The organism is Arthrobacter sp. JDC6, from assembly GCF_056484025.1.
The window spans coordinates 2,444,459-2,559,801 of sequence record NZ_CM151278.1; the positions used below are offsets into that span (position 1 = coordinate 2,444,459).

Below are 115,343 nucleotides of genomic sequence, written 5' to 3' on the forward strand. Positions count from 1 at the left end.
CTTTGATCAGGTGCGGCAAGGCGGCACGGACTAGTAGGAAGGGCCCGGTGAGGTTGGTGCTGACCATGGCGTTCCAGTCTTCATCGGACAGCTCGCCGGCACTGCCGGCACGGACAATTCCGGCATTCAGTACCAGGCCGTTGATGGTGCCGAATTGATCCACGGTGTCCTCGACCAGCCGTTCCATATCGGAAACCGAAGCGACGTCTGCGACAATAGCGTGGGCGCCGGTTGTTTCAGCGACCTTGGCGATAGCTTCCCGCCGGCGTCCACAGATGACAACTTCCCACCCTTGGCCCCGGAGTGCTGCGGCGGTGGCGGCTCCGATTCCGGTTCCTCCGCCCGTAATAACTGCAACTGGTGTGGGGGTCATTTGGATCTCCCGGTTCTGTTTCGGAGTGTGTGCTGTTGCCGTCTCATGAAGGACTAACCCTTCGACTTAAACAAGGGTGCGGCGTACCTTTGCGCGTCATTCTGGTGGCTTCAATGCCGAAATGCTTTCCCCATCGACGATGGCGGATACCTTGCTGCCGCCAGAGGGGCGGCAGCAAGGTATCCGCGTCAGATTACTTCTTTGGCGTAGTCGATGTCGCGTCTGCTCCTGCCGAAAACCAGGCCGCCAAGCATCGCGGCGGGAATGAGGACGAGCAGCCATTTCGCGGCGGCGTTGTCAGGCCCAATGAGGGAGTCGTAGTTCTCGATCGTCACGTAGCCGATGTAGGAGAGGATCAGGGTGGAGAGAGTGGGTGCGATCTTGGTCGCCCAGATACTGGTGTTGTCTTTGGTCCGGAAGAAGAACACGACGATGGATACGGACGCCACGATGAGGATGGTGATGAAGGCTGCCGTTGCCAAGGCGCTGAACCAGGCGAACACGACGGTCAGCGGATCTGCGCCGAAGACCAGGAAGGCAACCACGACGATGCCGACGGCCACGCCGTTGGCCAGGGCTGCGGTGGCGGGACTCCCATCCTTGGAAACGGTGGCCAGCCTGGCCGGCAGGACTCCGGCACGGCTGAGGGCGAAAAGGTAGCGGGCGAACATGTTCATCAGGCCCAGCAGCATGGCGAGGTAACTGGTCACGACGAGAACCTGCATGGCCATGCTCAAGACGCTCCCTCCACTTTCGGAGGCGAGGTTGAAGATGAATCCCGCAGGGTCATCCGTTGCCGCCTGTTGGATGTTGTCCACCCCGATGGCCCCTCCGATAACCCAGATGGAGAGCGTGTAAAAAATTCCGACAAAGGCAATCACGGCGTAGAGGGCCCGCGGGATCGTCTTGCGGGGGTTGATTGCTTCTTCAGAGAAAACCACGGTTGCTTCGAAGCTGGTGAAGCACAGGAAGGCGAACAGCAATGCAATGCCCAGGCCCGGGCTGAAGAGGTTTTCTGGCGTGAAGCCAGAGAATGTGAAGACTCCTGGCCCCTTGCTGGCAACGAGCACGATAACGAGGGCAGCCACTACGAGCGTTTCACCAATGATGAGGACGGCCAAGAGTCGGATGCTCGTGTCGACGCCCCGCATAGTGAGTGCCGTGGAGATCAGAAGCAACGCGACAATCCAGACGAGCGGGGGCACGGAGAGTCCCGTGATGCTCTCCAGCAACTGCCCGGCGAAGACGCCGAACTGCGACCAGAGCCCGACCTGCAAGCTGAGGTACATCAGCAGCGCCAGACCAGCTCCTGCCGTGGCCCAGGGTGTACCTAGGCCTTTGGCGATGTAGGCGACGAAGCCGCCGGCGTTGGTGACATACCTGCTCATGCGCAGGTATCCGACGGCGAAGAGTGCGATGAGCAGGGCAGCGATCGCGTAGATCAAGGGGGCTGCCGGTCCAACCGCAGCAAAGACCACGGGACCGGTGCCCACGACGGCTGCCATGGGGGCCGCCGCTGCGATGACGAAAAAGGCGATGGCGAAGACGCCGAGTTTATTTGAGCGGAGATGGCCTGCTTGCGGTGGGACAGGTGTGCTGGACGGCGTCGTTGCCGGCAACTCGCTGACATTATCAATCATGGGTTTTCTCTTTCGGGCAGATAATGGCCGTAGCCGTGGTCGGGCTTCCTCAGACGAGGAGCCGTGCCTTGAGTTTGTTTGTGAGCGCCGGAGTGATGCCGAGTCCGTCTTCCAAGTAGGAGTGACGTGATCCCCAGGCGTGCTCCACGCTGTGCCATGCGGCTTCGAGGTACCCTTGCCGCGCTTCCAGCAAGGGTGTGATGACTGTTCGCAGGTGCCTGTCGATGGGCGCGACGCTGCCTGCGGAATCTCTGATGAGGTATTGGTTCTCCGGCAATGAACTCTGAACGTAGTCTTCGAGGATTGCGGTTTCAGGTACTCCCAGGATGGTCAAAAGGATGGCTATTGCCCATCCGGTTCTGTCCTTCCCTGCCGAGCAGTGGACGACGACAGGCAGCTCAACTCGAGCCAATGACTGAAGGAAATTGGCAAATACCGATGGGTTGCCGGCTATGTCACGGGCATAGAGCCGGTGCATTACCTCTTCAGCCTCCGCAGCAGTCAGCGTCCTGCCAAGCTCGCTCACGCGACCTTCGCGAACCGCAGACCACAGGCACGCGTCCCTGCTGTCTTGAGCCTGAAGTGGCGTTTGTACAGCCGTTAGCGCAGGCACGCAACGGTCTTCGGCGTCGGATTCCCAAGGACTTCGCAGATCCATGAAGTGCAGGCGTGCCGCCTCCAGCCTCTGACGGTCCAGGGCTGTCGAGTATCCGAAGTGTCCACTCCTGTACACCATGCCTTCAGCCACACGGGATCCTCCGTGCGCTGGCAGTCCCCCGAGGCTTCGGAAGTTCCGGACGCCCTCAAGGGAGTTAGGGCCAGCCAAGCCTGGTGTGACCTGTTTCATACATAAAAGGTAAACACTGAATGTTTCGTACTGCAATAGAACACGTTAAATGTTTGTTGCATGACTAGTTCAGAACTTAGGCATAGTGTTCAATGTTTTCAACCGCATCGGAGCGGCCGCGTACCTCTTCTTCAAAGTTTGCACAGACTGTTCACTTTTAGGATCTGATGTGCAATCATGTGAAGCAGATCACCAGCACCCCACACGAAGGACCAGAAATGAGTGCCTCCAACAAGCCCCTCTCCCTTCGGGAACGCAACCGCATGAGAACCCGCGGCGACATTCTCGACACCGCAGCTGAGCTGCTGAGTTCGGAGGGGTACGCCTCTACCGCGCTCGAGGTCCTCAGCCAGCAGGCGGGTATTTCGAGGGGCACCATTTATGCCCACTTCCCCGGCGGAAGGGACGAAATTGTCCGCGAAGTTTATCTGCGGATCGCCGACGCCGTGTACGTACGAGGGATCAGCTTGCGGGATCCCCTGACGGACCCCGGCGCAAGAATCACGGCGCTGGCCACGGCGTTGGTGGAGGCGACAAAGGAGCCCAAGGGCCGGTTCTACGGGGTGATGGGACCGGACCTGGTGTCAGCACTATCGGACGTCATGGGCTCGACTTCCCGCTCTTTCGAAGAGCTCATTGCGCGGGATCTGAAGGATGCCAAGGACAGCGGCACCTTGCCGGAGGACGCACCGACTGAGGCCTTGGCTGCAACGATAACCGGGGCGATCCGCGCTGCCGGGGCTGCTGCAGCACGTGAGCCGGCGAACGCCGGGCCAGCGGTCGCGGCTATCCGGTTGCTCATGGACGGACTTCTAGTACGAGCCACTGTCTGACCCGCCAAGGGTCCGAAAACCACTAACGGAGGAATTTGTGTCAACACAACACTACGACGTCATCGTCATTGGATTGGGCCCCTGGGGCTCATCGGCGGCGTGGCACTTGGCAGCCCGCGGCAAGTCCGTGCTCGGCCTGGATAAGTTCGCACCGCCACACATGCACGGCTCGCACGGAGGCGCCACACGGCTGGCCCGGCAATCCAGCAGTGCAGGAGCCCAGTACACCACCTTCACAAAGCGGACCTTTGAGTTGTGGGACGAGTTGGCCGCGAAAACCGGGACCCGGCTGTTGGAACGTTCGGGAACTGTGTTCGTCGGCGAACCCGGATCAATGTGGTTCGACAAAACGGTGGCATCCCTGAACGCGTCCGATTTTGAGTACGATGCCCTCAACGCGTCGACGGCACGGAAGCGGTTCCCTTGGGCCACGATTAAAGACGACGAAGTCGCCGTATGGGAGCCAAACGGCACCGTTGCCCTCGTCCACCCCGCCATCAAGGCCCTGCAGTCGGAGGCTCGCCGGCTCGGCGCAACCCTGCGCACGGGAGAAGCGGTTCAAGGCTGGGATGAGAGCGCTTCGGGCATCGTCGTGAGCACCGATCAGGGTAACTATTCAGCCGACAAGGTCGTCGTCACCGTGGGTGCCCGCGCCAACCATTTGATGCAACTGGATCTGCCCTACAAGGTGGACCGTCAGGTGCTGGCCAATTTCCGCCAGGACGGGCCACCGAAGCCGGCCATCTACTTCGCCAAGCCCCCAGGATCGGACGAGGCACCGGCTTACGGTTGCTCCGAGCCTAACGGTGAATGGAAGTTCTCTGTCCCCGGGAAGGGAAACTGGATCGACCCCGAGGACCTTAGTCAGGACCTCAGGCCCGGAGACCTCGAACGGATCCAGGAAGTGCTCAGCGCCAGGCTCCCGGACATCGACACCAACCCGGTATCGACCACCGTATGCATGTGGTCTGAGGTGGAGGACGGCCATTGGGTTATCGGTGGACACCCGGAGTCGTCCGATGTCGTCATAGGCACCGGAGACATGGGCCGCGGGTTCCGCTATGCAGCGGTTGTTGGTGAAATGCTGGCCGATCATGTCGACGGCATTTCCCGCCCCGAAACAAACCTGTTCCTGCCTTCACGCTTCGCCACAGCAAAGGCGTAAACAGTGACACCGGCAGACGTCCTGACCGCACCGTTACAGAGCTTGTGGGAGCTCGTGAAACAGTGCGAACAGTGCAGCCAGGACAACCTCCGACCCCAACACAGTGCACCTGCATTCGAACATCGAAGGACATCCAATCCTAATGACCATCGTCCCTGATACCGAAATCACCAGCATTGAGGCGGTGCTTTCGACGAACCCAGACTGGGCTGGCTGTCACGTCACCGCACATTCCCTCTCCGGCGGCCAGGCCCATAAGAACTACCTTGTCGAGGACGGTTCCCGTCGTTGCGTCGTCAAGCTCTGGAACAACTACTGGGAAACGGTAGGAGTTCTGCCCGCCGCCCACGTGGTTCTGGAAAACACAAGAATTGCCGCCGAGATCGGAGTGGGCGCGCCCGTCATAACAGTCTCAAACGAACCCTTGGCGCTGGCTCTCGACTTTGTTCCGGGAGGCCACCCGAGGCTAAGCGACGACGATGACTCCGTCACCCGACTCGTCCCTGCCCTTCACCGGCTTCATCACTCCGGCCGCCGGTTCCTCAACGACATCAACCCCTTCAACCTGGCCCGACAAAGGATGGAGGCCGCCAGAAGACAGGGTATCGAGCTGCCGCCCGGAACGTCAGCCATCCAGGCCCTGATGGACCGCCTGGAGACCGTCCTGGCCCTGGATCCGTCCCAGTTTGTTCCCTGCCATCTGGACATTTGGGATGCAAACATCATCAAGGACACCTCCTCGATGACCTACAACATTATCGACTGGGACCTCGCCGGCAACTCGGACCCGTGCTACGAGATTGGATTTATTGCAGCGCAAAACGGATTCGGGAAAGAGAAGGCACAGGCACTCTTCGAGGCCTACTTCGGCAACACTGACCCAGTAAAAATGGCCCGCGCCAGGCTCTTCATGGCGGTGGCTCATTGGTCCAACAGTGGACTGTGGATCACCGCAATGGGGAACGCTGCGCCCAACGACGACGCCGACTACGCAGGGGAACTGCGTACCTGTTGGGAAGGGTTGATCACTGAAATAACAGCCCCTGACTTCCCCGACTTAATAAAGGCAGCTGCAAAACCAGCAGCTCTCGTCTAACACCCCCCGCCGCGCGTTAGCGCCTAACCAAGGCTGGCTCTACACCAGTCGATACGACTACGCCCTCAAACAGGAAAAGATTTCGGAGCAACAGATGAACGACATCACCCAACAAGAAGCACACAAGATAGTTGAAGCGGCACGAGAGGCAGCCCTGGCCTCGGAAACTCTGATGAACATTGCCGTTGTAGACGCCGGCGGAAACCTCAAGGCCTTCACCCGCATGGACGGTGCGTGGCTCGGCAGTATCGACGTCGCCATCAAAAAGGCACGCACGGCCCGTTACTTCGACATGCCCACCGGAGACATCGGCTCCATCTCGCAGCCCGGCGGACCGCTGTTCAACATCGAAGTTTCCAATGGCGGCCTGATCACCTTTCCCGGAGGCATCCCACTGACCAAAGACGGGGTGACCATCGGCGCCATCGGTGTCAGCGGCAGCACCGTGGAAAACGACCACCTGGTCGCTACTGCCGGCGCCCAAGCCCTCTAACCGGTTGCCGGGGCCGGCCATCGACCGTCCGACCCCGGCAACACCCACCGACTCATGTTCCGGACTCAAATCCGCACCAACGGCCAAGGACAGCAATGACACTCGAAACAGCCACAGAACCGGCACCCGACGCACTCCTCCAGGAAGGCCTCATTAACCGCCGCGAACGCACCATCGGGCGCCACTCCCCGCTGTTCTATGCCACTCCCCTGGAAATCGTGGCCGGCGAGGGCGTGTGGGTCCACGACGCCACCGGCAAGACCTACCTGGATGTCTACAACAACGTTCCCCACGTCGGACACTCCAACCCCGTCGTCCGCGAAGCAATCACAACCCAGCTGCAGACCGTCAACCTCCACACGAGGTACCTCAACTCACGCGTCGTTGAGTACGCCGAAAAGCTGCTGGCGCTCTTCGATTCCCCCTTGGAGCGGGTATTCTTCACCAATAGCGGATCAGAAGCAAACGAGCTCGCGCTGCGAATCGCACGGCAACACACCGGCAACACCGGCATCCTTATTTCGGACCACAGCTACCACGGCAACACCACGACCCTTGCCGAATTGACCACCGGCCTCCAGGTCAAAGAACCCCTCGGCGCCCACGTACGCCCCATTCGTATTCCGGACGCAGCAGGGCTGACACCGGCTAAACGAAAGCGCCTCCTCCAGGAAGCGCTGCGCGACGTCGACGCAGCCATCTCCTCGCTCCAGGCCGAAGGCTACGGCGTCTCAGCCATCCTGTATGACCCGCTGTTCTCAACCGAGGGACTCCTGCAGACCCCCGACGGCTACATCGAGGCAGTCACCGCCCGGGTCCGTGCTGCCGGCGGACTGATCATCGCGGACGAGGTCCAGTCAGGCTTCGGACGGACCGGCAACCACATGTGGGGCCACCAGGCTTTCGGCACCACCCCTGATCTGGTGACACTTGGCAAGCCGATGGGCAACGGCCACCCCGTAGGTGGCGTCATCACCACGCACGCACTGATGGAGGAATTCGGGGAAAACAACACCTACTTCAACACATTTGCTGGAAACCCCGTTTCGTCGGCAGCCGGCCTTGCTGTGCTCCAGGTCATGGAAGAGAACGGGCTTGTTGAAAATGCACACCAACTCGGCAAGTTCATCGCTGACGAACTCGCAGCCCTTACTAAGGGCAACCCCAGGATCAAGGGCGTACGCGGCAGGGGCCTCTTCTTTGGCCTGGAAATCGTCAATCCCGACGATGCGACGCCGGACCCCGCCGCCACCAAGGCACTCACAGAAGAGATGCGTTCCCGCGGCGTTCTCATCGGAAAGATCGGTCGCCACGAAAACGTCCTCAAAATGAGGCCACCGCTCGTCTTCGAACTCGAACACGCCCAACACATGATCGAGCAACTCCGTCTGGCACTGGAAACACTCGACGGCCCTACTGATCAAAACCAATGGTGACCATCCCAGATTCACGCGGAACAACAACTAACCACTCAATGAGGAGAATGCCATGAACACCACGCCTGTCCTGACCGAGGGCTCCGTTGCTGCCCGGACCATCTTCAATCCCGCCACCGGTGAACCCGTCGGAGAAGCCCCGGTGCATACGGTCGCGGACCTGCAGCACGCCATTGACGTGGCAGTCGCCGCCCAGCCCGGCTGGGCCGAGCTCGGCCACGAGGCACGGTCCGCCGCGCTGTTGAAGGCCGCCGACGCCATCGAAGCCCGCGCCGAAGAACTCGCCCAGCTGCTTTCCCGCGAGCAGGGCAAACCGCTGAACGGCCCCAACGCCCGCTTCGAAGTCGACGCCTGCGCGGCCTGGCTCCGCGCCGCCGCCGGGACACCGCTCGAAGCCGAAACCCTGGTCGATGACGGTGAAACACGCGCCGAACTGCATTACCGGCCCATCGGCGTCGTCGGGGCCATCGGGCCGTGGAACTGGCCCATGATGATCACCGTCTGGCAGGTCGCCCCCGCCCTGAGAATGGGCAACGCCGTAGTGGTCAAACCCTCCGAACACACCCCACTCAGCGTGCTTGCCCTCGTTGAAACCATCAACGAAGCCCTGCCCGAAGGGCTCCTCACCGTAGTCTCCGGCGGACGCGATGTAGGCGAGGCCCTCGCATCCCACCCCGCCATCGGGAAGATCATGTTCACCGGCTCCACCGCCACCGGCAAAGCGATCATCAAATCCTCCGCGGACACCGTCAAGCGGCTCACCCTGGAACTGGGAGGAAACGACGCCGGCATCGTCCTGCCCGACGCCGACCCGAAGGCCATCGCCGAAGGCCTGTTCTGGGGCGCCTTCATCAACACCGGCCAAACCTGCGCCGCCCTGAAACGCCTCTACGTCCACGACGACATCTACGACGCCGTCTGCGACGAACTCACCAACGTGGCCAAGGCCATGCCAATGGGTAACGGCCTGGACGAAAACAACGTCCTCGGACCGCTGCAGAACAAGGCACAATACGAGATCGTCGCGAACCTCGTGGAGGCCGCCAAAGCCTCCGGAGCCCGCGTCCTCCTCGGCGGAAACCCGGACACTGACCAGCCCGGCTACTTCTACCCCACCACCCTCGTGGCCGACATTGACAACGACAACCCACTCGTCGCCGAAGAACAATTCGGCCCCGCCCTGCCCATCATCCGCTACAGCACCATCGACGAAGCAATCCAGAAAGCAAACGCCCTCGACGTCGGACTCGGCGCCTCCGTCTGGTCCTCAGACCCGGCAACAGCCCGCAACGTCGCCGCCCGCATCCAAGCCGGCACCGTCTGGATCAACAAACACGGCGCCGTCGACCCCCGCATCCCCTTCGGCGGCGCAAAACAATCCGGCTACGGCCTCGAATTCGGCGTCGAAGGACTCAAACACCTCGGCGTCCCCCAGGTAATCAACGGCTAAAACACCACTGACTGGTGGGGGCACCGCCGCAGGCGGTGCCCCCACCGCGGAAGGCCAAGGCTAAGGGCCGCACGCTAGATACAGCGACCCAGTAGTGCCAATCGACATTGCGGAGGATTACTTGAACCGCCACACCCGTGCAGTTGAGGTAGAGGACTGGTCCATGCTCCGGGCCGGCGACAGGGTTGCCGTCTCAGAAGACCTCTTCTACCAAGACGGGCTCCAAGTAGAAGAAACAGCAGCAGAGATAGGCGTGATCTGGGTCCGCAGAATCTCCAGTGGTGACCGCCAGCTTCTCAGCGTCGGGACCCACAGAATCTGGCATCTCGACACTAAAGACATCTGATCCGCCCCGGTTCAACAGCAAGAACGCAAACGAAGGTGCACATTCATGGTTCATAAAGTCCAAGCAGTTGTGGTTAAGGAGAAGGACGCTCCGGTGTCGTTGGAGACCATCCTGGTGCCGGATCCGGGCCCGGGCGAGGCCCTGGTGGACATCCTGACCTGCGGCGTCTGCCACACCGACCTGCACTACAAGCAGGGCGGTATCGGAAACGACTTCCCGTACCTCCTGGGTCACGAGGCCACCGGTGTGGTCAGTGCTGTCGGCCCGGATGTGACCTCGGTGGCCCCCGGTGACCGGGTGATCCTGAACTGGCGGGCGGTCTGCGGGGAGTGCCGTGCGTGTGCCAAGGGCCAGCCGCAGTACTGCTTCAATACGCACAATGCCACCCAGAAGATGACCCTCGAGGACGGAACCGTGCTTTCGCCGGCCCTGGGCATCGGCGCCTTCGCCGAGAAGACCCTGGTCGCCGCCGGGCAGTGCACCAAGGTGGACCCGGACGTTGACGCAGCCGCCGTGGGCCTGCTGGGTTGCGGCATCATGGCCGGCATCGGCGCCGCGATCAACACCGGCGAGGTCAAGCGCGGGGAATCCGTGGCCGTCATTGGCTGCGGCGGCGTGGGCATCGCTGCGGTCGCCGGGGCCAGGCTGGCCGGTGCCACGACGATCATCGCCGTGGACATCGACGACAACAAGATCGACATGGCCAAGTCGCTCGGTGCCACCCACGGCGTGAACTCGCGCCAGGAGGACGCCGTGGAAGCCATCCGCGCCCTCACCGGAGGCCACGGAGCGGACGTGGTGATTGACGCCGTCGGCCGCCCTGAAACCTACAAGCAGGCCTTCTACGCCCGCGACCTTGCCGGCCGCGTGGTCCTTGTCGGCGTCCCGACGCCGGAGATGACGCTGGAACTGCCGCTGCTGGATGTTTTTGGCCGCGGCGGGTCGCTGAAGTCCTCCTGGTACGGCGACTGCCTGCCCTCCCGTGACTTCCCGATGCTCGTCTCGCACTACAAGCAGGGCAACCTGGACCTCGACGCGTTCGTGTCCGAGCGGATCACCATCGACCAGGTGGAGGAAGCGTTCGGCAAGATGCACGAGGGCAAGGTGCTGCGCTCCGTCGTCGAGGTCCAGCCGGCAGGGGCGTCCGCATGAGCGTCACCATCGAAAACCTGGTCACCTCCGGCACATTTTCGCTCGACGGCGGCACCTGGGACGTGGACAACAACGTCTGGATCGTGGGCAATGACGAGGAATGCATCATCATCGACGCGCCGCACGACGCCGCCGCGATCATCAACCAGGTCCGCAACCGGAAGGTGAAGGCCATCCTGCTCACGCACGCGCACAACGACCACATCGGTGCCGCACGCGAGGTCGCCGATGCCCTGGGCGCACCGATCCACCTGAACAAGGAGGACCTGGTGTTGTGGGAGCAGGTCTACCCGGACGCCACACCGGACCACTACCACTCCGACGGTGACGTGTTCCAGGTGGGCGGGGCAACCCTGAAGGCAATCCACACGCCCGGCCACTCGCCCGGGTCCACCTGCTTCCACCTGGAAAGCGAGGGGACGGTCTTCACCGGGGACACGCTGTTCAACGGCGGCCCAGGCGCCACCGGCCGGTCCTACAGCGACTACCCCACCATCCTGACCTCCATCCGCGAACGGCTCCTGACCCTCCCGCCCGACACCGTGGTCCGCACCGGCCACGGCGAGGACACCACCATCGCCGCGGAGCAGGAAACGCTCAAGACATTGACGTAGAACCTGGAAGTCGCTGCTGCCGCTGCGGCAACGATGGCCAATTTGTCAGGAGCTGTACCCGCCGAGGTCTTCGCCGAACGACAACGCCATCGTTCCGCTGCGCTTCAACGCGTCTACCACCACGGCAGGCTCGATGGCCTGCGCCCGCGTGGCCCACTCAGCCCCTTTTAGATAGGTAGAAAGTGCTGCGCGGCTTGGAAATACGGCATCGACAACAAGCTGGAAGTCACCGGCGAGGACCGCGGCATACCGTACTGACGAAGAAGGAAGCATTTCCGCTTCCACACGGTCCAGTTCTGGAAACGGCACCTTGACCCACAGCAGAACCTCCACCGGCAAACCGAGCAGCGCAGGCTCGAAGACCGCACGGATGAACAATGTGCCCTCGCGCCGCATCCGCTCCACCCTGCGCTGGGCGGTCTGCACTGAGAGCCCAGTGATACGCGCCAGTTCCTCATAACTGGCGCGGCCATCGCGTTCCAGTGCCCGGAGAATCTGCCGGTCCTCTTTGCCCAATTGCTCCACGTGCTCCAGGGCGGTGGGAGCCTCCGAGTACCGGGTTCCGCCCATCGCCTCAATCTCCGCCGGCGTCAGGACGCCGGGATTCCACTGATGCATGGTCCTGGGATAGCTGAGGACCGGATACGTGGCGGCCGACCTCACCCCCGGGATGCTCCCTATGTCCCGGATGAGCAGCTCTGCAAACTTGGAAGCAGGGCTGGAAAACTCCGCCGCACAATCCGCCGAACCGGTGAGGATGTAGGTGTACAAGGTCTCCGGCCGTCGCGCGAGGGCCGCAGCGGCTATTCCTGCTGAGCCCGGATTGCAGGCAACCTTCAACACAAACTGTTCCAGATGCCTGAAGCGGCTCGGATTCGGCAACGCGCGTATCCGCACCCGCCCGTCCCGGAGGAGCTCGGAGCCCCTCCGCGCCACCGTCCGTTCGGCCTCCCCCAATGATGCGGCCACTTTCGCCCACGAGGCGCGCCCGTCTACCTGGAGGGCGCCGACAATCCGCTGGTCCAGCTCATCCAGCACATCCATTTCCCGCTCCCTTTTACGACTTCTTTGTCACCTCCAACTCTAGACTTTCCGCCAGACTTTTGGCTGATTCTTCCACTTATCCAGAAATCATTGTCGGAAACACGTGACCCAGCACACGATTGTTGACGAAGTCGATACCTAGTGAAGGAAAAGCAATGACAGGCACAGTCGCAATGACGCGTCAGGGAGCAGTTCGCGGGGTCACGAACGATGGCACAATCAGCTGGCGCGGGATACGGTACGCCGCTCCCCCGACCGGAGCCCTGCGGTGGCAGGCTCCCCAGCCGGCAGAGCCGTGGGAGGGCATTCTGGACGTGACCACGTTTCCAACGCGTGCCCCGCAGGTGCTCGCGGCCGAGCTCGTGCCGCCTGGCGGGGCAACGCCGTCGGACGATGACTCGCCCATGGGTGAGGACTGCCGCTTCCTCAACATCACCGCACCGACGCAGTCGGCAAACTCGCCCTGTCCGGTTCTGGTCTGGTTCCACGGCGGCGGATACACCTGGGGATCAGGAGCCAACTTTATCGGCGACGGGACAGCCCTCGCCCTCGAAGGCACCATCGTGGTCACCGTCAACTACAGGCTGGGAGCCCTCGGCTTCCTCAAGCTGGACCACCTCCTCGGCGAGCAGTACGCCTCGTCGGCGAACGCAGGCCTACTGGACCAGATCGCTGCACTGAAATGGGTCCGGGACAACGTGGCCGCATTCGGGGGAGACCCTTCACGCATCACCATCGCCGGTGTTTCCGCCGGGGCCAAGAGCGTGGTCAATCTGATGGCCTCGCCAATGGCCGAGGGCCTGTTCCACCGCGGAATCATTCAAAGTGGCGGCGAGCACCTCAACACCCCCGACACCGCAGAGCAGGTCACCGCTGCACTGCTTCGCACCCTCGGCCTTAGCCCTGCGGATGCCACGGAGCTCCTAACGATGCCCGTTGAGACAATCCTCGCCGCACAGCAGGAGATTGCCGCCGGCGTCAGGGCAACCTGGGTCTGGCGCCCAACCGTAGACGGACTCATTCTTCCCGAGGCCCCGGTCCACGCCTTCGCCAAGGGCCGCGCCAGGGGGATCAACATCATGGCCGGCGTGACAGCCAACGAGGCCGGAAGCTACGACCTCGCCGACCCGTGTGCATCGCAACAGTCACCACGCGTCCTACAGGAGATCTTCGGGGACGAAGCAGAACAAGTGCTGGACATTTACCGGAGCGCCTTCCCAGAGGCGGATGAGCGCCGCCTCCACTGCGCCGTGCTGGCCGACGAACGGTACGGCATCCCCACCATTCGGCTGCTCGACAGCCAGTCCGAACACGCGTCCTGCTGGCGTTACCGCTTCGATGCTCCAAGCCCCGGCGCCCCCAAGGAGAAGTGGGGGTTCCATGGCGCCGACGTTCCCTTCGTCTGGGACATCGGACTCGAAGCGGCAGAACCGGCGTTACAGACTCTGGCATCAGGAATCCGGCAGGCGTGGACAACCTTCATCCACCACGGAAAACCCGAAAGCCAGGACCTGCCCTTCTGGCCGGAATACCGGCGAACAGAACGGTGGACAATGTTGCTGGACACCACCCCAACAGTGGTCCCGGACCCCCGGCAGCAACAACGGCAGGCATGGGAATCGGCAGAGTGGCAGCCCGACACCTGGTGGACATTCCCCGCCCTGCATCCAGCACACAACACAACCCACTGACGAGTGAAAGAGTCCGTACAATGACGTACACCCACAACACAGCTTCAGAAGGCACCGGGGACCTGCCAACCACCCTCTACAAGAAACTCGCCTGGCGAATTCTGCCCCTGGCCTCCATCTGTTACGCCGTGGCCATCATCGACCGGGTCAATATCGGCTTCGCAAAGCTCGAAATGAGTGCCGACATCGGTCTCTCGGCAGCTGCCTACGGGCTCGGCGCCGGCATCTTCTTCCTCGCCTATATCTTCTTTGAAGTGCCCAGCAACATGATCCTCGAACGCGTCGGCGCAAAAATGTGGATCGCCCGCATCATGGTCACCTGGGGCGTTGTCACCATCGCTACCGGCTTCGTCCAAAACACTGAACAGTTCTACATTGCCCGGATCTTCCTGGGTATCGCAGAGGCCGGCTTCTACCCAGGCATGGTCTACTTCCTATCCCAGTGGTTCCCACGCAAACGCCTCGCCCAGGCCCTGGCACTGCTGGTTATCGCAGGACCCATCGGCAGCATGTTCGTCGGCCCCCTCTCCGGCTGGGTCATGTCCAGCCTGGGGGGACTCGCCGGTATCGCAGGCTGGCAATGGCTCTTCGTGATCCAGGGCATTCCGGCAGCCCTCCTTGGCATTATCTTCTTCTTTGCCGTCGCCAGCACACCGAAGGACGCCGCGTGGCTCACCAATGAGGAAAAGACCGCCATTGCGGCAAGCCTCGGCCCGGCCGGCGCGCGTGAGAAAGCAACAACGCAGTTCAAGAAGGCCATCACCAACAAGCGGGTCTGGCTCCTCGGCGTCATCCTGGCAGCCAACTACATAGGCATCTACGCCGTCGTCTTCTGGATACCAACCATCATCAAGAACACCGGCGTAACGGATGTAATGACGATCGGCTATCTGTCCTCCGTCCCGTTCGCAGTCGCTGTCGTGGCGACCATCGCCCTTGGCATCTACTGCGACCGCAGCCAGGCCCACCGGCGGGTACTGGTCACGGGCATGGTACTGGCCGCACTGGGACTGGTCGCCAGTGTGGCCACCGGCGATCAACTGGTCCCCACCCTCATCGGCATATCCCTCGCAAGTGCACTCTTTACCGCCACCGGCCCCATTATTTGGGCGGTCACCAACCTCCAACTCAAGGGCATGACGGCGGCCGCCGCAGGCATCGCGTTGATCAACACCGTGGGCTCCATAGGGTCCTTCCTTGGCCCTTACGTCATGGGGCTCGGTCAGGACTGGACCGGCAATGTCATCGTGCCCCTCTTGTTCATCGCAGGCGTCGCGGTAGCCGGGGCACTCGCTGCCCTTGCCATCCCCCGCACCCCAACGAATCAAGAAAACATCGAAGAAGGGCATGACAGCGGCCTGAAAACGGCACCCCCAGGGAAAGCAGGAGCGGCGTCGTGAGCACCCTATCCGAAAGAGTCCGGACCGTGATGGCGGCCTACAACAACGGGGACCCGGAACCCCTGATCGCCACTTTCCACGACGACGTTCAATACAACATCGTCGATCTCGACAAGACATACCAAGGCCTGGAGGAAGTTAGCGCCTTGGCCCGCAAAGGGGCCGGACAAACCCGGTTTCACCTGCACGATGTCGTTTCAAGTGGGCCACTAATCGCCTTCACCTACGACCACCACAACCCTCTAGCCGGCATGAGCTACCAAGGGCCAGGACTGGCCGTCCAAAAGTACGATGCCCACGGGCGGCTACTCGAACAATGGGCCTATCGAGCCTAGGAACCAAACAAAGGACGACGGCGGGATTCCCGCCGTCGTCCTCATCTTTTTTCAAATTTTGCGGCCCACCATTCACGGCATGTGACACCGGAGCCCGGTTGCGAGTCCTGGTCAATTCCCGTCAACGCTGTCCTTGGCGGATTCGAGAAGGCTCACCATGTGACCGACCTTAATCACGGCTGCCCTGATTCTCACCGGATCGCTGATGGTCAGGAACTGGAGCATGAGACCGTCCAATGCTGCAAAGATAGCCAGCGAAACAGCATCATCCGCCACCAGGCCGCGTTGCCTCAGCGCATCCTCAACGGTCTGCATGTAAGCGGCGTACAACCTTTCAACCAGTGGCCGTACTTCCGGGTTCCGACGGGATTCAAGCAGCATCTCAAACTGGAAGAGCTGCAGTTCCGGTTCAGCCGACACCGTCGCAATGAGCGAATCAGCGAAACTGTCGTCAAAGTCGACAATCCGCTCCAGGCCAGTCTCCTCGATGGACCGTTGCACAGCCCATTCCATCGTGGCAGCCAGAAGACCTTCGATGGAACCGAAGTGGTGCGTGACCAGCGTGTGGTTCACGCCTGCCCGAGCGGCGACGGCACGGTAGGTAACTCCCCGCAGCCCCTTCTCTCCCACGAGAGCAATCACTGCTGACAACAACGCCTCCCGGCCGTCTCCATAGGGCAATCGGGCCGAACGTTGGGATTGGCTCATACGCCGAGTCTAGTCTTTGCCACTCCTCGAAAGGGATACGTTGACACCTCGAACTAAACACTTGTAGAGTTCTGGGCGTGGCCACGGTCACCCACGTTCGCTCGATTGCAATCAGCTTCTCCCCTGCATCTTCCGCGTACTGACGCACGGAAATTGGGGCACCTTTTTCGCATCGGCTTAACGCCCTGCATCCCGAAAAGAGCCATCGCATGAATCAAGAATCAGTCGCATTGCCGACGACCATTGGGTCGGAAGAGCGCGGGGACTCTCCCAGCCCAGCGGGACTGAGGCCCAATAAACTCGGCGTCCTGGCCATAGCCTTTTTCGCTATTGCCGCGGCCGCCCCCCATGGCGGCGGTAGTAGGCGCCAGCCCGGTACTGTTCTCGACCACCGGCGCCGGAACACCCGTCATCTACGTGATTGCCGCGCTCCTTGTAGCACTCTTTCCGTCGGTTATCTCCGGATGAGACAGCACATCACCAACGCAGGCGGCTTTGTCGCCTATATGGCCAAAGGCCTGGGAACGAAATGGGCCACCGGCGGCGCGGGGATCGCCATCCTGACCTACCTCAGCCTTCAAATCGGGCTCTGGTCACAGTTCGGGGTATTCGCCCAACTCCTGGTCGAAGGAATCACCGGGCTCAGCATCCCGGTATACCTCTGGATCACCGTGCTGCTTGCCGTCGTGACCGGGCTGACCATGCGCGGCGTGGACGCCAGCCTCAAAGTGCTGGGAGTTCTCATTGTCGGCGAAGCCTTCGCGGTAGCCGCGCTGGTGGTCTCCCTCATCGCCCAAAAGGGCATCGGCATCTTCACATTCGAGGGCTTCACCGGCTCCAACGTCTTCGGACCCGGTATGGGAATTTCCCTGCTCTTTGCATTCGCCTGCTTCACGAGCTTTGAAGCAACAGTCGTCTTCGCCGAAGAAGCCAAAGAACCCCGCCGCACCATTCCGCGCGCCGCCTACTTCGTCATCGCCTTCGTAGGAATCTTCTACACCATCTCCACGTGGGCCATCAGCGGAGCCATCGGCATCGACAACATCCAGACCGTGGCCACGGACAACCCGGCCGGCATGATCTTCGACCTGGCCCAGACCAGTGCAGGTTACTGGCTGAGCATGACCATGCAGATCCTCGTGGTCACCAGCTTCCTGGCCATGCTGCTGGGCCTGTCCAACATGTTCTCCCGCTACCTCTTCTCCCTCGGCCGCGCCGGCGCCCTGCCCGCGAAGCTTTCCGCCGTCTCCAAGACCAGGGCCCCGCACATTGCCGGGTTCATCAACGGAATCGTCGTCCTCGCAGTCATCAGCATCTTCCTGCTCGCAGGAGCCGACCCCATCACCACCGTGTTCTCCTGGTTCGTTGCCCTGGGAACGGCCGGCTTCATCACCATCCTGCTGGTGACCTCAGCTGCCATCGTGGTCTTCTTCGCCAGGAACGGCATGCGGGACAACCTCTGGGTCACCGTCATCGCACCGTCCCTGTCATTCCTCGCATTCATCGTCATCGGATACCTGACGCTGGACAACTACGACGCCCTGCTCGGCGGCGCCGGCGGCGTTGCCCGCTGGCTCCTCCTCGGCATCCCCCTCTTCTTCGTGGCCGGAATTGCCCGGGGAGCACAAAAGCCCTCGATCAACTTCGCCGCGGTCATCGGCTGACCCAGCCGCACCCACCTGTCCCCACACAATGAAAAGAACAAAGGAACACACCATGACTTCAACGGATATCCAGGACTACATTCCCGAAGAGGAGTGGCCGCCGGTTTCTGCCATGCTCGAAGGCTTCGGCGACCAGACGCTGCCCGCCTCCCCCGCCCTCACTGGAGCGGCTCTGAGCATCCCGGGCGAGGACGGAGCAACCGAGGAGTACGTCTTCGACACGGAATCCTCCATCATCTGGACCTCTAAGCGCGGCGAGGAGAAGACCAGCGGAACTGCAGGCTACAAAGCCATCGAAGCCCGCCCCGGGATCTTCATCATCGACTTCGTCCGCGGTGAAGGGCTCAGAGCAGATAACGTCACCATTATCTGGGACCGGAAAACCGGCGCGGTTACTTCCGGAGTATCACGCTTCGTCCTCGTGGGCGACAGGACCCGCAGCACCACCGACTTCAGCCAGACCAACAGCAACGGCTCAGCGGCCCGGCACGAACGCTCATCCGGCCTGGTCGGAAAACGGATCTTCTACCGCTACAGCGACGTCGAGTCCTACGAACACATCTACCTGAACCCAGGCACCTTCACCTGGAACTGCGTCCGCGGCGGCGAGGCGGGGCTGGCGGACACCGATCGGTGCATGACCTGGGAAGTAGCAGAGGACCTCTTCATCTTCTTTTGGACCGAAAAGGTGATGTGCGTTGAAGCCGTCCTGCTCGCGGACCTGCGGGAACAGCGCTCCATCGGACGGATGTTCGGCTGGGACGACCCCGCCAACGAACCGGTCATCCTGCCCTTCGATTCCCGGCTCAGCGTGCTGAACACCACCGAGTACCCTCAGGACACCAACAAGCATTAGGCCCGGAGAGGATGTCCGGTCCTGCACCGGACATCCTCTCATTAGGGCTGCGAACCGCTTCCGAACCTGGACCATGTGTCGACGGGAGCAGTTGTGATGCTGACTGCGCACTTCGGCTATATCGCCTTTTTAGCGCAGCCCTCACAGGACTTCGCCGACAAACCATAACCAAACGGACAATGACCACAGGGCCCTGCTGCCGGAGAAGGCTACGCTATGGAGACCTACGAGTCCCTCGACCCGCGTGGCCACCATAGACCGCGGAATACGCCGTCGTCGCCAAAGAACAGTTCGGCCCCTCCTGCCCATCATCCGCCTACAACACCATCGATGAAGCAGTGGGAAAGCAGCGGTCTCGAGGTCGGCCTCGGTGCCGCCGTCTGGTCACTTACTTGGCTGCGGCTCCCTAGGCCGCAGCTCGCATCCAGCCCGGAACGGTGTGGTAATCACGCATGGCGCCCCCGACCCCCGCATCCCATGGGCGGCGGACAATCCGGCTATGGGGGTGTTCGGTATCGAAGGAGCTCACCCGTCGCAGCGATGAGAAGGCCATCCCTGGGAAACTCCTAGAGCGCTGTCAGCACGGTCATGTCGTCCCCGCTCCCCCGGCACATGAATAGGTGTACGCCGGCCCGGGCCCACCTTACAGCTCAGGAACGAGGAACCGCATAAACACACTTTCAGCAGGCGGAGGGCTCACCCAGCCAGGGACTTGAACCCGCCACCCCACACACCTGAACAGACCACTGCGGCGGCCAGGCCACAGCCCGCAACCCACCCGTCAGAGCTACGAAAATCAAGCTTTGTACACACGTCAAAGCAAAATCGCCTCTGACCTGCGGAAACACTGTGCCCGAGGTGGGACTCGAACTACATTCCCACCCGCGCAAACTCTGGCAAGCCCAGAAATCACGCGGAATCCAAGCCAGTCCTACCGACGTACCGCCCGATCCAAAGCCCAAAATGTTGACACAGTCAACACTCCACCGGTAGCAACAGCCAGCCGCATCAGAAGCCGACCGCCAAACCTAATCCGTCACGAGTCTGGCGAGGGAGCGAACACCGTTGGTGAACTGGTCGAACTTCAGCTTGATGTGGCCGTTCTGCAGCCCGCCTGTGCTGCGAACTAGTTCATATGCCTTAAGCTCCAGCAATTTATCCGGCACGAAGCGCGGTGTTGTCCGGCTCACCCACGGCCAACGATCTGCCTCTTCGCCCCTTTCGGCACGGTAATCGCCAGGCAGGAACTCTGGATCAGACGTCACTTCCACAACGGCGTAGCAATCCCGGGTCTGTGCGCAAATGACGACCAAATCCCTTGGCTTGATACTTGGCCGGCCCTTAGCCGGGCTTCCGAAGTACCAGTCGCTGCGCCACTGATCCAGCGCCGGCTCACCGTACTCTGACTTCAGCCACAAGCTCCGGGTTTCATCACGAGCATCAACCAGCAACTGCTCTAATAGAGAAAGAGCAGAGTCTTTGTCCGAGCCAGCGGAAGCAGCCGACTCCGGCTGTGTTAGCTGGCGGGCCTGCACGAGAAGCTTTTCCAAGTCGTTCGCCGTAACACCTTGACTGGGCCAAGCACTCATGGCTCTCCTGGCTCCGTCTACTTGGGCAGCTCCCAACTCAACTCCCAGTTCAAAGTTGGCAGCCTTCGAACTGCCCAGCCCAGCACCGGTGAGATTCGCAGATCCAAGAAAGCCACGGCTCCCAACAATGAACGTCTTGGCATGCAGCCGGTCAACATGGCCGACGTTAACACCGTTCCGCGTTAGTTCAATCAAGCCGTCAACCGACAAGTAGCCGTTCGCAACCGCGGTCGGGTCCAAGCACGTGAAGAGACGCCACCTGGAATCCGACTCTTTGCTGGCCGCCGCCAACCGCCTGCAGACATCCGAGGACACATAGGGACTGGCTAGGAGCACATCGCCGTCCACGTCCTCGATAGCTCTGTACAGCCAATCTGCAGCGTTGGTGTGGACCAAACCTTCTCTCATCATGATGGCGAGCCTACTGCGACTCGCGAGCAGGTCCGGGGCTCTGACTGGGCATCCAGAAAGGTGCGAAGTTCTGGGCCAACGTGCTGACCCTCATGTCATCTTTAGCTGTTGTACTGGGCTTTCGGCATACTCCGGACCGATCCTCCGTCCTGTCCACCAGCTGAAAGTCTTCCTGCTAGATGAAAATGCACGCCGCAGCCGGAACGCATACGGCACCAAACGCGCCTACCCCACCGAAAGGTCTTCGATGTCATCTTTTGGGCTGGGGAGCACGTCAGGATTCGACTCCATCACGAAGTACAACCAGCCAAACTTTCGCCTCTGGGTGTCGGCCTTGGCGGTGTCCGCTAGAGCAACGCCTATGGAGAACGGGTTAACCGGACCGATAGGAAGGTTCGCAAGCAGCCCGGAAACCATCGTCTTCCCTGGGGACGGCTTGTTCTCTGCAGCGAAACTCCAGAGGTCACCCCACAACTCCTGTTGCATATTCGTATCGCCGGCCTTCTCTACAAGGGCCAACTTGAGGCGAAACTCGGTAAGGAAGGGGCTCTTTCGGAGCTCCAGTATCTGGCGCCAGGATAGCCCGCCATAGTCCACCGCTTTAATCGCCCCCAGTTGAACCAGCGGATCATCGTCGTCAAGAAACGGTAGCTTGATCGCACTTAGCATCTTTTTGTGGAGCGGGGATAGCAGTCCAACTGCCTCCGGAAACACGGAGCGCATTTGGCCCGGCATTAGAATGTCTTCCGCTAGTTGGAGTGCCACCGAGCCCCGGGCCTTATGATCCACTCCACGCCACGGTTTGGCGATGGGAAGAAAAAAGTCGTCATCAAGGTCCCGCACGAAGTCCAACGCCTGGGCGTAAACAGGATCCTTGCCATAGTCGAACCCACTTGGAATCTCACTGCGTTCTGAGTTACTCAGATCTGACCGCCGAAGGAGAAACTTTTTGAACTGCTTGTCGTTCGTCAGGTCATGCCCCTCAGCTTTTCCCCCGAAGGAAGAGTTGATGAACATATTCTCAAGCTGACCACCAGGCTCCCCCAAGCCCTGCAGATCAATAAAAATATTGTCGCATAAAATCGCTGCTCGCTTTAACGCAGGAACCAGATCCTGGCCGTCTAGAACCTTGCTATGAAAAAATCATGTAGGACGACACGACAGCAGTTAGACCGGACATGTTTTGATGATACTGGTTTGCCTGACAAGCTACGGGCATAAGGAATAGGCCCACACCGCTCTGCCCAGACAATGGTCGAGACCAGCCAGCCGGTAATTGTGCGGCGGCATATGCAATGACATAGTTCGCTTCCGTTACGAATCAAAGTGGCAAGAGCCGTTAGTTACACTCTGTCCTACGGCTCAGGCACTTCGACGGTGGACCTTACATAAGTGACGGCATGGACGGATTTTGATTCGTCAAGGTCCCGTATCATCCCCACAAGCAAGCCCTTCCCGGTTAGGTCACTTTCAATTACAGCCAAAGACAGCAGGATATTGGGCTTGATGAGTTCCTCGAAGTAGCGGTCCTAGAAGATGAAGAACATCGCCCGCAAGCCTCGGTCGCCGAGATCATCTACCAGGAACGACGCGGAGGTGCGGATGACGCGCTACGCCGACGACCAATGGCGCCAGGACCCCACGAACCTGCTGTTCATCTCACCGACCGGTGGCGGCAAGACCTACCTGGCCTGCGCGATCGGGATCGCCGCCTGCCAGAGCGGACACACCGTCGCCTACACCCGGATGGACGACCTCGCCCGCCGGCTGGTAAACGCCCGAGGTGACGGCATCGGCCACCAAAAGCTGCTCAACGAACTCTCGGACGTGGACCTGCTCGTCATCGATGACTTCCTCACCGTGGGCATCGACCCCGAAGCGGCCAACGACCTATTCGCGGTCCTGACCAACCGGGAAAACCGCCTGCCAACGCTCATCGCTTCGCAGTCCGGCACCGCATACTGGGTCGAGGCCCTACCGGATCGGGTGGCCGCGGACTCGATAGTGAACCGGCTGGTCAACCAACCCCACCCAAACCCCCGCCAACCACCGCGCCTCGCACCAGAGACTGGGCTTTGACTTCGTCCACGTGGCCGTGGACGACCACACCCGTTTCGCCTACGCCGGGGTCCTGCCCGACGAAAAAGGACCGACCTGCGCCGAGTTCCTCACCAGGGCGCTGCCGCCATGGCAGCCCAGGGTGCACCCGTGAAACGCGTCATGACTGACAACGCCTTCCCCTACCGGCATTCCCGGGATTTCAGAGCGCACTGGCCGCACTAGGCGCCAAACACATCCTGATCAAACCCCGGCATCCCTGGCAGCACGGTAAAGCAGAACGCTTCAACCCAACCCTGCAAAAAGCCTGAGCCTACCGACAACCCTTTACATCCAACCAAGCACGCACAGATGCACGGCAGCCATGGCTAGACTTCTACAACAACCACCGGCCCGCAGCAGCCTCAAGGGCAAACCACCGATCATCGAAAAGCCGTGAGGATCCGTCATAGCAACAAATCCTTCCATGACACACTGAGAGCCGTACGTCTGTCAGGCGAGAATAACGGTCTTCCAGAAATGGACAGGCCATCGGTGTAAGCACATGAGCAGCTTCAGTCGGGTTAGCGATACACCTTGAACCTGAACTTGGCCACGTTTCTCAAGCATTCTCCGACCCTAGCCAATTCGCTTAGGAGTCATTGTGCGGCTTGAAGTGGTGGTTCAGCCTTATGCCCTACCCGATTCCACTCGACACGAGTAGCCCCGCCGGTTCGATCTACCTCGACTGTAATCAGAGATTGGTGGTTCAAAGCTGGGGCAAGCTCCAAGCTGAGATAGTCGAAAAGTTCACGCTGGTGAACTGCCACGACGATCTGTCGATTATGGCGGTACGCCAACTCCCGGACGACCGTTGCGAAATTGGCAATATGAATGTCATCCATGGACTGCACCGGGTCGTCAAAGATCAACCACGGGACCTTTGTCGGCGCGGAGAGGTGCAGCGCAGTGAACAACGAAAGTGCGGCAGTGTTGCTGTTTCCGAAGCTCAGCATTTCCCCCGGCGCGCCGCCTACCTCCCCGCTATCAAGAGCCGTCTCAAGGCGAACATCCACATAGCGCGAAGAGCTTTCTTCCTTTCGGAACCGCGGAATAAACGGTTCGGAGGGGGCGAATCGCTTAAAAAGATCTCCCCAGAGGCCGTTCAGTCTTTCGTCGAACACTCGACTAATGACATCGGAACGAAGTCGTTCTGCATTCTTCTTGAGCTCGTTAGCAGCAACTTTACGTGCCGAAGCCTCCTTCAACTTTGTTTCTGTTTCGCTAATCTGTTGATCGATCTCACTAAGCCGCCGCTCAACCTCGCGCAGCCGTTGATTCTCATCGATTACCTTTTGCGCCAAGGCATGACTTCGGGTCCGGCGTGTGCTCCGAAAATGCGCCGCTTGAACTCTTTCATCGAGGATAAAAGTGAGATGCTGGATCTGCTCGTTGATTGAGCTGCCAACTGCTTTCTCGCCGAGTTGCTCACAAATGGTAGCCATTGCTCGAGCCGCCGCCTGTTCAGACGCGCGGCGTGCCGCCGCGTCCGCAAGTTTGGTCTGAGACGACTGAACTAAGTGAAGGAGCGCCCGACCTGACTCGACGGTCTCTTCCAGGTCGTTGAGTCGCCGTAGCTGGAGCCCGTAATCCGTCTCCGAACCGCTATCCGGTTCTTCAGGCTCGGCCAGAGCAAGTTCGAGGCCAGATAACTCTTTACGCAATTCACGTTCCTGACCTTCGGCAACGAAGAGCGCGGTAGCCGCTGTAGACAGCTGCGCCACTTTCGCCGAGATATGCGCGCTGAGCGCAGTAGCACCTCCAGCGAATGCTTGATCGCAAACTGGGCAAGAATCGTGAAGTGCGAGCGGCAACACTGCGGTGAGTGCATCAATGGCAACCCTCACATCCGACGGAACGTCGAATGAGGCGGATCGATCTTCCGCGGCCTGGAGCTGCCGGGACACCTCCGAAATGCGCTCCTGTAGCATGCCGCGGCGATGCTGTCGCTTTGCACGCGCTATTTCCGACACCTGCTGTTGGGACCGCGCCTCAACGACGCGGTCCCGGATGTCGTCAAACGACTCAAAAATGCGGGCAACGGTCACGGCAGGGAGCCCAAAGAGTTCCAGCCGAACTTCGTTTACAACGGCCAACACTCTTGTTGCAGCGCTATTTTCCCAAGCGGAATAATCGTTCACGGCCTGAGAGGCCAGTGCGTCAACTGTATGAGTAGCATCATCTAACTTCTCATTATTGGCCAACCGACTGTCGATCACTCCGGCCAAGCGCACACGGGCGGACTCCAGAGCCGAGAGCTCATCGGCGGTTTCCTCGAGTGCCTCTACCCGAAGCGCATCCCCTGCAAGCTCCAAAATGTCACCAGGGGTACGGAGGTCGAGCAACTCTCGTAGCTGGGACTCAGCAACCGCCAGCTCCTGTTGGAGCTTAGAGGATTGAGTGCGAAGATCATCCCGCTCAGCAGTGTCAATGGCGAATCGTCTCTCCGCCATCCCCCAGCCTTCAGTGGCATTTCTGGTTCGGTTCACGTGGCCGGCCGAACGCAGCCCCTCAATCAACCAATCCAGTTCTTCCAGCCCTACAAGTGACTTCACGAACCTAACAAGAGCGGAGTCAGCCTGCTTACTGGAGGCAGTGTATGTCTCGATAAAGCGACCGAGTTGCGTCTGGGCCAGAAAGGAACGCTCGGAAAAATATGATCGTTCATTTTCATCTAGAGCCGGGGCGCCCCGAAGAGAGCTCCGGTCAAACTCGAAGCTCCCGATGCGCAAACTTCCGCCGGGATCTGCGATGCGAAGTTCCACTGCGCCCAGAGGATAGCTGCGGTTTATTATTAGGCTTTGATCGAGATGGGCGCCATTGCTCAAGAAGCGCACGTTTCCGGTGGCCCCTAACTCGAGGGCACTAAGTAGGCTGGTTTTGCCCGCTCCGTTGGCCCCGTGAACGAGTACGACGTCGGCGTCGAGCGGTACCTCCCACATACCGGCCAGACTGCGGAAGTTTTCGACACGGAGCGAGTGAAGCTGTGGCGCGCGCATCAGCGGGTTTCTCCCTTCAGAGCAAATGCCTGTTCTATCCATGAGAAATAGCGAGCTTCTACTGATTGAGGTCCATCCTTGGCAGCAGAGAGCAGAGCGCGGAGCTCGGATGCCCGATGGCCGCCCGAGATAGCCTCGTGCAAGAGTCCAACCCCGTCAAAAATGTGCTCCTCTATCGGCGGGAGGACCAGCCGACGAAGTGGCGCAAGCGATCTCAGAACCGGCAGGTGACCGTCAACATATAGAACGCGTGCGAGCGATTGAAGTTCCGACTCCCACTTGCGCAGCTCGGGGCCGAACGGCTCTGAGGGGCCCACCAGGATCGTCGTGATGGTTCGCTGTGATCCCGCGGCATCCAGTGCACGAACTAAGCGCTGAACTTCCCAGTAGATTTTCGATTCATCAGCCCGAGAGCTCGGCCGCGGGTAGACAACGGCTAAGTCAAGTGTGCCTTCGGGTCCCGCCCAAACTTCGTCGATCTCAAGGTTGATTTCACCGATAGTCAACATACCAATTAGCCGTGAGTACCCGTTGGTTTCAAGAAGGCTCCGGACATCAGGCGAAATAACGGGGCTCTGGCTGCTCATAGCCCCACCACACTCTTGAAGCGCTTCGCCACATCTTCGGCCGTCGCAGTCTGGCTGACGAGGTCACTCCAAGATACTTCTGTACGGCCCTGGGGGCGGCGTCGGCTGCCTATCCGGCTCGAGCTTGACCGTCGTAGCTCCCTTGGCCTGTCTCGCATGTAAAGCAAGGCACGTCCCTCTTCAGCATGTACCCAGTCGGACGACTTCAGGACTTCGTCTGCTTCTACTACCCCGCGCACGATTCGCACTCCGACCAATCCCTCGCCGGCCCCTGATAGTGTGATCCTCCCCTCACGGGAGTCCACTTGGAGCTCCCAGTGTTGTAATGCCTGGCCCCAGCCAACAAAGCCGATAGCACAAGCCAGGAGATCACTGGCGAGAAGGAGGGCTGCGGGATCTGTCGCTACTTGGGAAAGGTGCCCACGTACGGCAACCGCGTAAGAGCCAGGAAAGCCACGATTGCCGTAGTAGTCGCGGACTAGGCGAGAGTAGGGGCCAGTGAGGAATCTGAGCAGTCGTTCCTCGCTGTAGCCAAACCGCCGAGGTATCTCCTCAGCGAGGTGTTCGATCCCGTTCCGGAGCTGCTCAGCAAATGCGGCTGAGGATACCTCCGCGCGCTCCAACATCGACTGCGTCTTAAGGTTCATCGCACGCCAAGTGAGGGCGGCAATCAGCGGTCCCGCGTAGTGACCGAACGCCGACCGGTCCACAATTTCTCCGCGGCACTCTTCAAAGCTGCCGTTATAGCAGTTCTCGAGCACATCCAGTTGATCCGCGCCGAGGGCTGGTTGAGCAAACACGTAGGCGGGACGTTCCGGGTCCCAAGTCCAGGGATGCGCCTCGGCCGCCTTCGTGAAGACGTCGAGAAGATCCTGATCCTGTACCGACAGGCCAAGAATGAGTGATCGCTCTCGCTCAGTCCGTTCAGCCAGCCATGCCCGCATGTGTCTGAACTCTTCGCGGCTGCTGAATCGGCTGATTTGTGCTCGAGTAGCGACGATCTTGGCTTCATACTCATCGGGGCGTTCCCTGGCAAGTACCGCACAGCCGTGAAACTTGGCTAGTTGAGCAAATCCATTCTCCTCGCGCCTATCGTCGGCGGCCACATAGACGTCTAGCCACTCCGGGGTCGCGGTTAATTCACGAACGGCCGCTTCGACCAACCCGTCCCAGTTGCCGGACGCAAGATGCTTCACCATCCCCTCCGCAATGAGGATGGCGAGGTAGTAATGAATCGGACCTGGACGGAGATCCGGGTTCCCGTACGTCCCCACGAGTTGGGCCACTTCGAGTAGCAAATACTCGCCTGGTTTCTGGCCAACTCGAGTACCCACGACATCGCTGTACGATCGCCGGAGAGTCTCCGTCGATATCGGCTCCCACTCGTCAGGGTTGGCGACATAACGGGCAACTTCATGGGTCATATGCTCGCGCAGGATTTTCATGAGCGCCTCACGGTGCTCTTCGCCATCGACCGTCAACTTGGCACGATCGCGAAGCTCCAACAGCATGTCGCGCATGATCTCAGCAAGGTCCGGGACCTGCTCTCGAGAAATTCCGGAACCGAGCCAAACGAAACGCCTACCGGTTACGACGTCATGTACGAGTCTCTCATCGACGGTCCTAAGCCGCTCCAGCGCACCCCTCAACATCCAAACCCCACATCTCGCACACGCATTCAGCGCCTCCCCCAAGAATGACAGTCGTTTGAAGAGACTAGCAATCTTCGACATTCCTCTTCATCAGGTAAGAGGCCACGGGACACTGCCGCTTCACGGCGCACGACCGGGCGACTACATTGCCACGGCTCTGGGCGATCCACCGGCGCCGGGCCGTTCGCTTATTGCCGAGCCTGTGGACAGAGTCGTGGTTGACCCTAGGCGTCAGTCGGCGATAAAAGTCAAGCTTTGTCAACACTTAGAAGGCAAAAACCTGCTGACCTGCGACAACACTGTGCCCGAGGTGGGACTCGAACTGTCATCCTGCCCTGGCAAACGCTGAGAAGCCTCGGAATCATGCGGAATTCGATGCAGTCCGAGGGCGGTACGAGGCACTCCGATACGAGAAGTGTGGACATTGTCCACACTTCCTTTGGTTCATTTCAATGGCACTCGAACGGTAGCGGCCAGTTTGCAGGCAACGCCCATGCCATGGTGGTTATCGGGACGTGGTCCGGGCACGCGGCCTCGGTCAGGCTGGCGCAGGTCATCCGTCTTGGACCGAAGTCGTGCTTGATTCAGCCGCATGGTCTGCAGCAAGCGCCTTCCGGCGGCGGTAGACCTGGATGCCGATCGCCACCGGGATGGTTGTGACGGCGACTGCCCGCATCCATGGCCTGTCCAGGATGTGTCCGGTCAAGGCATCCAATGACACCCTCCCGGGGCCGCCGATCGCGAAAGAAGTAGCCGCGAGCCCGAGAACTGCCGGATATTCCAGGCCGCCGTCCATGGCAAAGAAGCCGTTCGGTGCGTGCACGCTGGCTGCGACTCCCATGGTAGTTGCTGCGGCCGCACCGGCTGCCGGTGTGGCGAGGCCCAGGGCTAGGGCCAGTCCGGCGCCTGCTTCCCCGAGGCCAGCAAGCATGGCGCTGGTCTTGGCCGGTCTGAAGCCCATAGCATCCATGCCTTTGCTGGTCTCCTCGATACCGCCGCCACCAAACCACCCGAAGAGTTTCTGCGATCCGTGCGCGACGAGCACACCCCCGAGTGCGGCACGGAACAGGGTGCGGGCCGCGGTGGTGGCTGCGGGCGTTACGTTCTCATGGCTCATGATGATGATCCTTCCGATCAGCGATGGGGTCATGCTTTGGCGCCATTCTAGGACGCCCAGGATAAGGGATCCTCGACCCTAGAAATAGTTTGCTCGACTCACCAGCGCGGCAGTGCCGGCAGCGGGCCGTCCGCCTCGACGTGTGCAGCGTCGCCGCGCGCAAGCCACTGGAGCAGGCCCTCGCGATCGGACTCAACGCGCAGTGCGCCGTTACCGATCATCCACTGGTCGCGTTCCTCGGTGACCAGGGTCATGCCCGGCACATTCTTGGCGCCCAGCGAACGCACGACGGCCTCGATGGCGTCCAGCAGGGAGGCCGGGTCGGCTTCCTCAATGGTCCAAGCGGTGTCCAGGTCATGGTGGTGCAACACCACCTGCGCGATCCGGAGCGCCCCGATCGACGTTGCCTGAAGTGGCCTGCCGTCAACCTGGACTTCCGGAGCAACGAGCGTGCCGGTCAGCCGCTCCGCATGCTCGGCGAAGTGTTGGGCGGAGGCCCGCAACTCCCCCAGCAACTCATCCTTGGCATCGCTGCCAGGGCGGAGATGGCATCTTCGCGGGCTTCAGCCGAGGCGTACAGCCGTCGATCCTCTCCGTCAGCGGCCCAGTCGATGAGCTGGACCAGCGCCCGTCCGCTAGCGGCGACGTGGGCGATCACGTGCGCCCTTGACCATCCTTCACACAATGACGGGGCCGCCATTTCATCGCCCGAAAGGGACGCGGCGGTGGCAAGGAACATCTCCGTTTCCCTGCCCAAACGGGACCGGTCCGAGTGCAGGCGTGCGGGATTGATCATACCGCCAGCCTAAGTGCGGGACCGCCCAGGAACCACTGTTCATGCACCGTTCTTCCATACCGGGATTGTCGCGATTGATAAGAGCCTGCGGCGCAGTGGGCGACTTCTTCGGACGCCGCCGGCTGATGCTCCAGGGCATCGCCTGGTTCTCAGTGGGCATGTTCCCCACCGCACTGACCATCACCGTCCCGACCTTCGGTGCCACGCGGTTCGTGACGGGCCTTGGCCTGGGTATAGTCATCGCCAGCGCCGGCGCCACCATGGCCGAATTTGCCCCCGCCGGACGCCGGCAGTTCTACAACGCCGTCGTTTACTCCGGCGTCCCGGCATGCAGCGTAGTTGCCTCCATCATGGGAATCCTGTTCTACGACAGCCTCGGCTGGCGGGGCCTTTTCGTCATCGGGGCCCTGCCCTTGGTCATCCTGCTCCCCATCGCCATGCGCAAACTCCCCGAGTCGCCCCGATGGCTGCTGTCCCGCGGCCGGGAAGCGGAGGCACTGGCCACCGCGAAGCTTACCGGTGTGCCGCTGCTTGAAGAGCGCGTCATCCTCGACACCGGAGCAGCCCCGCAGAAGTCCGGGTTCGCCGCGGTCTCCTCCAGTCAGTTCGCGCTGGCTTCGGTCCTGCTGGGGCTCATGTCTTTCTGCGGCCTCCTCCTCACCTACGGCCTCAACACCTGGCTCCCCGAAATCATGGAGGGCTACGGCTACGGACGGACCTACTCCCTGTTTTTCCCGCTGGCGCTGAACCTCGGTGCGGTGGCGGGCGGCCTGGTTGCATCCCGCCTGGCAGACAAGAGCGGCCCGCAGCGGGTCATCGCCACAACCTTCGTGCTTGCTACCGTCTCGTTGATCCTCATGACCTTCGGTCTCCCCCTGCCGATGCTTTTCGCGTTCATTGCGGTGGCCGGCGTTGGAACGCTGGGCACCCAAGTGTTGATCTATGGGTTCCAGTCCAACTACTTCAACACCAACGCCCGCGCGGCCGGCGTAGCTTGGGGCGCCAGCGTGGGCCGGCTGGGCGGCGTCCTCGGCCCCATCATCGGCGGCTGGCTCGCGGCGGCCGGTATCGGAGGGTCCACCGCCTTCTACCTTTACGGCGGCGTTGCCCTCCTTGGCGCACTGGTCACAGTCCTGGTCCCACGTCAGGGCAAGCTGGAGCAGGCCGAGCAGAAGATCGAGGAGATCGCTGGCCGCCGCACTGAATCCGACCTGGCGGCACAGAACCTGCCGTGGCGAACGGGCAACCCGCTCGCGTCATTGAGTCATAGAAATGCATTAGTAAGCCCTTTTAGGGCTATCCTGTGACTCAATGATGTCGAGCCTGCCCGGTGGCATGGCGTACGGGAGGGCAGCGCAGTGGACATCCGTCAGTTGAATTACTTCATCGCTGTTGCGGAAGAGCGGCACTTCGGCAGGGCGGCAAAGCGCCTCCATATGGCGCAGCCGCCCCTCTCCCAGCAGATCCGCCAGCTCGAAGAGCAGCTTGGCGTGCAGCTGCTCAACCGCACCACCCGCCGGGTGGACCTCACGGCCGCCGGGCAGCTGCTCCTTGACCGGGGGCGGCAGATCGTCAACGACATCGGGACGCTGGAGGCGGACGTGTACCAGGTGGGCAAGGGTGCCACCGGTGTCCTTCGGGTGGGATTTTCCGGGTCTGCAACGTACGGCGTCATGCCCCAGATCGCACGCCTTGCCAAGCAGCTCCTTCCCGGCCTGTCCCTGGCATTGAACGGCGAGATGCTCACCCCCTCCATGGAAGCCGGCCTCCGAGACGGAACTCTGGACGCAGCATTGCTGCGTCCCCCCGTCTCATCCCAGGAGATCGACTACCGCGTCGTCGCCCAGGAGCCGCTCGTCGTCGCGGTTCCATCATTCAGCGCGCTGGCGGAAGATCGGTCCGTGGCGATGCATGAACTGCAGGATCAGAACTTCATCGCCTATGCACCCGAGTCCGTGCTCTACCGCATCACCTCCGACCTGTGCCGCCAGGCCGGCTTTCAACCGCGCATCACCCAAGTCGTTGGCGAGACCTCCACGATGCTCGCATTCGTTGCCGCCGGCAGTGGCGTGGCGGTCATGCCGTCCCGGGTCCGGGCTTTCCAGCTCGACGGCGTCGCTTACCGGGAGATCGAAAACGTCCCGTCCGTGGAACTCGCTGTCGCCTGGTTGCGCGGAAACCACTCCACCCTGCTGCAGAACTTCCTGCACGTCGTCGATGCAGCTATGGCCGCGCAACCGCTGCCCGGCCCGGCCCCCGCGCCCGCCCCGCTTCCCACTGATGAAAGGCTCCCCCTGTCATGAAAATCGCAGCCATCGAGGCGATTCCATACTCGATCCCGTACCGCCACCCGCTGCACTTCGCCTCCGGATCCGTCCACGAGGCTGACCACGTACTGGTCCGCCTCCGCACGGACGACGGCGTGGAGGGCCTCGCGGACACACCTCCGCGCCCGTACACCTATGGTGAGACGCAAAAGTCCATCGTCGCGGTGGTGCAGGACGTATTCGCTCCGCAACTGATCGGCGTCGACATCTTTGACCGGGAGAAGGTCCAGGAGATCCTGTACCGCACCATCCACAACCAGACCGCCAAGGGCGCTGTGGATATCGCCCTGTGGGACGTCATCGGCAAGACTCTGGGGCAGCCCGTGACCAAGCTGCTGGGCGGCTACACGGACTCGCTGCGCGTCTCCCACATGCTCGGCTTCAAGCCCGCCCAGGAACTGCTCGACCTGGCACTGGAGTTCCGCGGGACCTACGGCATCAACACGTTCAAGCTCAAGACCGGCCGGCGCCCGCTCCACCTGGACATCGAAGCCGCCCGCGTGCTGCGCGAGGGCCTCGGCGGCGACGCCGAGCTGTACATGGACGCCAACCGGGGCTGGTCCGCGAATGAGGCCGCGGAGGTGCTGCGCCGCACCGCGGACCTGGGACTGCAGTTCCTCGAGGAGCCGGACGACGCCCGCGAAGTCCTGGGCCGGCGTCGGCTCGCTGCCAACTCCCCCATCCCCATCGCCGCGGACGAATCCGCCCCCAACCTTGGCGAGGCCGCCCGGGAAATCCTCAACGGCGGGGCCAACCTGCTGGCGGTCAAGACGGCCCGCTCAGGATTTACCGAGGCGGCCAAGATCGTGGGGATGGCCGAAGGCATGGGCATCGATGTGTACATCGGAAACCAGATCGACACCCAGGTGGGCACGGTGGCCTCGGTGGTGTTCGGCGCCGCATTCGCCCACACCGCCAAGCGCGCCGCGGAACTGTCCAACTACCTGGACATGGCGGACGACCTGCTGGCCGAGCCCCTGCAGATCATCGAAGGGCGCATCCGCGTCCCCGAAGGCCCCGGCGCGGGCACCGGGGTCAACGCGGAAAAGCTCGAACGCTACCGCAGCGACCGCTAAGCCAACCCTTCCACGAAAGGAACATCAGTGAAGTACTTGATCCATATGGACGTCCAACTGCCCGCAGACCTGCCCGAATCCGAGGCGGCCGGGATCAAGGCCAAGGAGAAGGCCTACTCGCAGGAGCTGCAGCGCTCGGGGAAATGGCCGGAAATCTGGCGCGTGGTGGGTGAATACGCCAATTACTCGATCTTCGACGTGGATTCCAACGACGAACTCCACGACATCCTGCAGAACCTTCCACTGTTCCCGTACATGGAGATCTCGGTGGTGCCGCTGGCCAAGCACCCCTCCGACATTAAGTAGGAACAAGCCAGCCGTTCCGGGTCAGTCCCTGGCCCGGAACGCGGCCGCGAGCTCGCTGCGGGACCGGATGCCCATCTTCCCGTAGAGCCGCGTGAGGTGGTACGGCACCGTCTTCTCGGCGAGAAAAAGGGTGCGGGCCGCCTCCTTGCTGGTCGAACCTCCGGTCACGAGTTCGGCCACCGCCTGCTCCTGCGCCGTGAGCTGGACATGGTGCTCCCGGGCGGCGGTGAGTACCGAATCGGCAGGGTCAGGGAAATTCCCGACGTCGAGACCGCTCGCCTCTAGCTAGGGGTGCTCGGCCATAGCACGGGTTCGGCGCCGCAAGTGCTACTGGCAGTGGGTTTGCGTTTATCGGCTCTTCGTAGTCGGTGCAGGACCGGACTCAGTACTTGCCCTCGTTTCATGCAGCGTCTTTGCACTACCCGGGGGTCGCAACAGGGCCGGACGCGTGGGCTCCTCCTCGCGTAGCGGCTCTGTTTCGGTGAGCTGATCGGCTGAAACATGCGTGAGCCAGTGGTACGTCGCGGTTCCATCAACCTTCCAGGCCAACTCGGCCTGAGTCAGTTCACGAACCACACGTGCGGGACTGCCATGGGCGAGATGCCGAGCTGGGATCTCTGTGTTCGAGGTAACCAAGGATCCAGCGCCCACAAACGCTTGTCTGCCGATGACCGCGCCATCAAGGACAATAGCGCCAATACCGATGAGGACATCATCGCCCACGTGGCAGCCGTGCAGGACGGCGCCATGTCCCACGTGCCCGTTCATGCCTAGCTCCGTTAGCCGCCCTGGAAACGTATGGACGATACACCCGTCTTGTAGATTGGCCCCTTCTTTCATAACGAAACGCCCTAGATCTCCCCGTAATGAGGCGTGTGGGCCGACATAACATCTGGGGCCAACAATGACGTCTCCGATGAGACTCGCGGTCGGGTGGACATATGCCGTGGAGTGCACAACGGGCACAACATCACCAAAAGCGTAAACTGGCGGGGCCATGAAGGACTCCTCTATATAGTGCTGTTCGCCCCTTCTGGACGGGGGCCAGTGATACTGAGAAGTTTAGAGAATCGGGATCGCGCAACCGGATCCGTGTCGGCCCTGGAAAATGCCAAGATTCCCTTGAGCAGTCGTGCAGCTGCCCCCCACTGCAGCTAGAGCTCCTTACTCCTAGTGCCCGCCAGAAGTCATGCCGTTTGCCTTGTTGACTTCGATGGAGAGGAAAAACGTTCCACCGCTGCTCGTCATTCTGATAGGCCCATGGTCGCTGGGCGGGTCCTCCGCGCAACCAGGGCGCTACCGCGCCGACCCCGGACCCGAAAACTTCTCTCCCGCATCGTGGATGCAGTTCTCGGATGAAGTTTTCGGACCCGATGCCGGTCCCCCAAGTTGCACTCCAGCCCCTTGGTCCAGCGGCTGGTCCCCTATCAGAACGACGCCCAGAACCAACAACCGCAGAAAATCACGGCAATACAAAAGGGTGAAGGGAAAAACGGGGTCATGGAAAAGCTCACGATCAAAACACCATCAGATGTCCTCAGCTTCATCGGGCACACCCTGGGTTTCTGGCCCCAGGAGAGCCTGGTCTGCATCACCATGAACGACAACAGCATCGGAGCGACCCTGCGCATCGACCTCCCCCGTCAAACCGGCCAGGAACTCCCTTACGCACGCACTGTCGCCCATTACCTCACCAGCGACAGCACCGCCACATCCATCCTCTTCGCCGTCTACACCAGCGAAGCCGCTCAGCCCGGTCAGGCCAAACCGCATGCCGGCACCATTGCCGCGCTCACGGGGGTCCTCGCCGAACAGGGCATCACCATCCGCGACGGCCTCTTCGTCGGAGACGAAACCTTCTCCCCCTATGACGAACCAGGCACCAGACTCGCCCTGCCCGTCAGCGCCACCCAGACCAGTGCGATCAACGCCGAATTCATCTATCGCGGCAGCTTCATCGAACCCACGGACCGGATCACCGTCCCAACCACGAGCCAGGAAGCAGCCAAAGCAGCCGCCGTCGAAAACCACATGAAATCAATCGCTTCCCAACCTACTGGCACCGCTCTTCAGGAAGGCCGGAAACTCTGGGCCACCATGCTCGACTCCGCAACTTTTCCGACCGACGACGACTGCCACGCACTCATCGCAAACCTCCAATTCCCAGCCATCCGCGATCGGCTCATCGCAGACATCCCCGGCCTCGACGAACCAATGCAGCAGATCCTGTTCGCCCAAACTCAAGAACCACCGCACTGGTCCCGCATCGAATGGGCACAACAACTCCTCCTGCACGCCTACACACGCACCAGTCCCCAACACGCAGCACCCGTCCTCACCGCCATCGGCTACATCAACTGGTGGGAAGGACGAGGCAGCAAAGCACACCAATTCCTCCAACTCGCCCTCGACACCGACCCGGCCTACCGCCTCGCCCGGCTCAGCGACCACATGATCGGCTCCGGCATCGTCGCCGGCTGGAACATGAACAAAGAAACTGCCTACAAGGCGCTGCCCTTTGACTTGCAGTGAGCTGCCTGGTTCTCCAACGCGCAGGAGCACCCGCTCCCACGGCACGCAGGTTCCGGCCAACGAGAATGTTTTCCCCCAGGACCGCCCACCTGAAATGGGAAGCGGCAGTTAAACTCCTTACGGTATCTCCGCCGAAGTCAGCTCTCGGAGTCTCGCCCTGAGGCGCGCGGCCATGTCCAACTGGGTGGGCATCAGAAGCCATTGGACCTGGAGTCCGTCGACGAGCGCGATGATATCCGTTTCCAAGCCTTCCAACTCAACGTGCGGCCGTATGAGCGAGCGGCTGGCCAGATTTCCGAGCGCGGCTTTAGTTCGCTTGAGAGCCCTCTCATAGCGCGCCACAAAATAGTCGTGAGCCGGGTGCCCTGCATCGGAAGCCTCAGTGGACAAGACGGCGAACAGACTCACGATGCCAGGGTTTCTTGCGTTGTGCTCTATGACTCTGATGAGCCGGCTGAAGTACTCAATACCATCAGAGCTTTCCTCCGGCGCATCTGCGAAGAAGAGCTCGTTATCCTTACGGTCTCGTTCTTCGAGTACGGCTTCCAGCAGGGCTTCCTTCGTAGGGAAGTAGTGCAGGAGGGCTGTGCGGCTCACCCCGCAATCGGCGGCCATCTGCAGCATGCTTGCATTTCGGTAGCCCACGGTCGCGAAGGCATCGAAAGCTGCCTGCAGGATTTGGGCACGCCGCCATTCACTTTTTGCGTAAGGCCCACGCGTGCCGCCCTTTTTGGCGGTTGTGTCCAACATTGCACCAACATCCCATCATTCGGACGGCCCCACAACTTGAAGGCCGTTGCCACAGCCACAGTTGCCGTCCCATCCGGCGCCGCGAGCATCAAGCGTACGACTCCTAAGCAACGAAGCGTTTCCAGAAATCTTACTTGAAAATATATACAGCTGTAAGTTTTCGTGTGTATCATCAATCCACGCGGTGATCCACAGGGGTATCACCCACTAATGAAGGACCACTGATGTTCCGATGGAAGACCGCCTCGGCGGCCCTGGCCATTGCCGCCCTCGCGTTGACCGGGTGCTCCAGCCCGGGCTCGGAATCAAGCAGCAACTCCGGAGGCACGCTGACACTGGCCAACACATTGGCCCCTACGACCCTCGACGCCGCCGGCTCTGGTTGGGCCGTCATCTCGCCGTATTACCAGGCGGCTTACGACACCCTCCTGCGCGCTACGACAGACGGAAAAATTGAGCCGTTCCTCGCCGAGAAATGGTCCTACAACGCGGACAATACGGCGCTGACCCTGAACCTGCGGAAAGACGTCACGTTCAGCGACGGAAGCAAGCTGACCTCCGCCGTCGTCAAAACAAACCTTGAGCGTTTCCAGAAGGGAACGTCGCCGGACGCCTCCTTCCTTAAGGCCGTCCAGAGCATCGAATCCCCCGATGACTCGACTGTTGTGCTTCACCTGTCGGCACCCGACCCCGCCATGCTGAACTACCTTGCCCGCGACCCGGGCCTCATCGCCAGCGGCGATGCCATTTCAAAGGACCCCAAGAGTCTGGCGACGAACCCCATCGGTTCCGGGCCGTACATCCTGGATACCAAGGAAACAGTCATTGGCACCAGCTACGTCTACACGAAGAATCCGAAGTACTGGAATGCCGCCGTCCAGCACTACGACAAGCTGGTCATCAAGGTGATGGCAGACGCAACAGCTGCCCTTAACGCCATCAAGTCCGGAGAGGTAAACGGCGTTCGCCTCCTCAACAACAACAACCTCGAGGAGGTCAAGGGCGCAGGTTGGACTGTAAACCAGAACGAGATGAATGTGTTCGGCATGCTGCTTCTTGACCGGGCAGGCACCTCGAACAAAGCCCTCGGCGACGTGCGGGTCAGGCAGGCCATCAACTATGCGTTCGACCGCAAGGCACTCCTCAAGGCTCTGCAGTTCGATAACGGGACAGTCACCGAGCAAGTATTCCCGAAGCGCTCCGCAGCCTTCGACGCTGACCTGGACAACCGCTACGCTTTTGCCCCCCAGAAGGCGAAGCAGCTACTGGCCGAGGCCGGATACCCGGACGGGTTCACCCTGAACATGCCCACGACAGCCAGCGTCGGCGCAACAACCTGGACTCTGCTTGGCCAGCAGCTCGCAGATGTCGGGATCAAGGTCGCGTTCACGGACGCCGCCAGCAACTTTGTCTCAGACATCCTCGCCCCGAAGTACCCTGCAGCATGGATCGGGCTGGAACAGCAATCAGACTGGCAGCTAATCCAATTCATGGTCTCCCCCAGCGCCGTCTGGAACCCATTCAAATATGCGGACCCCAAGGCGGACGAGTTGATAAAGCAGGTCCAGGTGGGCGACGAAAGTGCCCGGCAAACGGCAGCCAAGGATCTGAACAAGTACATCGTGGAGCAGGCTTGGTTTGCTCCCTGGTACCGCCCAAACAACAGCTTCGCCACGGATTCAGCCACTTCCGTGAAAATGCTGCCATCCAACGTTTTCCCGGCCATCTACGACTTCGAACCGAAGAAATAGTGGTACTGCGTCCCCCTGCCAGCAGGGGGACGCACTCCAACTCTCAGGAACAAATAACATGCTTGGATTCATTATTCGCCGCGTGATTTCCGGCGTGATTCTGGTTTTTACGATTTCAATTGTCGCGTTCACACTGCTGTATCTCGGCGGTGGCGACATTGCCCGACGCATTCTGGGTGAAAATGCACCCGCGGAGACCGTGGCCAAGAAGGTCCAGGAACTCGGCATCGACCGCCCACTGGTTGTCCAGTACTGGGACTGGTTGAGTTCAGCGATCGGAGGCAATCTTGGCCGGTCCTGGTTCAACGGAGAGATGGTTTCGGCAAGCGTCTCCAACCGGTTGTCTGTTACGGTCTCGCTCGTCATCGGGGCGATCGTGCTGTCCGCAATCGTCTCCATTCTCCTGGGAGTTCTGGCCGCACGGCGCGGTGGTTGGATCGACGGCCTCGTGCAGTTGGTTTCAGTCATTGGATTTGCCATTCCCAACTTCCTCATTGCGCTCTTCCTGGTCGTGGTATTCGCCATTAATCTGCACTGGTTCAAAGCGACGGGATTTGTTCCCTTGACCAAGTCGGCCAACGGCTGGCTCGCCTCGGTGACTCTGCCGATTGTCGCGCTCTCATTGGCGGCAATTGCCAGCGTGTCCCAGCAGATCCGAAGCGCAGTGGTCGACGCAATGTCCCGGGATTACGTCCGGACCCTGCGCGCCCGGGGCATCGGTATCAACCGGGTCATCTACCAGCATGTCCTCCGCAACGCAGGCGGCCCCGCGCTCGCCGTCCTCGCACTGCAGTTTGTTGGGCTTCTCGGTGGGTCCGTTGTTATTGAGCAGGTATTCGCACTGCCGGGCATCGGCCAACTGACAGTTCAGGCAACGACTCTGGGCGACATTCCCGTAGTCATGGGAGTGGTCATCACGGCGGCCATCATCGTCGTCATCGTCAACCTTGTTATCGATCTGGCCCAGGCCGCACTCAACCCGAAGGTCCGTTTGTCATGACCATCATCAACCTCCCCCAAGCACTGCCGACACCGCAGATCCGCGCTTCGTTGCTGCGGAGGCTGCGGCGCCGTCCCGTCGGACTTGCAGCCCTTATCTTTTTGGCCTTTGTGGGGCTCATCGCCGTGATCGGGCCATGGGTTGCTCCACAAGACCCAAACAGGGCAGCACTTGACCTGGTACTGTCTCCTGCCAGCCCAGCCCATCCGCTTGGCGCGGACAGCGCCGGGCGCGATGTTCTGTCCCGGCTGCTGGCCGCAACCCAGGTAAGCATTGCATCAGCCCTCGTCGCCCTGGTTACTGCACTGCTGATTGGGGTCATCGCCGGGCTTTTGGCAGGCTATTACAGCGGATGGTTCGACGCCGTCTCATCGTGGCTCACCTCGCTCGTCATGGCGTTGCCCGCCATGGTGGTTCTGCTGGCTGCCAGAGCAGTGCTGGGGCCCTCGGTTTGGCTGGCGATGGTCGTCTTCGGCATCCTGCTGTCACCTGCCTACTTCCGCCTCGTCTATGCAGCTGTCACAGCTATCCGGCACGAGCTCTACATCGATGCGGCCCGGGTGTCCGGGCTCAGCGACTTCCGCATTATCAGCCGGCATATTCCGTCTGTCATCCGGGCTCCCATCATCATCCAGTCCGCCATCATCGCAGGCATAGCTATCGCGATTCAGTCCGGTCTAGAATTCCTCGGGCTGGGTGACGCCTCAGTGCCGACGTGGGGCCAGATGCTCAATGATGCATTTACCAACATCTACAAAGCCCCCACGCTCATGCTGTGGCCGTCACTCGCAATTTCCCTTACCTGTATCGCCCTGACTCTGTTGGCCAATGCCATGCGGGATGAACTGGAACGGACCGTCATTACCCGGCGCCGCTCAAGCAAATCCTCAGCGCGACGTTCCAGGACTGCAGCACCGGATCCATCCGGCTCAGACCACGAGACGATCGTCCACCCCGACGATCCGTTCACCGAAACGAAGCCCTCTTCTCCCCTGCTGACCGTTCACAACCTGCGCGTTGGCTACGACCAGCCGGACGGCTCGACACTCGAAGTAGTTCGCGGCGTCAGCCTTGAAGTGCGCAAGGGCGAAATCCACGGCCTCATCGGCGAGTCGGGATCAGGCAAGACGCAGACAGCCTTTTCCGTCCTGGGCCTGCTTCCCGCCGGCGGCCGCGTAACAGGCGGCACCATCGACCATCTGGGTACTTCCCTCCAGGGCGCATCGGAGCGGGTCTACAAGGACATTCGCGGACGCCGGATCGGTTATATCCCGCAGGAACCGATGTCAAACCTCGATCCATCCTTCAAGATCGGTTTTCAGCTCGTCCAACCCCTCCGGCTCAACCTGGGGCTGAGCAAGAAGGAAGCCACGGAGAGGGCGCTGGCACTGCTGGACCGGGTGGGCATTCCAAACCCCAAGCGCACCTTCGACGCGTACCCTTTTGAAGTATCTGGCGGAATGGCCCAGCGGGTACTCATCGCAGGAGCCGTATCTACTGACCCCGACCTCATCATTGCGGATGAGCCAACAACTGCTTTGGACGTCACCGTCCAAGCCGAGGTCCTCGACCTCCTGCGTGACCTCCAGAAAGAGCGCGGCATGGCCATGCTCCTTGTCACGCACAACTTCGGAGTCGTGGCGGACCTCTGCGATCGCGTCACGGTCATGCAAAACGGAGTCTTCGTCGAGCAGGGACCGGTGCGCACCATCCTCAACCATCCCAGCCATCCGTACACCCAGTCACTGCTCAGCGCAATTCTGGACGAAGGTCCGGCACGGCCGCCTCTGGGCGCCTCTCCCATCGGAGGACGATCATGACAAATACGCTCCTTGAGGTTGAAGACCTCGTCGTCGCCTACCCGACCAAACGTCTCAGGACGGCGCCTTTCCGGGCCCTCAACGGCGTCTCGATCGACATCAAACCAGGCGAGACGGTAGGACTGGTTGGGGAATCCGGCTCCGGCAAGACCACCCTTGGCCGGGCCGTACTCGGCCTGGCCCCCGTCACGGAAGGTTCCATACGCTACAGTGGCCGCGATATCAGCAATCTGCACAAACGGGACCGGCGCAAGCTGAGCAGCGAGATACAGGTCGTTTTCCAGGACCCCTACTCCTCGCTCAACCCCTCTTTGACGATCGAGCAGATTCTGGCGGAACCTTTAACCGCGGCAGGGGTCCAGGCCGCTGCCGCAAAAGGTCGGGTCCGGGAACTATTGGGCCGGGTTGGCCTGCCCGCAGATGCGCAGTCAAGGCTGCCGCGCGAGTTCTCCGGCGGCCAGCGCCAGCGGATTGCCATTGCACGCGCCCTGGCTTTGGATCCCAAACTCATTGTTTGCGACGAACCGGTCTCAGCGCTTGACCTCTCCACCCAGGCCCGTGTGCTGGACCTGTTCATCGAGATCCAGGAGCTCACCGGCGTCGCCTACCTGTTTATTTCCCACGACCTTGCGGTAGTAAGGCACATCAGTCACCGCGTGGCTGTCATGTACCGGGGCGAAATAGTTGAGACCGGTGAGGGAGACCAAGTCACCGCCCGCCCCAAGCACCCCTATACGCAGCGCCTGTTCCTCGCGGCGCCCGTTCCCGACCCGGACAAACAGGCGGAACGGCGCACAGCACGCAGGAAACTGCTCGCCGAACAGGCGGACCTGGTCGAAGGAAAGACGGCATGATCGTCGCTACAACCGCTGGCCTGGTGCGCGGAACAACGCGGCAGGACGGCACCATCGCGTTCCTGGGGATCCCTTATGCAGAGCCCCCGTATGGAAAGAACCGCTTTCGGGCTCCTGTCCCCAAAGCCCCATGGAAAGGCATACTGGATGCGACGCGCTTCGGCGCAACGCCCCAGCGCAAGGCTCTGGCGGAGGTTACAACCATTCCGGAACCGTCCATTCCTGGAAATTCAACGCTCAACGTCAACGTGTTCAAGCCTGCCCGTGATGTTGGGGAGGGCCCGTACCCGGTGTTGGTCTGGATCCACGGCGGCGGCTACGTCGCGGGATCGCCGGCAAGCCCTTGGTACGACGGCGCAGCCTTCGCCCGTGACGGGGTCGTATCAGTCACGATTTCCTACCGGCTGGGCTTCGATGGCTTCGGCTGGCTTCCCGACGCCCCGAATAACCGCGGAGTACTGGACTGGATACTGGCCCTTGAATGGGTCCGTGAGAATATCGCCGCCTTTGGGGGCGATCCGGGCAACGTCACTCTCTGCGGTCAATCAGCCGGGGGTGGCGCTGTAATGACGCTGCTGACCGTCCCGCGCGCTCAAGGCCTCTTTCACAAAGCGGCGTCCTTATCGGGCACTCCGGTCGACATTTCACTTGACGGCGCCAAAGATTACACGTTCGATGTCGCGGAACGGCTGGGGCTTGAGGCCGAAAGCCGTGCCTTCGCTTCCGTGCCCGAAGAGGAACTGATCCAAGCGCAAAACTGGTCGCGGGCACCAGTACCCACGCAGGATGCCGTGGCCTGGCTGCGGCAACTCGGGGAAGTCGAAGGGATGCTTCGCCTCGGGCCCGTGATCGATGCTCAGTTGGTGCAGGGGACGGTAGCGGAAGGCCTTGCCGCCGGCCGGGGGAAAGATGTTCCCCTTCTGGTCGGCGCCACCCAAGAGGAATTCAGTCGTCTGCTTGCCGCACATTCGGATACATTCGGCGCAATGTCTGCCCGGGAAGCCTTGAGAATCATGGGTGCGGACGAAGCCGTCGCCGGCGCCTACCCCGCTTGCACTGCCGGGAACACTACGGCGGCTGTCGTGGGCAGGTACGTCAGCGACCTGATGTTCCGTCGCCACATCCCCCGGTGGATCTCCCTTCGGGGCGGCTCCCCTACGTGGGCTTACGACTTTACCTGGAAGTCTGCGGTGAGCGGCGTATCGGAACATTGCCTCGATGTGCCCTTTGTTTTTGACGTCCTGAGCGATCCTGATGTCAGCCGGGTGGCTGGCCCCAACCCGCCGCAGGAAATCGCGGATGCCATGCATGGTGCTTTCGTGCGTTTCGCCTGGACGGGCAACCCCGGTTGGGCGGGCGCCAGCGGCACGGCACCGCACGTCCAAGGTTTCGACATCGACCCGTCCCGAACCGATAAATATGCAAGTGCGCGGATCGTGAGCGAAGCGCACCGAATCGCTCATAGCAGCGATGTCCCCATTCAAACGTAAGGACGGAATCTGCCGCCAGGTGCACACAACCCTTCCTGGGCGCATCACTGGCGTTTAGCGCCGCCCAGCCGGCTCGCGGCAGCCGGCATGCAATAAACCAACACGGGCCTGCACCGAGCGGGCCTCCCTCAACCTGCCCGGAGATCTCAGTGACCCACACATCAGATACGCCCCCTGCACCCGCCCAGGTCGCAGCCATAACGACCGGAGCCGACTACTGGACGACCAACGGACTGCCCGAAGCCGACCTGCGCCAGCTCCGATTGGCCGATGGGCCGCATGGGCTCCGGGTTCAGGACGACGAAAATCCAGACCATCTCGGAATCGGCCGAAGCGAGAAATCGACGTGCTTCCCGCCCGCAGTGACGCTCGCATCTTCCTGGGATCCTGATCTTATTGAGTCGGTGGGCGCGGCCCTGGGCCGGGAGGCCCGCTCCAAGGGCGTAGACATGGTTCTTGGGCCGGGCATGAACATCAAACGAAGCCCGTTGTGCGGGCGAAACTTCGAGTACTTTTCAGAAGACCCGATGTTTACGGGCACGATGGCCGCCGCCATGATCAAAGGAATTCAGGACCAGGGCGTCGGGGCCTGCGTAAAGCACTTTGCAGTCAACAACCAGGAAACGGACCGTTTGCGTGTGAGCGCGGACGTGACACAACGCGCACTAAGGGAGATCTACCTGCGTGGTTTCGAGCTGGCACTGCGTAACGCCAATCCCTGGGGTGTCATGGCCTCCTACAACCGCATCAACGGCGTCTTCGCATCAGAGAACTCCTGGTTGCTGACGGATGTCCTAAGGGAAGAATGGCGCTACGACGGCGTCGTCGTGTCGGACTGGGGTGCGGTGCACGACCCCGTGGCGGCCCTGAAGGCCGGGCTTGACCTCCGCATGCCCGGCAGGCCCGATGACTCCCGCATTGTTGAGGCCGCCAAATCCGGAAAGATCGATGCAGAACTTGACCGGGCCCTGACACGGCTGAAACTGCTGGCGGACCGTACGCAAAAGATCGATCAGGGCGAACAGCCCGATCTGGATGCACACCACCGGCTCACCCGCCGGGCTGCAGCCGAGTCTGCGGTTCTGCTTAAGAACGATCAAGCCGGCTTGCCGCTGGACGCAGCATCGATGGAGCATGTCGTGCTCATCGGGGAGCTGGCCCGAACACCCCGCTATCAAGGGGCGGGAAGCTCGGCAGTCAACCCCGTCCGGGTCGTCTCGACGATCGACGCGATGGTGGACCGGTTCGGGCGGGAGCCTTTGTTTTCCGCAGGCTACAGGTTGGACGGTGTCGACGACGACGGGCTGGTCGAGGAAGCAGTGGCCACCGCGGCAACAGCGGAAACGGTTGTCCTCTTTCTCGGTCTTCCAGCCGCCTTCGAATCCGAGGGCCGGGACCGAGCCGACATTTCGCTGCCCGCAAACCAACTTGCCCTCCTGGACCGTCTCGCCGCGGTCAATGACCGCATCGTTGTCGTTCTCAGCAACGGTTCAGCGGTAACGACGGCCGAATGGCGGCACAAGGCGTCGACAATCATCGAGTTCTGGCTCACCGGGCAGGCTCATGGGGAAACGGTCGTCGACGTCCTCTTGGGTGACGTCAATCCTTCGGGAAAGCTGGCGGAGACCGTTCCTGTCCGCCTTGAGGACACGCCGGCGTTCCTTGATTTTCCGGGAGAGGAAGGACACGTCTCCTACGGCGAGGGTATCTACGTGGGATACAGGTACTACGACGCCCGCAACATCAGTGTCGACTTTCCTTTTGGGCATGGTCTCTCCTACACAACCTTCGAGTACTCCGACCTGCACACGGCCGCTTTCGATGCGGATTCCCCTCTCGCCTTCACTGTTTCACTGACAGTGAGCAACACTGGGACGTATCCCGGCGCCGAGGTCGTCCAGGTATACGTGGGCGGTTCCCAGGGCACTCTTTCCACTCCAGTGCGGGAACTCAGGACCTTCCAAAAGGTGAACCTGCAACCAGGAGAGTCCGTCCACCTGAGCTTCGATCTGACCCGCGAGCAGCTGGGACACTACAGCACCGAACTGCAGCACTGGGTCTACGACGGCGGTCCCTGCACTGTCGAGGTCGGATCATCCTCCCGTGATATCCGCCTTTCTGCCTCATTGGATATACCGGCCAACCCGGTACCCCGTCCCCTGACTGTCTGGTCAACGTTCGGAGAATGGGACAGCGATACCGATGCCGGTCCGCGTCTTGCCCGGCTCATCGAAAGCCGCGGTGGCATCCGCGGCCGCATGGGAGATCTTCTCAAGGACGAAACCGGCAAGGCGAGCGTACTCGCCTTTCCGCTCAGGGCACTTGTGGAGTTTCCCGGATTCCCAGTCAGCCTCGATGACATTGAGCAACTAACCGCGTCTAACTAATTCATCCGACGGGGGAGGTAGAGATGAAGGAAGGCCGTGGGGGTCAGATCATTGTCGGTGCTTCGCAATCACCACCACCTGCGCCAGGAATGCTCGAAGTCAATGTGGCGACGCCTGATGAAGTGGACCCGACCTTGGAAAAAGCGATCCAATCTGTGTCGCCTGCGGCGGCGCACTACGGAATGGGCATCCTGATCACTCGGATTGGGGTGGGCCGGTACGTTGTCCGGGCCCACCCTCATGTTCCCGAGGGGCTTGTCCGCCAACAGTGAACGAGGCCAGTCGAGTCGTCGGCTTAACGGGCGCCCGCTGATTACAGCGACGGCTCCTGAAACATGCCGTCGTAGTAGCGCAGGGTGCTGCGCTTGAATACCTCCGCGTAGACGGAGGACCGAGCGGCTACCACGCCGTCGCGGTTTTGCAGGTCGGCCAGGAGCGGCCCAAGGTCTTCGAGGGCGGTTACGGCTACCTGTGCAACCAGTTGGTCACCGGAGGCAGCGGCCCACCGCGTGACAGGGAAGCCGGCGATGTACTCCCCCATCGTTTTGCTCGATGAGCCTGAACACGTAACGGTGAGCAGGGATTCTACCGGGAAGCCGAAGGCTACGAGGTCCACGACGGCCCTGATGAACACAATTCCTGTACTGGTCATGGAATCCAGGCGCCGGCTGACCGTCGCCTTGGAGACAGAGAGTTCAGAAGCCAGTTCGTCCAAGGTTGCGCGACCATTTCCGTGCAGGAGCATGGCCAGCATCCGGCTGGTCTCGTCAAGCGGCGGCCGGCCGCTCGCCTTGCCGGCGAGGCGGCCATCCTCATCCGCGTGGAGCGCCGCATACTGTTGTTTGGTGAGAACATCCGGCATCCAGCCGGACGGGGTGCGGAAGTAATCGAACAGCGGCATCAGGTTAAACGACTGGATCCCGTCCACCGCCGCGAGCCGTTGGTAGAGCAGTTCTCCTAATCCATCGGGGGCGAGGAACATGCCCGCCACTGCCTCATTCGCCCCCGATAGGGCGCTAACCCACGAAGACTCGTCTTGGTCGGCGAGCCATGAACATACGTTGCGTAGTTCCCTGGGAGTTGCTTGGACGCGGAGCAGGAAGGCAGTGCGGGAACTTACGGCTACAGGGTTAACGAACGCATTGATGCGTACCGCACCGGATTCAAGTAGCTTGTTGCCGCGGCGGGCCACGGTCCGTTCCTGTTGACCGAGGACTTCGGCAATCAGCCGCCAAGGGGCGCGGCCGTTGCGCACTAGTGCGGCCATGATCTGCCGATCAAGGCTGTCCAACTGCTCCACGTCCCGTTCCTTCGTTGATTCTTCGGCCCCTGGATGTGGCCCGGGCACGGCACCTCGGCGCGGGGCGCCAGGGATTCCTGTCGCCCCGCAGATTCTCAGTTCCGGCCCAGAAAGGCTAACACTCCGGAAAGTGCTGCACCTGTTCCCACCACGACGGCGGAACGCGCCTCGGGAGCGAAGAACGGCGAGTGGTTACCCGCCGGTGAAGCGCCGCCGTCGAAAAGTTCCGGTTCGAAGGTACCGAAAGCCCAGTAGACACCCGGAACACCGATTGCGTCGCTGAGCAAACCCGCGTCTTCGGAGGCCATCCCCAGCGGGGCGTCAGTCACTACGTCCGCGCCGAAATCCGTCGTGAAACGTTCGATGACGCGGCGGGTGGCCTCAGGATGGTTGTAGCAACGGGGAAAGGTGTTTATCTCGGTGATGGTGGGCTCCGGGGCAGCGGAGGCGGCCGCCTCGGCTGAAATAATCCGGCGGATTGCTGCCAGTACGGCTGCGCGGGTTTCTTCGTCCGGGGTTCGGACGTTGATCGAAAACTCAGCTGTTGCCGGGATGATGTTTTCCTTCAGCCCAGCGTGGAAAGTTCCTACGGAGATGACCGCCGGCGTGGATGGTGCCAGTTCGCGCGAGACGATGGTCTGCAGCCGAAGCACCATGGCTGAGGCGGCAACGATCGGATCGATGGACTTCTCCGGCTGCGAACCGTGTGCCTGCCGGCCATGGACCCTGACCATCCAGGAATCTGCCAAGGTAGCCATGTGCCCGCTCCGAATGAGGAGCTTGCCTTTGAGCGCGGGCAGTACGTGTTGGGCCAGCACCACCTCGGGTTTTGGCGCCCGGTCCCAAAGTCCATCGCTGATCATTGCCCGGGCGCCATAGGCGGTTTCTTCGCCGGGCTGGAATATCAAAACCAGCGTCCCCCTCCAGAGTTCCCTGCGCTCCACCAGGAGGGCGGCAAGCGCGAGCGCTGCAGCAACATGGGTGTCATGCCCGCAGCCGTGCATCACGGGTACGGTGGTACCGTCCCGTTGCGTACCCGTGGCCACGCTGGAGTAGTTAAGGCCCGTCTCCTCGGCAATAGGGAGGCCGTCCGTGTCGGCCCTGAAGCCGACGACGGGACCGTCGCCATTCTTCAGGACAGCCACTACCCCGGTGGCTCCGCAGCGAAATGAGTCGATCCCCAGGGCGGCCAAGTGGGTTTCGATGTAGGCGGCAGTTTCGAATTCCTGGCCCGACAGTTCCGGATGGGCGTGCAGGTGCTTATAGACGTCTGCGGTTAGCCGCACGCTCGTGGTGATAGTCATTCAGAGTTCTCTTTCAGTGGGTGGTTTCGGAGACGGGAGCGGCGGGGTTGGCCGGTTCCCGGGCGTTGTCGCTTCCGGGTGTCGGGTTGTTGGACCGTGCGTACCACGAGACGACGATGGTGATGATGACGGCCAGCGCGGTGGCGTAGAACGTAAGCGCCGGGGCCAAGGGCACCACCACGAAGACAATGACAGCAGCGACCACCACGGCCACGATGGTCGTACGGCGGCTCTTCATGGCAAGCACGCTTTGCAGGACAACGGCGCCGAAGACCGCGGGGAGGATATAGCCACGCGCGGTGGCAATCAGTGGTGCGGGGAGCATGCCGACCAGCCAGGTTCCCAGGACGCCCACAAGGAGAACCAGGGTGGTGATGTGGATAAGCACGGCACCGACAATGGCGCTTCCGGCAATGAGTTCGGCCCGACGTGTGCCCGGTTTCTCGCCCAGGTTGGCCTGTGCCACGATGGCTGCCGGGAGGAGCTTGTTGGCGATGTTTCCGATCAGGAAAGCCTGGTACATCGCCGAGCGGCCCAGTATCGGGAAATAGGAAATGGGTTCAATGATGGCTATGACGCCGAAGGTGGCCAACACGGCGACGACCGCGGTGACCAGCTCCATCCCTGTGATGCCCGCGCCAGAGCCGAAAGCTGCGTACAGCGCGGCTGCCAGCGAAATGAGCAGACCCAGGCCCAGTGTGATCGGTCCCCAGATGGAGGTGGTGCGGTCAAAAGCTGCAAGTTCAGCGGAAGTTGTCTTTGACATCGGAGTGGCTCCTTTCGTGTGGTTCTCAGGCTGCTGTCATGAAGTAAGCGGCCGCCAGCGCTGAGACTATGGCGAGGCCCAGGCCCCATTCGCGCAGCCAAGGGCGGCGCAGCTTGCGGGCCAACAGGAGGCATGCCCCCATCGAAGCCGCCGACACGATCATGGTGACCAGATGCGTTGGCGACTTGACCACTTCCGTGAAGGCCAGCGTGAAGAACGCGCCAAGTAGCGCCGCTGTCGGCACCACAGCCATGACGGCCGGATTCACCTTGCGCAGCGTCGCGTCGCCCTTGCTTAAAATTGGAGTGAGAATCAAGGCCGAAAGCATCCAGGCGAGGCCACCGATGGTCATGGCGGCGAAAGCCAGGGCGAAGATCTTCTGGGTGTAGGTGGGTCCGCCCAACTGCGCCCCCTGCGTGCCGGCGGAAATGCCTGCGGCGGCGACGTCGAACGCCGCCGAACCAACCAGGCCGATTCGGGCGAGCACTGCGGGTGTCCCGAAAAGCGGGAGAAGCGAAACAGCAATCAGCGCGACGGCAAGCGACGGCCCGATCGCGGCAACAGCACCGGAACGGACAGAGCTGCTGACTTGGGCAGGCGTAAGCCCGACGGCCGGTGCCGCCTTCCGGATGGCCCGGAAATAGATGACTGATTGAAGGATGATGACGACAAAGACCCCTGCTGCCGCAGTCCAAAGGACTGGATGGTAGATGAGGGGGGTGATGTCCGTGGAACGTGGATCGATAGCTGCAACAGGCACGGTATCTCCCTTGCGAGGTGAGTGGGGAATCCCTGGGATGCGTCCAAAGATTAACTAAATACTGGATACGGCGTCGCTATTTCTCATTTGTACCGCACTCAATGACCACAAGTACATAGTTTCTTTGTTTCTTACGTATGTCCGTGGTGACGCATGGGCGTAAATTCCGGTGCCGCACCTGCGTCCGAACCTTAGGACCGGTGGAAATGCCCTTCACACAGCACAAACGGCCGAGCCAGTAGGCTCGGCCGTTTGTGTGTTGCAGAAGCTCTTCAGGACTTATCGGACGGTAAGTTACTCCTGGTGCGTGTTGTCGGCATACTGGGCCGGGCGCCACCTGCGAAGCGGGGTGCGCGACTCGTAAGCCTGCGGAGACGGATAGGTCACGAGTTCGACCGTGCTGCCCCACGGGGTGCGCGCGTAGAGGTACCGGTTGCCCTCGCCTGCGTCACCCCCGGGAAGATCGCCAGGCGCGCTGAGCAGCTGCCCGCCGGCCTTTTCCAACCGGGTCGAAGCCTCCTCGATGTCGTCCACGTATACGCAGAAGTGCTGAAGTCCGTAGTCGCTCGGCACCACGGGCTCCCGCTGGGCAGCCCCGGAGTACGTGAACAACTCCAGGTTGGGTCCATCTCCGAGACGAAGCATACGGATGGCCTCGATCCTCGAGCCTTGCGGGATGCCCAGACCAGCCTCGACCGCGGGACCCGCCAAAGGTTCGTCGAGCATGTCGTAGATCTTTTCGGCTCCGAATGCGTCCACGAAGAAGTCCGTGGCCTGTTCGAGGTCAGGAACTGTGATGCCGATGTGTTCAATTGCGCGGATGACCATTTGTACTCCTCCTAAACCTCAGCTGCGGCCCAGAAACCGGACTGGGTCGCCTCGTACATTCGGCCGCCCCTGAAGCGTGTGCCGATGGTGCGTATGCGTTCGCCGTCGACTGCCGCTGCCAGGAAATCGTTAGGTGTACGGTCCTGAGCCCACACCACCGTCCCTCCCGCAGGGGCCGGCTGGTCCGTAAGAATGTTGACGTTCCGGGAAGCGAGCAGTCCCCTCAGGTGATTGCGCTGCATGTCATTCGTGTCGAGCCCAACGTCCTCGCTGGGAGAGCTGAGCGTAACCTTGCGGCCCTGCTCGGACAGCCACAGGGCCGCGAACATCGCTGTTTCAGTGTTTCCGTGCACGGTTACCTCCTTCGCCTCCGGCGCACTCCGGCCTGCCAGCATTAGCACGGCATCGATCGCCCCCTGGGGCGCACCGGCACTCTCGGTGCCGGTAGCGAGAAAGACTGTGTCGTACCCGCCCATTTCCGCTTCCGTGACCTCGGTTCCGAGCCGCACGTCGACCCCCGTGCGCTCCAGCTCGGCGCGGTAGAACTCAACAAACGTCGTGATCTCTTTGTTCAGGACCTCAGCTGCGGCCCAGGCCCGCAACTGACCGCCGATCTCCTTCTCGCGTTCCACCAGCGTTACTTCATGGCCACGGTCCGCGGCCAGAATGGCTGCCTCGCATCCGGCCGGGCCAGCGCCGACGATCAGGACCCGCTTGGCGGGAACTGCCAGCCGACGGGCTTCGGCTGCCCGCTTCTCCTGGGAGAGCGCCGGGTTGATAACACACTGCGTGTGCTGTCCATTGAACATCCAGCGCGAGATGCACTCATTAACCGCCAGGCACCGACGGATGTTGGACGTTGCCCCACGCCGGGTCTTCTCAACGATCGTGGGATCGGCCAGGCCTGCCCGTCCCATGGCGACGAAGTCCAGTTCACCGGCAGCGACGTCGTCGTTGAGTTCATCCAGCAACCAGACAAGACGCCCGACGCCGATGACCGGCACGGAGACCCGCTTCTTCACCTCTTTGGCGTAGTGCAGGAGGTTGCCCGGCGGGACCATGGGCAGGAGGACGTCCGCCGTGTCGTAGTTGCCGGCCGAAACGTCCAAAGCGTCTACATACTTATCAAGCATTTGGCAGAACGCCAGGCCGTCATCCAAAGAGAGCCCGCCCTCGTACGGCTCCTCGACACTGAGCCGGTACATCACCGGAAAGTCTGGACCGACCTGTTCGCGGACTGCCCGCACCACTTCAAGGGCAAACCGGGCGCGGTTTTCCAGCGGGCCTCCATAACCGTCCGTGCGTTTGTTGGTCTTGGGCGACAAGAACTGCCCCAGCAGATACCCATGGGCGCCGTGGAGTTCCACTGCGTCGAAGCCAACTTCCTTGGCGCGGCGGGCGCCTTGGGCGTACATGTTGATCAGGCCGGGAATTTCTTCGAGCTCAATGGCGCGCGGCGCCGTTCCAAAGGCGCTGGTGATGCCGGCGGTCGGCGCAATCGGGGGCACATTGCCTTCGGTATTGCCCTGTGAATTCTGCCGGCCCGTGTGGTGCAACTGGACCGCAATTTTCGCGCCCTCATTGTGTACTGCCTCCACCAGGTCGGCCAGGCCCGACCGGTAACGGTCATGGTCAATCCGGATCGGGTGCCCGACTGTACGGCCAACCTGCCAGTCGACAGAGGTGTTCTCGGTGATGAGCAGGCCTGCTCCGCCGCGGGCCCGTTGCCGGAAATACTCAATAAGGCGGGGGCCTGCATACCCGTCGACCTCGGCATACTGCGTGAATATGGGCGACTGGACGAAGCGGTTTTTCAGGGACATCGATCCGATTCGTCCGGGCTGGAATAGTGCGGCGTATTTCACGGCACGCTCGCTAAGGGTACTGGTCACTTGGGACTCCTTCGTCACCGGGAGGCATCTCCTCGCCTCCACAAGTATTGAAAACTCGAGCAAGCAAAACCTGCCGCCATGTGCACAGAAGTGTTCCGGAGATGCACAAAGTCGTTCAGATCACATTGAGCGGTGGGCGTTCCGTGCCTCGCGGGGGGAAACACCGTAAGCGGCACGGAAGGCGCGACTAAACGACGACGGGTTGTCGAAACCGCACCGGTGCGCCACTTCGGTGACAGAGACGGGTGCGGGTGACAGCAGGAGTTGGTATGCCGCTTCCCGACGACGCCGCATCAAAAATTCCCGGCAGGTTTCCCCTGTGCCCTCGAACAGCGCATGGAGGTAACGGATCGACACGGCATTTCCGTGGGCAATGTCGTCTACGGTGAGGCTGGAGTCGCCCAGCCGGGACTCGACAAAGGCTTTAACTTCCATAAGGCGGATCGTCTTTGTATCGAGGACGATGTTGGTGGATGCGCCAATAGCGGAGGCTAAAAGATCGACCGCGATCCGTCCCGCCATCGCCGCTGAATCCTCGTCCAGATCCAACGCCCTGGTCGACGTGTGCAACCAGTCAAACAACAGACGAAGGCTGGGCGTGCTATTCAAGGGGCGTCCGACAAGTGATTCAAGGCGCGGCAACGCCTCAAGGCAGAGCTGCCGGGGCATGAAGAGTGTCGTTTTTAGGAGAGGACCTTCGCTGAAGCACTCTCCAGGCAATACTCCGTCCCACATGACCGCACTGCCTGCTCCCACAACTGCCTGTCTGCCCCCCTGTGAAAACACTTCCCGGCCGCGCCTTACCAATAGGACGGCTGCGTAATCTCCGTCAGTATGGCTAATTTCCCGCTGGCCGCGCCGCCCTCTCATTCCGCCCAGTCGGCAGTCCACAGCCCACAACCCACCAAATTCTGCCGCCCGGTGTTTCAACGCCGCGTCCCGAACCACATCCAACTGCCACGGCAGGTGGCTCGTTGAGAATTCGTCGACCATTTCGTCGTTCACTAAAGGCATCGTCGTCACCGACGTCATAGGGTCACTCCGTTTCCCTGCATCGGAGCAACCGCAGCAAAGTCGCCGGGTGGCATAATCCGACCACCCGACGACCGACGCTTGCGGAGGCTCCACCTTCCGACAGTTGGAGTTGTATCAGTTCTCCGGATCGAGGACGAAGTCGTAGGTGACTTCCCGCCCATTGCCATCCGTGCGGTCGGTCGGCGCGAGGATCAGTTCCGGCTTGACGGCCGAAGCGATGTCGTCCGCGACGTGCTCATCACCCTGGAAGTACAACTGTGTGGTGATGAGTTGGTGACCCGGAGCGGAGACCTTCAGGTGCAGGTGTGCCGGACGCCAGGCGTGCCAGCCGGCAGCAGCGATGAGTGCACCGCAAGCGCCGTCTGTCGGAATCTGGTACGGGGCCGGCTGTATGGTGTTGATCTGGAATTTACCATCGGCGTCGGCAATCACGGACCCGCGAAGGTTCCACTCAGGCAGGCCCGGCGCGAACTGGGAGTAGAACCCGAGGTCATCAGCGTGCCACAGTTCGATCAACGCGCCGGCCAGGGGCTGCCCAGCAACGCTCGTGACCTGGCCCTGGAAAAGCAACGGCGTGCCCGGTTCGTCATCGCGCATGGGCAGCGTGGCCGGCGTGTTTTGAGCGGGCGCGTTCGGGATGTAGTAGGGGCCTTCGATGGTTCCTTTGGAGCCGTGCCGGTTGGCGTTGGCAACTTCTTCGACGGAGTGCTCTACCCAGACGTCAAGGAAGAGCGGCCATTCCCCGTCCTCACCGACCTGGATCAGCCAGGCTTTGAGGGCGTTGTACTCGTCATAAGTGACCTTTTCGTCGATCACGGTCTCGTTGATGGCTTTGATGATCTTGCCGGCGAGGGCGCTGACGCGCTCCTTGCTGGTTGCTGCAGCGACGTGCTTGTTTTCCCTGAAACGGGCTGTTGCGCCTGCACCTGAGGCGGCTGCGGTTGCCTGGGTTTCCGTGGTCACGGTGACTCCTTTGTCGTGGTGGTTGATCCTGGCTCGAGCATTGTCCTCGCGGACATCGTGGAGTGCCGGGCATCACACAGTGTGTGGCTGTTCAAGACTAGGCTCCCCCATTGTGCGAATAGAAATACCTTTTCGGAACAGACTGAGAGGTTCCGCGTATCAGTCTGTGGCGTGAAAGGCACGCAGAACAGGGGCCCGGGCTTTGGGGTGCCGATACCGTCCCCAGATCAGCCGCGCGTGATGCGCAGATTGGAGAAGAACGCCTCGGTTCCAATGTCAACCCACAGGCCAATCTTCCCGCTGGCCGGCATGGCCTTGGTTTCATCCACAGCCAGGGCCTCCACCCCATTGATGCCGACGCGAAGGCGCTGGTCCTCCACTTCGATGCGCAGGTGGATCCACTCGTCCGGGCCGATGTCGGCCCGAGCCTCATAGCGGCCGTCGGGGTATTCAACGCGAAGGCGTTCAAAGTCCCATTCGGGATAGGCGAAATACTGCACGCCGCGATTCACACGTGGACCTGGTGGATTGAGCTTCGCGCCATTGAGCGGTCGAACATAGACAGACTCAAAGCGGTCAGCGTCGTCGGAAATTCGGTAGGCGATACCGGCGAAGGCACGCGCATAATCGGGCGCGTCCCCAGTCAGGCGGCTCAATATGTCTACCTCAATGACACCGTTCTCGAACTCAGCCGGCAGCAGGACAAAGGTGGGCTGGTCGATGTAATGGACTCCGGGAACCCCCGCTGCCGCCTCGCCGGTCAGTGCCACCCGGAGGGCCTTGCGGCCCCCGATCTTGCCGGCATATGCCATAACGGATCTCAGCGAAGCTCCCCCTGGCAGTCTGTCCAAGGGCAGAACAGTACTGCCCGCGTTGACGTCAGTCATGAATGTGTCCTTCCACTGTGACCACAAGCTTGCCGGATACGGACCCATCCTCCATGTCCTGGTGCGCTTGGACGATCTCGTCGAACCTGTAAACCTTGCCGATGGGGACTGAGACGCGTCCGGCTTCCACGGCATCCAGGAATTCCTGCAGGACAGGTGCTGGAAGGTCATTTGCCCCGCCGGAGTATGCAGTCAACCGGACACCGTTGGGAATAAAGTCGATCGGGTAAAAGTCCTTCACCGTCCACTCGTCCGAAAGCATTCCGGTGAAGCAGACCGTCCCATGGACAGCCGTGGCCTGCAGTGTGTCCTGAAGTGTGGGCGTCCCGACCAGTTCCACCGCGCCGCCGACCCCGTCCGGGAAGATTCGGCGTACCTGTTCGGCAATCGAACCGGAATCAATCACCACGTGATCCGTGCCTGCGTCCAGGAGCGCCTGCGTTTTGTCTGGATTCCTGGTGGTGGCCACGACGGTGATGCCTTGGCGTTTGGCGAGGACGGCCAGGGCCATCCCTATGGATGAAGTGCCGCCGCGGATCAGCAGGCTGCTGCCAGGGACGGCGTTTACGCCGACTGTCAGGGAGCCGTTTGCGGTTTGCAGCATCTCAGGCACGGCACCCAAAGTGGACCAATCAAGGCTGCTTCTAAACGGGACCACGCTGGAGGCCGGCACGCTCACGTACTCGGCATAGCCTCCGTCGAAAGTTCTGCCCATGCCGCCCATCAGCGCGGCGACCTGAGTGCCTTCGGCGACCTCACCGCCCGGAGCCTCTACTACAACACCGGTTGCTTCAATCCCGGGGATGCGCGGGAAGGATCCGAATGAGCCCAGTCCCCTGCGGAAATGAAGCTCCGAGCGGTTAAGGCCAAAAGCGTGGACTTTGATAAGCACCCAACCAGGCCTGGCAACAGGCCGGGGCACTACCCGGATCTTGAGAGCTTCGGGCGCTCCCGGGCCGTCCAGGACGATTGCGTGCATGTGCTCAGGCATGGTTGTGTGCTTCCTCTGATTCGGTTTGCGAGTCGGCGAGCTCGGGCGAAGTGTCCGTTGGCGGAATTTCAGAATGCTTGCCTGCAGTTTTAGGTCCCCGCCGAATCGCGGGTATCGCGGCAACGCCGACGGCTGCAATCAGTACTCCGGGTACCAGTGGCCACTCGGTGGTTTCAGTCAGCGACTGAACCACGTAAGGCGCGATGCCGCCGAATATGGTGGTGGCAATGGTCCCGCCGATTGCCAGCGCGGTGAGGCGGCCCCTGACGACAAACTGCTCCGGAATTGCTGATGCGCCCACTGCGCTCAGGCTGCCGGCCAGGCACGAAAGACCCACGACGGCGGCAATGGCCAAGGGTGCGGTGGAGTAACCGGCGGCAGCGAACATGGGAACGGGCAGAAGAACGGCCGCCACCGCCAGGACGAGCAGGGTCCGGCGACGCCCGTATCGGTCGGACAACCAGCCGGCGGCCGGCGAGGCAACAACCACGACGGCGGCGGAAAGCGTTGCCAGGGCAATTGCGGAAGATTCGGCCCAGCCCTGAACGGAAACCAGGTATGTGGGCAGGTAGACGATGCCTACGTAGTACGTTGCGGAAACAAGCCCGGAGATGACGAAGGTGCGGATAATGGCCCGCCATTGCCGCCCCACAACCTGTGGAATCGATTCCCGGGTTTCCTCTGCGCGGCTTTGCGCAAAGAGCGGGGTTTCGTGGAGGCCGGTGCGCAGCAAGAGGATCAAGGCAGCGAGTAGACCGCCGACAATGAATGGTATCCGCCAACCCCACGCATCCATCTGTGCCGCAGGAAGGGCAGCGATGGTGGCCGCTGCGACACCGGCAGCGAGCAGCGCTCCGATTTCGCTCGCCGCGGCGGCCAGTGAGGTGACGAGCCCACGCTTTCCCGGGCTGCTGCTTTCCAGGAGATAGGTCATGACGCCCGTGTATTCACCACCCACCGAAAATGACATCAGGCATCTCAGTGCGAGAAGCCAGGCCGCGGCGGATTCACCAATCTGCGCGTAGGTCGGCAGGACAGCAGTGCCCAGTGTGGCCAGCAGCATCAACGCCATGGATGCCAGCAGAACGGGCCGGCGGCCCCAACGGTCCCCCACGTATCCAAAGACGAGGCCGCCTATCGGCCGGAGGAGGTAGGAAACGGCAAACGTTGCAAGTGTCATAAGGACCCCCGTGGGGCTGTCACCGAAGAACACCCGTGAAAGGACGGCGCTGAGGTAAAGGAACAACGTGAAGTCGTACCATTCCACCACGGTGGAGACAACGGCGATAGCGAGCCGGCCCCGGGGAACGGTGGCTTGAGCCGCAAGGGGCATGGGCGAAGACGGCATGGGAGGATCCTTCGACGGCGAAAACGGAGCGATACCTCTAAACGAGGTATGCATTAGGGAACGTTACCTCGTTTCGAGGTATTCCCATCCGCTAGCATTGTTGTCGTGCTCGAACTGATGATCCTGGGCTTCCTCGCCGAAGGCCCCCTCCATGGTTACCAACTCCGGCGCAAGATGAATGAACTCTACGGTTTCGCAAAGGAGATCAGTGACGGGAGCCTGTATCCCGCCATTCAAAGGCTCATCAAAGCGGGTGCCATTGTGCAGCGCATCGAGGACGGGCGCGCGGCCCAGCGCCACACACTAGAACTCACGCCTAAGGGCCGGGAAGACCTTGAGCAACGGCTTCGCAGCGCTTCAGGCGGAGATGTCAGCGACCTGGGACGGTTTATGGTGATCCTTGCCTTCCTGTCCCAACTTCCCGACGTCGAAGACCAGCACGAGGTACTCGAGCGGCGGCTGAAATTCCTCGAGACACCCGCCAGCTTCTTCTACGAAAACGGCAGACCTTTGCGAAGCGCGGATATCCAGGACATCTACCGCCAAGGAATGCTGACAATTGGCAAAGCGGCGAGCCGGGCAGAAATAGCCTGGCTCCGCCACACCCTTGGCGCCTCCGCGAAGTAGGATCCCTCACGATGGGCGTTTCTACTGCTCACTGACTGTCATGTTTATTGCCTCACATGCATCAATAGGGCCAATTTTGGTATTTCCCCTTGGGTAACCTGGCGCAATACCGTGAAGACTCGCGGGATACGCCATCGGATTCACCCACGGCGACCGACATAGAGGTGGGGATTCCGGTGGGCCTCCCTCCTGGTTCCGAGGCCAGCGGCACGACTGTTGCTGCTACTACGGACAAGCCGGGGAAGGACTCCCGCAAGTCACGGACACCCAAACAAAGGAGTTTTGAGCAATGACTGGACGAGTTGACGGCAAACGGATATTGATCACCGGCGCAGGCAGCGGAATGGGCCGGTCGGTTGCCAGGCGCCTGGCGGAAGAGGGTGCCAAGCTGACGATCTTTGACCTCAACGCTGAGGCGGCCGATGACGCAAGGGACGAAATCGTTTCCAAAGGCGGTACAGCAATTTCGACCTCCGGTAACGTAGTCCACCGGACGGACGTTGCAGCCGCAGTAGCAGCGGGCGTGGAGGCTTACGGCGGTCTGGATGTCATGTTCGCTATCGCAGGGATCATCAAACCCCTCCATTTCCTGGATGTGACGGAGGAAAACTGGCGGACTACCCTCGACGTCAACGGCCTCGGCTCACTGATCTGCCAGCAGGAAGCGGCTAAACAAATGATCTCGCAGGGGACTGGGGGCAAGCTCGTCCTCACGTCATCGATCGCAGGCCGCCAGGGATACCCAAACTTCGCCGCTTACTGCGCCAGTAAGTTTGCGGTCAACGCGCTGGTACAGGCAGCAGCCCGCGGACTGGCCGAACACCACATCACGTGCAACGCCTTTGCGCCGGGCGTGGTGGACACGCCCCTGTGGCGCAAGCTCGACCTCGACATCATGGAACTCGGAGACACTTCCGCGCCAGGGCAGGCTTTCGACGAGTTCTCAGGGTCGATACTTGCCGGCCGCGCCGGCACGCCCGAGGACGTCACTGGAACGGCGCTCTACCTGGCATCGGAGGATTCCGATTACATGACAGGCCAGGTCGTCATGATCGACGGCGGCATGGTCCTCGTGTAGTTTCCGGGAGCAAGCCAACGCACTAAAGACAGAGGCATCACCGAGCCACGGTTCGGTGATGCCTCTGTCGTTAAAAGCGGCAATCAATTATTCCCAACAAGACATCAATATAGCCCGGAATAAGTATTGGACCAGAGGTAATTCGTAGTGGGATGGTTGATGCATCGACGAGCATTCAAAGGAGAGCCGTGACGATTCAAACCAGCCCTAACCTCGACTGGCCCGAGATGGCCGGTAGCCATACGTCCCTTGACGAGGTTCCGGCTTCCGACGTCTTCGGCCGTAAGGGGAGCGGCCCTTTGTCCGGTGTACTGGTTGCTGATTTCGGCCGTGTGCTTGCCGGCCCCTACTGCACCATGCTGCTGGCGGACATGGGCGCGACGGTCGTCAAGATCGAAAGCCCTGACGGCGACGAAACCCGGGCGTGGAAGCCTCCCGTCCGGGACGGCGAATCCACGTATTACCTGTCGATCAACCGCAACAAAGGATCCATCGCCCTGGACCTCCGGGACGAGGATGACCGAAGGATTGCCCAGGAAATCGCCCAGCGGGCCGATGTCATGGTCGAAAACTTCAAACCAAACTGCCTGGAACGGTACGGCCTGGACTATGGTTCCGTGGCAAAAGCGAATCCAGAAGTGGTGTACGCATCCATCACCGGCTTCGGTACGGCGGGAGGGGCTTCACTTCCGGGATATGACCTGCTTGTCCAGGCGCTGTCCGGCCTGATGAGCCTTACGGGTGCACCCGATACACCGGCATACCGCTCGGGCGTTGCCGTTTTCGACGTCATCACAGGCCTTCACGCTGCGATAGGAATACTCGCGGCCCTTCATGAGCGGACGCAAACGGGCCGGGGGCAGCACATCGAAGTCAACCTCATGTCATCCGCGCTGTCCGGCATGGTCAATCAGACCGCCGGTTATCTGTTGAGCGGCACCGTCCCGGCAAGGCTGGGAAATGAACATCCAAGCATCTACCCCTACGAGCCGCTGCCCACGGGCGAAGGCGACATTGTCATTGCCATCGGTAACGATCCCCAGTTCCGCAAGCTGTGCCAAACCCTTGACCTCCCGCAGGTGAGCCTCGATCCCCGGTTCGCAACGGCTCCGGCTCGCAGCCTGAACCGCGAAGAACTCCGGCCGGTGCTGCAGGCGGCCCTTGGCAAAGCATCTTCTACCGAGTGGTTCGACGTTCTCACCGGGGCTGGAATTCCCTGCGCTCCGATCAACGACGTTCGCCAGGGGCTCGATTTCGCTGAACGCATTGGACTGGAGCCCGTCGTCACCATCGGTGAAGGCAGGGATGCCATCCCCACCGTCCGGAATCCCATCACTTTCTCGGAGACACCCGTCAGCTACGACCTCGTTCCCCCGTCCCACGACGGGAACCGTGACCAGGTTCTTGCCTGGCTTGAGACGGGAAACCAAACCAAGGCACAGCGGCGGCCTGCATCCGCATCACAACGAAAGGTTCAACGATGACCACCACAGCCGACCGGCAGACGGCAACCTCTGATTACTTCCGTTTGGACGACGATCTCACTGCTGACGAGATCGCTATCCGCGACAAGGTCCGCGCGTTCGCCGAGAACCGTGTACTTCCGGTTATCAACGCCTACTGGGAAAAAGCCGAATTTCCCGAGGAACTGCTCGAACCATTGGCTAGGCTGGGTGTCATAGGAACCACGATCAAGGGCTACGGTTGCCCCGGTATGAGCCGCAAAGCCGCCGGAATGGTGGCACGCGAAATGGCCCGCGCCGATGGGAGCCTCAACACGTTCCTCGGCATCCATTCAAACCTCTGCATGGGCGCCCTTAACCTCTTGGGCAGCGCCGAGCAGCGGGAACGCTGGCTCCCGCCCCTGGCCAGGATTGAAAAGACCGGCGCCTTCGCACTAACCGAACCGGAACACGGCTCGGACTCCGTGGCTCTGGAGACCGCGGCCCGGCGCGACGGAGACTCCTGGGTGCTCACGGGCCGCAAACGCTGGATCGGCAACGGCCACGCCGCTGACGTCATCGTCCTGTTCGCTCGAAACACGGCAGATGGAAACGTCAACGCATTCGTTATCGAAAAGGACGCTGCAGGCCGGTACCCCGAGGGCTACTCCCCCACAGTCATCTCTGGCAAGGTTGGCAAGCGTGCCATCCTTCAGGCCGACGTCGAAATCACGGAAATGCGGATCCCCGACGCCAACAGGCTGGAATTGTGCCATTCCTTCCGCGATGTCTCCCGGGTGCTCCAGGCAACACGGGGCGGCGCGGCATGGGAGGCGGTGGGCCACGCCATGGCAGCCTTCGAGATTGCAGCGGATTACGCGCTCAGCCGCCACCAGTTCGGAAAACCGCTCGCTTCCTACCAACTGGTCCAGCACCGCCTGGCCAACATGCTCAGTGAACTCACCACCATGCAACTGCTCTGTACCCGCATGGCCGAACTCGCCGACCAGGACAAGCTCACCAACGCCATGGCCTCGATGGTGAAGATGGCCACCGCCCAAAAGGGCAAGTGGATCTGCAACGAAGCACGGGACTTGCTGGGCGGTAATGGACTGCTGCTGGAAAACCATGTTGTCCGCCATATGACCGACATGGAAGTCGTCTCAACCTATGAAGGCACCGACTCGATGCAGGCCCTCATCGTAGGCCGCGATATCACTGGAATTTCCGCGTTTAACTAGACCGTCATCCGGCACAAGACAGCACATCACACACATGATTGGAACACCCATGCCTGAGGCCTTCTTGATCGGCGGGGCACGCACCCCCGTCGGCCGCTACGGCGGCACCCTGTCCTCCATCCGCCCGGACGACCTCGCCGCACTCACCCTGCGCGCCGCCGTTGAACGCGCCGGCATTGACCCGGGCGCCGTGGACGAGGTGATTCTCGGCAACGCCAACGGCGCCGGCGAGGAGAACCGCAACGTGGCCCGCATGGCATGGCTCCTCGCGGGGTTCCCGGACACCGCCCCCGGCATCACCGTCAACCGCCTCTGTGCCTCCGGGCTGAGCGCCATCATCATGGCGTCCCACATGGTCAAGGCAGGAGCGGCGGACATCGTGGTGGCCGGCGGCGTCGAATCCATGTCCCGCGCACCGTGGGTGATGGAAAAGCCACACAAGGCGTTCGCCAAGCCAGGCGCCGTCGTCGATACCTCCATCGGCTGGCGCTTCCCCAACCCCGCCTTCGTCGCCGGCGAACTCTCACGCGACGGCAAGGCCACCTACTCAATGCCGGAAACCGCCGAAGAAGTGGCCCGGGTCTACGGCATCTCCCGCGACGATTGCGACGAGTTCGCCGTCCGCTCCCACGAGCGCGCCCTGGACGCCATCACCGCCGGGCACTTCGCCGACGAGATCGTCCCCGTGACGGTCAAGGGCCGCAAGGGCGCCGAAACCATCGTGGACACGGACGAAGGCCCCCGCCCCGGAACCACCCGCGAAGTCCTCGCCGGGCTGCGGCCCGTGGTGAAGGGCGGCATCGTGGTCACCGCCGGCAACGCCTCCACGCTCAACGACGGCGCCTCCGCGATCATCGTCGCGTCCGAGGCCGCCGTCCAGAAGTACGGCCTCATGCCCCGGGCGCGCATCCTCGACGGCGCATCAGCAGGCGTGGGTCAGGAAATCATGGGCATCGGCCCGGTCCCGGCAACCCGCAAGGTCCTGGACCGGACCGGTCTCGCTGTGGGCGACCTGGCCGCCGTCGAACTCAATGAAGCGTTCGCTTCGCAGGCGCTTGCCTGCATGCGCGAATTGAAGCTTGAGCCCGGCATCGTGAACAACGACGGGGGCGCCATCGCCCTGGGACATCCCCTCGGCTCGTCCGGGTCGCGGCTGGTCATCACCCTCCTGGGGCGCCTCGAACGCGAAGTCACCGAGGGCCGGAAGCTGGGCCTCGCCACCATGTGCGTGGGTGTCGGGCAGGGCACGGCGCTGCTGCTGGAGGGGCTGTGATGACGGAATTGACGTACGACGTCGGCACGGAGTTGGGTGCCGCGGGTTTCTCAACGCTGCAGATTGAGGAGCGGGAAGACCGATTAGCGGTGCGGCTCCACCGGCCGGACGTCCGCAATGCCATCGACCAGGCCATGGTGGATGAGCTGCACCTGGTGTGCGCGTACCTGGAGCGAACCCCGAAAATCCTGATCCTTTCAGGCACGCCCGGGAACCCGGACACCGGAGCCAAAGGCATCTTCGCCTCCGGCGCCGACATCGCGCAGCTGCGTGAACGCCGCCGGGACAACGCACTGGCCGGAATCAACTCCGGCATCTTCGACCGGATCGCAAGACTGCCCATGCCCGTCATCGCCGCATTGGACGGGTACGCCCTTGGCGGCGGCGCCGAACTTGCCTACGCGGCCGACTTCCGCATCGGCACGCCAGATTTGAGGATGGGCAATCCCGAGACGAACCTGGGCATCCTTGCAGCCGCGGGCGCCACCTGGCGCCTGAAGGAACTCGTCGGCGAGCCGCTCGCCAAGCACATCCTGCTCGCCGGCAAGGTCCTCACCGGCCAGGAATGCCTTGCCGTTGGACTGGTCACCGAGCTCGTTGATCCGGACACCCTGATGGACGCCGCGCACGCGTTGGCAGACTCCATCGCCGCCCAGGACCCGCTGGCAGTCCGCATCACCAAATCCGTGTTCCACACCCCGCGGGAAGTCCACCCCGTCATCGACACCCTGGCCCAGGGCATGCTCTTCGAATCCCAGGCCAAGTTTGACCGCATGCAGGCATTCCTCGACCGGAAGAAGAAGTAGACATGAGCATCCCTGCAATTCCCGCCGGACTCCCCCCAAAGGTTGGTGTCCTCGGCGGCGGCCGGATGGGCGCCGGAATCGCCCACGCCTTCCTGGTCAAGGGTTCCGACGTCATTGTCGTTGAGCGTGACCAGGAAGCTGCGGACGCGGCCCGCGGGCGCGTCGAGGACGCCGTCGGCAAGTCCCTGGCCCGCGGCCTGGCAGGCAGGGCGGCCGACTACACCTCCCGCTTGTCGGTGACCACGGACTACGCCTCCTTCGGCGACCGGGAACTGGTGGTAGAGGCCGTGCCCGAATTGTGGGACCTCAAAGTCTCATCCCTGCGCGCCGTCGAGGCCGAACTCGGCAACGGTGCCGTGCTGGCCTCCAACACGTCATCCCTGTCCGTGAACGGCCTGGCTGAGGAACTCGACCGTCCGCAGGACTTCCTCGGGCTGCACTTCTTCAACCCGGTCCCGGCCTCCACGCTCATCGAGGTGGTCGTGGGGAACAAGACCTCCGAGCCGCTGGCGGCCGCGGCGCGTGACTGGGTGGAGGCACTCGGCAAGACCGCCGTCGTCGTCAATGATGCCCCAGGGTTCGCCTCATCCCGCCTGGGCGTGGCCATCGCCCTGGAAGCGATGCGGATGGTCGAAGAAGGCGTGGCCTCCGCCGAGGACATCGACAACGCTATGGTGCTGGGCTACAAGCACCCCACCGGGCCGCTGAGGACCACGGACATCGTGGGCCTGGACGTCCGGCTCGGCATCGCCGAATACCTGCATGAGACCCTCGGAGAACGGTTCGCACCCCCGCAGATCCTGCGCGAGAAGGTGGCCCGCGGCGAGCTCGGCCGCAAGACCGGAACGGGGTTCTTCAACTGGAGCTAGAGAACCGTTTCACCGCTCGATTCTTACTTTCCGTCTAACTGGGTAAGCTCGAGTGATACTCTAAACTCAATAATGAGGGAAGGGATGCTGTGGAAATCAACCAGCTAGTCGCCTTTCTTGCCGTGGCGGAAGAACTGCATTTCGGCCGGGCCGCGGAGAGGCTCCACGTCGCGCAGCCGCCCCTGAGCCGGACCATAAAGCAACTCGAAAATGAGCTGAATACGAGGCTGTTGGACCGGACAACCCGATCTGTAAAACTGACGTCCAGCGGTCGGGCGCTTGTGGGTCCGGCTACGGAAGTCCTCGATGCCCTGCGCCGCGCCGAAGACGCGGTCCGATCGGCGGATGGCGGGGAATCCGGGCTCGTTCGCATAGCCTTCGCGGGCGCCTCCACGCATCAATTGGTTGCGCGCTTGGCACGTTTGGTGAGGGCACAACGGCCAGGCATACAGCTGGACCTTTCCAGCCAAAACTTCGCCCAACCCGCCATGACAAAGCTGGTGCAGGGTGAGACCGATGTCGCTTTCGGACGGTGGGATGTGATTCCGGCCGAAATCGCATCGGAAGTTGTGCTGCGGGACTCCCTAGTGATCGCACTCCCCGACACGCATCCGCTGGCGGGAGCGCGCCGGTTAGCGATCGCAAAGTTGGCCGCGGAAGCGTTCATCTCCTTGCCGTCCTACGAAGGCGCGGTGTTGCCCGACCGGCTTCGTCGGCTCGCACGAGACAACGGCTTTGTTCCCAATGTCATCCAGGTGGCACCCGACACCCAGACAGCGCTGGCTCTTGTCAGCGCGGAAGTAGGGTGCCACCTTACGTTGGCATCGGTGGCAGACAGTGCGACCGATCCACACGTAGTCTTCGTTCCCCTGGCGGACGCCACCGCAGACGTCGACCTCAGAGCCGCCTGGCGCCCGAACGATACGAATCCTGCAGTCAAGGCTGTTCTGCACGAAGTCATGAACCTGAGTAAGGTTTCCAGGAACCAGGTCACCGCAGGTGATGCGGACTACTCACATGGTCGCCTCGCCTGAATCGAGACCGAGCTGACGGAGACGGCGGTAAAGCGTCGTCCTGCCCATTCCCAGCAAATCCGCTGCCTCCGACTTGTTACCACCGGTGGCATCAAGGGCCTTAATAATGGCATCGCGCTCAGCAGTCTTCATCAGCGACAGGGGGCGCCGGGGAGGCGCCTGCTGAAGATGCTTTGGCAGATGCCGTCTTTCGATGACCGAAGCATTGACCGATCGAACCAGATCGGTGACCGTCCTTGCCAACTCGGCCACATTGCCGGGCCAGTTCCACTGAACCAAGGACTGCAGCGCAGCCGGGGACATCGTGTGCCGCGACCCAGCGTCGACTTCATTGAGAATCCTTGTCACCATCCCCGGAATGCGTTCCGGAGTTTGAGCCAGTGGCGCCGTCCGCACATTAATCCCCAAGGCGTCTATGAAGGCCTGGACTCCTTGGGGCGCGTCTTCGCGGAACACCGTGACCAAAAGGCTTCCGGAACGATCACCAGCTGTCCATCTCCTCTGCACCGCATCCACGATCCTGGAGAACACACTGAAGTCGTCGCTGCCGGCGTGTTCAAGCCTGCGTAGGAGGACATCTTTGCCTTGCTGTAAAAGTGACTCGACCTGGTCCCAGGGCGTAGGCAATGCAGCCGACATTACGAATACTTCGACTGGGCCCGATTTGCCCCATGTGGCTCGAAGGTCCAGGGCTGCCGTCGCCCGTCCGGTGCCGACTGGCCCCTCGACGACAGCGATCGCTTGCCCTGGGGCGGCCACGAGGGGACCGGACACGGAATGCGCACCGATATTCAACAGGCCGGGCGCAGCTGGTCCGCCGCGCAGTAATGGCTCCATCTCAGAGAAGTGAACAACAAAATGAACCCGCGGCCCGTCACTGACCCTGCGTGCCGTAATTTCGAGCATCGTTCCCTCGAGTTCACGCCTGAGCGTCGGCGAGGAAGACCAGTTATGGGCGTTGAGCACTTCCCAAAGCATGACGTGGGAAGCGACATTCACATACGGCAGGCCCGGGGTATTGGCGAGGATCGATTCGTGGTCCAGCACGACCGTGGGCCGCTGGGAACTGGTAAAGCGCATGAACGACATAGCCAGCGCAAGGTCCTGGGGCCGCGCAGACGTTCGAAGCCTCTCCTCGATCTGCTGGCTGATCTCCCGCGCCAGCGAAAGCATGATCGGATTTGCCGCTTGTATTGGCCCACCTAAGGCGATCGAACCCACCACAAGACCAGCCGGCGTATAGATGGGCGCGGCCGCGCAGGCGTTCGTTGCCAACGCGTCGCTGTAGTGCTGGCTTCCCTTGACGAACACTGGCCGCTTTTCCACCATCGACGTGCCCAGTGCATTTGTACCGATGGCGTCCTCGGAGTAGTCGAACCCCTCTGCGGCATGCATGTTGTCCAAGCGCCGGCGCTCACTGCTGTCGCTCGTCCGCCTGTCGACGATGCTGCCGCCGCGATCGCTCAGGAACAGGGTAGTTCCGGTGTCTTCCAGTTGATGCTGCCACCGGTCAAGTACCGGCACAGCAGCCCTGCCCAGGAGTGTGTCGGTATCTACGTCGCGGTACCGTTGTGCAGGCCCTGAGGCTTCAACTGCGCTGCCGATCGATCGGCGCCAACTGCGGACGATAAGGTCCGGAACCGATTCGTCTGCCTGGTAGACCCCCGTTAGTCCGGCACGAATTAGTTTTTCACGTGCCTCCCGCACTGGATCAGTCATGTTGCACCTTTGCAGTTTCATCCCTCCCGGGCAAGCGAGCGGTGACAATTATTGCTTTCCGGGTATCAAAGCCGGTATTTCGGGCCCCGTCCCAGTGTTTCAAGTTGAAACACTCAGCCCCTCTTCCGCCGCCGCAGACTGGTTACACGAAGTGAATTATCTCACACCGTCCTATTAGCCGGAGGAGCACCATCATGGACAAAGTCGTCCCTAACGAGACCCAGCAGCTCGACGCACTCGTCGTAGGAGCCGGCTTCGGCGGCATCTACATGCTGCACAAGCTCCGCAACGAGCTCGGCCTTAACGCTGTGGCCATTGACCGGGCCGGAGGCGTTGGCGGCACCTGGTACTGGAACAAGTACCCGGGAGCCCTTTCCGATTCTGAAAGTTTTGTCTACCAGTACTCTTTTGACCGTGAGCTGTACCAGCAGACTCCGTGGGACACCAAGTACGTCCCCCAGGCTCAAATTCTCAAATACCTGAACGGGGTCGTCGACCGATACAGCCTCCGCCGCCATATCCAGCTTGAAACCGGAATGACGGAGGCGGAGTTCGACGAGGCTGCAGGAATCTGGACGGTTCGCACGGACCGCGGGGTTACCTTCCGATCGCGATTCCTTGTCACGGGGCTGGGCCTGCTCTCTGCCACCAACCTGCCGAAGTTTCCGGGCATGGAAACCTTCAAAGGCCGCTTGGTACACACGGGCGCTTGGCCCGAGGACCTGGATCTCACCGGCAAGCGGGTAGGTGTCATCGGCAACGGCTCCACAGGCAACCAAGTCATCACGGCCACGGCTCCGATCGCAGCTCATCTGACGTCATTCCAGCGCACGCCGCAGTACAGCGTTCCCGCAGGCAACCGCAAGCTCACGGAACAGGAGCAGAGGGCCCACCGGGACAACTTCGAGGCCAACTGGGATCAGGTCCGCAACTCCTCTGTTGCCATGGGCTTCGAAGAAAGCACGGTCCCGACTTTCAGCGTTTCCCCCGAAGAACGGGAGCGGATTTACCAGCGGGTCTGGGAGGAAGGAGGCGGTTTCCGCTTCATGTTCGAGACCTTCTCGGATATTGCCACGGACCCTGAGGCCAACGAAGAAGCCGCGAAATTCATCCGTCGCAAGATTGCCGAGATCGTCAAGGATCCGGAAACACGCCGTAAGCTGACGCCCACCGATCTCTACGCCCGCAGGCCATTGTGCGATTCCGGATACTACGAAACGTTCAATCGGCCGAACGTATCCCTTGTCAACGTCAAGGAAAACCCCATCGAGCGGGTAACCGAAGAGGGCATCGTCACAGCTGATGGCGTCCTTCACGAACTGGACGTACTCATCTGTGCGACGGGCTTCGACGCCGTGGACGGCAACTACGTGCGCGTCAATATCCGGGGACGTGGGGGCGAAACCCTGAAGGAACATTGGGCTGACGGACCGACCAGCTACCTCGGCATGGCAACCAACGGCTTCCCCAACATGTTCATGATCCTGGGGCCGAACGGCCCCTTCACCAACCTGCCGCCGTCAATCGAGGCGCAGGTCGAGTGGATCAGCGAAACCATCGATCACATCTCGACCTCGGGAACGGGATGGATTGAGGCCAAGGCCCAGACGGAGTCCGACTGGACTGAAACCTGCTCCGACATTGCCCACCAGACGCTCTTCCCCCAGGCGGCATCGTGGATTTTCGGCGCTAACATTCCGGGCAAGAAGCGGGCCGTCATGTTCTACCTCGGCGGGATCAGGCAGTACCGGTCCATCCTCTCCGACGAAGCTTCGAACAAGTACCCGAACTTCGCAACCGATGCGGACATCCTGACTCCTGCCTGAAGAAGGCTCCCGGCCGCCCGGGAAGGACAAGGCCATCTATCCTTCCCGGGCTGCCCCAACATGATGAAAGTCTTTCAATGAAGAAATATGCAACTGTTGATCCCACCAGTGGCAACGTAGTCCAGGAATTTGACACCATGACCGACTCGGAGGTGGCGGCTTCCCTGAAGCGCTCCTACAAGGCCTATCAGTCCTGGCATGCGAAGGACCTCGCCGAACGCTGCGCCCTCCTGCAACGGATAGCGGACCTGCACCGGCAGCACTCCATCGACCTTGCCAAGCTCATGGCGCTGGAGATGGGCAAACCCATCGCCCAGGCCAAGACCGAAGTCGAACTGTCCGCGGCCATCTATGAGTACTACGCCACCTCTGGAGAACAACTCCTCGCAGACGAGGAACTCGATATTGCGGGAGCCGGCCGGGCCCTGGTTCGAACAGCGTCCATTGGGCCGCTCCTTGGCGTCATGCCGTGGAACTTCCCTTACTACCAGGCAGCACGGTTCATCGCCCCTAATTTGCTGCTGGGAAACACGATTCTGCTCAAGCATGCGAGCAACTGCCCGCAGCAGGCATTGCGGATCGAGGACATCATTCGTGCCGCCGGTGCGCCTGACGGGGTCTACCAGAACATATTCGCCACGTCGGGACAGGTGGCGGACCTCATCGCCAGCCCGGAACTGCAGGGCGTATCCCTCACAGGTTCCGAAAAGGCAGGCAGCGCCATCGGCGCACTGGCGGGACAGCACCTGAAGAAATGCGTCCTTGAGCTCGGAGGGTCAGACCCGTTTCTGGTGCTTCCCTCAGCCGATGTGGAAAAGGCTGCCGCCGCGGCGGCCGCAGGCCGGTTCGGGAATGCCGGCCAGGCGTGCACATCCTCGAAAAGGCTGATCGTCGACTCCGCGAATTGGGATTCCTTCCTTGACGCGTTCCTGGCAAAGGCAGCCGAATGGCAAATCGGTGACCCCATGAGCGAGGACACCCGCCTCGGTCCGATGTCGTCCGCCCAAGCAAGGGCAGAACTCGCCGAACAGGTCGACGATGCGGTAGCCAAGGGAGCCGCCGTCCACCTCGGCGGGTATATCCCCGAAGGCCGCGGTTCCTACTACCCGGCGACCGTCCTGTCCGGCGTCACACCGGACATGCGCGCGTACCGGGAAGAACTGTTTGGACCAGTAGCCGTACTCCACCGGGTGAACTCCGTCGATGAAGCGATCACACTGGCCAACGACTCGCCCTACGGCCTCGGCAGCGCCATATTCACGAACGACGAGAAGCAGGCCGCCTACGTCACCGACCGCCTGGAAGTGGGCATGGTGGGAATCAACACCACCATCAAGAGTGCTCCCGACTTGCCCTTCGGTGGCGTCAAAAGCTCGGGCATCGGCCGGGAACTGGGCAAGTACGGCCTGAACGAGTTCGCCAACAAAAAGCTTGTCCGCACCATCTAAAACTGGACACACATTCGAGGAGGCGCAATGCGCGCAGCGGTGTACTACGGCAAAAACAAAGTCGAAATTGAAGACGTCCCGGAACCCACTCCAGGCGAGGGCCAAGTAAAGATCAAAGTCAGCCGCAACGGCATCTGTGGCACCGACCTCCACGAGTATTACGACGGCCCAATCTTCATCCCGCCCAGCGAGCCGCACCCGCTCACAGGCAAATGCCTGCCCCTGACACTGGGCCACGAATTCTCCGGGTTGGTCACGGAAGTCGGCCGGGGTGTCACCAATGTCCATCAAGGTGACCGCGTTGTCGTGGAGCCCATCTACCGGTGCGGCGAGTGTCGGCCCTGCAGAACGGGCCTCTACAACCTGTGCAACGTGATCGGTTTCCATGGGCTGATGGCAGATGGTGGCATGGCTGAATACACCGTCGTCCCGGTCAACCAAGTCCATAAGCTTCCCGACAATGTCTCGCTGGAAATGGGGGCACTCGTCGAACCGATGTCCGTCGCCTACCACGCAGCCACCCTGGGAGAAGTCAACGACCAAAGCAGGGCACTGATCTACGGAGCCGGCCCCATCGGCATCGGCCTCTGGTTTGCCCTGCGCGGAATGGGACTCACAGAAATTGACGTCGTCGAACCCTCTGAGACCCGCCGCAAGTCCATCGAGGCCCTCGGTGCCCGCACCCTGGACCCAACAAAGGAAGACGTCACGGCCCTCATAGGCGACCGGACCAACGGAGACGGAGTAGACGCCGCCTTTGACGCTGCAGGAGTCGCCCCCGCTGTTCAGTCAGCCCTCGAATGCCTCGGGGAACGCCGCCCCCTCATCAGCGTGGCCATCTACGAAAAGCCGCTGCCAACCCCCCTGATCAACCTTGTCCTCAGGGAACGCCGCATCCAAGGCACCATCTGCTACACCAGCACCGACTACTCCGCCGTCATCGACCTCATGGCAAAGGACCACTACAACACCACAGGATGGGTCGAAGACATTCCCCTCACCGGAGTCATCGAAGACGGCTTCGAGCAACTCCGCGCAGGCAGGAAGATGAAACTGCTCGTGGACCCCACGAGCTGAACCCGGCGCCACGCCTTGCGTTGATACAGGGTTACCAAGGCTGGGCCCGCCACTGCGGCCCAGCTTTTCCTCTGCGCGGGAATAGAATACCTCGAATCGAGGGTTTCAGCTTATGGTGATCCAACCGATCCCCCTAGCCATACGAAACAGGAGACTCCATGGCCAACGTTCCCCTTACTGCCGGCAATACAGCACTACTGCTGGTAGATCTTCAAAATGACAACGCCCATCCGGAGGGCGCTTTCGCCTCCTTCGGGGCAGCCGACCACGCCCGCGAGCAGGGCTTGGTCCCCCATGTGCGGCAGTTGCTCGAGTGGGCGCGAAGCAATTCAATGCCGGTCATCCACAACCGCATTGTGTTCTACCCTGGCGGCAAGTATGGCGGCACCAATGCCCCTATCTTCCAGATGATCGGCCCGGAGTCACTGAAGCTCGGGTCCTGGGGCGCAGATGCCTTGGAAGGTTTGGAGGCGCTTCCGGACGAGCCCGTCTTGATCCGCAACCGAATGAGCAGCTTCAACGGCACCGGCCTGGATGTGCTGCTGCGGAACGCGGGAGTAAATACGGTTGTCGTGGCAGGAGTTTGGACCAACATGGCCGTGGAACACACGGTGCGTGACGCGGCGGACCACGGCTATCGAGCGGTCCTCGCGACGGACGCAACATCAAGCATCAACGCAGACTGGCACGGGGCGGCACTGTCCTACGCCTTGACGAACATCGCCGAGTTCCAGACGACCGCGGAGATTACCGGGGCAATGCTCCACGCATAGGGCCTGGCCCCTCAGCAAGTACAGCGGACTTCCGGGCCACGGCAAGACCTCTGGTGCCGGGCTTACGACCGCATTGCCGCGGAACAAGAAGCGTGGCCAGCCAAGGGCGGGCCACGCTTCTTCGCGCCTCTGGGATTTCGTCACAAAAAGTCACCGACTACAGGCTTGTGGCGAAGCGCACAGTACCGTAATAATGAATAGTCACTATTAGCTATTTAGCTACGGCAAACCTTGCACTTCGCCTCCCGGCGCCCAAATCTCGGAGACATAGATGTCCATCGGAAACCACAACGTCCTTGCCCCCCGCACGAGGGGGCAGCGTCCCACCGGCCTAGCATGCGGAGAAAGGCCTACAGAACCCAAAGGACCGTTGTTCATAGCGGCCCTGGCCCTTGCCCAACTGACCCTGTTCATTGCCCTCCTGGGACCCGTCATGGTCTCGATGGCCTTAAAAGTCTCAACGCTTACCGAAGATCCCACGTCGCGGACAAGCATCGTCGGTTCCGTCCTGGGTATAGGTGCCCTCGCGGCCGTCATCGGCAATGCTGTGTTCGGACGACTCTCCGACCGAACGACTTCCCGCTTCGGCCGCCGCCGGCCGTGGTTGATCGGCGGCACCGTTGTCATGGCTGCAGCGCTGCTGGTGATCAGCCAGGCAACCAGCCCCGAGGTACTCATGATCGGCTGGTTCGTCGCACAGCTCGGAGCCAACGCAGCCATCAGTCCGTTTGTCGCCACCCTGGCAGATCAGTTGCCCGAAAAGCAGTACGCCAGTGTTTCTGCCACTATCGGCGTGATGCAGAACGTCGGCATCCTGGCGGCCACGTGGTTCGCGTCCCTCTTCGCGACCGACATGCTGCTGCTCTTCATGGCACCTGCTGCCGTTGGCGTCGTCGGCATGGTGATCTACGCACTCGTCCTGCCAGACCCCGTTCTGGAAACACGCCCGGCAAAATTCACTGCGAAGGAGCTCGTACAGTCCTTTTGGGTCAACCCGATTAAGCACCGTGATTACGGTTTTGCCTGGTGGTCAAGGTTCCTGATCTTCCTGTCCAGCTTCATGTTCACTTCATTCCGTCTTCCCTTCATCGTGGATCGGCTGCACCTTGAAACAGCCCAGGCAGCCGGCGCAGTGTTCATGGGAGTGCTCGTATATACGGTGGCCCTCGTGCCGGCGAGCTACCTGGCAGGATGGTTGTCCGACCGCACCGGCCACCGAAAGCTCCCGGTCGCTGTGGCGACCGCCCTTTTCGCCCTCGGTACGTATGTCCTCGTCCACGTGGAAAGCGTTGAACAGTTCTACCTCGTCGAGGCTTTGCTGGGTGTCGCCTTCGGCATTTACGCAAGCGTGGACATGGCCTTGGTACTGGAAGTCCTCCCTAACGCCAACAGCACCGCAAAGGATCTGGGCGTCTTCAACATGGCCAATGCAGCGCCGCAGTCCCTGGCGCCTTTTGCAGGCGCATGGCTCCTGACCGTCGGGGCAGCGGCAACACCCAACTATGGCCTGCTGCTGGGTGCTGCTGCAGCAGCAGCGCTCGCTGGAGCTCTCGTCATCCTGCCCATCAAGGGAGTTCGGTAGCACCGCCCTACGCCCCGGCTTCCTTCCGGCCGTAGGCTGTTATGGATTGCACGCGTACCGGACAATCTTTGAGAGCTTTTCCGGCGCCTCGCGTGAGGCAATCCTTACGTCCATTCCAGAGACGGTGGCGGTCCGCTGAAGCAGCGGCCCGCCACCGTTGCGGCACATCCAGGAGACATCATGCAGGCTGCCACCGCTGCCCGTCCGCCACGCCGCCCGAGCGGCCGTCCGAAGGGAGCTGATGGCACCATTCGCCGTGAGGAGATCCTCACGGCGGCCACCCAGTTGTTCTCCGTAGAGGGCTTCAGAGGGCTAACAATGAGCGCAATTGCCCGGGGGTGCGGAATGAGTCTCTCCGGCTTGGTGCACTACTTCCCCACCAAGGATCTCCTTTTGCAGGCCACCATGGACCGCCGCGATGAAGTGGACCAGGCCCGCATTGCGCAACCTGGGCAGGCCCACCCTAGGGGCTGGGCGTATCTGGAATCCCTCGTCGAACTCGTACGGCTCAACCAGCAACAGCAAGGGATTGTCCGGCTGTTCACCACGGTCGCAGCTGAGGCAGTGGACCCCCAGCATCCAGCAAACGCCTGGCTGCGGAGCCACCATCAAAGCTCGGCCCAGCGAATCCGGCAGGCGCTCGGCGAAGCCGCGGAGGACGGGACACTGGCTGAGGACGCGCCCGTCGATTCAATTGCCCGCAGCCTCATCGCAGCCATGGATGGGCTGCAGATCCAGTGGTTGTCTGATCCGGGCTACCCGGATATGGCCGAAGATTTCGAGATGTTGGTGTCCACAATTCGCCACCGCTGGGGACTGCCACACACCCCGGACTCCTAAGCTTTGGCAGCAAACGGAAGTGGGCGACGACGGTCGAAACCGCCGCCGCCCAGCCGGCACGATCCGGATCAGAAGATGATGACCGGTTTGATTGTCTTGCCGCTCTTGGAGTCCTCGAAGCCTTGGTTGATGTCCTCAAGGCTGTAGTCGCCGACGAGCTTTTCGAAGGGAAAGCGTCCCGCCCTCCACAGTTGGATAAGCCGCGGAATGAACGCCTGGGGCACGGAACTGCCCTGGACCACGGTCTTGAAGGTCCAGCCTTTCACCAGCGATGCGCCTACTTCGAAGGCGACTTCGGTGCCGGGCTTCGCCGCGCCGACGAGCGCGACTGTTCCACGGACGCCCAAAGCGTCGGCCGCCTGGCGAAGCAGCGCAGGAATTCCAGTGGTATCCACAACGTAGTCGACACCGGCACCTGCTGTGACCTCACGCAACCGTTCCGCCACGTCCTCGGTCTTCGAGTTGATGACGTGTGTTGCCCCAAGTTCCCGGGCGAGTTCCAAGCGTGAGTCGTGGATATCCACCGCGACGATGGTGGCACAGTCCGCCACTTGCGCTGCCATCACTGCCGCGCAACCCACTGCCCCCGTGCCGAAGACAACGAGCGAGGATCCAATTTCCGGCTTGAGTTCATTCAGGACGGTGCCGGCACCGGTGTTAATCCCGCAACCTAGCGGTCCGAGATGCTCCAGGGGGATGTCCTTGTCTACACGGACAACCGACTCTTCGACGACGTTTGCATAGGTGGCAAAGGACGACTGTCCAAAGAAGTGGGATGAAATAACCTCGTCGTCCTTGCTCAGGGACGTCGCACCGTCCGCACGGCGCCCACCGAAATCCGCGGCCATCAAATTTTCGCAGTAGGCCATCTGGCCATTGCGGCACCGCTTGCAGTGGCCGCAGTACGCAGCCGCCAGGACCACGTGGTCGCCAGGCACCACCGAAAGGACCGAGTCACCGACTGCCTCGACGATCCCCGCACCTTCGTGGCCCAGGACGGCTGGCAGCGGGGTGGGGTAGACGCCGTCTCGGACAAGGGTGTCGGTATGGCATATTCCGGTCGCCACCATGCGGACCCGGACTTCATTGTGGCGCAGATCGTCCAGCTCGAGCTGTTCAATCGTGAATGGAGCGCCGTTCTCACGTGCTACAGCAGCAGTTATCTGCACTGCAATCTCCTTGTCATGGTCACGGGGATGGCAAGCATCCCCGGTTGCGGAACCGCTACATGCGTTTCGCACGGCGCTGCACTCTGGTGCGCCTCGCCCTTCCGAGTTGTGTTTGAAGCAGGAGGAGCCGGGGCACCGCGAAGTACACCGCGATGGGGACCACCACCAGGGTTAGAACGAACGCGCGCAGCACAGGGTGCAGTTGCGGAGCCAGCGCCCCCAGGGCGCACATGCCTGCTGCGGCCATCGGAAATATGGCCAGCCACGTTACGACCGCACGGACATGCACGGATGCAATGCCGGTTGCGTGACGGTGATGCATGTCCGTTTCATCGGCGGCAAGAGCCCTGCCCTCGTGTTCCATCCAGTCTCCAAACGTTCGGTTGGACTAACCGTAGGCCTACCCCCGTGAAATTGCAAACGGTCAGTTGGAGTTACGATTGACGTATGGCATGGGACACGGACGCAACAAAGGCGAAGCTCCTCGACGCAGCTGTATCCGAGTTTTCCGAACGCGGCTTTTCGGGTGCACGTGTGGACGACATAGCCAAAAGGGCGGGATGCAACAAAGAGCGGATCTATTTCTACTTTGGGAACAAGGCAAAACTCTTTGAGGCCGCACTTACACGGGAGCTCGGTTCAGCACTGGGCGATCTACCCATACGTGAGTCTGGACCAGTGGCCGTTGCCGAGTTCGCAGGACGGTACTTCGACTTTGTTACGAGCCATCCATGCCTGGCGCGCCTTGCCGCCTGGGAGGGCCTGGAGCGGGACAATCCGGTCGGTGCAGAGAAACGGGCCATACATGCGGCCGGCAAGGTAACGGAGATCCGCGCCGCACTTTCCGGCATAAGCGAGTCTTACGCAGAGGATCTCCTGCTCACTATTATCACCTTGTGCCACGCGTGGATGACGAGCCAGAACGTTCATGTCGTCATCACGGGCACGCCTGATCAAACCCGGCGGCGCTCAGCGATCATGCGGACCACAGAACTCCTCGCACGTGACGCCTCGGGCGTGAGCTAGGGATCGCATAAGTCCTGCTGGCTGGCAGGGCTGAACACAGAAGAGGTCGACGGCGGGTGGAAAACCGCCGTCGACCTCTCCTGTGCGAGGTGACGAACCTCAGGCAGTAGGACTGCTGATCACTGCTGGAACACAATGACCGGTTTGATGACCGTTCCCTTGGCCGAGTCCTCGAAGCCCTGGTTAATCTCCTCAAGGCCGTAGTTGCGCATGAGCTTGTCCATCGGGAAGCGGCCTTCCTTCCACAGTTCGATGAGCTTGGGAATGAAAACCTGGGGCACGGAGCTGCCTTGAATGATGGTTTTGAACGTCCAGCCCTTCACGAGTGACAGGCCGATCTCGAAAGTAACCTCGGTTCCCGGCTTCGCTGCCCCGACCAGGGCAAGGGTGCCCCGTAAGGCCAGGGCGTCGGCCGCTTTGCGGAGCAACTCCGGCCGCGCCGTGGTGTCAACCACATAATCGGCGCCGCGGCCGTCCGTCAGTCGAAGGATCTCCTCCGTAAGGTCGAGTTCCTTGGTGTTGATCGCGTCCGTCGCACCAAGCTCCTTTGCGAGATCAAGCCGCGAGGTGTGGATGTCCACGGCAATAATGCGGGCGCAGCCTGCTACCCTCCCGGCCATAATGGCGCCGGACCCGACCGCACCAGTACCAATGACAACAAGAGTGCTGTTCAATGCTGGCTTCAACTCGTTGAGGACCGCTCCGGCTCCCGTTTGGATACCGCAACCGAGTGGTGCCACGATCTCCAGCGGGACGTCCGCGCCAATCCGGACGACGCTTTCCTCGACAACATTCGCGTACGTTGCGAAGGACGACTGGCCGAAGAAATGGGAGGAAATGACCTCCCCGTCCTTGCTCAACGCAGTAGTTCCGTCCGCCCGCCGGCCTCCGAAGTCAGCGGCGAAGAGATTTTCGCAGTACGCCATTTGACCGGAACGGCAGCGGTCGCATTTCCCGCAATACGCAGCAGCGAGCAGCACATGGTCTCCCGGCTGAACCGTCGTGACTGAAGCCCCTACTTTTTCGACAATTCCGGCTCCTTCATGCCCAAGAACTGCCGGCAATGGGGTCGGATACACCTGGTCGCGGACAATGGCGTCCGTATGGCACACACCGGTGGCCACCATCTTTACGAGCACTTCACCTGGCCGGAGTTCATCAAGCTCAAGTTCTTCAATCGTGAGCGGCTGCCTGGGCTCGCGTGCCACTGCTGCGGTTACCTGCATGGTCATGACTTCCTTGGATATTGTTCTGATTCGTTGCCAGGGTGATTTGGGCCTAGAAGGGGTACTGCTGATCAGACTGCTCTATGGTGATCCACTTGAGTTCCGTGAATTCGTTGATGACCGCCCGGCCGTCGAACCGGCCGTAGCCGCTGTTTTTCATGCCGCCGTAGGGGGCCTGCGCCTCATTTTGGACGGTGGCCCCGTTGACGTGGACGTGGCCGGCCTGGATCCGCATGGCCACCTGCAGAGCCCGGGTGCTGTCGGCTCCAAAGACTGCGGCCGCCAGACCGTACTCGGTATCGTTGGCCACCTGGACCGCCTCTTCCACGCCGGATACGCGGACTACGGTGGTTATTGGACCGAATGTTTCCTGATCGTAGATCGACATCTCCGGCCGGACCCTGTCCACAATGGTGGCAGGCATGGAGGCACCGTTTGCACGGTCACCGACTACGAGTTCAGCGCCCTTGGCCAGGGCGTCCTCGATGAGCCCGTTGATTCGCGTACCGGACTCTTCCCGGATCATCGGACCCACAATGCAGGCTTCGTCCGTCAAGGGGTCCCCCGCACCCAACTCCGCTGCACGTGCTGCGAACTTTGCAACGAACTCGTCCGCAACCTTGTCATCGACCACGAAGCGTTCGGTGGACATGCAGATTTGGCCCTGGTAGAGGAAAGATCCAAAGACCGCTGCATTGACCGCGCCATCAATGTCAGCGTCGTCAAGGACTACGAAAGGTGCCTTGCCGCCCAGTTCAAGCAGAACCGGCTTGAGATGGCGGGCTGCCTTTTCGGCGATGATGCGGCCGACTGATGTCGACCCGGTGAAGTTGATGCGGCGAACTGACGGGTGGGCGATGATGGCCTCAACCACCGCATCCGAGTCTTCTGCGGTGCTGGTGATGAAGTTGAGGACACCAGCGGGGACTCCGGCCTCATGCAGCACCTCGGCGATGATGGCGTGGGTACGTGGGCTCGTTTCCGACGCGCGGAAAACCACCGTGTTGCCGCAGACAATGGGGTAAGCGATGGCCCGGGCGGCAAGCACGCCTGCTCCGTTCCACGGCGCCATGCTGAGCACCACGCCGGCAGGCTGCCGAACGGTCATTGACAGGGTGCCGGGCTTGTCGGTTGGAAGCGTCTCGCCCTGGATCTGGGTAGCAAGGCCGGCTGCCTCCCGGAACAGTTGGGCCGTGAGGAAGACGTTGAAACCGGCCCAGAGCTGGGCTGCACCAACTTCGGACATCATGGTCTCAATGAATTCCGGGCCGCGACGTTCCATTATTTCGGCGGCCTTGAGCATCACTGCCCGCCGCTCGCTGGGGCCCGAGGTGGACCAGGTGGTGAATGCCTTGGCGGCCGATTCCACCGCGTCGAGTGCGTCGTTCACGTCAGCTGCTGCACTCTCCGTCACGAGAGCACCCGTGACAGGGTGACGACGTTCAAACGTCCTGCCTTCGCGGCCGCTCCGGGGCTCATTGTCAATGATGAGTTGCGTCTGCAAGGTGACTCCTTAATAGATGTAATTCAGCACGAGCGGCGGGGCCGCCTGAATGACGGTGGTCAGTGAGGAATGGTGTTGGATGCGGCAGCCGGAGCGGACGCGTTTTCATCCGCAGTTGCTGAACGGCGCGGCACGGCCAGGATGGCAACGACGCCGATGGCTGCGGCCACTGCCCAGATGGAGAAATTGATGAAGTTGCCCAGGGCGGCCGCCACCAGCACCCCACCACCGGAGATGGCCAGCACGGCGCCGATACGCCCGACGCCCAACGTGATCCCGAGGGCGGTGGCCCGGGTGGCAGCCGAGAAATACGTGGCCACGAAGCCGTTGACGAGGATCTGCGCGCCAACTGAACCGAAGCCCACCACTGCGACCAGGAAGTACATGGCGAACAGGGGCATGATCCCTGTACCCATAAGAACCAAGGCAACACCGGAGCAGGCAAAAGAAATCGCGGTGACGTTGCGGGGGCCGAACTTGTCTGCCATCCGGGAGGACACAAGAACGCCCACCACGGCACCGATGTTGACCGTGAGAAGGAAGGTCAAGGACGAAGCCAGTGAGTACTTGGCGATGACCATGAGCTGCGGAAGCCAGGTGTTCAAGCCGTATACGAGGGTCTGCCCGCAGATACCGGCCAATGAGAAAAGGATCGTTCCGACGAGGAGCTTACCCGTCAAGAGGGTGCGGAACCTGCCCTTCTCAGGTGCGGCTCCCGCAGCCCGGACTGGCGGCAGTGGCTCAAGGCCATAGTCGGAAATGATTTGCTCGGCCCGCGCCCTGTCACCTTTGGCTGCAAGGTAGGCCGGCGACTCCGGGAGTAGCTTGAAAAGCAGGGGAACAACCACGACCAAGGGGATACCGCCGAGGGCCAGCATGCCCTGGAAGCCCAGTGACGACAGGAAAGCAAGAGAAAGCAGGGCAGCCAGGATGCCGCCCACGGCGTACCCCGAGAACATCAGGGCATTATTGAAGTTGCGGCGGTGAGACTGGGAGAACTCGACTGTCAACGCGATTGCGGTGGGAATGACGCCGCCCAGGCCCAGGCCTGCCAGGAAGCGGAAAACGCCGAACAGTTCCGGGGTCGGAGCCCAGGCGGTCAGCAGCATCAGGAGTGAGAAGGCCGCGATTGAAGCCATCATGACCTTGCGGCGGCCAACGATGTCAGTGAGGTAACCGATGAGAATGGCGCCGATGAACATTCCGGCCAGAGCGTAACTGCCGATTGCTCCCGTCTCGACAGGGGTGAGCCCCCAAGGCTTGTAGGCCAGAAGCTTGGGAACGATGGCGCCGTAGACGACCAGGTCGTAGCCGTCGAAAACGATGGCCAGGAAACAAAGGAAAATGACTACAGCCGCAGATTTGCGCGGGCGAACCGAGGATGGGACTGGCGATTGAAAAGCCATGAGAACTCCAGGTGAAATACACGACGTTGTGGTGGTTCCAGAGAATGTGGGGGCCAGCTGTGACCTGACCCACAAATAAATGTAACATTAAACCGTTGGGCGTCAAGACGGAGTTGCATAAATCCTGGTAGGCCCACCAACAGGAAAGGTCGGGATCCTGTGCGGCTGATGCGCCACCATCCCTTCCTATACTTGTTGCACATTGGCTCGAGCCGCCCGAACAGCGCGGCGCTTAGATATGGAGGGTTCCGTGCAGTGGAAACCCAGAGCACTGATCCTGGACCTTTTCGGGGATTACCTACGGTATGCAGGGAGTGAGGTAAAGCTTGCTGACATCACGGCGTTACTGGCAGTTTTCGACATCGAGCCTGCGACCGTGCGGGTCAACCTTTCCCGCCTGCGGAAGGAAGGCTGGTTCACCACCCGGCGCGTAGGCAGGGAGACCGTCTATGCACTCACGCCCCACATGCTCGACATCCTCGATGAGGGGCGCGAGCGGATCTTCCGCCGCCGGGATGACAGCTGGAATGGTCGGTGGACGATGGCCATCTACCAGGTTCCTGAGTCAGACCGCTCAGTCCGGGAGCAACTGCGGAAGCAGCTCGCCTGGCATGGCTTCGGTCAGCTTTCACCTTCCACATGGCTCAGCCCTCACGACCTGATGGCCGAGGTCCGGGAAATTGCCGACGAAAACCCCTCCGCGAAAGTCGACGCCCTCTGGTGCGGAACCGGAGATCCCGCTAAAGACCGCGAGCTTGCCGCGCGCTGCTGGGACTTGGACCAGCTCGGAAGGGACTATGGGCAGTTCCTGAGGACCTACGCGTCCCTCAACGACGAGGCTGGCAATACTGCAAAAGACGGCCGCACGGCCCTTATCGACCGGATGCGCATCATCGGAGATTTTCGCCGCTTCCTCTTCCGGGACCCATACCTGCCCGCCGAGCTCCAACCCGAAAACTGGCCAAGTAGTGATGCTTACCGGCTCTTCGGAGCTGCCCACAAGCAATTGGGACCCGCCGCCACCGAATACGTTTCGCGCATACTCGGGCAGTCAGTCGGCCCCGGTCAGGAAGTCACGGAGATGGCAGCTGCTGACATGTAACAAATACTTGACGGTGCGCGTCGATTAGTTACATACTTGTTGCCGAGACCTCTCTCACCGAATTCCCAATCCTTAGAAGGTGGCATCGATGGCACTTCGCGTAGCCTGCATTGGCGGCGGTCCCGGCGGACTGTTCTTCTCAACCCTGTTCAAGCAGACCGTCCCGGACGCCGAGGTCGTACTCTTTGAACGCAACCAGGCCACCGACGCCTTCGGTTTCGGTGTGGTTTTTTCCGATGCCACGCTGAACCGCATTAACGATGCGGACCCTGTGGTTCGGGACGGACTCCGCGACTACGGCACCCACTGGGACGACATCGAAGTCTGGCTCAAAGGTGAACAGAAATCCTTCGGCGGCAACGGCATGGCCGCCATCTACCGCAAGACGCTGCTGAAGCTGATGCAGGAACGCGCCGCCGAAGTTGGTGTTGACATGCGTTTTGGCCAGTACGTTCCCGACCTGCAGAAACTGACGGACTTCGACCTCATCGTTGGTGCAGATGGCGCCAATTCATCCACTCGCGAACAATTGGGTGAGAGCCTGGGCCACACCACCGAAACAGCAACCGCCAAGTTCATCTGGTTCGGTACCACGTACAAGTTCAAAGGACTTACCTTCGTCCATCGGCAGAGCGAATTTGGCAACTTCGCTGTGCACGGTTACCCAATCAGCGAGGACCTCAGCACTTTCATTGTTGAAACGGACGAAGACACGTGGCGGAAGGCAGGCTTGGACGAATTCGATGCGAGCCAGCCTCCGGGGCCCTCGGACCTGAAGACGCAGCGATTCCTTGAAAAGCTGTTCGCCGAAGACATCGCCGGGGAGCCGCTGGTAGCCAACAACTCCCGGTGGGCCAACTTCCGGACCCGGCGGACGCGGACTTGGCACAAAGACAACGTCGTCCTTCTGGGGGATGCCGTCCACACGGCACACTTCTCCGTGGGCTCCGGCACGAAGATGGCAATGGAAGACGCCATCACCCTGGTCCGCGAAGTGGCCGCCCACCAGGATGACCTTGAGCAGGCCTTCACCAATTACGAGGCAGAACGCCAGCCTCAAGTTGCCAAGATCCAAAACCAGGCCCGCGGTGGCCTCAGCTGGTGGGAACACTTCGCCAGGTACTACAACTCCTTCGACCCCACCCAGTTCACCTTCCATTTCTTCTCCCGCAGCATCGACATCGACAAGATCCGCATGCGGGATCCGGAGCTCGTTGCCTCCGCGGAACAGGACTGGCTGGACAGGCACGGGCATGCGCCCCTTGAAACTCCGCTTCGCGCGGGAACGACGCAGTTTGCCGGCCGCTCGTTGACCCTCTCCACCGAGGGCACGGATATGGCGCTGTCCGGACCGGGCGGAAGCATCGCACTGGTTACTGATCCGGATCAGGCCAACATCAACACTGCCCTGCTGATCACCGCGCCGGAAACGGAATCCGGGCTCAACGCCGCCTTCGCGAAGTTGCCTGCAGAAGCTGCGGCTGTTGTAATCCAGGGCGGCAACGCATTCACCCGGATCCTCCTGTCAGAGGAGGCACGCCTCGGACGCGGCCTGACCAGTATCATCGTTGATGATCGGGGGCCGGTATCCAACCTAACTTTGGTGCTCTCAGGCCGTGCTGACGCCGTTGCTACGGCAAACGTGGGGGCCACCGATGCATAACCTGTCTGCCCTCTTCGCTCCCCGGGGCATCATCGTAGTCGGTGCATCGTCCAGCCCCGAGAAGCTAGGCGCTGTCATGGCGCAATCCCTCTCAAGCTACAGCGCACCCGTTGAGCTGGTGAACAGCAGGGGCGAGAACGGCATGCACACCAGCATCGCCGAGGCTGCTGCGGCGATTCCCGGCGGCCCCGATCTCGCGGTGCTCTGCGTCCCGGCCGGCGTTACGGCCCAGGCATTGCGCGACAGCGCCGCGAATGGCGCCAAAGCTGCCTTGGTGTGCGCAGGCGGTTTTGCTGAAGCAGGCGGTCCGGGTGTCGAATACTCGGTTCAGGTGGAGGACGCCGTTCGTGACACCGGCATCCGGCTGCTCGGCCCGAACACCTCGGGCTTCTTCGTGCCTGGGCGCAACCTGCGGGCCAGCTTCGTTCCAGGTGTTGCTGACCTGGAACCTGGCGCAGTGGCAGTTGTGGCCGCCAGCGGCGGCGTCAATCACGTCCTCGCGTTCCACCTGCAGCGTTCCGGTGCAGGCGTCAGCCTCGCCGTCGGTATCGGGGCGGGAACGGACATCACCGCACCCGACGTACTGGACTACCTCATCAGCGATGAGCAGACGAAGGCGGTTGCCCTTCACTTGGAAACCGTCTCCGATGGGCCTGCCCTCGTAGACGCCGTTTCCCGCCTAACCGCAGTGAAGCCCGTCGTTGCGCTTGTTGTGGGCCGGAACGATGTGTCTGAATTCGCACAGTCGCATACCGGCGCTTTGGCCACATCGTGGCGGACTACACGTTCAGTCCTCAAACAGGCCGGAGCAGTAATTGTCGACGACGAGAACCAGCTGGTCGCCGCCGTCACCGCCCTGGCTGGCAGGCGGCTTGCTCCGGCTGCCGATCCAGGAGTTGGACTCATCACCGGGCAAGCGGGTCCGGGTCTGCTGATTGCAGATGCCCTTCACGGCGCCGGCGTGTCCGTGCCACGGCTTGCCCAGCCGACTCAGGACCTCATCGGCACGCTCTTACCGCCCCTGACCTTCCAGGCCAACCCTGTCGATACGGGCCGGCCCGGGCCTGGCTACGAGAAGATTGTTGCTGCGGTCGCTGCTGACCCCGCAGTCGACGTCGTAGCCCTGTACGGGCTGACCGAACCGGTAGCCGATCTCCCCCTTTCCGTCGTGGAGTCCGGCGCTGCAGGTTCAATGCCGTTTGTAATTGGCGTGGACGGACCTGAAAGCGATCTGGAACGCGCGCGGAAATCAGCCCAGCAGCATGATGTGCCTTTGATCTCCGGACCAACGTCGCTGGCCCACGGCCTCATCGCCTTGGTTAACGATTCACGGGGACAGTTCATCCGGTCTGGAGCCGAAACCAGAAGCTTCACCTGGCCGGATATCCACGGTCCATGGGATGAGAATCGCGCAAAGGATCTGGTCGGCGCGCTTGGCATCAGGACGCCTGCACGGCGGACCTGCGCCAGCCGCGCCGCAGCGCATGAAGCCTTGTTGGAGCTCGGCAGTCCAGTAGCGGTCAAGCTGCTCGACGCCGCAGTCCTGCACAAAACCGAGATTGGCGGCGTGCATCTGGGAGTGAAATCCAGTGAAGACATGGAGCGGGCATTGGATGCCTTGGAGGCCGCCGGTGCACACGAATTCCTGATTGAATCCATGGCCCCATCCGGGATTGATTTAGTCGCAGGCGTCCGTCGGGATCCTGTCTTCGGTCCAATTGTCGTTCTTGGCCTGGGTGGCACTGCGGCCGAAGTCTACGCCGACGTTGCCATCCGTTCCGCTCCCCTGTCAGATCGTGCAGCGGAAGCTATGCCCAACGAATTGCTGGCTCGTGAGCTCCTCTACGGCTTCCGGTCCGGACCCATGCTGAATATAGCCGAACTCGCTGGCGTGTTGGTCAAGATGGGGGATGCACTTGTATCCAACGACGCAATCGCCGAGATCGAAATCAATCCCCTGCGCCTGACACACGAAGGACTCGTGGCGCTGGATGCCGTAGTGATCAATGTCGAGGAGGACATGAAATGACAAGCCATACCAGTGAGGGAACGACCCCCTGGCCGGCAGACCTTGCGGCCGAATTCCGCGCCAAGGGCTACTGGGAGGACCGCGCCCTGGGAAGCTACATTCTCGAAACGGCCGACCGCTTGCCTGACAAGGTCGCGATCGTCGATGGCGACGTCCGGCTCACCTACGCCGACCTGGCCAACCGGATGGATGCCGGCGCGGAGCGGCTTCTGCAGCTCGGCCTTCGGCCGGATGACCGTGTGATGGTCCAGTTGCCCAACGGCTGGCAATTCGCGTTGCTGACCCTGGCGTGTTTCCGTGCCGGCATCATCCCGGTAATGGCACTGCCGGCACACAGGCAGTACGAGCTCTCCTTCCTGTCGGAGCTTTCCGAATCGCGGGCCATCGCCGTCCCGGACAAGATCAAGGACTTTGACCACCAGGCGTTGGCAGAGGATCTGGTGGCTGCAATTCCATCGCTGGAGACGATTCTCGTTTCTGGTGCTGCCAATCCCATGAATGTCCGGCTTGAGGAAATCCTGGCACCTGGCAAAGATCCACAGGCTGCCCGCGCAAGACTTGATAAAAACGCACCCTCGCCTGATTCTCCTGCGTTATTCCTGCTTTCAGGTGGCACAACCGGCCTGCCAAAACTGATTACCAGGACCCACAACGACTATGCCTACAACATCAAGGCGACGTCCGTGCCGACAGGCGTCACTGAAGACACCGTCTACCTGGGGACCCTGCCAGCGAGCCATAACTTCCCGCTTGCCTGCCCCGGCATACTTGGGATCCTTTTCGCCGGCGGCCGCGTTGTTATGCTTCCCAGCCCGGAACCGCGGAAGGCTTTCGCCGCGATCGAACGGGAGAAGGTTACGCTTTCAACGGCTGTTCCGGCGGTGGCCCAACGCTGGATCGAGTATCAGGAGGAAACAGGCGGCGCCCAGCTGGCCAGCCTTGAAGTGATTCAGGTCGGCGGTTCCAGGCTCCCGGATGAGATTGCCCGAAAGGTCAAGCCAGTCCTCGGCGCAACGCTGCAGCAGGTTTTCGGGATGGCTGAAGGGCTGATCAACACAACACGATTGGATGATCCGGAAGACGTTATCTGCACTACGCAGGGCCGCCCCGTGTCCGAAGCCGACGAAATCCGAATCGTGGACGAAGCTGGGAATGACCTTCCCGACGGTGTGGCAGGGTCCATCTTGACCCGCGGTCCTTACACGCCAAGGGGCTATTACAAGGCTCCGGAAGCAAATGCCCGTGCCTTCACCCCGGACGGTTGGTATGCGAGCGGGGACATCGTGGAGCGCCGGCCTGACGGAAACCTCATTGTCCAGGGCCGCGACAAGGACATGATTAACCGCGGCGGGGAAAAGATCTCGGCTGAGGAAATCGAAAGCCTCGTTTATCGAATCGAGGACATCACCATGGCGGCGGCGGTCGCGATGCCCGATCCGGTGCTGGGAGAAAAGCTCTGTCTCTACATCACGGTGAAACCGGGCACGGAGGTAACGCTTGAACAGATCCAGCAGATGCTCCGCGAAACTGGCATCGCTGCGTTTAAGATCCCCGAACGCCTGGTGGTCGTAGACGAACTGCCGGCCACAAAGGTCGGCAAGATCAATAAGAAGGAACTCCGCGCGGATATAGCAGAACGGCTTGCCACCGCCAGCGCCAACTCAAAGTAGAGGATTGCCATGACTGAAAACATCACCCATGATTCAGTTGCTGCCAGCCACGCATTGCCGGAGCCAACTCCCGAGGAGGCTGCCCAGCTTGAGCAGCTGTACCGGGACTTCGATAAAGAGAACCTGATTCCGTTGTGGACGGAGATCGGGGACCTGATGCCGATGGTCCCGTCCCCCAAGGCGGTACCGCACGTATGGCGGTGGGATGACCTGTACCCGCTCGCCGCCCGGGCCGGGGACCTGGTGCCGGTGGGTCGCGGCGGGGAACGCCGCGCCATCGCCCTGGCCAACCCGGGCCTGGCCGGGACCCCGTACGCCACCCCCACGCTGTGGGCAGCGATCCAGTACCTGGGCGGCCGGGAAACCGCTCCTGAGCACCGGCACTCCCAGAACGCGTTCCGCTTCGTCGTCGAAGGCGAAGGCGTCTGGACCGTGGTGAACGGTGACCCCGTCAGGATGTCCCGCGGCGACTTCCTGCTCACCCCGGGCTGGAACTTCCACGGCCACCACAACGACACCGATGAGCCGATGGCGTGGATCGACGGGCTGGACATCCCGTTCGTGCACTACGCCGATGCGGGGTTCTTCGAGTTCGGCACCGAGCGCGTCACCGACGAAGCCACCCCGGACATCTCCCGTTCCGAGCGGTTGTGGGCCCACCCGGGCCTGCGCCCGCTCTCCGGACTGGAGAACACCACCAACTCCCCCATCGCCGCGTACCGGTGGAAGTACACCGACGCCGCCCTGCGCGAGCAACTCCTCCTGGAGGACGAGGGCCATCCCGCCACCGTGTCCCAGGGCCACGCAGCCATCCGGTACACCAACCCCACCACCGGCGGGGATGTCATGCCCACCATCCGCGCGGAGTTCCACCGGCTGCGGGCCGGCGCCTGGACCGAGAGCGTCCGCGAGGTGGGCTCCAGCGTCTGGCAGGTCTTCGAAGGCACCGGCACCGTGACGCTCAACGGCGAAACCAGGGTCCTGGCCAAGGGCGACCTGTTCGTGGTCCCGTCCTGGGCAGCCTGGTCCCTGCAGGCCGAATCCGAGTTTGACCTGTTCCGGTTCAGCGACGCACCCATCTTTGAGCGCCTGAACTTCAACCGCACCTACATCGAAGGACGCACCAAGTAATGAAACTCCTCACCCTCCGCACCGCTGACGGCACCAAGGCGGTCCGCCAGGACGGCGACACCCTCACCGAGATCCCGGGCTTCTCCGACGTCGGGGCCCTGCTGAAGGACCCCAACTGGGAAACCACCGCCAAGGAAGCCAAGGGCGCAACCCACGCCCTGGCCGGCGCCGATCTCGCCGCCGTCGTGCCTTCCCCCGGCAAGATCATCTGCGTGGGCCACAACTACCGCAACCACATCAAGGAAATGGGCCGTGAAGTCCCCGCGCACCCCACCCTGTTCGCCAAGTACGCCGAGTCGCTGATCGGCCCCAACGACGACCTGGCCCTGCCGCAGGAATCGGACACCGTGGACTGGGAAGCCGAACTCGCCGTCGTCATCGGCAAGGCCGGCCGCCGCATCCCCGAATCCGAAGCCGCTGAGCACATCGCCGGGTACTCCGTGCTCAACGACGTCTCCATGCGCGACTACCAGTTCCGCACCATCCAATGGCTGCAGGGCAAGACCTGGGAAAAGTCCACCCCGTTCGGGCCGGCCCTGGTCACCAAGGACGAGTTCACCGCCGGCCCGCTGATGACCTCCGCCGTGGACGGCGAAGTCCAGCAGTCCACCCCCACCTCGGACCTGGTGTTCACCCCCGAGTTCCTGGTCTCCTACATCTCCACCATCATCACCCTGAACCCGGGCGACGTGATCGCCACCGGCACCCCCGGCGGCGTAGGCCACGCCCAGGACCCCAAGCGCTACCTGCAGGAGGGCCAGGTCCTGGTCACCACCATCGAAGGCCTGGGCCAGCTGACCAACCGCGTGGTCAAGGAAGCCTGATGGTCGCCCGCCACGACCAAACCACAGACCCGCGCCTGCAGGAAGACCTCCTGCAGGCGCGGCGTGGCACCGCGTTCTTCGCCCGCAAGCTTAACGAGCTCTCCGATGCAGAGCTCGACGGCGGCACCCGCCTTCCGGGGTGGACGCGCCGGCACGTCGTAGCGCACGTGGGCTACAACGCGCGGGCCATCGCCCGGCTGGTCGAGTGGGCAGCCACCGGGGTGGAAACACCGATGTACCCGTCCGTTGAGGTCCGCAACCACGAGATCGACTTCGGCGCGACGCTGTCCCCGATCGCGCTGCGGCACCTCTTCGACCACTCCGCAGTGCACCTGAACGTCGAATGGCGCGACTTGCCCTCCGACGCCTGGCACCACAAGGTCAAGACCGCCCAGGGCCGAACCGTCCCCGCCGAAGAAACCGTCTGGATGCGCACCCGCGAAGTCTGGATGCACGCCGTGGACCTGGACAACGGAGCCAGCTTCAGCGACATCCCCGCACCGGTCCTGGAACGCCTGATCAAGGACATCACCGGCGCCTGGCACACGCGCGGCACCGACACCGGACTCCTCGTCACGGTGGACGGTACGGACCTGGCGTTTGGCGATGCGGGCACCGCTGACCCAACGATCATCACCGGGCCGCTGCCCGCCGTCGTCGAATGGGCCGCCGGCCGCGGCAACAGCGGCGTCACCGCCACCGGCCCGGGCACCACCGAAGGCACCCCCGCAGCACCGAAATGGATCTAGGACGAGGGGCTTTTGCGATGACGAGAATGCTGATTATTGGACCTCCCGGTTCCGGAAAAGGAACGCAGGCGGAGCGGATTTCAGAACGCCTTGGCGTTGTGGCCATCTCCACCGGCGACATCTTTCGTGCCAACGTGAAGGGCGAGACCCCGCTCGGCATTGAGGCGAAGAAGTACATGGACAACGGTGACTTCGTCCCGGACAGCGTGACCAACAAGATGGTCCGCGGCCGGCTGGGCGAATCCGACGTCGAAAACGGCTTCCTGCTGGACGGCTACCCGCGCACCACCGCGCAGGTGGACTACCTTGACGAGATCCTCGCCGACGGCGACGAGAAGCTCGACGTGGTGCTGCAGCTGACGGCCGACGACGAGGAATTGGTTCACCGGCTCCTGGGCCGTGCCAAGGAAACGGGCCGGAGCGACGACAACGAAGCCGTCATCCGCCACCGCCTGGACCTGTACCACGAGCAGACCGAACCCGTGGTGGCGAAGTACGCCGAGCGCGGCATACTCACCCGGGTCGACGGCGTCGGCGGCATCGACGAGGTCACCAACCGCGTGATGCAGGCCATCAATGCAGTACAGGCCATCTAGCCTTTAAGCGAAATGGCGCCGGCGTCCGCTTATGCGGGTGCCGGCGCCATTCGTCGTTTATGAGTTTTGCTGCCGCTTAGGCCAGGGCTACCAGGGTACGGTTACCGTTACGGCCAAAGAGCAAAGCGTCGACGGAGAAACGGCCTGCCCCGACGATGGCGAGGGCTGCGGCGCCGGCCGCCAGGACGAGTACGAGTTCGTAACCACCTTTGTCAGCGAAGATTCCGGCCGGGGCGTGCACCAGGAAGAGGGCGCCAAGCATGTCCAGTGCAAGGAGGATGGCCACGGGACGAACCAGCACGCCGACAATGATGGCGGCGCCCCCAAGGAGTTCCAGGAAGCCGATCGCCGGAGCAACCAGCTGCGCGGCCGGTACCCCCATCTGTGCGAACGCTGCCTGGGTGCCGGGGATGGTGTAGTCGAAGATCTTCTGCCAGCCATGGGCGAAGAAGATAACGCCCACAACGAGGCGCAGGACTGTGCGGGCGATGTTGGACTGGGTGGCAGCGGGCTGAATCGGAGAAGTCATGGTGCGGTCCTCTTTTCTCGCCTTCTAAAGCCTGCAGTAGCGGTCTTCAAAAGGAATAAGTTGATGTTTCAAGTAATAGCCTATGGCACATTACTTGTCGCGTCAACTATTTTCACGGGGCCCACTTGGGCGCCGCCCCTCCTATAGCCAAACTCACTCAGGTCCGTCATGCCGGCGGTACAGAGGGGCCATCGCCGCGTCAGGGTCGAGCTTCCCCAATAGGGCATCGGCAATCCCCCGCAACTGACCGAGCTGCTCCGGCGTGAGTGCGTCGATGACGTTCCGCCGGACGTTTTCCACATGCCCGGGCGCGGTCTCGGCAATTTTGCGCTGCCCCCCGTCGGTGAGGCGGGCGTTGGTTGCACGCCGATCCTCGGGGCACGGAAAGCGCCCCACCAGGCCGCGTGCTTCAAGACGCTTTACTACGTGGGACAGGCGCGCCAGCGTGGCGCTCGTCTGCGCTGCCAGATCTGTCATCCTCAGCGTCTGCCGCGGAGCTTCCGAAAGCATGGCGAGCACGTAGTACTCGAAGTTCGTCAGATCCGCGTCGCGGCGGAGCTGGGAGTCAAGCGCATTCGGCAGCAGTTCGACCACCGTATACAGCCGCACCCAGGCGGCCAATTCATCCCTTGTAAGCCATTGTGTCTCCATGCCTTCATTCTTCCCCAAATTGGTTGTTGCAACAACTAACTTCGGGCGCTACTATTTAGTTGAAGCCTCAACCAATAGGGGCCTGCACACAAAGGAGACCGTTATGACTGCAGTAAGCATCCTCGGACAAGGCAACATGGGCTCGGCTATCGCCGGCATCGCAGAGAAGGGCGGCAATACCGTCCAGGTCCTCGGCAGCGGGGACACCGACAAGACCATTACCGGAGAGATTGTCGTTCTGGCTGTTCCCTACCCGGCCGTGCAGGAGATCCTGGCCCAGCGTGCCGAGCAGCTCGCCGGCAAGATCATCGTCGACATCACGAATCCGCTGAACTTCGAAACCTTCGACTCCCTGACCGTGCCGGCCGATTCCTCAGCCACCGCCCAGATCCAGGCCGCGCTTCCCAACTCCAGCGTAGTGAAGGCGTTCAACACCACCTTCGCGGCCACCTTGGCCTCGGGCGAAATCGCCGGGCAGCCCACTACAGTGCTGATCGCCGGGGACGATGCGGACGCGAAGACCCGGCTCGCAGGGCTCATCTCCGCCGCCGGGCTGCGCGCCATCGACGCCGGATCGCTGCGCCGGGCACGGGAGCTGGAGGCAACGGGCTTCCTGCAGATCGCCCTTGCCGCCGGTGAAAAGATCGCTTGGACCGGCGGCTTCGCCGTCAAGGCCTAACAGGCAGTCAACCCGACTCCGCACCACCGTACTTTCCGGGAACCGGCCGGCTAATAGGCCGGCTCCCGGACCACGGGCGCGGCTTCCGTACCGAGAAAGAACCACCTTCCGATGCCAGTCTCACCCGTCCGGCTGAACCATGCCGTACTCTTCGTCACCGACCTTGCCAGGGCCGAACGCTTTTATACCCAGCTCTTCGGAATGGAAGTCGTCGCCCGCGAACCGCGCGCCAACGCGTCCTTCCTGAGGCTTCCGCGCTCCGGTAACCACCACGACCTCGGCCTCTTCGGGGTAGGCGATACCGCGCCGCCCAAGGTGCGTGGCGCCGTCGGGCTCTACCACCTTGCCTGGCAGCTGGACACCATCGAAGAGCTGGCGGAAGCCCGAAGGACCTTGGAAGAAGCCGGCGCGTACACAGGTCAATCCAGCCACGGGGCTACGAAAAGCGTCTACGGGGCGGATCCGGACGGCAACGAGTTCGAACTTATGTGGATGCTTCCCCGCCAGCATTGGGGCGAGTACGCGAACACCGCGCCCGTTGAGCCGCTGGAGCTCGACGACGAACTGCGCAGATGGTCCGGTGTACCCACCGCTGGCCGAATCACCGAAACTAATCCTGATGAGGACAACCAATGAATAACGCCTTCGACGAACCCACGGTTGTCTGGCACACCCCTGACACCACCGACCGTCCCCTGGTGGTGCTGCTGCATGGACGCGGCGCGGACGAGACCGGCATCATCGGTTTGGCCGGACACCTGCCAGCGGGCCCGTCGTACGCCGCTGTCCGCGCACCGATTCCGGCCGGAGGCGGCTACGCCTGGTTTGCCAACCGTGGAATCGGCCGTCCGGTGGCGGAGTCCCTCAATCAGACGATGGCTTGGTTCCGCAAGTGGCTCGATAATGTCGCACCTCCGGGTCGCCAGGTAATAGTCGTCGGCTTCAGCGGCGGCGCAGCATTTGCCGGAGGACTGCTCCTGTCCGATCCACAGCGTTTCGCAGGCGCTGCCATCCTCTACGGAACATTACCGTTCGACGCCGGCGTCCCCACTTCACCTGCCCGCCTGGCCGGGGTGCCGGTCTTCGTTGCCCAAGGCGAAGCGGACTGTCATCCCCCGCGAGCTCCTCGACCGAACGTGGACCTACCTGCTCGGTGGTTCCGGCGCACCCAGCTACGCCCGCCGCGATCCCGGCGGCCACGGCCTCACCAATGCCACCGTTGCGGAGCTTGGCGGCTGGATCGCGGAGCGTTTGCACTTCCTCGCCTCCCGCGGCACTCTGCCGTCCGACAATGGCACCTGGAGCGCATTTCCCGACGGCGCGCTCCCGGTTCGTTCCGGCGCTCGCCCCGATGTTTCCTGGTCGATACCGCAGGAGCAGCGCTCCGACAATAGCCCGCGCCACGTCCGGGAGCGGCTCCTGGACCGTGTCCTCGCCTTGCCCGGGGTAACTGCACGCCAGTCAGCCATCTCCGTGCCCGGTGCATCCGGGTTCATGGTCGAACGCGACGCACGGGCGCCGCTTGACGCATTCCTCGTTCCACAGGCCGGAGAGTTTGCGCACCTCCACCCCGAGTACGATGGATCACTGCATACGGCCCTGCCTCCGGCTCTTGCCCGCGATGCCATAGCCAAAGGTTGGGGCGTGGCTCATCCCCTGGCCGGGATCCGGCTTGCCCGGGGAATGGTCATGATCTATGGACCACGGAACGACGCTGAGCTTGATGTCGTCACCGGAATCCTGCAGACAAGCCACGCCTACGCCACGCTCCCCGCAGGCAGCGGGAACGCCTGACATTCCGCGGAGCCATGGCCAGAGACGGCCATGGCTCCCTTGCGCCTAGCTCTGGCGGACAGCAGCCATCACGGTTTGCGAGAGGTGGATCGCCCTCGCATCCGCGCCGCCCGGCAGTTGCATCTGGAGCGGGATATAGCCAAAGCTGATGCCGTACAGCGGGTCAGCGTACCCGAGCGCCCCACCGGCACCATCATGGCCAAACGCCTGGTAGCTGCCAAAATCAGAGCCTGGGTGGGGCTTCATGAAAACAACACCGAACGACGCCGGGAAATTCAGGACCCTGTCCACTCCCCACACCTGCTGCTGCCCCATTGCCGCAACAGTATCGGAGTCTACGAGGGCATCCCCCGTCAGGCCAATGGCTGCTGCGTAAACCTGCGCCAGCCCCCTTGCCGATCCGATACCGCCAACTGCGGCAGGGCCAGCCGCCCGCACTTCGCGGCGATTGGGTGAGTAGGGACCCAGGTTTGGCGGTACAAGGCTGTTGACACCGTTGAACATCAGGGCGCCAAGACCATCCGGCGATATCTGGCTTGCGGACATGATTTCAAGCTGTTCGGCCGTAGGTTGCGCGGGACGTACTGCTTCGAACCGATCCTCTTCTGATTCCGGCAGGCCGAGCCAAAAGTCAATGTCACGGGGTGCGCGGACGGTGTTCTCGTAGAGTTCCTGCAGGGTCAGGCCCGTAATCCGCCGCACCAGTTCCTCGATGAAGGATCCGATGGTCAGACCGTGATAACCGAAGCTTGATCCCGGGCGCCAGTACGGCCGTTGCGCCGCGAGTTTGCGGGCCGCGCGGCGGGAGTCCAGTATGTCCGCGGTTTCCAGTCCCGCGTCCACGTTGATGAGTCCAGCCTGGTGCGACAAGAGCTCGCGGACAAGGACCCGTTCTTTTCCGTTAGCGCCAAATTCCGGCCAATAGTGAACCACCGTTTGATCAAGGTCCAGCTGCCCTGAGCTGACCAGGGTCGCCAGGGCTATTGCGGCGACGCCTTTTGTCGCCGAGAACGTTCCCGTCAACGTGTCGCGTTCCAGGCCGTCTCCTCCGACCAGATCAACCACGAGGTGGTCTTTCCAGTACACGGCCAGCTGGGCGCTGTAGTTGGGGTCCTCGGCGAGATAGGCATCAAACTGGGCCCGTACGTCCTCGAACCCGGGAGCGACGGTGCCTGTGGACTGGCTTTTGGCAGGAGCCGTGACGGCTGACATATGGTTCGGACCTTTCCTTGGAAACTAGTGGGGGGCCGGCGACTGGCTGTCCGGTGCTGCCGTCCCGGCGGCACCGCGGAGCCAGGCGAGCATTTGCTCAACGGAGTGCTGGGCTGGTCCTGTGTGTGGATGGTCCAGGTGTCCGTGCATGCTGTCCGGTTCCATCTCCATGCGGACTGGTACTCCTGCCGCTTCCAGTTGAGCTGCGAAGAGTTCCCCTGAGGCGCGCAGCGTGTCAGATTCGGAATTGATGATGTAGACGGGGGGAAAACCCTTGACGTCGCCCTCCCCGGCGAACGCATGCGGGTCCTTGAACGTGTCCTCACTGCCAGCGAAATTCAGGTTGATGTCCCGGATGAAGTCCGGCCCGAAGGCAAGGTCAGCGGGAACGCCGGCCATCTTCCCGCGAAGGTCCTCGTTGAGCGGGGGAAGCTCGGCGTGGACGAGGGGGTATGCGAGCAGCAAGGAAGCAGGCATCTGCCCGGATTCGTCCCTTAGCCGTCCCGTCAGCGCGGCAGTCAGCGCGGCGCCGGCGCTTGCCCCGCCAAGGTGAAGGTCTCCCACAGTCCGCAACCCCAGAGATTCAAGATTCTCACTTGCCCAGCGCCAACCGGCGAGTATGTCGTTTGACGGGGCCGGATACTTCACGCCGTGAAGGGCCTTGCGATAGTCAAGTGACAGCACTGAAATTCCGTGCGAGGCAAGGTAGAGGCTGACCCAGTGCGCCTCGGGCATGTCCAGGTCGCCGGCAATGAAGGCTCCACCGTGGACCCAGACGAGGCCAGCCAGGGCTTCGCCGGGAGAACGGTACAGGCGTCCGGGGACCCGGCCCTCGGGGGTAGGGACATCAATGTCGACTGTAGATACAGCGGCCAACTCCGGATAGATGGACACAAGTGACTGGTGGTCTGTGTCAGTTCTGGGGTCCGGGAAGGGCCCGTTCAGCTCCAGGCTGCGGATCAGCTGGCCGGCCATTGATGTACTCGGGATTTGCGTGCCTGTATCTGCCATGTCTTTGTCGTTCCTTTTCTTGAGCGGCCCTAGTCCTGGACAAGTTCCAGCGTTGCCTGCAGCGGGAGTTCGTTGACGGAGCTGCCGATGCGGAGGGTGTACATGCCCGGCTCGTAGGTCCAGCCGTTGTCCCAGTAAGCAAGGAGCCGGGTGGGGACGTCCACACTGGCTGTAACGGTTTCGCCGGCTTCTGCCCATACAGGAACGGCGGCGACAAGCCATCGGATAGGGCGGTCGACGGCGGAGTCTGGCCTTTCCGCGTATACCTGCACGACGTTCTTGCCGGCGCGGGCGCCGCTATTCGTAAGTGTGATGGTGACTGGAAGAGCTGTATCCGCCGTGGCTGTGGCCGGGGCATCCACGGAATCCAGGTTCCAGTGCGTGTAGCCAAGTCCGTACCCGAATTCGTATGCCGGCGTCCTTTCGGCCTTGAGCCAGGCACGGTAGCCGATGTGGATTCCTTCGTCGTAGGTGAGGGTCCCGTCGGCCTCGGGCGTGACATTGATGACGGGCACGTCCTCCTGGCGTGCGGGCCATGTGGTGGGCAGTCGGCCGCCGGGTTCGGCTTCCCCCGTCAGGATGTCGGCAAGTGCATGGCCGAACTCTTGACCGCCGAAGTAGCCGATCAAGATCGCCGCTACTTCGTCGCGCCAAGGCATCAGGACAGGCGAACCGGAGTTCACGATGACGACAGTGCGGGGGTTGGCAGCCGCCACGGCGTGGACCAAACGGTCCTGCGTGCCGGGGAGTTCGAGGGAGGAACGGTCGTATCCCTCGGACTCAACGCGGGAATTGGTGCCCACTACGACGACCGCAACGTCGGCAGCGCGCGCAGCTTCCACCGCTGCGGTAATGAGGCCGTCGGGGTCCGCATTGTCGGCTTCGGTACCAATCGTGATTCCGAGCGTGTTCGATAGTGCCCCTGCCGTCTTGCTGGTGAGTTCTACCCGTACGTTGAGTGGGGTGCCCTCGACCACGTCCACCGGAACCGAGGCTGCTGGCGGCGCGAGCAATGCGGCCCCCAGGTCCGTTCCAACAGCTTCAACCGTGGCGTCATGGACAAGTACGCCATTCACGAAAATACGGCCATGCCCCACGCTGGAGAAGCCGAGCCGAATGGTGCCGGTCTCGTGCGGTGTGTAGATGGTGTGGAACTGAACCGTCGATGCTGTCGAGATGGGTGCGTCTCCTCCGAACCAGACCAGCGCTGTAGAGCGTCGGTCCTCGGTGAAGAGCTCGTGACCGTTGGCGTCCAAAAAGCGAACTCTGATGCCGGGGGCTCCGGTGACCGGATTGGTGATTTGTTCCAGGGGGAATTCCGCGATCCCTTCCTGCACTACCGCTCCCACTGTGTAACTGACATTGTCTGGACCGAAAGCAGCGCGGATCCCGTCCAGGGGCGTGACTATTCTTTCGGGAACCACCGTGGCGGAGCCGCCGCCCTGTGTGCGGGCGTAGCGTGCGTTGTGTCCGATGACCGAAACCTTTCGGACCGCGGTTGGATCCAGTGGAAGCAGGCCGTCGTTTTTCACCATCACGGTACCCGCAATAGAGGCTTCCCGGGCGAACGCGACAAGGTCCTCCCGGTCCGCGGGTTCGGGCCGGACGGCCTCGAAGCCTTCCAGGGCACCCACCCGGGCGGCGAGCTGCAGAATCCGCAACACCTTCCGCTCGATCGCGGATTCCGGAATCCGGCCGGCTTTCACCGCCGCGACGAGGGCTTCACCCCAGGGGCCATCCGGCCCCGGCATAACGAGGTCCTGGGAAGCGGCGGCACTGTCGATGCTGCGGACTGCAGTCCAGTCGCTGATGACCACGCCGTCGAAACCCCATTCGCTGTTCAAGGGGGTTTCCAGAAGGTCGTTTTCGGTCGCGGTGATGCCGTTAATGGAGTTGTACGCACTCATCACCAGCCACGCTTTCGATTCAACGATGGCCTTTTCGAATGCGAGAAGATAAAGCTCCCGCAGTGGCCGGTCCCCCACCTTGACATCGACGGTGAACCTGTCAGTTTCAGAATCGTTGGCCACGTAGTGCTTGGGGGTGGCGCCCACACCATTGCGCTGCACACCTGACACGTAGGCGGCCGCCAGCTCGGCTGTCAGCACCGGGTCTTCACTGAATGCTTCGAAGTGCCTTCCCCCCAGCGGGGAACGGTGCAGGTTGATCGTCGGCCCCAGGACCACGTCCACTCCCTTGCGCCGGGCTTCAACAGCCGACGCCGCCCCAAGCCGGTCGGCGATGGCCCGATCCCACGAGGAGCTGATGGCGGCAGCTGATGGAAAGTTCATGGACGGCTCACGCTCGTCCCAGACTTCACCGCGGACGCCCGTCGGACCGTCTGAGAAGAGCATGCGCCGCAGCCCGATCTTTTCGAGTGGCCAGGTAGTCCAGAAATCACGTCCCGTCAGCAGTTGGATCTTTTCCGCAAGTGTCAGTTCAGCCATCAGGGACTTCAGTCGTGCGTCGGTGCTGTGGTCGGTTTTTGCTGCGTCGGTGAGGAGTTCCATGGTGGCTTTCTTGGCTGTTCTTGCGTTGATGTTCTTGCTGTTTTTCAGGCTACGCCGGCCTGGAGGTCCTGCTGGTGCTGGAGTTCCAGGAGGCGTACTCTGACGGCCCGGTGTTTGGCCTGCCGGTCGGGATCGGGAATCGGAGCGGCCATGAACAGCCGCTGCGTGTAGGGGTGTTCAGGTGCTCCGGTGACCTGATCGCCGTCGCCCCATTCGACGATCTCGCCGTGGTACATCACGGCAACGCGGTGGCTGAGGTGCCGCACCACGGCGAGGTCGTGGGAGACGAAGAGGTAGGCGACACCGGTGCGTTCCTGGATCTCGATGAAGAGTTCCATGACGCGGGCCTGCGTGGAGAGGTCCAGGGCGGACACGGGCTCGTCGCAGACGATGAGCTTTGGATCCAGGGCGAGGGCCCTGGCGATGGCGACGCGCTGGCGCTGTCCGCCGGAGAATTCCCGCGGCAGCCGGTGCGCGGCGCCGTGCGGCAGCCGGACCTGGTCCAGCAGTTCGGCCACGCGCTGGTTGGCCGCCTTGCGGTCCACTTTGCGGACGGTGAGCGGTTCGGTGAGGATCTGCTCGATGGTCATGGAGGGGTTCAGCGATGTGTACGGGTCCTGGAAAACCACTTGGATTTCGTTGCTGAGTTCCTTGCGCTGGGCGCGGGTGGCCTGGGAGATCTCCTCGCCGCGGTATTTGATGCTGCCGCCGGTGACGGGCGCCAGCCCCAGCACGGCGCGGCCCAAGGTGGTCTTGCCCGAGCCGGACTCCCCTACGAGGCCCACAGTCTCACCCGGCCGGATGTCAAGGGAAACGCCCTTGAGCGCCTTAAACGGTTCCTTCCGGAAGCCCTTGAGCGGATATTCGACGACGACGTCCTTGACGTCGAGCAGGGTGCCGGTCATGACGTCACTCCTTTCAATTCCTGGGGCTTGGCTAACTGCGGTGTGCCGGTGGCCGGGATGTACTGCCCGCGGGGGGCGGTGTCTTCGAGGATCGCGTCTAGCAGCTGGCGGGTGTACGGGTGCTGGGCATCGTTGAAGATTGCCCGGACAGGACCGGTTTCCACGACGCGGCCGGTCTGCATCACGGAGACGCGGTCGCAGAGGTCGGCAACCACCCCGAAGTTGTGGGTCACCAGGATGACGCCCATGTTCAGTTCATCCTGGAGCTCGCGAAGCAGGTTCAGCACTTCGGCCTGCACCGTGACGTCCAGGGCGGTGGTGGGTTCGTCGGCGATCAGCAGGTCCGGATTGCAGGACACGGCGCCGGCGATCAGGACGCGCTGGGCCATGCCGCCGGAGATCTGGTGCGGGTAGGAGTTGAAGGTCCGTTCCGGGTTGGGGATGCCCACCTTCGCCAGCAGCACCAGGGCACGTTTGCGGGCTTCAGCCTTGGAGATGCCCAAGCACACCCGCATGGGTTCCATTAACTGGCTGCCGATGGTGAACGCGCCGTCCAGGTTGGACATGGGTTCCTGCGGGATGTACGCGATGCGCTTCCCGCGGACCTTGGTCATCTCCTTCTCGGAGAGGTGCGCCAGATCCTTGCCCTCAAAGAAAATGGAACCACCTGTGATGCGCCCGTCCTGGGGCAGGAGCCGGAGGATGGAGAACGCAGTCTGTGTCTTGCCGGAACCAGATTCGCCGACCAGGCCGTGCACCTCACCGCGCCGGACTGTCAGGCCCACGTGGTTCACCACGTGGGTGGTGGACCCGTCGGGCTGGTCGTAGCCGACTCCGAGGTCCGTGACTTCCAGCAGCAATTCGCCCGTGTCTGTGCCCGGCTCTTCGGGATGGACGACGGCGGCGTCCCCGCGCTTCCCGGCGGCACCTTCGGCGTCGGCTGCTGCAGCCGCTGCCGCGGCCTTGCGGCCCTTCTTCACCGGACCGCTGCTGCGCTCCAGCTCATCGCGCATGGCGTTGGCCAGCAACGTCAGGGCGATGCAGACAAGACCGATGACCAGGGCCGGCCACAGCACCAGCGCGGGTGCTTTGAAGATGTTGATGAAGCCGTCATTGAGCATGCTGCCCCAAGTGGGGATGCTCCGATCGCCCAGCCCCAGGAATTCCAGTCCGGCCTGGATGGCGATGGCGATGCCGAGAACCATGGCTGACTGGATGATGACCGGTGCCCGGACCACGCTGAGGATGTGGCGGCCGATGATCCTGAAGTCGCTTAAGCCGGAAACCCGTGCCGCATCCACATAAAGTTCGTTGCGGACTGCAGTAACGGACGCATAGACAAGCCGGAAGAAAGCCGGCGACAGCAGCACACCGAAGATCATCATGGACAACCACATGGAGGGGCCAACTACTGCGCGGGCCGCCAGCAGGACCACCATGCCCGGCAGGGCCATCAACAGTCCGGTGAGCCATGAGGAGACCGCATCGAACCAGCCGCCGTAGTATCCGGCGATGAGCCCAGCTGTGACGCCGATGACCAGCGCCACGGCGAGAGCCACCACGGCGCCGGCGAGGCTGAACTGGCCGGCGAAGAGCAGGCGGCTGAAGACATCGCGTCCGGCGCTGTCGGCCCCCAGTAGATGCCCGGATCCGGCCTTGGCCAGCACATCCTTGAGGGTGGCCTCGTTGGGATCGTGCGTTGCCAGCACTGGGGCCAGGAGGGAGGCCAGTGCCACCAGGAACAGGACAAGCAGCGATGCCGCACCTATCGGGTGTGTTACGAGCTTGCGGAAGAGGGAAATCTTGGCTGCCGTGACGGGCAGTGCGGGAGGAGCGTCGATCATGACAGCCGAACTTTCGGATTGAGCCAGCCTTGGGCCAGGTCGATGATGAGGTTGACGATCACCACGATGGCAGCGGTTGCAAGCACGACTCCCATCACGACCGGGATGTCACCCTGGCCGGTGGCGGCGACGGTGATCTGCCCGAGGCCGGGCAGGGCAAAGATCTGTTCCACGATGACGGCGCCCCCCAGCAGTCCAATGAACTGAACGGCAAGTACAGCCAAGGCCGGTCCGCCCGCGTTGCGCAGCACGTGCTTATAGACAACGCGGTTGAAAGACAATCCGCGGGCGCGCAGCGTGCGAACGTAGTCCTTGCGGAGCGCATCAATCAGTGAACCGCGGATCTGCTGCACCACGGCGGCGATGCATCCGATGGAGAGGGCGATGATCGGCAAGGTGACCGTCGCCGCCCAGCCGCCAAACGACGTCGTAATGGGTACATACCCCGTGGCCTTGAACCACTTGAGGTTGAGCGCGAACAGGGAGACCAGACCCAGCGCGATCAGGAACCCGGGGATAGCGAAGCCAAGGACGCCCACGAACTGGACCACGCGGTCGATCCAGCCCCGGCGCACTGCTGCCCAAACAGCCACGACTACCGAGATACCGGCAGCGACGATGGTGGCGCCGAGGACGAGGGAAAGCGTGACCCAAACCCTGCTGCTGACACCGGTGCTCACGAGCTGGCCATTGAACCAGGAGCGGCCGAGGTCGCCCGTGACGGCGCGGGTGATCCAGTCCCAGTACTGGACAACGAGGGGACGATCGAGACCCAGTTGGCTTGCCTTCATGGCAACCTGGGCGTCCGTGGCGGTGGGACCCACGATACGGCGGGCGATGTCTCCGCTGCCTGCGTACAGCAATAGGTAAGCCACAGTGGTGATGACGAACAGCAGGAGAACACCGGCAATTAAGCGCCGAAGCACGAATCGGTACATTTGAAAATCCTTTGAAAAGGTTCCTGAGGTTGCCGGACCGGGCAATGTCGCCGGTCCGGCAACCGTTCGCTACGAAGCGGGCGTAAAGGACCAGATGTAGGGGTAAACGTTGCCCGTCTGAAGCTCGACCTTGGTCTTTGCGTCAGTTACGAAACTGTTCTGTGGGCGGTACCACGGGGCAAACCACGCCTGCTCCACGATGTACTTGTTCAGTTCCTTCGCGGCCGATTTCTGCTCGTCCGCCGCACCCAGGTGGATCTTGTTGATCAAGCCGTCAACCGTCGGGTCCTCATACTTGTAGGGATTCCACGCTGAATTCGGGGCAATCTTCATGTTGATGAGCTGCCAGTCCGACTGTTGCTCCAGGATCATGTAGCTCGCGGCGTACTTTGCTGCCAGGAGATCGGCAATGAAGTTGTTGCCGGCGTCGACCGTCTCCACTGTGACTCCCACTTCCTTGAGCTGCTGGGTGATCAAGGTGAAGATTGAGCTGTTGACGAGCGGTGTGGACGGCATTTGCAGCGTGAAGCCGTTCGCGTAGCCCGCGTCGGCCAGAAGCTTTTTGGCCTTGGCAGGGTCATAGGCATAGCGGGAGTCCAGGGAAGCGTCGTAAGCGTCCGAGGACGGCGGGAAGACCTGGGTCGTGGTTGTTCCGCGGCCTTGGTTGACAGCATCCAGCAGCGCCTTTGTGTCGAAGGCGTAGTTCAACGCCTGCCGGACCCGGACGTCCTTGAGGGCGGCGTTGGTCTTGCCGGCGCGGTCGAACAAGATCAGTCCAGTCCAGTTGCCCTCGAAGGTGTTGTTCTCGTAGCCCGCCGCTTCGGCCTCCTGGATCATCGAAATGTCAATGAGGGAACCGTTGAGCGTTCCGGCCTTGACGGCATTGAGGAGTGACGTCTGTTCCGGGTAGACGTTCAGCACCATGTTGTCGTAATGGACCAGGCCTTTGTTCCAGTAGTCAGGATTGCTCTTGTACGAGTATGAGGTCCCGGTGACTGTGGCTGCGGTATCCAGGATGTAGGGGCCGGATCCGACAGGTTTGGTGGCGATGTCCGCGTTCCCGAATGATGCCGGGCTCTGCATGAACGATGCATCCTTGGACAGGTAGCCGAGGAATGCGGGGTCTGGGGCCGAGAGGGTCAGTTCCAGGGTCGTGCTGTCCACAGCAGTGGCTGTCTTGAGTGCTGCCAGGAACTGGGCGTCTGCCGACGTTCCGGCTTTGAATCGCTCCAGGTTTTGTTTTGCTGCGTCCGCATTGAAGGGGGTGCCGTCGGTGAATTTGACGTCGTCGCGGAGCTTCAGGGTCAGGACGGTTTTGTCGTCGTTGTACTTCCACTCGGTTGCCAGCATGGGTACCAGCTTTCCGCCCGGTTCCATGCGGAGCAGGGTGTCGTACACGGCCTGGTAGAAAGGCGAAACGTTAGCAAAGTCGGAGTCGGCAGCAGCAAAAGATTTCGGCGCCATGAGGGTGCCCAGCGTCAGCGTTTGCGAGGAGTGCTCCGCAGTGCTTTCCCCACCTCCACCGCAGCCGGTGAGGCTCAGGGCAACGGCGGCAGCAAGTGCGGCCATGCGTGTAGGTCGGAACATCACTGGTCCCTTTCGCGGTCAGTGGCGTCCACCATGGACAGCCATTGAAAGAGACCTTAACACGAAAACAGACCATGCGGTATGTTTTCACTGCAGTTTTCCAAATCTTGCTAAATGTGACGCGCCGCACAGACATTGATGCCGCCCCGGCGTGCCTGGTCCAAGGTTGTTAGAGTTTCAAGATGACTGAAACAGCGACCACTGCCGCCGCACGTGAACCGCGGCGCGGCCGGCCGCGCGGAACCTACGCCAAGACGGAAGCACGCCGTCAAGAAATCCTGACGGCTGCCTTCGAGGTCTTTTCGGCTTCCGGCTTTCGGGCAGGGTCGGTCCAGGACATTGCTGACAAAATCGGCCTCACCAAGACCGGTCTCCTCCACCATTTCCACAGCAAAGAGGCCCTGCTTGAGGCTGTCCTCACCCTTCGTGATGAAGATTCGTGGGCGGCTGCCGGAATCGTCACCGACAACGGCATGGAAACGCTGAATGGCATCGTACGGCTGATGCAGTACAACACGTCCGTTCCTGGGTTGGTGTCGCTCTACTGCGTGTTGTCTGCCGAGGCAACAGACCCGGAGCATCCCGCCCACGAATACTTTCAGCGACGTTACAAATGGGCGCTGGGAGTTTGCGGACAGGCATTTTCCGATTTGGACCGGCGGGGTAAGTTGCGGCACGGGCTATCACCCACCGCAGCCGCACGGCAACTGGTGGCACTCATGGACGGGCTGCAGGTGCAGTGGTTGCTGGACAACAACTCTGTGGACATGGCCGGTGAGTTAAAGAACTTCCTGGGTTCCATCACTACCGAAGAGTTTTAGTGCCCCCGGCAGGAACGTATTCCTGCCGGGGAACCACACCGTTTTACAGGGCTGCCCTCAAGAAGGTGAGCAGCTCGCGGTTGAACTCTTCCGGCTCGTTCCAATGGGGGCAGTGGCCGCTGTTTTCGAAAACGGAGAGGGAAGACTTGGGCATGGTATCTGCCAGCCACTGCATGCCTTCAAGCGGGAAAGACGGCGAGAAGCGGCCCGTGGCTACCCAGGACGGAACATTCACGGTCGGTGCAACGTCCCGCCAGTCTGCAGTGAAGTGATCCACCAGGAGCGGAAGTACGGCGCCATCGGGAAATTGCGTGAGGCCGCCTACCTCGGAAAAGAGTTGCGCCACGTGGGGCGGCGCTGGAGGCTCAAGTGCCGGATTGCCCCATTGAAAGCGCCCGTTAACGGAATCCCACACGTTGGACCATTCGACAGATCTGACGCCCCATGCCCAGGACTCGTCGTTGACGATTTTTGGCGACTGATCGATTGCTACGAACGCGCGAACGCGGTCCGTTCCGTACAGGTCGAAATATGCGAGACAGACGGAGACGCCCAAGGAATGCCCAACGAGGGCTACCTCGCCAAGCTCCAGATGCTCGAGCAATTCCCCCACGTCCTTGCCCAGACGGGAGACACGTTGACCGCTGCCCGAGAAGTCTGAGCGGCCGTGGAACCTAAGGTCGAGCGCAATGGTCCTGTAGCCTGCGGCGACCAAAGCCTGGCGCTGGAAGGCCCAGTGTGCGGCCTGGCAGGTGAATCCGTGAACGAGTAACACCGCCGGACCGGAGCCGAAGTCATCGTAAACCAGTTGTGCGCCGTCTGTGGTACGAAAGGACCTTGTTTGACCAGTCATTGCTGCCTCCTTGGGCAATCGGTCGAAATTGATGAGGTTGTAGCTCTAAAAAAGAGACTCCAAAGGCCGGGCTGATTCGCGTGCAGCCCGGCCCCAAGAACATCCGGCGCGTTCAGCCCGGAGGTGGCGTTTCAGCCGAAGACCACGCCGCCGTTGACGTGGAGCACTTGTCCGGTGATTGTGCCGTTGCCCGGCGCCAGGAGGAACGCGATGGCTGACGCAATCTCCTCAGGCTTGGAAAGCCTTCCGAGGAGGGACATCCCGGCGATTCGCTCGCGATCCGCATCGTTTAAAACATCAGTCATCGGTGTTTCAGTCGCCCCGGGAGCAACCATGTTCACGCGCACCTGATGGGGCGCAAGCTCACGGGCGTATCCGCGTACCAAGCCGATGAGCGCGGCCTTCGAGGTGGCGTACGCACCGTTACCCATGAGCCCGCCTCCTGTGAAAGCTGCGGCGCTGCCAAGGACGACCACCGAACCGAGCCGGCCTGCGCGTAGAAGGTGGGGCCCTGCGGCCGAGATCGTGTTCTGGACTCCGATGACATTGATGTCGAGTACCCGCCGGAATTCGGCAGCATCAATGTCCAGCAGCGCCGACCGGCTGACTATCCCGGCAGCGGCCACAACCCCGGTCAGTCCGCCACCTGCCGCGAATTCGTCTGCTGCGCGGCGCATGGCCCCAGCGTCGGTGACATCAGCGGCCACGGCGACATGACCTTCTCCGTCCAACGCCGCCACTGCTTCTGCCGCGGCTGACGGGTTCACGTCGACAATAGCTACGCGTGCGCCCCGGGCCGCAGCCTGGCGGGCACAGGTGAGGCCGATCCCGGACGCACCGCCGGTTATGAGGACAGCTTCAGCTGTTCCGGATTCGTGGTCATTCACGTCAATTACTCCTGAAGATTCATGTTTAGAGGATCGCCATTGCGTTGGCCGGGCTGCCAACTCCGCCCAGCAGGTTCAGCGGCTGGGCCGTGAGGAAGACGTCGTACCGGCGTCGGGCGGCGCAGGCAGCTGCCAGCTCATCGAGCGCCCAAAGCTCGCCAATGCTCAGCCCAAGCAACGGGATCAGGATACGGTGCAGCATCCCCGTGTGGCTGGAGGCAGGCATCGCACCTGATAGTTCAGCTTGGACGGTGAGTTTGGAATCCGTTGCCGGCCAGGCTTCCAGCGCGATGTTGTCGGACGCCGCCACGGCTATTTGATGGTCCCAGAGCCACGCGGCCGATTCTTCGGTTTGGCTTAGGCCCGGGGAGCGGAGGGCACCATCCGAGCGGTTTGCCGCGCGGATGTGTTGGAGCCATCCTGTGCGGATCATGATGATGTCGCCCGGCCGGATGGTGCTCCCCTGCCATTCAAGCGTTGCATCCAGATCAGCCACCGGAATTTGTTCGTTGGTGGCCTGGTCGATCGGGCGGCCGACCGCGTCCCGGTAGGCACCGACGTCGATGAGCAGGCCACGGCCGGCGATCCCCCGTTCGGCCACGGCCTGTATTCCGAGGCCGGGTTTTCCCGCCACCAGCCCGTTGGGATCCGCGTCATTGTAGAAGCCGTGGTCCGGATGCCCGAAGTGTCGCAACCCGTCAATTTGCGTCGACGCTTGAAGGAACAGATTGTCGATCCGGTCGTCGCGGTGGAAATCGTTGAGGCCGAACACAGTGTGTTGAACCGAACCGCGGTGGGCAATGATGGGCGGCTCGAATTCCGTCAACGGCAGGTTGAGCGGTACGACGTCGCCCGTCAAGATACTCTCACGGGCTTCAAGGACACGGGCCGGTGTGAGGTGGTTCAGGGTGCCCAGCTGGTCGGCCGGGCCCCACAGGCCCCAGGCCGTTCCCCGCAGCCGGTCGGGGCGATCAAACAGCTGGTCATACCGGGGAAAGTCCCCGGCCGGGGAACGGCGTGAAGCTTGATGGGTGGTCATCGGGTGATTAGGCTTCGCCGTCCGTCATGACCTGGTGGATCTCGATCATGTTGCCGGCGGGGTCAGTGAGGAAGATCTGGTGCCAGCCTTCGACGGACCAGATGCCCCAGTCATCGAACGGGATATTGTTCTCGGTGAGGCGTGCCTTGATGGCCTCGATGTCATCGGTCCGGAACGCAAAGTGTCCTCCGATGAGCGGGTTGACCGAGTGTCCCTCCTGGGCTGCGAGGTACGGCTGGCGCTGGGTGGCGTGGATCTGCAGTTCGTTGGGGTCACCGGCTTCGTAGAACTTGGCGGCGGTATCCCACTCGGCGTCGCCGTCGATGTCGTTGTCTGCATTCTTGGACGTGGCGATCATCTTGGGCGAGGGGAGCTGGTTCAGTCCCAGCGCCTTTCCGTAAAAGTCCGTCAGGATCGACATGTTGTCTGAAGTGACGTTCACGTGGTGGAGGCGGAGATATGCCATTGACTTTTCCTTTTGATGTGATGGGTTGGTTATTGCGGACAAGAATGACCGGAGTCAGAGGTCGACCCGATAGCGGGCAACTTTCTCCGGGTCGAGCTGGATGCCGAGGCCGGGGCCCTCAGGAACGCGCATGTATCCATTCTCAATAATGAGCGGCTGATCCAAGAGATCATCGGCCATGTCCAGGTAGTTGGACAGTTCAGCTGCCGAACGCGAGGTGATTTCCTGGGAGGCACCGAAGACAAGGGAACAAACGGTTCCGATTTGCGCATCGATCTGGTTGCCGATGACCGCTTCGAGGCCCAGTCCTTCGGCAAGGTGGGAAACGCGCAGCGAACCTGAGAATCCTGTTCGGGCGGTCTTGATGCTCACAGCGGTCGCTGCTCCTGCAAGGATTTCGCGGGTAACGTCAGCCGGTGTAGGTGCGCTTTCGTCCGCGACGAACGGTACAGGACATTGGGAAACAAGCCAGCGCCTGCTCAACACATCGTCGGCGGGGCAGAGCTCTTCCACGCGACTCAGTCCCACATCTTCCAGCTGTCGCAGTGCCCGCGCGGACTCTGCAGCCGTCCAACCCCGATTCCCATCGATGTACAGCTCGGCGTCAGGGCCTAAGGCTTCCCGGACTGCTTTGCACACGTCAACATCCAGGTGGACGGGGCGCCGTCCGACCTTGATCTTGAAACTTGAAATGCCCAACGTCTCCCTTAGCTCGACAGCCTCGGCGGCAACTGTTTCCGGGTCGTCGAACCCGAGCATGTGGCTAACCTGCAAGCCATCGGCGAAGCCTCCAAGAAGGCGATGAACCGACGTGCCGATGGTCTTGCCCCAGGCGTCCCACATTGCCATGTCAATAGCGGCTTTGGCAGTGGGATTTCCGACCGTTCGGGCAATACGCGACCGTACTGCCTCGCGGTCGAGGATGGAAAGCCCGATGATAGCGGGGGCGAAAATCTGCTCGATAACGGCGACGATTGACGCCTGTGTCTCGCCATAGGTGTATGGCCGCGGAGGAGCTTCGGCAAACCCGACCACTCCGTCGCTGGTGACCACTTCTACAAGCACATTGTCCGCCACGTTGATCGAACCGCTCGCAAAACGCAGGGGTTTACGGTAAGGAATGGCGTAAGGGACGGTACGCACTTCGACGATCCGTGGTGCAACTGCACGCTCACCCGCGGGTGTTGTTTGAGTGGCTGGTTGAAGTAACAAGATTTTGCTCATCCTTTGGTGTGGCTATTGGTGAAGGTCATCCCCGGGCGTGTGCCCCGGCAACATCTATTTCGAGACTGGTAGTCCCTCGGAGTCCCCCGGTCTTGCGGTCGGCCCACCCGATGAGGATGTACACGAAAACTGCCGCGAGGCCGAAGAAGCCCGACATCACCAGAAGGCCGGCGGAGCTTGAGCCGGTGAGATCGGTGAGCCATCCCTGAATGTAAGGGCCTACGAGGCCGCTGACGTTTCCGACAGAGTTGACGAGTGCGATGGACACTGCGGCAAGGGCCCCGGCATAGACCTGTGCAACGGTCGCTTGGAAGGTGGAAAGAGTGGCGAAGAAGCCGGCAGCCGCAATGCTGATACCGAGGAGTGACAGGAACGGGTTTCCGGAGACCACTCCAACGAGGAGTCCCAGTGCTGCGGCAACCATGGGCAAAGTAAGGTGCCAACGACGTTCGCCGGTCCGGGAGATGCTGCGGACGATGACAAACATGACGACGGCGGAGAACGCCCACGGGATCGCCGAGACGTAGCCGGACCCGACGACGTCGAGGTGGAACTGCTCTTTGACGATCGTCGGAAGGAAGTACGTAATCGACCAGAAGCCGATCAGGATAAAGAAGTAGGTGATAGCGAAAGCCCACAGCGACGGCCTACGGAGCGCGGCGGGAAGCTGCTTCAGTTCGTGCGCTCCGGAGCCCGAGCGCTGGGTGACATTCTCCGCCAGGTACGCCTTTTCCTCGTCATCGAGCCAGGCCGCCTTCGCCGGGGTCGAGGGCAGGGCAAAGAAGATGACGACCGCAAGGATGATTGCCGGAATGCCTTCAATCAGGAATACCCAACGCCATCCGGCAAGGCCGCCCACGCCGTTCATGAGCATGATCGACGAGGTCACGACGGAGCCCGCTGCCAAGGCGACCGGAACAGCGAGGTTCAGCCAGGACATTGCCTTGGGCAGCAGCCGGGCGGGGCACCAAAGCGCCAGGAAGAGCGCGGTCCCCGGCGAGTAGCCGGCTTCGGCAAGTCCGAGAAGGAACCGCATGACGTGAAGGCTGACTTCGTCCTGCATGAACGCCATACCCATCGTCACCAGGCCCCAGGTGATCATGATCCGGGCCAGCCAAATGCGCGCCCCTACCTTGGCAAGGAACATGTTCGAGGGGACCTCAAACAGCAAGTAACCGATGTAGAAGAACCCGGCGGCGAGGCCGAATGTCGCTGCCGTGAGGCCCAAATCTTTGGACAAGGGCCCTGCGATCACCCCAAGGTTGGCTCGATCGATGTAGGCAATGAACATGCCAAGCATGAGGATTGGAAGGACCTTCAGGGTCACTTTGCGGAAGACCCGAGCTTCAACGCTCAGATCTATCGGGGTGGTGTTTGTTTTCATCATGACCTCTCTTCGTTGAGGGGGCTCTGGGTTTGGTGCCGCCTTCAAAAAGGTTAGTGAGAGATTGTTCCGAAGAGAAATACCAATTCTCTTTCATTTGATAGGTAAACCAGAAAGATCCTCGGGTGCCCTTAGAACCTTGGGCTGACCATACGCAGCCGGCCCCAAGATCAGCTCGCGGTAGATGGCAGGCAGGGTCGAAGATCGCTCCACGAATGTGGGTACCTGGGATGGGCGCCGTCGTCGGTTCCGCAAAACCTGCGCGACGGATCGCGACGGCGCCCGTCAGTCCGTCGTTACTGGCGACGGTCGGGTAGGCCAGGAACCAGCAGTACCTTGCAGGCGTCTTGGGAAAGAAGTTCGATGGCTTCCTCGAAAGCCGACAGGGGAAGACGGTGGGTGATGAATTTGGAAAGGTCTAATTCGCCACTCGCCACGAGCGCAGCGATTCGATCCCAGGTCTGCCAAAGGGCCCGCCCGAAGCTGCCCGTGAGAGTCAGACCCTTCTTGATGAGGTACGCTGCGACATCGATTTCGATTGGCTTACCCGGGATTCCGACGGTCACAACCGTCGCCTCCCGGCGGACCGCTTCAAGCAGCGGCGGCAGTGCGGCCGCTACCCCTGAAGCTTCAAAAGCTACATCGAAGCCGAACTTCTCCCCCGAGAGCTCCCGGCAAACACCGATGACATCATCGTCGGGAGACAAGGCTATTGCTCCCAGTGCCTTTATAAGGCCCTGCCGGTAGGCGTTGGGTTCGACGACGACCACGCAACGGGCACCCATCGCCCGGGTAATCGCAGCAATGAACAGGCCGACTGGACCACCACCGCTTATCACAACGTCAGCCCCGGAAAGCTCAACCCTGGACCGTTGAATGGCGTGCATGGCGACCCCCGCCGGCTCGAGAAGGGCGCCCTGTTCCAACGGAAAGTCCGCCGGCAATTTAAAACATGCCGTGGCCGGCGCAACAAGCCGCTCGGCAAAACCACCATCGAGATGAAGCCCGAGTAGTTCCATGTTAAGGCAATTGTGGGCGTCACCGTTTCGACAGGGATAGCAATCCCAGCAGGCAACATGGGATTCCAGGGCAACCCGGTCCCCCACCTTGAGCGACTCGACAGCTGAACCAACTTCGATGACGGTGCCGGCGCACTCATGGCCCAGAACAACCGGCATTTTGAGATTGAACGCCTGCGCCATGGGTGAGTACTCGTAGAGGGCCCGGTCAGTTCCACAAACCGAGGCTGCGGCGACCTGAATCTTCACTTTGTCCGCGGAAACATGCGGCTCAGCATACGAAGCGTGGAACTTGACTCCCCGCTCAGGACCGGCCTTGACTATCGCACGCATGGTGCGGGGGGCATTAGCGGATTCTCGTTCAGAAGCACTAAGGGAAGTCATTGTGAACCTATCTGTTGCGCCCAAGAGAATCAGCATCTCGTCGATGCCCGTGCGACTGCCGCCCGCAACTCCGCTACGTTGGATCAAGGGCGGAGAGGCTGGACCGGCTTGCGTTGAATTGGCTTGGGCAGGATCGGAAGGCAACTGGTGCGCCTCCAAAGATAGTTTGAGAGTCAGCCCGGCAGAAATACCGATTCACGCTCATCTGATAGCGAAGCCGGAAAGGTCGGGGGTGGGCAATGCGACTTCCGAGACTTGGAGCACCGCAGCAAGTGCAGGAGATGTGTCATCCTTTCGCCACGTCAAAGTGGCAAACATGTGGCTGGGGTGAATGTCGTCCAATTCCCGGTAGACGATTCCGACGGATTGCGACGGAGTTACCGAACTGAGTGTGATGGTGATGCCCGCGCCGGCGGCAACGAGGGCAAGAGCAGTAGAGGAGTCAGGAGCCACTTGGACGATCTTCGGCCTGAATCCGGCAGTAATGCATAACGCATACATGGTGGCCTGGAGAATCGAACCTGTATCAGCGGGCAGGCTGACAAACTCTTCGTCGTGAAGAACCGCCAAGGAAAGACTGGGCTGGGCCGCGCGAGGGTGGCCTTCCGGCAGGGCGCACAAAATTCTTTCGACTTCGACAACGCGGGACTCCAGTTCCTTCTGGGGGGTGGGAAGTCGCGCGAAAGCGAGATCCAGTGATCCCTCAAGAAGCTTGTCCAATGCCGTGTAGACGTAGGTCTGGGACTCCAGCTGCAACTCGATCCCCGGGTGGGACTCGCGCACAGCTCGGGTCAGAATCGGTAGGGCGCGCTGACTCGAGGCGCCGGCGAAAGCGATTCTGACGCGCCCCTGTTCCCCCGCAGCAATTGACTCGGCCAGGTTCTGGACCGCAGACACTTGACTGAGTACCTTTCGCGCCGGGACCAGGAGCCTCGATCCTGCATCCGTCAGTGCAACCGTACGGGTGCTTCGTTCGAAGAGCTGAACGCCCAAACTTTGTTCAAGTTGCTTGATGCGTGCACTTAGCGGCGGTTGCGACATATGCAGCCTCGCGGCCGCCCGGCCGAAATGCAGTTCCTCGGCCACTACGGCAAAGGCCTCAAGATCCTTTACTTCCA

103 protein-coding genes and 2 pseudogenes (2 of these 105 running past the window's edge) are annotated in these 115,343 nt (G+C 61.7%); 55 read left to right on the forward strand and 50 right to left on the reverse strand.

Features of this window, described 5'->3' with window-relative positions; all coding sequences use genetic code 11:
- From ACV095_RS11380 to ACV095_RS11390, 3 genes are all read right to left on the reverse strand, one after another.
- Window positions 1–373: the 5' portion of an SDR family NAD(P)-dependent oxidoreductase gene (locus ACV095_RS11380; RefSeq protein WP_051081424.1), read on the reverse strand. It extends 470 nt beyond the left edge of the window; the window shows 373 of its 843 coding nt (coding positions 1–373); it begins with the start codon at window positions 371–373; the stop codon falls past the left edge of the window.
- Window positions 374–561: 188 nt separating this feature from the next.
- Window positions 562–2,013 (reverse strand): APC family permease, encoded by a 1,452-nt coding sequence (locus ACV095_RS11385; RefSeq protein ID WP_478221865.1) that lies wholly within the window; start codon window positions 2,011–2,013, stop codon window positions 562–564.
- 49 nt (window positions 2,014–2,062) lie between these two features.
- Window positions 2,063–2,860, reverse strand: coding sequence for a tyrosine-protein phosphatase (locus ACV095_RS11390; protein WP_081620239.1), 798 nt, complete (start codon window positions 2,858–2,860; stop codon window positions 2,063–2,065).
- A gap of 218 nt (window positions 2,861–3,078) precedes the next feature.
- On the opposite strand from ACV095_RS11390, the gene ACV095_RS11395 reads away from it, so the two are divergent.
- The 9 genes from ACV095_RS11395 to ACV095_RS11435 all read left to right on the forward strand — a co-directional run bounded on the left by ACV095_RS11395 (window position 3,079) and on the right by ACV095_RS11435 (window position 11,445).
- Entirely contained in the window at window positions 3,079–3,693 is a 615-nt protein-coding gene (locus tag ACV095_RS11395) for a TetR/AcrR family transcriptional regulator (RefSeq protein ID WP_056390044.1), read from the forward strand.
- A 37-nt stretch (window positions 3,694–3,730) separates the two neighbouring features.
- Window positions 3,731–4,858 (forward strand): N-methyl-L-tryptophan oxidase, encoded by a 1,128-nt coding sequence (gene solA, locus ACV095_RS11400; protein ID WP_478221866.1) that lies wholly within the window; start codon window positions 3,731–3,733, stop codon window positions 4,856–4,858.
- A gap of 142 nt (window positions 4,859–5,000) precedes the next feature.
- Window positions 5,001–5,954 (forward strand): phosphotransferase, encoded by a 954-nt coding sequence (locus ACV095_RS11405; protein ID WP_478221867.1) that lies wholly within the window; start codon window positions 5,001–5,003, stop codon window positions 5,952–5,954.
- Window positions 5,955–6,048: 94 nt separating this feature from the next.
- On the forward strand, window positions 6,049–6,447 hold the full coding sequence (locus ACV095_RS11410) for a GlcG/HbpS family heme-binding protein (RefSeq protein WP_478221868.1): 399 nt from the start codon (window positions 6,049–6,051) through the stop codon (window positions 6,445–6,447).
- Between the two features lie 95 nt (window positions 6,448–6,542).
- Complete coding sequence (locus ACV095_RS11415; protein ID WP_478221869.1) at window positions 6,543–7,883, forward strand: aspartate aminotransferase family protein; 1,341 nt, start codon at window positions 6,543–6,545, stop codon at window positions 7,881–7,883.
- Between the two features lie 52 nt (window positions 7,884–7,935).
- On the forward strand, window positions 7,936–9,333 hold the full coding sequence (locus tag ACV095_RS11420) for an aldehyde dehydrogenase family protein (RefSeq protein WP_478221870.1): 1,398 nt from the start codon (window positions 7,936–7,938) through the stop codon (window positions 9,331–9,333).
- A gap of 94 nt (window positions 9,334–9,427) precedes the next feature.
- Window positions 9,428–9,679, forward strand: coding sequence for a hypothetical protein (locus ACV095_RS11425; protein ID WP_134164198.1), 252 nt, complete (start codon window positions 9,428–9,430; stop codon window positions 9,677–9,679).
- A 45-nt stretch (window positions 9,680–9,724) separates the two neighbouring features.
- Window positions 9,725–10,831, forward strand: a complete 1,107-nt coding sequence (locus tag ACV095_RS11430; RefSeq protein ID WP_134164199.1) for an S-(hydroxymethyl)mycothiol dehydrogenase — start codon at window positions 9,725–9,727, stop codon at window positions 10,829–10,831.
- Window positions 10,828–11,445, forward strand: coding sequence for an MBL fold metallo-hydrolase (locus tag ACV095_RS11435; protein WP_478221871.1), 618 nt, complete (start codon window positions 10,828–10,830; stop codon window positions 11,443–11,445). Before ACV095_RS11430 ends, ACV095_RS11435 begins: the two co-directional genes overlap by 4 nt.
- Window positions 11,446–11,490: 45 nt before the next feature.
- On the opposite strand, the gene ACV095_RS11440 is transcribed toward ACV095_RS11435, so the two are convergent.
- Entirely contained in the window at window positions 11,491–12,483 is a 993-nt protein-coding gene (locus tag ACV095_RS11440; protein WP_478221872.1) for an Lrp/AsnC family transcriptional regulator, read from the reverse strand.
- Window positions 12,484–12,662: 179 nt separating this feature from the next.
- Between ACV095_RS11440 and ACV095_RS11445 the strand changes: the two genes are divergently transcribed.
- The 3 genes from ACV095_RS11445 to ACV095_RS11455 are packed head-to-tail and all read left to right on the forward strand — an operon-like array spanning window position 12,663 to window position 15,915.
- Complete coding sequence (locus ACV095_RS11445) at window positions 12,663–14,180, forward strand: carboxylesterase/lipase family protein (RefSeq protein ID WP_478223448.1); 1,518 nt, start codon at window positions 12,663–12,665, stop codon at window positions 14,178–14,180.
- A 20-nt stretch (window positions 14,181–14,200) separates the two neighbouring features.
- Complete coding sequence (locus tag ACV095_RS11450) at window positions 14,201–15,580, forward strand: MFS transporter (protein ID WP_018771316.1); 1,380 nt, start codon at window positions 14,201–14,203, stop codon at window positions 15,578–15,580.
- Window positions 15,577–15,915 (forward strand): nuclear transport factor 2 family protein, encoded by a 339-nt coding sequence (locus tag ACV095_RS11455; RefSeq protein WP_018771315.1) that lies wholly within the window; start codon window positions 15,577–15,579, stop codon window positions 15,913–15,915. The genes ACV095_RS11450 and ACV095_RS11455 overlap by 4 nt, the downstream gene beginning before the upstream one ends.
- A gap of 111 nt (window positions 15,916–16,026) precedes the next feature.
- Here the strand turns inward: ACV095_RS11455 and ACV095_RS11460 are convergent, their stop codons facing one another.
- Window positions 16,027–16,623, reverse strand: a complete 597-nt coding sequence (locus ACV095_RS11460; protein ID WP_478221873.1) for a TetR/AcrR family transcriptional regulator — start codon at window positions 16,621–16,623, stop codon at window positions 16,027–16,029.
- Between the two features lie 464 nt (window positions 16,624–17,087).
- On the opposite strand from ACV095_RS11460, the gene ACV095_RS11465 reads away from it, so the two are divergent.
- Entirely contained in the window at window positions 17,088–18,287 is a 1,200-nt protein-coding gene (locus ACV095_RS11465; protein WP_478221874.1) for an APC family permease, read from the forward strand.
- Between the two features lie 52 nt (window positions 18,288–18,339).
- The gene (locus ACV095_RS11470; RefSeq protein WP_018771312.1) at window positions 18,340–19,143 is read left to right on the forward strand and encodes a MoaF C-terminal domain-containing protein; all 804 of its coding nucleotides are present in this window, start codon (window positions 18,340–18,342) and stop codon (window positions 19,141–19,143) included.
- A gap of 1,028 nt (window positions 19,144–20,171) precedes the next feature.
- Here the strand turns inward: ACV095_RS11470 and ACV095_RS11475 are convergent.
- Both ACV095_RS11475 and ACV095_RS11480 read right to left on the reverse strand, forming a co-directional pair.
- Entirely contained in the window at window positions 20,172–21,143 is a 972-nt protein-coding gene (locus ACV095_RS11475; RefSeq protein ID WP_478221875.1) for a phospholipase D-like domain-containing protein, read from the reverse strand.
- A gap of 225 nt (window positions 21,144–21,368) precedes the next feature.
- Window positions 21,369–22,160, reverse strand: a complete 792-nt coding sequence (locus ACV095_RS11480; protein WP_478221876.1) for a hypothetical protein — start codon at window positions 22,158–22,160, stop codon at window positions 21,369–21,371.
- Window positions 22,161–22,745: 585 nt separating this feature from the next.
- Here ACV095_RS11480 and ACV095_RS11485 point away from each other — a divergent pair.
- Together ACV095_RS11485 and ACV095_RS11490 are read left to right on the forward strand one after the other, a co-directional pair.
- Window positions 22,746–23,222, forward strand: a complete 477-nt coding sequence (locus ACV095_RS11485) for an ATP-binding protein (RefSeq protein WP_478221877.1) — start codon at window positions 22,746–22,748, stop codon at window positions 23,220–23,222.
- Window positions 23,212–23,653: pseudogene (locus ACV095_RS11490) on the forward strand (integrase core domain-containing protein); the annotation flags it as partial. The gene ACV095_RS11485 and the pseudogene ACV095_RS11490, both read left to right, overlap by 11 nt.
- A 186-nt stretch (window positions 23,654–23,839) precedes the next feature.
- Here the strand turns inward: ACV095_RS11490 and ACV095_RS11495 are convergent.
- From ACV095_RS11495 to ACV095_RS11520, 6 genes are all read right to left on the reverse strand, one after another.
- A complete protein-coding gene (locus tag ACV095_RS11495) occupies window positions 23,840–26,281 on the reverse strand; it encodes an AAA family ATPase (protein ID WP_478221878.1) in 2,442 nt (813 codons plus the stop codon).
- Window positions 26,239–26,826 (reverse strand): hypothetical protein, encoded by a 588-nt coding sequence (locus ACV095_RS11500; protein ID WP_478221879.1) that lies wholly within the window; start codon window positions 26,824–26,826, stop codon window positions 26,239–26,241. Before ACV095_RS11500 ends, ACV095_RS11495 begins: the two co-directional genes overlap by 43 nt.
- Window positions 26,823–28,559, reverse strand: coding sequence for an SIR2 family protein (locus tag ACV095_RS11505; protein WP_478221880.1), 1,737 nt, complete (start codon window positions 28,557–28,559; stop codon window positions 26,823–26,825). Before ACV095_RS11505 ends, ACV095_RS11500 begins: the two co-directional genes overlap by 4 nt.
- A gap of 472 nt (window positions 28,560–29,031) precedes the next feature.
- Window positions 29,032–29,595: a DoxX family protein gene (locus ACV095_RS11510; RefSeq protein ID WP_478221881.1), complete on the reverse strand. Its 564-nt coding sequence runs from the start codon at window positions 29,593–29,595 to the stop codon at window positions 29,032–29,034.
- 98 nt (window positions 29,596–29,693) lie between these two features.
- Window positions 29,694–30,110 carry a DinB family protein gene (locus ACV095_RS11515; RefSeq protein WP_478221882.1) on the reverse strand — a complete coding sequence of 139 codons (417 nt, stop codon included), beginning with the start codon at window positions 30,108–30,110 and terminating at the stop codon, window positions 29,694–29,696.
- Window positions 30,053–30,391, reverse strand: coding sequence for a maleylpyruvate isomerase N-terminal domain-containing protein (locus tag ACV095_RS11520; RefSeq protein ID WP_478221883.1), 339 nt, complete (start codon window positions 30,389–30,391; stop codon window positions 30,053–30,055). The genes ACV095_RS11515 and ACV095_RS11520 overlap by 58 nt, the downstream gene beginning before the upstream one ends.
- A 95-nt stretch (window positions 30,392–30,486) precedes the next feature.
- Here ACV095_RS11520 and ACV095_RS11525 point away from each other — a divergent pair, with 95 nt between their 5' ends.
- Genes ACV095_RS11525 through catC form a run of 4 tightly spaced genes read left to right on the forward strand, consistent with a single transcriptional unit; the run spans window position 30,487 to window position 34,100 of the window.
- Window positions 30,487–31,698 carry an MFS transporter gene (locus ACV095_RS11525; RefSeq protein ID WP_478221884.1) on the forward strand — a complete coding sequence of 404 codons (1,212 nt, stop codon included), beginning with the start codon at window positions 30,487–30,489 and terminating at the stop codon, window positions 31,696–31,698.
- Window positions 31,699–31,749: 51 nt separating this feature from the next.
- Window positions 31,750–32,694, forward strand: coding sequence for a LysR substrate-binding domain-containing protein (locus ACV095_RS11530; RefSeq protein WP_478221885.1), 945 nt, complete (start codon window positions 31,750–31,752; stop codon window positions 32,692–32,694).
- Window positions 32,691–33,794: a mandelate racemase/muconate lactonizing enzyme family protein gene (locus ACV095_RS11535; protein WP_478221886.1), complete on the forward strand. Its 1,104-nt coding sequence runs from the start codon at window positions 32,691–32,693 to the stop codon at window positions 33,792–33,794. The genes ACV095_RS11530 and ACV095_RS11535 overlap by 4 nt, the downstream gene beginning before the upstream one ends.
- Before the next feature lie 27 nt (window positions 33,795–33,821).
- Entirely contained in the window at window positions 33,822–34,100 is a 279-nt protein-coding gene (gene catC / locus ACV095_RS11540) for a muconolactone Delta-isomerase (RefSeq protein WP_478221887.1), read from the forward strand.
- 21 nt (window positions 34,101–34,121) lie between these two features.
- Here catC and ACV095_RS11545 read toward each other — a convergent pair whose 3' ends face one another.
- Together ACV095_RS11545 and ACV095_RS11550 are read right to left on the reverse strand one after the other, a co-directional pair.
- Entirely contained in the window at window positions 34,122–34,280 is a 159-nt protein-coding gene (locus ACV095_RS11545) for a LuxR C-terminal-related transcriptional regulator (protein ID WP_478221888.1), read from the reverse strand.
- Window positions 34,281–34,448: 168 nt separating this feature from the next.
- Window positions 34,449–34,805: a gamma carbonic anhydrase family protein gene (locus ACV095_RS11550; RefSeq protein WP_478223449.1), complete on the reverse strand. Its 357-nt coding sequence runs from the start codon at window positions 34,803–34,805 to the stop codon at window positions 34,449–34,451.
- A 795-nt stretch (window positions 34,806–35,600) separates the two neighbouring features.
- Between ACV095_RS11550 and ACV095_RS11555 the strand changes: the two genes are divergently transcribed.
- A complete protein-coding gene (locus ACV095_RS11555; RefSeq protein ID WP_478221889.1) occupies window positions 35,601–36,632 on the forward strand; it encodes a DUF4192 domain-containing protein in 1,032 nt (343 codons plus the stop codon).
- Window positions 36,633–36,749: 117 nt separating this feature from the next.
- Here ACV095_RS11555 and ACV095_RS11560 read toward each other — a convergent pair whose 3' ends face one another.
- Complete coding sequence (locus ACV095_RS11560; RefSeq protein ID WP_457949832.1) at window positions 36,750–37,382, reverse strand: TetR/AcrR family transcriptional regulator; 633 nt, start codon at window positions 37,380–37,382, stop codon at window positions 36,750–36,752.
- Between the two features lie 224 nt (window positions 37,383–37,606).
- Here ACV095_RS11560 and ACV095_RS11565 point away from each other — a divergent pair, with 224 nt between their 5' ends.
- From ACV095_RS11565 to ACV095_RS11590, 6 genes are all read left to right on the forward strand, one after another.
- Window positions 37,607–39,133, forward strand: a complete 1,527-nt coding sequence (locus tag ACV095_RS11565) for an ABC transporter substrate-binding protein (RefSeq protein WP_478221890.1) — start codon at window positions 37,607–37,609, stop codon at window positions 39,131–39,133.
- A gap of 58 nt (window positions 39,134–39,191) precedes the next feature.
- The gene (locus tag ACV095_RS11570; protein ID WP_478221891.1) at window positions 39,192–40,133 is read left to right on the forward strand and encodes an ABC transporter permease; all 942 of its coding nucleotides are present in this window, start codon (window positions 39,192–39,194) and stop codon (window positions 40,131–40,133) included.
- Window positions 40,130–41,953 (forward strand): dipeptide/oligopeptide/nickel ABC transporter permease/ATP-binding protein, encoded by a 1,824-nt coding sequence (locus tag ACV095_RS11575; protein WP_478221892.1) that lies wholly within the window; start codon window positions 40,130–40,132, stop codon window positions 41,951–41,953. Before ACV095_RS11570 ends, ACV095_RS11575 begins: the two co-directional genes overlap by 4 nt.
- On the forward strand, window positions 41,950–42,807 hold the full coding sequence (locus ACV095_RS11580; RefSeq protein WP_478221893.1) for an ATP-binding cassette domain-containing protein: 858 nt from the start codon (window positions 41,950–41,952) through the stop codon (window positions 42,805–42,807). Before ACV095_RS11575 ends, ACV095_RS11580 begins: the two co-directional genes overlap by 4 nt.
- Complete coding sequence (locus ACV095_RS11585; RefSeq protein WP_478221894.1) at window positions 42,804–44,297, forward strand: carboxylesterase/lipase family protein; 1,494 nt, start codon at window positions 42,804–42,806, stop codon at window positions 44,295–44,297. The genes ACV095_RS11580 and ACV095_RS11585 overlap by 4 nt, the downstream gene beginning before the upstream one ends.
- A 149-nt stretch (window positions 44,298–44,446) precedes the next feature.
- Entirely contained in the window at window positions 44,447–46,684 is a 2,238-nt protein-coding gene (locus ACV095_RS11590; protein ID WP_478221895.1) for a beta-glucosidase, read from the forward strand.
- 313 nt (window positions 46,685–46,997) lie between these two features.
- Here the strand turns inward: ACV095_RS11590 and ACV095_RS11595 are convergent, their stop codons facing one another.
- From ACV095_RS11595 to ACV095_RS11645, 11 genes are all read right to left on the reverse strand, one after another.
- Window positions 46,998–47,984: an Lrp/AsnC family transcriptional regulator gene (locus tag ACV095_RS11595; RefSeq protein WP_478221896.1), complete on the reverse strand. Its 987-nt coding sequence runs from the start codon at window positions 47,982–47,984 to the stop codon at window positions 46,998–47,000.
- 95 nt (window positions 47,985–48,079) lie between these two features.
- Window positions 48,080–49,288, reverse strand: a complete 1,209-nt coding sequence (locus ACV095_RS11600) for an amidohydrolase (RefSeq protein WP_478221897.1) — start codon at window positions 49,286–49,288, stop codon at window positions 48,080–48,082.
- 13 nt (window positions 49,289–49,301) lie between these two features.
- Window positions 49,302–50,054 carry a hypothetical protein gene (locus tag ACV095_RS11605; protein ID WP_478221898.1) on the reverse strand — a complete coding sequence of 251 codons (753 nt, stop codon included), beginning with the start codon at window positions 50,052–50,054 and terminating at the stop codon, window positions 49,302–49,304.
- Window positions 50,055–50,079: 25 nt separating this feature from the next.
- Window positions 50,080–50,814, reverse strand: coding sequence for a DUF5058 family protein (locus ACV095_RS11610; protein ID WP_478221899.1), 735 nt, complete (start codon window positions 50,812–50,814; stop codon window positions 50,080–50,082).
- 294 nt (window positions 50,815–51,108) lie between these two features.
- On the reverse strand, window positions 51,109–51,642 hold the full coding sequence (locus tag ACV095_RS11615; protein ID WP_478221900.1) for a VOC family protein: 534 nt from the start codon (window positions 51,640–51,642) through the stop codon (window positions 51,109–51,111).
- An 11-nt stretch (window positions 51,643–51,653) separates the two neighbouring features.
- Window positions 51,654–53,534, reverse strand: a complete 1,881-nt coding sequence (locus tag ACV095_RS11620; RefSeq protein ID WP_478221901.1) for an oxidoreductase — start codon at window positions 53,532–53,534, stop codon at window positions 51,654–51,656.
- 120 nt (window positions 53,535–53,654) lie between these two features.
- Window positions 53,655–54,566: a helix-turn-helix domain-containing protein gene (locus tag ACV095_RS11625; RefSeq protein WP_478221902.1), complete on the reverse strand. Its 912-nt coding sequence runs from the start codon at window positions 54,564–54,566 to the stop codon at window positions 53,655–53,657.
- Between the two features lie 117 nt (window positions 54,567–54,683).
- Entirely contained in the window at window positions 54,684–55,532 is an 849-nt protein-coding gene (gene catA / locus ACV095_RS11630) for a catechol 1,2-dioxygenase (RefSeq protein ID WP_457949806.1), read from the reverse strand.
- A gap of 227 nt (window positions 55,533–55,759) precedes the next feature.
- A complete protein-coding gene (locus ACV095_RS11635; RefSeq protein ID WP_478221903.1) occupies window positions 55,760–56,419 on the reverse strand; it encodes a 3-keto-alpha-glucoside-1,2-lyase-like domain-containing protein in 660 nt (219 codons plus the stop codon).
- Window positions 56,412–57,410 (reverse strand): zinc-binding alcohol dehydrogenase family protein, encoded by a 999-nt coding sequence (locus ACV095_RS11640; protein WP_478221904.1) that lies wholly within the window; start codon window positions 57,408–57,410, stop codon window positions 56,412–56,414. Before ACV095_RS11640 ends, ACV095_RS11635 begins: the two co-directional genes overlap by 8 nt.
- Complete coding sequence (locus ACV095_RS11645) at window positions 57,403–58,758, reverse strand: MFS transporter (protein WP_478221905.1); 1,356 nt, start codon at window positions 58,756–58,758, stop codon at window positions 57,403–57,405. Before ACV095_RS11645 ends, ACV095_RS11640 begins: the two co-directional genes overlap by 8 nt.
- 105 nt (window positions 58,759–58,863) lie before the next feature.
- Here ACV095_RS11645 and ACV095_RS11650 point away from each other — a divergent pair, with 105 nt between their 5' ends.
- From ACV095_RS11650 to ACV095_RS11685, 8 genes are all read left to right on the forward strand, one after another.
- Window positions 58,864–59,385 carry a PadR family transcriptional regulator gene (locus ACV095_RS11650; protein ID WP_478221906.1) on the forward strand — a complete coding sequence of 174 codons (522 nt, stop codon included), beginning with the start codon at window positions 58,864–58,866 and terminating at the stop codon, window positions 59,383–59,385.
- A 289-nt stretch (window positions 59,386–59,674) separates the two neighbouring features.
- On the forward strand, window positions 59,675–60,463 hold the full coding sequence (locus ACV095_RS11655) for an SDR family oxidoreductase (RefSeq protein ID WP_478221907.1): 789 nt from the start codon (window positions 59,675–59,677) through the stop codon (window positions 60,461–60,463).
- Between the two features lie 188 nt (window positions 60,464–60,651).
- Window positions 60,652–61,947, forward strand: coding sequence for a CaiB/BaiF CoA transferase family protein (locus ACV095_RS11660; RefSeq protein ID WP_478221908.1), 1,296 nt, complete (start codon window positions 60,652–60,654; stop codon window positions 61,945–61,947).
- Window positions 61,944–63,146 (forward strand): acyl-CoA dehydrogenase family protein, encoded by a 1,203-nt coding sequence (locus tag ACV095_RS11665; protein WP_478221909.1) that lies wholly within the window; start codon window positions 61,944–61,946, stop codon window positions 63,144–63,146. The genes ACV095_RS11660 and ACV095_RS11665 overlap by 4 nt, the downstream gene beginning before the upstream one ends.
- Before the next feature lie 49 nt (window positions 63,147–63,195).
- Complete coding sequence (locus tag ACV095_RS11670) at window positions 63,196–64,419, forward strand: thiolase family protein (RefSeq protein ID WP_478221910.1); 1,224 nt, start codon at window positions 63,196–63,198, stop codon at window positions 64,417–64,419.
- Window positions 64,419–65,225, forward strand: a complete 807-nt coding sequence (locus tag ACV095_RS11675; protein ID WP_255175310.1) for an enoyl-CoA hydratase/isomerase family protein — start codon at window positions 64,419–64,421, stop codon at window positions 65,223–65,225. Before ACV095_RS11670 ends, ACV095_RS11675 begins: the two co-directional genes overlap by 1 nt.
- A 2-nt stretch (window positions 65,226–65,227) precedes the next feature.
- Window positions 65,228–66,094 (forward strand): 3-hydroxyacyl-CoA dehydrogenase family protein, encoded by an 867-nt coding sequence (locus tag ACV095_RS11680; RefSeq protein WP_478221911.1) that lies wholly within the window; start codon window positions 65,228–65,230, stop codon window positions 66,092–66,094.
- A gap of 89 nt (window positions 66,095–66,183) precedes the next feature.
- Window positions 66,184–67,128, forward strand: a complete 945-nt coding sequence (locus ACV095_RS11685; RefSeq protein ID WP_324644955.1) for a LysR family transcriptional regulator — start codon at window positions 66,184–66,186, stop codon at window positions 67,126–67,128.
- On the opposite strand, the gene ACV095_RS11690 is transcribed toward ACV095_RS11685, so the two are convergent.
- Window positions 67,108–68,847, reverse strand: coding sequence for a helix-turn-helix domain-containing protein (locus ACV095_RS11690; RefSeq protein ID WP_478221912.1), 1,740 nt, complete (start codon window positions 68,845–68,847; stop codon window positions 67,108–67,110). The genes ACV095_RS11685 and ACV095_RS11690 overlap by 21 nt on opposite strands.
- Window positions 68,848–69,041: 194 nt before the next feature.
- Between ACV095_RS11690 and ACV095_RS11695 the strand changes: the two genes are divergently transcribed.
- The 6 genes from ACV095_RS11695 to ACV095_RS11720 all read left to right on the forward strand — a co-directional run bounded on the left by ACV095_RS11695 (window position 69,042) and on the right by ACV095_RS11720 (window position 76,393).
- On the forward strand, window positions 69,042–70,673 hold the full coding sequence (locus ACV095_RS11695) for a flavin-containing monooxygenase (RefSeq protein WP_478221913.1): 1,632 nt from the start codon (window positions 69,042–69,044) through the stop codon (window positions 70,671–70,673).
- A gap of 77 nt (window positions 70,674–70,750) precedes the next feature.
- Window positions 70,751–72,121, forward strand: coding sequence for an NAD-dependent succinate-semialdehyde dehydrogenase (locus ACV095_RS11700; protein ID WP_478221914.1), 1,371 nt, complete (start codon window positions 70,751–70,753; stop codon window positions 72,119–72,121).
- Window positions 72,122–72,148: 27 nt separating this feature from the next.
- A complete protein-coding gene (locus tag ACV095_RS11705; RefSeq protein ID WP_478221915.1) occupies window positions 72,149–73,198 on the forward strand; it encodes a 2,3-butanediol dehydrogenase in 1,050 nt (349 codons plus the stop codon).
- Window positions 73,199–73,356: 158 nt separating this feature from the next.
- A complete protein-coding gene (locus tag ACV095_RS11710) occupies window positions 73,357–73,971 on the forward strand; it encodes a cysteine hydrolase family protein (protein ID WP_478221916.1) in 615 nt (204 codons plus the stop codon).
- Between the two features lie 370 nt (window positions 73,972–74,341).
- On the forward strand, window positions 74,342–75,553 hold the full coding sequence (locus ACV095_RS11715; RefSeq protein ID WP_478221917.1) for an MFS transporter: 1,212 nt from the start codon (window positions 74,342–74,344) through the stop codon (window positions 75,551–75,553).
- A 318-nt stretch (window positions 75,554–75,871) separates the two neighbouring features.
- Window positions 75,872–76,393, forward strand: a complete 522-nt coding sequence (locus tag ACV095_RS11720) for a TetR/AcrR family transcriptional regulator (RefSeq protein ID WP_478221918.1) — start codon at window positions 75,872–75,874, stop codon at window positions 76,391–76,393.
- Window positions 76,394–76,461: 68 nt separating this feature from the next.
- On the opposite strand, the gene ACV095_RS11725 is transcribed toward ACV095_RS11720, so the two are convergent.
- Window positions 76,462–77,562: an NAD(P)-dependent alcohol dehydrogenase gene (locus tag ACV095_RS11725; protein ID WP_478221919.1), complete on the reverse strand. Its 1,101-nt coding sequence runs from the start codon at window positions 77,560–77,562 to the stop codon at window positions 76,462–76,464.
- A gap of 55 nt (window positions 77,563–77,617) precedes the next feature.
- Entirely contained in the window at window positions 77,618–77,926 is a 309-nt protein-coding gene (locus ACV095_RS11730; RefSeq protein WP_478221920.1) for a putative antibiotic biosynthesis monooxygenase, read from the reverse strand.
- A gap of 83 nt (window positions 77,927–78,009) precedes the next feature.
- Between ACV095_RS11730 and ACV095_RS11735 the strand changes: the two genes are divergently transcribed.
- Window positions 78,010–78,588: a TetR/AcrR family transcriptional regulator gene (locus ACV095_RS11735; RefSeq protein WP_478221921.1), complete on the forward strand. Its 579-nt coding sequence runs from the start codon at window positions 78,010–78,012 to the stop codon at window positions 78,586–78,588.
- 119 nt (window positions 78,589–78,707) lie between these two features.
- Here the strand turns inward: ACV095_RS11735 and ACV095_RS11740 are convergent, their stop codons facing one another.
- The 3 genes from ACV095_RS11740 to ACV095_RS11750 form a co-directional block, all read right to left on the reverse strand.
- Window positions 78,708–79,820, reverse strand: a complete 1,113-nt coding sequence (locus ACV095_RS11740) for an NAD(P)-dependent alcohol dehydrogenase (RefSeq protein WP_478221922.1) — start codon at window positions 79,818–79,820, stop codon at window positions 78,708–78,710.
- A 46-nt stretch (window positions 79,821–79,866) separates the two neighbouring features.
- Entirely contained in the window at window positions 79,867–81,228 is a 1,362-nt protein-coding gene (locus tag ACV095_RS11745) for an aldehyde dehydrogenase (RefSeq protein WP_478221923.1), read from the reverse strand.
- A gap of 149 nt (window positions 81,229–81,377) precedes the next feature.
- Window positions 81,378–82,724 (reverse strand): MFS transporter, encoded by a 1,347-nt coding sequence (locus tag ACV095_RS11750; protein WP_478221924.1) that lies wholly within the window; start codon window positions 82,722–82,724, stop codon window positions 81,378–81,380.
- A 250-nt stretch (window positions 82,725–82,974) separates the two neighbouring features.
- Here ACV095_RS11750 and ACV095_RS11755 point away from each other — a divergent pair, with 250 nt between their 5' ends.
- The 8 genes from ACV095_RS11755 (at window position 82,975) to ACV095_RS11790 (ending at window position 92,488) form a co-directional block, all read left to right on the forward strand.
- Window positions 82,975–83,826: a PaaX family transcriptional regulator gene (locus ACV095_RS11755; RefSeq protein ID WP_457949775.1), complete on the forward strand. Its 852-nt coding sequence runs from the start codon at window positions 82,975–82,977 to the stop codon at window positions 83,824–83,826.
- An 88-nt stretch (window positions 83,827–83,914) separates the two neighbouring features.
- Window positions 83,915–85,489 carry an FAD-dependent monooxygenase gene (locus ACV095_RS11760; protein WP_478221925.1) on the forward strand — a complete coding sequence of 525 codons (1,575 nt, stop codon included), beginning with the start codon at window positions 83,915–83,917 and terminating at the stop codon, window positions 85,487–85,489.
- Window positions 85,482–87,518, forward strand: a complete 2,037-nt coding sequence (locus ACV095_RS11765) for an acetate--CoA ligase family protein (protein ID WP_478223450.1) — start codon at window positions 85,482–85,484, stop codon at window positions 87,516–87,518. The genes ACV095_RS11760 and ACV095_RS11765 overlap by 8 nt, the downstream gene beginning before the upstream one ends.
- On the forward strand, window positions 87,515–89,188 hold the full coding sequence (locus ACV095_RS11770; protein WP_457949772.1) for a (2,3-dihydroxybenzoyl)adenylate synthase: 1,674 nt from the start codon (window positions 87,515–87,517) through the stop codon (window positions 89,186–89,188). The genes ACV095_RS11765 and ACV095_RS11770 overlap by 4 nt, the downstream gene beginning before the upstream one ends.
- A gap of 9 nt (window positions 89,189–89,197) precedes the next feature.
- Window positions 89,198–90,319, forward strand: coding sequence for a cupin domain-containing protein (locus ACV095_RS11775; RefSeq protein WP_478221926.1), 1,122 nt, complete (start codon window positions 89,198–89,200; stop codon window positions 90,317–90,319).
- Window positions 90,319–91,143 (forward strand): fumarylacetoacetate hydrolase family protein, encoded by an 825-nt coding sequence (locus tag ACV095_RS11780; protein WP_478221927.1) that lies wholly within the window; start codon window positions 90,319–90,321, stop codon window positions 91,141–91,143. Before ACV095_RS11775 ends, ACV095_RS11780 begins: the two co-directional genes overlap by 1 nt.
- The gene (locus tag ACV095_RS11785; protein ID WP_478221928.1) at window positions 91,143–91,892 is read left to right on the forward strand and encodes a maleylpyruvate isomerase family mycothiol-dependent enzyme; all 750 of its coding nucleotides are present in this window, start codon (window positions 91,143–91,145) and stop codon (window positions 91,890–91,892) included. Before ACV095_RS11780 ends, ACV095_RS11785 begins: the two co-directional genes overlap by 1 nt.
- A 26-nt stretch (window positions 91,893–91,918) precedes the next feature.
- Window positions 91,919–92,488 carry an adenylate kinase gene (locus tag ACV095_RS11790; RefSeq protein WP_478221929.1) on the forward strand — a complete coding sequence of 190 codons (570 nt, stop codon included), beginning with the start codon at window positions 91,919–91,921 and terminating at the stop codon, window positions 92,486–92,488.
- A gap of 76 nt (window positions 92,489–92,564) precedes the next feature.
- Here ACV095_RS11790 and ACV095_RS11795 read toward each other — a convergent pair whose 3' ends face one another.
- On the reverse strand, window positions 92,565–93,017 hold the full coding sequence (locus ACV095_RS11795) for a DoxX family protein (RefSeq protein WP_478221930.1): 453 nt from the start codon (window positions 93,015–93,017) through the stop codon (window positions 92,565–92,567).
- 153 nt (window positions 93,018–93,170) lie between these two features.
- The gene (locus tag ACV095_RS11800; RefSeq protein ID WP_478221931.1) at window positions 93,171–93,668 is read right to left on the reverse strand and encodes a MarR family winged helix-turn-helix transcriptional regulator; all 498 of its coding nucleotides are present in this window, start codon (window positions 93,666–93,668) and stop codon (window positions 93,171–93,173) included.
- Window positions 93,669–93,771: 103 nt separating this feature from the next.
- Here ACV095_RS11800 and ACV095_RS11805 point away from each other — a divergent pair, with 103 nt between their 5' ends.
- The 4 genes and pseudogenes from ACV095_RS11805 to ACV095_RS11820 all read left to right on the forward strand — a co-directional run bounded on the left by ACV095_RS11805 (window position 93,772) and on the right by ACV095_RS11820 (window position 96,141).
- Window positions 93,772–94,347: an NADPH-dependent F420 reductase gene (locus tag ACV095_RS11805; RefSeq protein WP_331322391.1), complete on the forward strand. Its 576-nt coding sequence runs from the start codon at window positions 93,772–93,774 to the stop codon at window positions 94,345–94,347.
- Window positions 94,348–94,458: 111 nt separating this feature from the next.
- The gene (locus tag ACV095_RS11810; RefSeq protein ID WP_255175285.1) at window positions 94,459–94,983 is read left to right on the forward strand and encodes a VOC family protein; all 525 of its coding nucleotides are present in this window, start codon (window positions 94,459–94,461) and stop codon (window positions 94,981–94,983) included.
- A pseudogene (locus ACV095_RS11815) lies at window positions 94,980–95,393 on the forward strand (alpha/beta hydrolase); the annotation flags it as partial. The gene ACV095_RS11810 and the pseudogene ACV095_RS11815, both read left to right, overlap by 4 nt.
- A gap of 40 nt (window positions 95,394–95,433) precedes the next feature.
- Window positions 95,434–96,141, forward strand: coding sequence for a luciferase domain-containing protein (locus tag ACV095_RS11820; protein WP_478221932.1), 708 nt, complete (start codon window positions 95,434–95,436; stop codon window positions 96,139–96,141).
- A gap of 45 nt (window positions 96,142–96,186) precedes the next feature.
- Here ACV095_RS11820 and ACV095_RS11825 read toward each other — a convergent pair whose 3' ends face one another.
- The 7 genes from ACV095_RS11825 to ACV095_RS11855 form a co-directional block, all read right to left on the reverse strand.
- Entirely contained in the window at window positions 96,187–97,353 is a 1,167-nt protein-coding gene (locus ACV095_RS11825) for a serine hydrolase domain-containing protein (RefSeq protein ID WP_478221933.1), read from the reverse strand.
- Window positions 97,354–97,377: 24 nt separating this feature from the next.
- The gene (locus tag ACV095_RS11830; protein WP_478221934.1) at window positions 97,378–98,364 is read right to left on the reverse strand and encodes an alpha/beta hydrolase; all 987 of its coding nucleotides are present in this window, start codon (window positions 98,362–98,364) and stop codon (window positions 97,378–97,380) included.
- 29 nt (window positions 98,365–98,393) lie between these two features.
- The gene (locus ACV095_RS11835) at window positions 98,394–100,874 is read right to left on the reverse strand and encodes a beta-glucosidase (protein WP_478221935.1); all 2,481 of its coding nucleotides are present in this window, start codon (window positions 100,872–100,874) and stop codon (window positions 98,394–98,396) included.
- A 44-nt stretch (window positions 100,875–100,918) separates the two neighbouring features.
- The gene (locus ACV095_RS11840) at window positions 100,919–101,779 is read right to left on the reverse strand and encodes an ATP-binding cassette domain-containing protein (protein WP_478221936.1); all 861 of its coding nucleotides are present in this window, start codon (window positions 101,777–101,779) and stop codon (window positions 100,919–100,921) included.
- The gene (locus tag ACV095_RS11845; RefSeq protein ID WP_478221937.1) at window positions 101,776–103,623 is read right to left on the reverse strand and encodes a dipeptide/oligopeptide/nickel ABC transporter permease/ATP-binding protein; all 1,848 of its coding nucleotides are present in this window, start codon (window positions 103,621–103,623) and stop codon (window positions 101,776–101,778) included. The genes ACV095_RS11840 and ACV095_RS11845 overlap by 4 nt, the downstream gene beginning before the upstream one ends.
- Window positions 103,620–104,561, reverse strand: coding sequence for an ABC transporter permease (locus ACV095_RS11850; protein ID WP_478221938.1), 942 nt, complete (start codon window positions 104,559–104,561; stop codon window positions 103,620–103,622). Before ACV095_RS11850 ends, ACV095_RS11845 begins: the two co-directional genes overlap by 4 nt.
- 69 nt (window positions 104,562–104,630) lie before the next feature.
- Window positions 104,631–106,148: an ABC transporter substrate-binding protein gene (locus ACV095_RS11855; RefSeq protein ID WP_478221939.1), complete on the reverse strand. Its 1,518-nt coding sequence runs from the start codon at window positions 106,146–106,148 to the stop codon at window positions 104,631–104,633.
- A 182-nt stretch (window positions 106,149–106,330) separates the two neighbouring features.
- Between ACV095_RS11855 and ACV095_RS11860 the strand changes: the two genes are divergently transcribed.
- On the forward strand, window positions 106,331–106,969 hold the full coding sequence (locus ACV095_RS11860) for a TetR/AcrR family transcriptional regulator (RefSeq protein WP_331322381.1): 639 nt from the start codon (window positions 106,331–106,333) through the stop codon (window positions 106,967–106,969).
- A gap of 43 nt (window positions 106,970–107,012) precedes the next feature.
- On the opposite strand, the gene ACV095_RS11865 is transcribed toward ACV095_RS11860, so the two are convergent.
- The 8 genes from ACV095_RS11865 to ACV095_RS11900 form a co-directional block, all read right to left on the reverse strand.
- Entirely contained in the window at window positions 107,013–107,822 is an 810-nt protein-coding gene (locus tag ACV095_RS11865; protein WP_478221940.1) for an alpha/beta fold hydrolase, read from the reverse strand.
- A gap of 131 nt (window positions 107,823–107,953) precedes the next feature.
- Entirely contained in the window at window positions 107,954–108,709 is a 756-nt protein-coding gene (locus ACV095_RS11870) for an SDR family NAD(P)-dependent oxidoreductase (protein ID WP_478221941.1), read from the reverse strand.
- Window positions 108,710–108,734: 25 nt separating this feature from the next.
- Window positions 108,735–109,748, reverse strand: a complete 1,014-nt coding sequence (locus ACV095_RS11875) for a cyclase family protein (protein WP_478221942.1) — start codon at window positions 109,746–109,748, stop codon at window positions 108,735–108,737.
- Between the two features lie 7 nt (window positions 109,749–109,755).
- Window positions 109,756–110,214 (reverse strand): VOC family protein, encoded by a 459-nt coding sequence (locus tag ACV095_RS11880; RefSeq protein ID WP_331322378.1) that lies wholly within the window; start codon window positions 110,212–110,214, stop codon window positions 109,756–109,758.
- Between the two features lie 54 nt (window positions 110,215–110,268).
- Window positions 110,269–111,438 (reverse strand): mandelate racemase/muconate lactonizing enzyme family protein, encoded by a 1,170-nt coding sequence (locus tag ACV095_RS11885; protein ID WP_478221943.1) that lies wholly within the window; start codon window positions 111,436–111,438, stop codon window positions 110,269–110,271.
- A gap of 25 nt (window positions 111,439–111,463) precedes the next feature.
- A complete protein-coding gene (locus ACV095_RS11890) occupies window positions 111,464–112,825 on the reverse strand; it encodes an MFS transporter (protein ID WP_478221944.1) in 1,362 nt (453 codons plus the stop codon).
- A gap of 293 nt (window positions 112,826–113,118) precedes the next feature.
- Complete coding sequence (locus tag ACV095_RS11895; protein WP_478221945.1) at window positions 113,119–114,312, reverse strand: zinc-dependent alcohol dehydrogenase; 1,194 nt, start codon at window positions 114,310–114,312, stop codon at window positions 113,119–113,121.
- A 114-nt stretch (window positions 114,313–114,426) separates the two neighbouring features.
- On the reverse strand, window positions 114,427–115,343 hold the 3' portion of the coding sequence (locus ACV095_RS11900; RefSeq protein WP_478221946.1) for a LysR substrate-binding domain-containing protein. It continues 178 nt past the right edge of the window; 917 of the gene's 1,095 nt are visible here — the last part of the coding sequence; its start codon lies off the right edge, out of view; the stop codon is at window positions 114,427–114,429.

Bases quoted from the DNA above. Each gene is read 5' to 3' on its own strand.
- ACV095_RS11730 (WP_478221920.1), bottom strand. From the start codon at position 77,926: ATGGAACACGAGGGCAGGGCTCTTGCCGCCGATGAAACGGACATGCAT.
- ACV095_RS11850 (WP_478221938.1), bottom strand. From the start codon at position 104,561: ATGTACCGATTCGTGCTTCGGCGCTTAATTGCCGGTGTTCTCCTGCTG.
- ACV095_RS11655 (WP_478221907.1), top strand. From the start codon at position 59,675: ATGACTGGACGAGTTGACGGCAAACGGATATTGATCACCGGCGCAGGC.
- ACV095_RS11470 (WP_018771312.1), top strand. From the start codon at position 18,340: ATGACTTCAACGGATATCCAGGACTACATTCCCGAAGAGGAGTGGCCG.
- ACV095_RS11705 (WP_478221915.1), top strand. From the start codon at position 72,149: ATGCGCGCAGCGGTGTACTACGGCAAAAACAAAGTCGAAATTGAAGAC.
- ACV095_RS11435 (WP_478221871.1), top strand. From the start codon at position 10,828: ATGAGCGTCACCATCGAAAACCTGGTCACCTCCGGCACATTTTCGCTC.
- ACV095_RS11585 (WP_478221894.1), top strand. From the start codon at position 42,804: ATGATCGTCGCTACAACCGCTGGCCTGGTGCGCGGAACAACGCGGCAG.
- ACV095_RS11535 (WP_478221886.1), top strand. From the start codon at position 32,691: ATGAAAATCGCAGCCATCGAGGCGATTCCATACTCGATCCCGTACCGC.
- ACV095_RS11690 (WP_478221912.1), bottom strand. From the start codon at position 68,847: ATGACTGATCCAGTGCGGGAGGCACGTGAAAAACTAATTCGTGCCGGA.
- ACV095_RS11415 (WP_478221869.1), top strand. From the start codon at position 6,543: ATGACACTCGAAACAGCCACAGAACCGGCACCCGACGCACTCCTCCAG.
- ACV095_RS11825 (WP_478221933.1), bottom strand. From the start codon at position 97,353: ATGTCAGCCGTCACGGCTCCTGCCAAAAGCCAGTCCACAGGCACCGTC.
- ACV095_RS11885 (WP_478221943.1), bottom strand. From the start codon at position 111,438: ATGAGCAAAATCTTGTTACTTCAACCAGCCACTCAAACAACACCCGCG.
- ACV095_RS11860 (WP_331322381.1), top strand. From the start codon at position 106,331: ATGACTGAAACAGCGACCACTGCCGCCGCACGTGAACCGCGGCGCGGC.
- ACV095_RS11635 (WP_478221903.1), bottom strand. From the start codon at position 56,419: ATGACTGACGTCAACGCGGGCAGTACTGTTCTGCCCTTGGACAGACTG.
- ACV095_RS11795 (WP_478221930.1), bottom strand. From the start codon at position 93,017: ATGACTTCTCCGATTCAGCCCGCTGCCACCCAGTCCAACATCGCCCGC.
- ACV095_RS11565 (WP_478221890.1), top strand. From the start codon at position 37,607: ATGTTCCGATGGAAGACCGCCTCGGCGGCCCTGGCCATTGCCGCCCTC.
- ACV095_RS11450 (WP_018771316.1), top strand. From the start codon at position 14,201: ATGACGTACACCCACAACACAGCTTCAGAAGGCACCGGGGACCTGCCA.
- ACV095_RS11480 (WP_478221876.1), bottom strand. From the start codon at position 22,160: ATGTTCATCAACTCTTCCTTCGGGGGAAAAGCTGAGGGGCATGACCTG.
- ACV095_RS11570 (WP_478221891.1), top strand. From the start codon at position 39,192: ATGCTTGGATTCATTATTCGCCGCGTGATTTCCGGCGTGATTCTGGTT.
- ACV095_RS11510 (WP_478221881.1), bottom strand. From the start codon at position 29,595: ATGAGCCATGAGAACGTAACGCCCGCAGCCACCACCGCGGCCCGCACC.
- ACV095_RS11640 (WP_478221904.1), bottom strand. From the start codon at position 57,410: ATGCCTGAGCACATGCACGCAATCGTCCTGGACGGCCCGGGAGCGCCC.
- ACV095_RS11675 (WP_255175310.1), top strand. From the start codon at position 64,419: ATGACGGAATTGACGTACGACGTCGGCACGGAGTTGGGTGCCGCGGGT.
- ACV095_RS11460 (WP_478221873.1), bottom strand. From the start codon at position 16,623: ATGAGCCAATCCCAACGTTCGGCCCGATTGCCCTATGGAGACGGCCGG.
- ACV095_RS11760 (WP_478221925.1), top strand. From the start codon at position 83,915: ATGGCACTTCGCGTAGCCTGCATTGGCGGCGGTCCCGGCGGACTGTTC.
- ACV095_RS11430 (WP_134164199.1), top strand. From the start codon at position 9,725: ATGGTTCATAAAGTCCAAGCAGTTGTGGTTAAGGAGAAGGACGCTCCG.
- ACV095_RS11520 (WP_478221883.1), bottom strand. From the start codon at position 30,391: ATGATCAATCCCGCACGCCTGCACTCGGACCGGTCCCGTTTGGGCAGG.
- ACV095_RS11670 (WP_478221910.1), top strand. From the start codon at position 63,196: ATGCCTGAGGCCTTCTTGATCGGCGGGGCACGCACCCCCGTCGGCCGC.
- ACV095_RS11765 (WP_478223450.1), top strand. From the start codon at position 85,482: ATGCATAACCTGTCTGCCCTCTTCGCTCCCCGGGGCATCATCGTAGTC.
- ACV095_RS11740 (WP_478221922.1), bottom strand. From the start codon at position 79,820: ATGACCATGCAGGTAACCGCAGCAGTGGCACGCGAGCCCAGGCAGCCG.
- ACV095_RS11775 (WP_478221926.1), top strand. From the start codon at position 89,198: ATGACTGAAAACATCACCCATGATTCAGTTGCTGCCAGCCACGCATTG.
- ACV095_RS11385 (WP_478221865.1), bottom strand. From the start codon at position 2,013: ATGATTGATAATGTCAGCGAGTTGCCGGCAACGACGCCGTCCAGCACA.
- ACV095_RS11465 (WP_478221874.1), top strand. From the start codon at position 17,088: ATGAGACAGCACATCACCAACGCAGGCGGCTTTGTCGCCTATATGGCC.
- ACV095_RS11505 (WP_478221880.1), bottom strand. From the start codon at position 28,559: ATGTCGAAGATTGCTAGTCTCTTCAAACGACTGTCATTCTTGGGGGAG.
- ACV095_RS11720 (WP_478221918.1), top strand. From the start codon at position 75,872: ATGAGCGCAATTGCCCGGGGGTGCGGAATGAGTCTCTCCGGCTTGGTG.
- ACV095_RS11555 (WP_478221889.1), top strand. From the start codon at position 35,601: ATGGAAAAGCTCACGATCAAAACACCATCAGATGTCCTCAGCTTCATC.
- ACV095_RS11410 (WP_478221868.1), top strand. From the start codon at position 6,049: ATGAACGACATCACCCAACAAGAAGCACACAAGATAGTTGAAGCGGCA.
- ACV095_RS11605 (WP_478221898.1), bottom strand. From the start codon at position 50,054: ATGTCAAAGACAACTTCCGCTGAACTTGCAGCTTTTGACCGCACCACC.
- ACV095_RS11395 (WP_056390044.1), top strand. From the start codon at position 3,079: ATGAGTGCCTCCAACAAGCCCCTCTCCCTTCGGGAACGCAACCGCATG.
- ACV095_RS11695 (WP_478221913.1), top strand. From the start codon at position 69,042: ATGGACAAAGTCGTCCCTAACGAGACCCAGCAGCTCGACGCACTCGTC.
- ACV095_RS11830 (WP_478221934.1), bottom strand. From the start codon at position 98,364: ATGGCAGATACAGGCACGCAAATCCCGAGTACATCAATGGCCGGCCAG.
- ACV095_RS11785 (WP_478221928.1), top strand. From the start codon at position 91,143: ATGGTCGCCCGCCACGACCAAACCACAGACCCGCGCCTGCAGGAAGAC.
- ACV095_RS11475 (WP_478221875.1), bottom strand. From the start codon at position 21,143: ATGATGAGAGAAGGTTTGGTCCACACCAACGCTGCAGATTGGCTGTAC.
- ACV095_RS11865 (WP_478221940.1), bottom strand. From the start codon at position 107,822: ATGACTGGTCAAACAAGGTCCTTTCGTACCACAGACGGCGCACAACTG.
- ACV095_RS11420 (WP_478221870.1), top strand. From the start codon at position 7,936: ATGAACACCACGCCTGTCCTGACCGAGGGCTCCGTTGCTGCCCGGACC.
- ACV095_RS11580 (WP_478221893.1), top strand. From the start codon at position 41,950: ATGACAAATACGCTCCTTGAGGTTGAAGACCTCGTCGTCGCCTACCCG.
- ACV095_RS11840 (WP_478221936.1), bottom strand. From the start codon at position 101,779: ATGACCGGCACCCTGCTCGACGTCAAGGACGTCGTCGTCGAATATCCG.
- ACV095_RS11700 (WP_478221914.1), top strand. From the start codon at position 70,751: ATGAAGAAATATGCAACTGTTGATCCCACCAGTGGCAACGTAGTCCAG.
- ACV095_RS11645 (WP_478221905.1), bottom strand. From the start codon at position 58,758: ATGCCGTCTTCGCCCATGCCCCTTGCGGCTCAAGCCACCGTTCCCCGG.
- ACV095_RS11680 (WP_478221911.1), top strand. From the start codon at position 65,228: ATGAGCATCCCTGCAATTCCCGCCGGACTCCCCCCAAAGGTTGGTGTC.
- ACV095_RS11845 (WP_478221937.1), bottom strand. From the start codon at position 103,623: ATGATCGACGCTCCTCCCGCACTGCCCGTCACGGCAGCCAAGATTTCC.
- ACV095_RS11445 (WP_478223448.1), top strand. From the start codon at position 12,663: ATGACGCGTCAGGGAGCAGTTCGCGGGGTCACGAACGATGGCACAATC.
- ACV095_RS11615 (WP_478221900.1), bottom strand. From the start codon at position 51,642: ATGGTCATCCGCGCAATTGAACACATCGGCATCACAGTTCCTGACCTC.
- ACV095_RS11390 (WP_081620239.1), bottom strand. From the start codon at position 2,860: ATGAAACAGGTCACACCAGGCTTGGCTGGCCCTAACTCCCTTGAGGGC.
- ACV095_RS11805 (WP_331322391.1), top strand. From the start codon at position 93,772: ATGACTGCAGTAAGCATCCTCGGACAAGGCAACATGGGCTCGGCTATC.
- ACV095_RS11890 (WP_478221944.1), bottom strand. From the start codon at position 112,825: ATGATGAAAACAAACACCACCCCGATAGATCTGAGCGTTGAAGCTCGG.
- ACV095_RS11710 (WP_478221916.1), top strand. From the start codon at position 73,357: ATGGCCAACGTTCCCCTTACTGCCGGCAATACAGCACTACTGCTGGTA.
- ACV095_RS11560 (WP_457949832.1), bottom strand. From the start codon at position 37,382: ATGTTGGACACAACCGCCAAAAAGGGCGGCACGCGTGGGCCTTACGCA.
- ACV095_RS11810 (WP_255175285.1), top strand. From the start codon at position 94,459: ATGCCAGTCTCACCCGTCCGGCTGAACCATGCCGTACTCTTCGTCACC.
- ACV095_RS11575 (WP_478221892.1), top strand. From the start codon at position 40,130: ATGACCATCATCAACCTCCCCCAAGCACTGCCGACACCGCAGATCCGC.
- ACV095_RS11495 (WP_478221878.1), bottom strand. From the start codon at position 26,281: ATGGATAGAACAGGCATTTGCTCTGAAGGGAGAAACCCGCTGATGCGC.
- ACV095_RS11790 (WP_478221929.1), top strand. From the start codon at position 91,919: ATGCTGATTATTGGACCTCCCGGTTCCGGAAAAGGAACGCAGGCGGAG.
- ACV095_RS11500 (WP_478221879.1), bottom strand. From the start codon at position 26,826: ATGAGCAGCCAGAGCCCCGTTATTTCGCCTGATGTCCGGAGCCTTCTT.
- ACV095_RS11855 (WP_478221939.1), bottom strand. From the start codon at position 106,148: ATGTTCCGACCTACACGCATGGCCGCACTTGCTGCCGCCGTTGCCCTG.
- ACV095_RS11625 (WP_478221902.1), bottom strand. From the start codon at position 54,566: ATGACGTCGGTGACGACGATGCCTTTAGTGAACGACGAAATGGTCGAC.
- ACV095_RS11600 (WP_478221897.1), bottom strand. From the start codon at position 49,288: ATGACTATCACCACGAGCGTGCGGCTAACCGCAGACGTCTATAAGCAC.
- ACV095_RS11875 (WP_478221942.1), bottom strand. From the start codon at position 109,748: ATGACCACCCATCAAGCTTCACGCCGTTCCCCGGCCGGGGACTTTCCC.
- ACV095_RS11800 (WP_478221931.1), bottom strand. From the start codon at position 93,668: ATGGAGACACAATGGCTTACAAGGGATGAATTGGCCGCCTGGGTGCGG.
- ACV095_RS11735 (WP_478221921.1), top strand. From the start codon at position 78,010: ATGGCATGGGACACGGACGCAACAAAGGCGAAGCTCCTCGACGCAGCT.
- ACV095_RS11665 (WP_478221909.1), top strand. From the start codon at position 61,944: ATGACCACCACAGCCGACCGGCAGACGGCAACCTCTGATTACTTCCGT.
- ACV095_RS11405 (WP_478221867.1), top strand. From the start codon at position 5,001: ATGACCATCGTCCCTGATACCGAAATCACCAGCATTGAGGCGGTGCTT.
- ACV095_RS11880 (WP_331322378.1), bottom strand. From the start codon at position 110,214: ATGGCATATCTCCGCCTCCACCACGTGAACGTCACTTCAGACAACATG.
- ACV095_RS11485 (WP_478221877.1), top strand. From the start codon at position 22,746: ATGACGCGCTACGCCGACGACCAATGGCGCCAGGACCCCACGAACCTG.
- ACV095_RS11835 (WP_478221935.1), bottom strand. From the start codon at position 100,874: ATGGAACTCCTCACCGACGCAGCAAAAACCGACCACAGCACCGACGCA.
- ACV095_RS11780 (WP_478221927.1), top strand. From the start codon at position 90,319: ATGAAACTCCTCACCCTCCGCACCGCTGACGGCACCAAGGCGGTCCGC.
- ACV095_RS11750 (WP_478221924.1), bottom strand. From the start codon at position 82,724: ATGGCTTTTCAATCGCCAGTCCCATCCTCGGTTCGCCCGCGCAAATCT.
- ACV095_RS11770 (WP_457949772.1), top strand. From the start codon at position 87,515: ATGACAAGCCATACCAGTGAGGGAACGACCCCCTGGCCGGCAGACCTT.